At 66.1% G+C, this 112,286-nt stretch carries 107 protein-coding genes and 3 tRNA genes (2 of these 110 only partly in view); 73 read left to right on the top strand and 37 right to left on the bottom strand.

Translation table 11 applies throughout. The features are described 5' to 3' along the window. From HWX08_RS21305 to HWX08_RS21285, 5 genes are all read left to right on the top strand, one after another. Positions 1-1,550: the 3' portion of a 2-oxoglutarate dehydrogenase E1 component gene (locus tag HWX08_RS21305; RefSeq protein WP_069256482.1), read on the top strand. Its footprint begins 1,315 nt before the window's first position; 1,550 of the gene's 2,865 nt are visible here — the last part of the coding sequence; the start codon falls outside the window, past its left edge; its stop codon occupies positions 1,548-1,550. A gap of 135 nt (positions 1,551-1,685) precedes the next feature. Continuing rightward, positions 1,686-2,963: a 2-oxoglutarate dehydrogenase complex dihydrolipoyllysine-residue succinyltransferase gene (odhB, locus tag HWX08_RS21300; RefSeq protein WP_069256483.1), complete on the top strand. Its 1,278-nt coding sequence runs from the start codon at positions 1,686-1,688 to the stop codon at positions 2,961-2,963. Positions 2,964-3,044: 81 nt separating this feature from the next. Then, positions 3,045-4,475, top strand: a complete 1,431-nt coding sequence (gene lpdA, locus HWX08_RS21295) for a dihydrolipoyl dehydrogenase (protein WP_069256484.1) — start codon at positions 3,045-3,047, stop codon at positions 4,473-4,475. A 98-nt stretch (positions 4,476-4,573) separates the two neighbouring features. Further along, a complete protein-coding gene (gene zapE / locus HWX08_RS21290) occupies positions 4,574-5,671 on the top strand; it encodes a cell division protein ZapE (RefSeq protein WP_069256485.1) in 1,098 nt (365 codons plus the stop codon). Positions 5,672-5,815: 144 nt separating this feature from the next. Further along, positions 5,816-6,226 carry a transposase gene (locus HWX08_RS21285; RefSeq protein WP_174921117.1) on the top strand — a complete coding sequence of 137 codons (411 nt, stop codon included), beginning with the start codon at positions 5,816-5,818 and terminating at the stop codon, positions 6,224-6,226. Between the two features lie 104 nt (positions 6,227-6,330). On the opposite strand, the gene HWX08_RS21280 is transcribed toward HWX08_RS21285, so the two are convergent. The 4 genes from HWX08_RS21280 to HWX08_RS21265 all read right to left on the bottom strand — a co-directional run bounded on the left by HWX08_RS21280 (position 6,331) and on the right by HWX08_RS21265 (position 11,849). Then, positions 6,331-6,792, bottom strand: a complete 462-nt coding sequence (locus HWX08_RS21280; protein WP_069256487.1) for a DUF2147 domain-containing protein — start codon at positions 6,790-6,792, stop codon at positions 6,331-6,333. Positions 6,793-6,958: 166 nt separating this feature from the next. Then, the gene (locus tag HWX08_RS21275; protein WP_069256488.1) at positions 6,959-8,644 is read right to left on the bottom strand and encodes a ShlB/FhaC/HecB family hemolysin secretion/activation protein; all 1,686 of its coding nucleotides are present in this window, start codon (positions 8,642-8,644) and stop codon (positions 6,959-6,961) included. A 144-nt stretch (positions 8,645-8,788) separates the two neighbouring features. After that, a complete protein-coding gene (locus tag HWX08_RS21270) occupies positions 8,789-10,210 on the bottom strand; it encodes a collagen-like triple helix repeat-containing protein (RefSeq protein WP_174921118.1) in 1,422 nt (473 codons plus the stop codon). Between the two features lie 40 nt (positions 10,211-10,250). Then, positions 10,251-11,849, bottom strand: a complete 1,599-nt coding sequence (locus HWX08_RS21265) for a collagen-like triple helix repeat-containing protein (RefSeq protein ID WP_175807062.1) — start codon at positions 11,847-11,849, stop codon at positions 10,251-10,253. Between the two features lie 675 nt (positions 11,850-12,524). Between HWX08_RS21265 and HWX08_RS21260 the strand changes: the two genes are divergently transcribed. From HWX08_RS21260 to HWX08_RS21195, 14 genes are all read left to right on the top strand, one after another. Further along, complete coding sequence (locus tag HWX08_RS21260) at positions 12,525-12,749, top strand: Flp family type IVb pilin (protein ID WP_174921120.1); 225 nt, start codon at positions 12,525-12,527, stop codon at positions 12,747-12,749. A 93-nt stretch (positions 12,750-12,842) separates the two neighbouring features. Then, positions 12,843-13,343 carry an A24 family peptidase gene (locus tag HWX08_RS21255; RefSeq protein ID WP_174921121.1) on the top strand — a complete coding sequence of 167 codons (501 nt, stop codon included), beginning with the start codon at positions 12,843-12,845 and terminating at the stop codon, positions 13,341-13,343. Beyond that, positions 13,340-13,786 (top strand): TadE/TadG family type IV pilus assembly protein, encoded by a 447-nt coding sequence (locus tag HWX08_RS21250; protein ID WP_174921122.1) that lies wholly within the window; start codon positions 13,340-13,342, stop codon positions 13,784-13,786. The genes HWX08_RS21255 and HWX08_RS21250 overlap by 4 nt, the downstream gene beginning before the upstream one ends. A gap of 91 nt (positions 13,787-13,877) precedes the next feature. Continuing rightward, entirely contained in the window at positions 13,878-14,801 is a 924-nt protein-coding gene (cpaB, locus tag HWX08_RS21245) for a Flp pilus assembly protein CpaB (RefSeq protein ID WP_174921123.1), read from the top strand. Between the two features lie 62 nt (positions 14,802-14,863). Beyond that, positions 14,864-16,195, top strand: coding sequence for a type II and III secretion system protein family protein (locus HWX08_RS21240; protein WP_174921124.1), 1,332 nt, complete (start codon positions 14,864-14,866; stop codon positions 16,193-16,195). Between the two features lie 60 nt (positions 16,196-16,255). Continuing rightward, a complete protein-coding gene (locus HWX08_RS21235) occupies positions 16,256-17,530 on the top strand; it encodes a fimbrial protein (protein ID WP_174921125.1) in 1,275 nt (424 codons plus the stop codon). A gap of 3 nt (positions 17,531-17,533) precedes the next feature. Beyond that, positions 17,534-18,901: a TadA family conjugal transfer-associated ATPase gene (locus HWX08_RS21230; RefSeq protein WP_174921126.1), complete on the top strand. Its 1,368-nt coding sequence runs from the start codon at positions 17,534-17,536 to the stop codon at positions 18,899-18,901. Next, positions 18,894-19,892 carry a type II secretion system F family protein gene (locus HWX08_RS21225; protein WP_174921127.1) on the top strand — a complete coding sequence of 333 codons (999 nt, stop codon included), beginning with the start codon at positions 18,894-18,896 and terminating at the stop codon, positions 19,890-19,892. The genes HWX08_RS21230 and HWX08_RS21225 overlap by 8 nt, the downstream gene beginning before the upstream one ends. A 4-nt stretch (positions 19,893-19,896) precedes the next feature. Next, positions 19,897-20,889 carry a type II secretion system F family protein gene (locus HWX08_RS21220; RefSeq protein WP_174921165.1) on the top strand — a complete coding sequence of 331 codons (993 nt, stop codon included), beginning with the start codon at positions 19,897-19,899 and terminating at the stop codon, positions 20,887-20,889. A 14-nt stretch (positions 20,890-20,903) separates the two neighbouring features. Continuing rightward, positions 20,904-21,746, top strand: coding sequence for a tetratricopeptide repeat protein (locus tag HWX08_RS21215; RefSeq protein ID WP_174921128.1), 843 nt, complete (start codon positions 20,904-20,906; stop codon positions 21,744-21,746). 20 nt (positions 21,747-21,766) lie between these two features. Further along, complete coding sequence (locus HWX08_RS21210) at positions 21,767-22,096, top strand: DUF3613 domain-containing protein (protein ID WP_174921129.1); 330 nt, start codon at positions 21,767-21,769, stop codon at positions 22,094-22,096. A 5-nt stretch (positions 22,097-22,101) separates the two neighbouring features. Continuing rightward, on the top strand, positions 22,102-24,159 hold the full coding sequence (locus tag HWX08_RS21205) for a pilus assembly protein TadG-related protein (protein WP_425128462.1): 2,058 nt from the start codon (positions 22,102-22,104) through the stop codon (positions 24,157-24,159). A 105-nt stretch (positions 24,160-24,264) separates the two neighbouring features. After that, positions 24,265-25,656, top strand: coding sequence for a sigma 54-interacting transcriptional regulator (locus tag HWX08_RS21200; protein WP_174921131.1), 1,392 nt, complete (start codon positions 24,265-24,267; stop codon positions 25,654-25,656). A gap of 54 nt (positions 25,657-25,710) precedes the next feature. Next, positions 25,711-26,418 (top strand): DUF2968 domain-containing protein, encoded by a 708-nt coding sequence (locus tag HWX08_RS21195; protein WP_069256503.1) that lies wholly within the window; start codon positions 25,711-25,713, stop codon positions 26,416-26,418. 77 nt (positions 26,419-26,495) lie between these two features. Here the strand turns inward: HWX08_RS21195 and hfq are convergent, their stop codons facing one another. The 5 genes from hfq to HWX08_RS21170 form a co-directional block, all read right to left on the bottom strand. Beyond that, a complete protein-coding gene (gene hfq, locus HWX08_RS21190; protein WP_069256504.1) occupies positions 26,496-27,074 on the bottom strand; it encodes an RNA chaperone Hfq in 579 nt (192 codons plus the stop codon). A gap of 506 nt (positions 27,075-27,580) precedes the next feature. Next, positions 27,581-28,498 carry a DUF1571 domain-containing protein gene (locus tag HWX08_RS21185; RefSeq protein ID WP_174921132.1) on the bottom strand — a complete coding sequence of 306 codons (918 nt, stop codon included), beginning with the start codon at positions 28,496-28,498 and terminating at the stop codon, positions 27,581-27,583. A gap of 29 nt (positions 28,499-28,527) precedes the next feature. Beyond that, positions 28,528-30,282: an AMP-binding protein gene (locus tag HWX08_RS21180; RefSeq protein ID WP_174921133.1), complete on the bottom strand. Its 1,755-nt coding sequence runs from the start codon at positions 30,280-30,282 to the stop codon at positions 28,528-28,530. 156 nt (positions 30,283-30,438) lie between these two features. Next, a complete protein-coding gene (locus HWX08_RS21175) occupies positions 30,439-31,260 on the bottom strand; it encodes a TetR/AcrR family transcriptional regulator (RefSeq protein ID WP_069256507.1) in 822 nt (273 codons plus the stop codon). A 215-nt stretch (positions 31,261-31,475) separates the two neighbouring features. Continuing rightward, positions 31,476-32,696, bottom strand: a complete 1,221-nt coding sequence (locus tag HWX08_RS21170) for an MFS transporter (protein ID WP_107311290.1) — start codon at positions 32,694-32,696, stop codon at positions 31,476-31,478. A 281-nt stretch (positions 32,697-32,977) separates the two neighbouring features. On the opposite strand from HWX08_RS21170, the gene HWX08_RS21165 reads away from it, so the two are divergent. From HWX08_RS21165 to HWX08_RS21155, 3 genes are all read left to right on the top strand, one after another. Further along, positions 32,978-33,520, top strand: a complete 543-nt coding sequence (locus tag HWX08_RS21165) for a GNAT family N-acetyltransferase (protein ID WP_174921134.1) — start codon at positions 32,978-32,980, stop codon at positions 33,518-33,520. Positions 33,521-33,656: 136 nt separating this feature from the next. Next, positions 33,657-34,283, top strand: coding sequence for a ParB-like protein (locus HWX08_RS21160; RefSeq protein WP_174921135.1), 627 nt, complete (start codon positions 33,657-33,659; stop codon positions 34,281-34,283). A 6-nt stretch (positions 34,284-34,289) separates the two neighbouring features. Continuing rightward, complete coding sequence (locus tag HWX08_RS21155) at positions 34,290-36,020, top strand: SulP family inorganic anion transporter (RefSeq protein WP_174921136.1); 1,731 nt, start codon at positions 34,290-34,292, stop codon at positions 36,018-36,020. Positions 36,021-36,042: 22 nt separating this feature from the next. Here HWX08_RS21155 and HWX08_RS21150 read toward each other — a convergent pair whose 3' ends face one another. The 6 genes from HWX08_RS21150 to HWX08_RS21125 form a co-directional block, all read right to left on the bottom strand. Continuing rightward, on the bottom strand, positions 36,043-36,978 hold the full coding sequence (locus HWX08_RS21150; protein ID WP_174921137.1) for a carbohydrate kinase family protein: 936 nt from the start codon (positions 36,976-36,978) through the stop codon (positions 36,043-36,045). 131 nt (positions 36,979-37,109) lie between these two features. After that, positions 37,110-38,054, bottom strand: a complete 945-nt coding sequence (locus HWX08_RS21145; protein ID WP_174921138.1) for an ABC transporter substrate-binding protein — start codon at positions 38,052-38,054, stop codon at positions 37,110-37,112. An 86-nt stretch (positions 38,055-38,140) separates the two neighbouring features. Beyond that, on the bottom strand, positions 38,141-39,178 hold the full coding sequence (locus HWX08_RS21140; protein WP_069256513.1) for an ABC transporter permease subunit: 1,038 nt from the start codon (positions 39,176-39,178) through the stop codon (positions 38,141-38,143). Between the two features lie 37 nt (positions 39,179-39,215). Next, positions 39,216-40,769 (bottom strand): sugar ABC transporter ATP-binding protein, encoded by a 1,554-nt coding sequence (locus HWX08_RS21135; protein WP_069256514.1) that lies wholly within the window; start codon positions 40,767-40,769, stop codon positions 39,216-39,218. Continuing rightward, entirely contained in the window at positions 40,756-42,003 is a 1,248-nt protein-coding gene (locus tag HWX08_RS21130) for an ROK family protein (protein ID WP_069257989.1), read from the bottom strand. Before HWX08_RS21130 ends, HWX08_RS21135 begins: the two co-directional genes overlap by 14 nt. A 496-nt stretch (positions 42,004-42,499) precedes the next feature. Continuing rightward, a tRNA-Leu gene (locus tag HWX08_RS21125) sits at positions 42,500-42,586 on the bottom strand. 249 nt (positions 42,587-42,835) lie between these two features. Between HWX08_RS21125 and rnr the strand changes: the two genes are divergently transcribed. From rnr to HWX08_RS21095, 6 genes are all read left to right on the top strand, one after another. Beyond that, the gene (gene rnr, locus HWX08_RS21120; RefSeq protein ID WP_174921140.1) at positions 42,836-45,322 is read left to right on the top strand and encodes a ribonuclease R; all 2,487 of its coding nucleotides are present in this window, start codon (positions 42,836-42,838) and stop codon (positions 45,320-45,322) included. A gap of 150 nt (positions 45,323-45,472) precedes the next feature. Then, positions 45,473-46,216 carry a 23S rRNA (guanosine(2251)-2'-O)-methyltransferase RlmB gene (gene rlmB, locus HWX08_RS21115; protein WP_174921141.1) on the top strand — a complete coding sequence of 248 codons (744 nt, stop codon included), beginning with the start codon at positions 45,473-45,475 and terminating at the stop codon, positions 46,214-46,216. A gap of 97 nt (positions 46,217-46,313) precedes the next feature. Continuing rightward, complete coding sequence (locus tag HWX08_RS21110; RefSeq protein ID WP_174921142.1) at positions 46,314-47,186, top strand: N-acetylmuramoyl-L-alanine amidase; 873 nt, start codon at positions 46,314-46,316, stop codon at positions 47,184-47,186. A gap of 91 nt (positions 47,187-47,277) precedes the next feature. Next, complete coding sequence (rpiA, locus tag HWX08_RS21105) at positions 47,278-47,973, top strand: ribose-5-phosphate isomerase RpiA (RefSeq protein WP_069256519.1); 696 nt, start codon at positions 47,278-47,280, stop codon at positions 47,971-47,973. Positions 47,974-48,252: 279 nt separating this feature from the next. Next, on the top strand, positions 48,253-48,969 hold the full coding sequence (locus tag HWX08_RS21100) for a FadR/GntR family transcriptional regulator (protein WP_069256520.1): 717 nt from the start codon (positions 48,253-48,255) through the stop codon (positions 48,967-48,969). A gap of 101 nt (positions 48,970-49,070) precedes the next feature. Then, positions 49,071-50,057, top strand: a complete 987-nt coding sequence (locus tag HWX08_RS21095; RefSeq protein WP_174921143.1) for a Gfo/Idh/MocA family protein — start codon at positions 49,071-49,073, stop codon at positions 50,055-50,057. 62 nt (positions 50,058-50,119) lie between these two features. On the opposite strand, the gene HWX08_RS21090 is transcribed toward HWX08_RS21095, so the two are convergent. The 7 genes from HWX08_RS21090 to HWX08_RS21060 form a co-directional block, all read right to left on the bottom strand. Beyond that, the gene (locus tag HWX08_RS21090) at positions 50,120-50,812 is read right to left on the bottom strand and encodes an amino acid ABC transporter permease (RefSeq protein ID WP_006484207.1); all 693 of its coding nucleotides are present in this window, start codon (positions 50,810-50,812) and stop codon (positions 50,120-50,122) included. 122 nt (positions 50,813-50,934) lie between these two features. After that, positions 50,935-51,729, bottom strand: a complete 795-nt coding sequence (locus tag HWX08_RS21085) for a cystine ABC transporter substrate-binding protein (RefSeq protein ID WP_069256522.1) — start codon at positions 51,727-51,729, stop codon at positions 50,935-50,937. 105 nt (positions 51,730-51,834) lie between these two features. Beyond that, a complete protein-coding gene (locus tag HWX08_RS21080) occupies positions 51,835-52,872 on the bottom strand; it encodes a quinone-dependent dihydroorotate dehydrogenase (RefSeq protein WP_069256523.1) in 1,038 nt (345 codons plus the stop codon). 191 nt (positions 52,873-53,063) lie between these two features. Further along, on the bottom strand, positions 53,064-53,894 hold the full coding sequence (locus HWX08_RS21075) for an arginyltransferase (protein WP_069256524.1): 831 nt from the start codon (positions 53,892-53,894) through the stop codon (positions 53,064-53,066). 33 nt (positions 53,895-53,927) lie between these two features. Beyond that, positions 53,928-54,692, bottom strand: coding sequence for a leucyl/phenylalanyl-tRNA--protein transferase (gene aat, locus HWX08_RS21070; RefSeq protein ID WP_069256525.1), 765 nt, complete (start codon positions 54,690-54,692; stop codon positions 53,928-53,930). 11 nt (positions 54,693-54,703) lie between these two features. Next, complete coding sequence (locus HWX08_RS21065; protein ID WP_069256526.1) at positions 54,704-55,249, bottom strand: NUDIX hydrolase; 546 nt, start codon at positions 55,247-55,249, stop codon at positions 54,704-54,706. Between the two features lie 182 nt (positions 55,250-55,431). Then, a tRNA-Met gene (locus HWX08_RS21060) sits at positions 55,432-55,508 on the bottom strand. A gap of 197 nt (positions 55,509-55,705) precedes the next feature. On the opposite strand from HWX08_RS21060, the gene HWX08_RS21055 reads away from it, so the two are divergent. Genes HWX08_RS21055 through HWX08_RS21045 form a run of 3 tightly spaced genes read left to right on the top strand, consistent with a single transcriptional unit; the run spans position 55,706 to position 57,731 of the window. Further along, positions 55,706-56,203, top strand: a complete 498-nt coding sequence (locus HWX08_RS21055; protein ID WP_174921144.1) for a heme-degrading domain-containing protein — start codon at positions 55,706-55,708, stop codon at positions 56,201-56,203. Between the two features lie 3 nt (positions 56,204-56,206). Next, positions 56,207-56,545, top strand: a complete 339-nt coding sequence (locus HWX08_RS21050; protein WP_069256528.1) for a DMT family transporter — start codon at positions 56,207-56,209, stop codon at positions 56,543-56,545. A 31-nt stretch (positions 56,546-56,576) separates the two neighbouring features. Then, positions 56,577-57,731: an enoyl-CoA hydratase/isomerase family protein gene (locus tag HWX08_RS21045; RefSeq protein WP_174921145.1), complete on the top strand. Its 1,155-nt coding sequence runs from the start codon at positions 56,577-56,579 to the stop codon at positions 57,729-57,731. 126 nt (positions 57,732-57,857) lie between these two features. Here the strand turns inward: HWX08_RS21045 and HWX08_RS21040 are convergent, their stop codons facing one another. Beyond that, entirely contained in the window at positions 57,858-58,286 is a 429-nt protein-coding gene (locus HWX08_RS21040; RefSeq protein WP_069256530.1) for a hypothetical protein, read from the bottom strand. A 341-nt stretch (positions 58,287-58,627) separates the two neighbouring features. Between HWX08_RS21040 and ssuD the strand changes: the two genes are divergently transcribed. From ssuD to HWX08_RS21000, 8 genes are all read left to right on the top strand, one after another. After that, positions 58,628-59,785 (top strand): FMNH2-dependent alkanesulfonate monooxygenase, encoded by a 1,158-nt coding sequence (gene ssuD / locus HWX08_RS21035; protein WP_107311308.1) that lies wholly within the window; start codon positions 58,628-58,630, stop codon positions 59,783-59,785. 17 nt (positions 59,786-59,802) lie between these two features. Continuing rightward, the gene (gene ssuC / locus HWX08_RS21030; RefSeq protein ID WP_174921146.1) at positions 59,803-60,615 is read left to right on the top strand and encodes an aliphatic sulfonate ABC transporter permease SsuC; all 813 of its coding nucleotides are present in this window, start codon (positions 59,803-59,805) and stop codon (positions 60,613-60,615) included. Beyond that, positions 60,612-61,571: an ATP-binding cassette domain-containing protein gene (locus tag HWX08_RS21025; RefSeq protein ID WP_069256532.1), complete on the top strand. Its 960-nt coding sequence runs from the start codon at positions 60,612-60,614 to the stop codon at positions 61,569-61,571. Before ssuC ends, HWX08_RS21025 begins: the two co-directional genes overlap by 4 nt. Positions 61,572-61,628: 57 nt before the next feature. Continuing rightward, a complete protein-coding gene (locus HWX08_RS21020) occupies positions 61,629-61,844 on the top strand; it encodes a TOBE domain-containing protein (protein WP_006476104.1) in 216 nt (71 codons plus the stop codon). Between the two features lie 141 nt (positions 61,845-61,985). Then, positions 61,986-62,183, top strand: coding sequence for a hypothetical protein (locus HWX08_RS21015; protein WP_021161569.1), 198 nt, complete (start codon positions 61,986-61,988; stop codon positions 62,181-62,183). Positions 62,184-62,238: 55 nt separating this feature from the next. Further along, complete coding sequence (locus HWX08_RS21010; RefSeq protein ID WP_069256533.1) at positions 62,239-62,484, top strand: hypothetical protein; 246 nt, start codon at positions 62,239-62,241, stop codon at positions 62,482-62,484. A gap of 130 nt (positions 62,485-62,614) precedes the next feature. Further along, positions 62,615-63,601 (top strand): tRNA dihydrouridine(20/20a) synthase DusA, encoded by a 987-nt coding sequence (gene dusA / locus HWX08_RS21005; RefSeq protein WP_244122748.1) that lies wholly within the window; start codon positions 62,615-62,617, stop codon positions 63,599-63,601. A gap of 57 nt (positions 63,602-63,658) precedes the next feature. After that, a tRNA-His gene (locus tag HWX08_RS21000) sits at positions 63,659-63,734 on the top strand. 275 nt (positions 63,735-64,009) lie between these two features. Here the strand turns inward: HWX08_RS21000 and HWX08_RS20995 are convergent. Next, the gene (locus tag HWX08_RS20995) at positions 64,010-64,528 is read right to left on the bottom strand and encodes a VUT family protein (protein ID WP_236858194.1); all 519 of its coding nucleotides are present in this window, start codon (positions 64,526-64,528) and stop codon (positions 64,010-64,012) included. 754 nt (positions 64,529-65,282) lie between these two features. On the opposite strand from HWX08_RS20995, the gene HWX08_RS20990 reads away from it, so the two are divergent. Next, positions 65,283-65,798 carry a GNAT family N-acetyltransferase gene (locus tag HWX08_RS20990; protein WP_174921148.1) on the top strand — a complete coding sequence of 172 codons (516 nt, stop codon included), beginning with the start codon at positions 65,283-65,285 and terminating at the stop codon, positions 65,796-65,798. A gap of 75 nt (positions 65,799-65,873) precedes the next feature. Here HWX08_RS20990 and HWX08_RS20985 read toward each other — a convergent pair whose 3' ends face one another. Beyond that, on the bottom strand, positions 65,874-66,338 hold the full coding sequence (locus tag HWX08_RS20985; protein WP_069256580.1) for a plasmid fertility inhibition factor family protein: 465 nt from the start codon (positions 66,336-66,338) through the stop codon (positions 65,874-65,876). Positions 66,339-66,661: 323 nt separating this feature from the next. On the opposite strand from HWX08_RS20985, the gene HWX08_RS20980 reads away from it, so the two are divergent. Continuing rightward, a complete protein-coding gene (locus tag HWX08_RS20980; RefSeq protein ID WP_174921149.1) occupies positions 66,662-67,093 on the top strand; it encodes a hypothetical protein in 432 nt (143 codons plus the stop codon). A 986-nt stretch (positions 67,094-68,079) separates the two neighbouring features. On the opposite strand, the gene HWX08_RS20975 is transcribed toward HWX08_RS20980, so the two are convergent. Then, the gene (locus HWX08_RS20975) at positions 68,080-68,823 is read right to left on the bottom strand and encodes a DUF695 domain-containing protein (protein WP_174921150.1); all 744 of its coding nucleotides are present in this window, start codon (positions 68,821-68,823) and stop codon (positions 68,080-68,082) included. Between the two features lie 26 nt (positions 68,824-68,849). Here HWX08_RS20975 and HWX08_RS20970 point away from each other — a divergent pair, with 26 nt between their 5' ends. The 5 genes from HWX08_RS20970 to HWX08_RS20950 all read left to right on the top strand — a co-directional run bounded on the left by HWX08_RS20970 (position 68,850) and on the right by HWX08_RS20950 (position 71,461). Then, on the top strand, positions 68,850-69,293 hold the full coding sequence (locus tag HWX08_RS20970) for a VOC family protein (RefSeq protein ID WP_174921151.1): 444 nt from the start codon (positions 68,850-68,852) through the stop codon (positions 69,291-69,293). 47 nt (positions 69,294-69,340) lie between these two features. After that, positions 69,341-69,649, top strand: a complete 309-nt coding sequence (locus tag HWX08_RS20965; RefSeq protein WP_069257997.1) for a phosphatidylserine/phosphatidylglycerophosphate/cardiolipin synthase — start codon at positions 69,341-69,343, stop codon at positions 69,647-69,649. 205 nt (positions 69,650-69,854) lie between these two features. Then, positions 69,855-70,097 (top strand): hypothetical protein, encoded by a 243-nt coding sequence (locus HWX08_RS20960; RefSeq protein ID WP_174921152.1) that lies wholly within the window; start codon positions 69,855-69,857, stop codon positions 70,095-70,097. Between the two features lie 189 nt (positions 70,098-70,286). Further along, positions 70,287-70,829: an aspartyl-tRNA synthetase gene (locus tag HWX08_RS20955; RefSeq protein WP_069257999.1), complete on the top strand. Its 543-nt coding sequence runs from the start codon at positions 70,287-70,289 to the stop codon at positions 70,827-70,829. A 158-nt stretch (positions 70,830-70,987) separates the two neighbouring features. Further along, positions 70,988-71,461, top strand: coding sequence for a VOC family protein (locus HWX08_RS20950; RefSeq protein WP_174921153.1), 474 nt, complete (start codon positions 70,988-70,990; stop codon positions 71,459-71,461). Positions 71,462-71,522: 61 nt separating this feature from the next. On the opposite strand, the gene HWX08_RS20945 is transcribed toward HWX08_RS20950, so the two are convergent. Beyond that, complete coding sequence (locus tag HWX08_RS20945) at positions 71,523-72,494, bottom strand: sensor domain-containing diguanylate cyclase (protein ID WP_069256585.1); 972 nt, start codon at positions 72,492-72,494, stop codon at positions 71,523-71,525. 264 nt (positions 72,495-72,758) lie between these two features. On the opposite strand from HWX08_RS20945, the gene HWX08_RS20940 reads away from it, so the two are divergent. Further along, positions 72,759-72,986: a hypothetical protein gene (locus HWX08_RS20940; RefSeq protein WP_069256586.1), complete on the top strand. Its 228-nt coding sequence runs from the start codon at positions 72,759-72,761 to the stop codon at positions 72,984-72,986. 112 nt (positions 72,987-73,098) lie between these two features. Here HWX08_RS20940 and HWX08_RS20935 read toward each other — a convergent pair whose 3' ends face one another. After that, positions 73,099-73,722 (bottom strand): phospholipase D family nuclease, encoded by a 624-nt coding sequence (locus HWX08_RS20935; RefSeq protein WP_069258000.1) that lies wholly within the window; start codon positions 73,720-73,722, stop codon positions 73,099-73,101. A 340-nt stretch (positions 73,723-74,062) separates the two neighbouring features. After that, the gene (locus HWX08_RS20930) at positions 74,063-74,551 is read right to left on the bottom strand and encodes a winged helix-turn-helix transcriptional regulator (protein WP_174921154.1); all 489 of its coding nucleotides are present in this window, start codon (positions 74,549-74,551) and stop codon (positions 74,063-74,065) included. A 169-nt stretch (positions 74,552-74,720) separates the two neighbouring features. Here HWX08_RS20930 and HWX08_RS20925 point away from each other — a divergent pair, with 169 nt between their 5' ends. Continuing rightward, entirely contained in the window at positions 74,721-75,158 is a 438-nt protein-coding gene (locus HWX08_RS20925; protein ID WP_034186970.1) for a PaaI family thioesterase, read from the top strand. 147 nt (positions 75,159-75,305) lie between these two features. After that, positions 75,306-76,358 carry an NADP(H)-dependent aldo-keto reductase gene (locus HWX08_RS20920; RefSeq protein ID WP_069256588.1) on the top strand — a complete coding sequence of 351 codons (1,053 nt, stop codon included), beginning with the start codon at positions 75,306-75,308 and terminating at the stop codon, positions 76,356-76,358. An 88-nt stretch (positions 76,359-76,446) separates the two neighbouring features. Here HWX08_RS20920 and HWX08_RS20915 read toward each other — a convergent pair whose 3' ends face one another. Both HWX08_RS20915 and HWX08_RS20910 read right to left on the bottom strand, forming a co-directional pair. Next, on the bottom strand, positions 76,447-77,733 hold the full coding sequence (locus HWX08_RS20915; RefSeq protein WP_174921155.1) for an MFS transporter: 1,287 nt from the start codon (positions 77,731-77,733) through the stop codon (positions 76,447-76,449). Positions 77,734-77,767: 34 nt separating this feature from the next. Beyond that, on the bottom strand, positions 77,768-79,186 hold the full coding sequence (locus HWX08_RS20910) for a M20 family metallopeptidase (protein WP_174921156.1): 1,419 nt from the start codon (positions 79,184-79,186) through the stop codon (positions 77,768-77,770). A gap of 166 nt (positions 79,187-79,352) precedes the next feature. Here HWX08_RS20910 and HWX08_RS20905 point away from each other — a divergent pair, with 166 nt between their 5' ends. The 4 genes from HWX08_RS20905 to HWX08_RS20890 all read left to right on the top strand — a co-directional run bounded on the left by HWX08_RS20905 (position 79,353) and on the right by HWX08_RS20890 (position 83,085). After that, positions 79,353-80,300 carry a LysR family transcriptional regulator gene (locus tag HWX08_RS20905; RefSeq protein ID WP_174921157.1) on the top strand — a complete coding sequence of 316 codons (948 nt, stop codon included), beginning with the start codon at positions 79,353-79,355 and terminating at the stop codon, positions 80,298-80,300. A gap of 69 nt (positions 80,301-80,369) precedes the next feature. Beyond that, entirely contained in the window at positions 80,370-81,497 is a 1,128-nt protein-coding gene (gene mnmH / locus HWX08_RS20900; RefSeq protein ID WP_174921158.1) for a tRNA 2-selenouridine(34) synthase MnmH, read from the top strand. Next, on the top strand, positions 81,494-82,552 hold the full coding sequence (locus HWX08_RS20895) for a permease (RefSeq protein ID WP_174921159.1): 1,059 nt from the start codon (positions 81,494-81,496) through the stop codon (positions 82,550-82,552). The genes mnmH and HWX08_RS20895 overlap by 4 nt, the downstream gene beginning before the upstream one ends. 110 nt (positions 82,553-82,662) lie before the next feature. Beyond that, positions 82,663-83,085, top strand: coding sequence for a hypothetical protein (locus HWX08_RS20890; protein ID WP_069256594.1), 423 nt, complete (start codon positions 82,663-82,665; stop codon positions 83,083-83,085). Between the two features lie 45 nt (positions 83,086-83,130). Here HWX08_RS20890 and HWX08_RS20885 read toward each other — a convergent pair whose 3' ends face one another. Together HWX08_RS20885 and nodI are read right to left on the bottom strand one after the other, a co-directional pair. Next, positions 83,131-83,964 (bottom strand): ABC transporter permease, encoded by an 834-nt coding sequence (locus HWX08_RS20885; RefSeq protein ID WP_107311377.1) that lies wholly within the window; start codon positions 83,962-83,964, stop codon positions 83,131-83,133. A 6-nt stretch (positions 83,965-83,970) separates the two neighbouring features. Next, the gene (gene nodI, locus HWX08_RS20880) at positions 83,971-84,885 is read right to left on the bottom strand and encodes a nodulation factor ABC transporter ATP-binding protein NodI (protein ID WP_069256596.1); all 915 of its coding nucleotides are present in this window, start codon (positions 84,883-84,885) and stop codon (positions 83,971-83,973) included. Between the two features lie 335 nt (positions 84,886-85,220). On the opposite strand from nodI, the gene HWX08_RS20875 reads away from it, so the two are divergent. Continuing rightward, positions 85,221-85,718 (top strand): universal stress protein, encoded by a 498-nt coding sequence (locus HWX08_RS20875; RefSeq protein ID WP_069256597.1) that lies wholly within the window; start codon positions 85,221-85,223, stop codon positions 85,716-85,718. An 87-nt stretch (positions 85,719-85,805) separates the two neighbouring features. Here the strand turns inward: HWX08_RS20875 and HWX08_RS20870 are convergent, their stop codons facing one another. Genes HWX08_RS20870 through lexA form a run of 3 tightly spaced genes read right to left on the bottom strand, consistent with a single transcriptional unit; the run spans position 85,806 to position 87,558 of the window. Next, positions 85,806-86,519 (bottom strand): DUF2939 domain-containing protein, encoded by a 714-nt coding sequence (locus HWX08_RS20870; RefSeq protein ID WP_174921160.1) that lies wholly within the window; start codon positions 86,517-86,519, stop codon positions 85,806-85,808. 29 nt (positions 86,520-86,548) lie between these two features. Then, complete coding sequence (locus tag HWX08_RS20865; protein ID WP_043182727.1) at positions 86,549-86,884, bottom strand: hypothetical protein; 336 nt, start codon at positions 86,882-86,884, stop codon at positions 86,549-86,551. A gap of 26 nt (positions 86,885-86,910) precedes the next feature. Continuing rightward, entirely contained in the window at positions 86,911-87,558 is a 648-nt protein-coding gene (lexA, locus tag HWX08_RS20860; RefSeq protein WP_009689103.1) for a transcriptional repressor LexA, read from the bottom strand. A 264-nt stretch (positions 87,559-87,822) separates the two neighbouring features. Here lexA and HWX08_RS20855 point away from each other — a divergent pair, with 264 nt between their 5' ends. From HWX08_RS20855 to HWX08_RS20765, 19 genes are all read left to right on the top strand, one after another. After that, on the top strand, positions 87,823-88,860 hold the full coding sequence (locus tag HWX08_RS20855; RefSeq protein WP_069256599.1) for a sulfate ABC transporter substrate-binding protein: 1,038 nt from the start codon (positions 87,823-87,825) through the stop codon (positions 88,858-88,860). A gap of 122 nt (positions 88,861-88,982) precedes the next feature. Further along, positions 88,983-89,876 (top strand): sulfate ABC transporter permease subunit CysT, encoded by an 894-nt coding sequence (cysT, locus tag HWX08_RS20850; RefSeq protein WP_069256600.1) that lies wholly within the window; start codon positions 88,983-88,985, stop codon positions 89,874-89,876. Further along, positions 89,873-90,817, top strand: a complete 945-nt coding sequence (gene cysW / locus HWX08_RS20845) for a sulfate ABC transporter permease subunit CysW (protein ID WP_174921161.1) — start codon at positions 89,873-89,875, stop codon at positions 90,815-90,817. Before cysT ends, cysW begins: the two co-directional genes overlap by 4 nt. Positions 90,818-90,830: 13 nt before the next feature. Next, complete coding sequence (locus HWX08_RS20840; RefSeq protein WP_069256602.1) at positions 90,831-91,889, top strand: sulfate/molybdate ABC transporter ATP-binding protein; 1,059 nt, start codon at positions 90,831-90,833, stop codon at positions 91,887-91,889. A 75-nt stretch (positions 91,890-91,964) separates the two neighbouring features. After that, the gene (locus HWX08_RS20835) at positions 91,965-92,891 is read left to right on the top strand and encodes a CysB family HTH-type transcriptional regulator (protein ID WP_107314421.1); all 927 of its coding nucleotides are present in this window, start codon (positions 91,965-91,967) and stop codon (positions 92,889-92,891) included. 526 nt (positions 92,892-93,417) lie between these two features. Next, entirely contained in the window at positions 93,418-93,804 is a 387-nt protein-coding gene (locus HWX08_RS20830; protein WP_069256604.1) for a DUF805 domain-containing protein, read from the top strand. Between the two features lie 278 nt (positions 93,805-94,082). Continuing rightward, entirely contained in the window at positions 94,083-95,033 is a 951-nt protein-coding gene (locus HWX08_RS20825) for a sugar ABC transporter substrate-binding protein (protein WP_069256605.1), read from the top strand. Between the two features lie 145 nt (positions 95,034-95,178). Further along, a complete protein-coding gene (locus HWX08_RS20820) occupies positions 95,179-96,792 on the top strand; it encodes a sugar ABC transporter ATP-binding protein (protein WP_174921162.1) in 1,614 nt (537 codons plus the stop codon). Continuing rightward, a complete protein-coding gene (locus HWX08_RS20815) occupies positions 96,789-97,808 on the top strand; it encodes an ABC transporter permease (protein WP_069256607.1) in 1,020 nt (339 codons plus the stop codon). The genes HWX08_RS20820 and HWX08_RS20815 overlap by 4 nt, the downstream gene beginning before the upstream one ends. 35 nt (positions 97,809-97,843) lie before the next feature. Continuing rightward, positions 97,844-98,875: a LacI family DNA-binding transcriptional regulator gene (locus HWX08_RS20810; RefSeq protein ID WP_069256608.1), complete on the top strand. Its 1,032-nt coding sequence runs from the start codon at positions 97,844-97,846 to the stop codon at positions 98,873-98,875. Next, positions 98,872-99,810 (top strand): ribokinase, encoded by a 939-nt coding sequence (gene rbsK, locus HWX08_RS20805; RefSeq protein WP_069256609.1) that lies wholly within the window; start codon positions 98,872-98,874, stop codon positions 99,808-99,810. Before HWX08_RS20810 ends, rbsK begins: the two co-directional genes overlap by 4 nt. Before the next feature lie 285 nt (positions 99,811-100,095). Beyond that, complete coding sequence (locus HWX08_RS20800; RefSeq protein WP_175807060.1) at positions 100,096-101,853, top strand: methyl-accepting chemotaxis protein; 1,758 nt, start codon at positions 100,096-100,098, stop codon at positions 101,851-101,853. Between the two features lie 552 nt (positions 101,854-102,405). Next, positions 102,406-104,328: a PrkA family serine protein kinase gene (locus tag HWX08_RS20795; RefSeq protein WP_011351905.1), complete on the top strand. Its 1,923-nt coding sequence runs from the start codon at positions 102,406-102,408 to the stop codon at positions 104,326-104,328. Between the two features lie 125 nt (positions 104,329-104,453). Continuing rightward, a complete protein-coding gene (locus HWX08_RS20790) occupies positions 104,454-105,722 on the top strand; it encodes a YeaH/YhbH family protein (protein WP_069256611.1) in 1,269 nt (422 codons plus the stop codon). Further along, positions 105,719-107,395 (top strand): SpoVR family protein, encoded by a 1,677-nt coding sequence (locus tag HWX08_RS20785; RefSeq protein WP_069256612.1) that lies wholly within the window; start codon positions 105,719-105,721, stop codon positions 107,393-107,395. The genes HWX08_RS20790 and HWX08_RS20785 overlap by 4 nt, the downstream gene beginning before the upstream one ends. 231 nt (positions 107,396-107,626) lie before the next feature. Further along, the gene (locus HWX08_RS20780) at positions 107,627-108,931 is read left to right on the top strand and encodes an MFS family transporter (protein ID WP_069256613.1); all 1,305 of its coding nucleotides are present in this window, start codon (positions 107,627-107,629) and stop codon (positions 108,929-108,931) included. A 462-nt stretch (positions 108,932-109,393) separates the two neighbouring features. Then, complete coding sequence (locus tag HWX08_RS20775) at positions 109,394-110,209, top strand: ABC transporter substrate-binding protein (protein ID WP_174922676.1); 816 nt, start codon at positions 109,394-109,396, stop codon at positions 110,207-110,209. Positions 110,210-110,303: 94 nt separating this feature from the next. After that, positions 110,304-111,026, top strand: a complete 723-nt coding sequence (locus tag HWX08_RS20770; protein WP_174922677.1) for an amino acid ABC transporter permease — start codon at positions 110,304-110,306, stop codon at positions 111,024-111,026. A 2-nt stretch (positions 111,027-111,028) separates the two neighbouring features. Next, positions 111,029-111,754 (top strand): amino acid ABC transporter permease, encoded by a 726-nt coding sequence (locus tag HWX08_RS20765; protein WP_174922688.1) that lies wholly within the window; start codon positions 111,029-111,031, stop codon positions 111,752-111,754. A 98-nt stretch (positions 111,755-111,852) separates the two neighbouring features. On the opposite strand, the gene HWX08_RS20760 is transcribed toward HWX08_RS20765, so the two are convergent. Then, positions 111,853-112,286 carry the 3' portion of a M23 family metallopeptidase gene (locus HWX08_RS20760; protein WP_174922678.1) on the bottom strand. It continues 829 nt past the right edge of the window, so the window shows 434 of its 1,263 coding nt (coding positions 830-1,263); the start codon falls outside the window, past its right edge — the gene reads right to left on this strand; it ends in the stop codon at positions 111,853-111,855.

The following is a 112,286-nucleotide window of genomic DNA, read 5'->3' as shown; positions in this document are numbered from 1 at the left end:
TCGCGACCCAGATCGCGATCGACTACCGGATGCAGTTCCACAAGGATGTCGTGATCGACATCGTCTGCTTCCGCAAGCTGGGTCACAACGAGCAGGACACGCCGGCGGTTACGCAGCCGCTGATGTACAAGAAGATCGCGCAGCATCCGGGCACCCGTGCGCTGTACGCCGAGAAGCTCGTGCAGCAGGGCGTGATCACCGCGGAAGACGCCGACAACTACGTGAAGGCGTACCGCAAGGCGATGGACGACGGTCACCACACGGTCGACCCGGTCCTGTCGAACTACAAGAGCAAGTACGCGGTCGACTGGGTTCCGTTCCTGAACCGCAAGTGGACCGACGCCGCCGATACCGCCGTGCCGCTCGCCGAACTGAAGCGCCTCGGCGAACGCATCACGACGGTGCCGGAAAACTTCAAGGTCCACCCGCTCGTCGAGCGCGTGATCAACGACCGCCGCAACATGGCGCGCGGCGACCAGCCGCTCGACTGGGGCATGGGCGAGCACCTCGCGTTCGCGTCGCTCGTCGCATCGGGCTACTCGGTGCGCCTGACGGGCCAGGACTCGGGCCGCGGTACGTTCACGCACCGTCACGCGGTGCTGCACGACCAGAATCGCGAGCGCTGGAACGACGGCACGTACGTGCCGCTGCAGAACATCGCCGACGGTCAGGCGAAGTTCACGGTGATCGACTCGGTGCTGTCGGAAGAGGCAGTGCTGGGCTTCGAATACGGCTACTCGACCGCCGAGCCGAATACGCTCGTGCTGTGGGAAGCCCAGTTCGGCGACTTCGTCAACGGTGCGCAGGTCGTGATCGACCAGTTCATCTCGTCGGGCGAAGTGAAGTGGGGCCGCGTATCGGGTCTCACGATGCTGCTGCCTCACGGCTACGAAGGCCAGGGTCCGGAACACTCGTCCACGCGTATCGAGCGTTTCCTGCAGCTGTGCGCGGATCACAACATGCAGGTCGTCCAGCCGACGACGCCGGCGCAGATCTTCCACCTGCTGCGTCGCCAGATGATCCGCCTGTTCCGCAAGCCGCTGATCGTCGCGACGCCGAAGTCGCTGCTGCGTCACAAGGAAGCGGTGTCGGACCTGTCGGAACTCGCGAAGGGTTCGTTCCAGCCGGTGCTGGGCGAAACCGACGGCGGCATCGACGCGAAGAAGGTCAAGCGCGTGCTGGTTTGCTCGGGCCGTGTGTATTACGACCTCGTCGCGCATCGCCGCGAAGCGAAGGCGAACGATGTCGCGATCATCCGTATCGAGCAGCTGTACCCGTTCGCGCACAAGCAGTTCGAAGCCGAAATGAAGAAGTACGAGAACGCGACGGAAGTGGTCTGGGTGCAGGACGAGCCGCAGAACCAGGGCCCCTGGTTCTACGTCGAGCACCATCTGAAGGAAGGCATGAAGGAAGGGCAGAAGCTGGCATACAGCGGCCGTCCGGCTTCGGCCTCGCCGGCGGTTGGCTACTACGCGAAGCACTACGAGCAGCAGAAGGCCCTCATCGAAGGTGCATTCGGCCGCCTGAAGAGCGCATCGATCGCGAAATAACCGACGGAAGCGAAACGGGAAGGCGCGATGCGCTTTCCCGTCTCTTTTGGCCCGCCGGGCGCGTCGCGCGCCGTACCGGCCGAAGGAATCGCACGAACCTCGTCATTACCCAGATTAAGCATCCAGGAAAATCACATGGCTATCGTAGAAGTCAAAGTCCCCCAGCTTTCGGAGTCGGTTTCGGAAGCGACCATGCTGCAGTGGAAGAAGAAGCCGGGCGAAGCAGTTGCTCAAGACGAAATCCTGATCGAACTCGAGACCGACAAGGTCGTGCTCGAAGTGCCGGCACCCGCCGCGGGCGTGCTCGCGCAAGTGCTGCAGAACGACGGTGACACCGTGGTCGCCGACCAGATCATCGCGACGATCGACACCGAAGCGAAGGCAGGGGCCGCCGAAGCAGCGGCAGGCGCCGCCGAAGTGAAGCCGGCGGCAGCACCTGCTGCAGCCGCACCGGCAGCACAGCCGGCCGCCGCAACCGCATCGAGCTCGGCCGCCGCATCGCCGGCAGCATCGAAGCTGCTCGCCGAGAAGGGCCTGTCGGCAGGCGACGTCGCAGGTTCGGGCCGCGACGGCCGCGTCACGAAGGGCGACGCGCTGGCAGCAGGCAGCGCACCGAAGGCCGCTCCGGCTGCCGCACCGGCCAAGGCGGCCGCTGCGAAGCCGTCGCTGCCGGAAGTGAAGGTGCCGGCATCGGCTGCGACCTGGCTGAACGACCGTCCGGAACAACGCGTGCCGATGTCGCGCCTGCGTGCGCGTATTGCCGAGCGTCTGCTCGAGTCGCAGCAGACCAACGCGATCCTGACCACGTTCAACGAAGTGAACATGGCCCCGGTCATGGAGCTGCGTAACAAGTACAAGGACAAGTTCGAGAAGGAACACGGCGTGAAGCTCGGCTTCATGTCGTTCTTCGTGAAGGCGGCCGTGCACGCGCTGAAGAAGTTCCCGCTCGTGAACGCGTCGATCGACGGTAACGACATCGTCTACCACGGTTACTTCGACATCGGTATCGCCGTCGGCTCGCCGCGCGGCCTCGTCGTGCCGATCCTGCGCAACGCGGATCAACTGAGCCTCGCGGAGATCGAAAAGAAGATCGCCGAGTTCGGCCAGAAGGCGAAGGACGGCAAGCTGTCGATCGAGGAAATGACGGGCGGTACGTTCTCGATCTCGAACGGCGGTGTGTTCGGCTCGATGCTGTCGACCCCGATCATCAACCCGCCGCAGTCGGCCATCCTCGGCGTGCACGCGACGAAGGAGCGTCCGGTCGTCGAAAACGGCCAGATCGTGATCCGTCCGATCAACTACCTCGCGCTGTCGTACGACCACCGGATCATCGACGGTCGCGAAGCCGTGCTGTCGCTCGTCGCGATGAAGGATGCGCTGGAAGATCCGGCACGCCTGCTGCTCGACCTGTAAGCCGAGTCTCACCGCATTGACCCGCTCCGCACGTTCGCGCTCGCGCGCGGACGTGCGGGCGCACAAGTAGAAAGGATTGCCATGTCCAAGGAATTTGACGTCGTCGTGATCGGCGCCGGCCCCGGCGGCTACATCGCCGCGATTCGCGCCGCGCAGCTGGGCAAGACCGTTGCCTGTATCGAGAAGTGGAAGAACCCGGCCGGCGCGCTGAAGCTCGGCGGTACCTGCCTGAACGTCGGCTGCATCCCGTCGAAGGCGCTGCTCGCGTCGTCGGAAGAGTTCGAGAACACGTCGCATCACCTGGCCGACCACGGCATCACGGTCGACGGCGTGAAGATCGACGTCGCGAAGATGCTCGGCCGCAAGGACGCGATCGTCGAGAAGATGACGAGCGGGATCGAGTTCCTCTTCAAGAAGAACAAGATCACCTGGCTGAAGGGCCACGGCAAGTTCACCGGCAAGACCGACGCCGGCGTGCAGATTGAAGTGAGCGGCGAAGGCGAAACCGAAGTCGTCACCGCGAAGAACGTGATCATCGCGACGGGTTCGAAGGCGCGTCACCTGCCGGGCATTCCGGTCGACAACAAGATCGTGTCGGACAACGAAGGTGCGCTGACGTTCGACGCAGTGCCGAAGAAGCTCGCCGTGATCGGCGCAGGCGTGATTGGCCTCGAGCTCGGCTCGGTGTGGCGCCGCCTGGGTGCCGAAGTGACGGTGCTCGAAGCGCTGCCGGCGTTCCTCGGCGCGGCCGACGAAGCGCTTGCGAAGGAAGCGGCCAAGCTGTTCAAGAAGCAGGGCCTCGACATCCATCTCGGCGTGAAGATCGGCGACGTGAAGACGACCGCGAACGGCGTGTCGATCGCCTACACGGACAAGGACGGCAACGCGCAGACGCTCGACGCCGACCGCCTGATCGTGTCGGTCGGCCGCGTGCCGAACACCGACAACCTCGGCCTCGAGGCGATCGGCCTGAAGGCGAACGAACGCGGCTTCATCGACGTGGACGACCACTGCCGCACGGCCGTGCCGAACGTGTACGCGATCGGCGACGTGGTGCGCGGCCCGATGCTCGCGCACAAGGCGGAAGATGAAGGCGTGCTGGTCGCGGAAGTGATCGACGGCCAGAAGCCGCACATCGACTACAACTGCATTCCGTGGGTGATCTACACGTACCCGGAAATTGCATGGGTCGGCAAGACGGAGCAGCAACTGAAGGCGGAAGGCCGCGAGATCAAGTCGGGCAAGTTCCCGTTCTCGATCAACGGCCGTGCGCTCGGCATGAACGCGCCGGACGGCTTCGTGAAGATGATCGCGGATGCGAAGACCGACGAACTGCTCGGCGTGCACGTGATCGCGGCGAATGCGTCGGACCTGATTGCGGAAGCCGTGGTGGCGATGGAATTCAAGGCGGCGTCGGAAGACATCGCTCGCATCTGCCATCCGCACCCGTCGATGTCGGAAGTGATGCGCGAAGCGGCGCTCGCCGTCGACAAGCGCTCGCTGAACAGCTGAGCGCGACATAGCGCCGGCCTGCTCTCGGCCGGCGCAGCCGTCTCATGACGAAGGCGGGCGGGGTTTCCCGTCCGCCTTCGTTTTTTCCGGTTTGCCCGATGAACGTCACCGAATACTACACGCGCGAACTGACCACGCGCGGCTATCAGTCCGATCCGGCGCAGCGCGCGGCCGTCGACCGTCTGCAGCAATGTTTCGACGAGTGGGTCGAGTACAAGGCGCGCCGCTCGAACGCATTCAAGAAGCTCATCAATCATCCCGACCTCCCGCGCGGCGTCTACATGTGGGGCGGCGTCGGTCGCGGCAAGAGCTTCCTGATGGACAGCTTCTACGCGGTCGTGCCCGTGCAGCGCAAGACACGCCTGCATTTCCACGAGTTCATGCGCGAAGTGCATCGCGAACTCGAGGAACTGAAAGGGCAGGCCGATCCGCTCGACGAACTCGCCCGGCGCATCGCGAAGCGCTACCGGCTGATCTGCTTCGACGAGTTTCACGTGTCGGACATTGCCGATGCGATGATCCTGTATCGTCTGCTCGACCGCCTGTTCAACAACGGCGTGCAGTTCGTGATGACGTCCAACTACGATCCCGACGACCTGTATCCGGACGGCCTGCATCGCGACCGCATGCTGCCGGCGATCGCGCTGATCAAGGAGAAGCTCGACGTGCTGAACGTCGACGCGGGCGTCGACTATCGGCAGCGCACGCTTGCGCAGGTGAAGATGTATCACACGCCGCTCGGCGCGGATGCCGATCGCGAATTGCGCCATGCTTTCGGCAAGCTCGCGGCGGTGCCCGACGAGAGCCCGCTCCTGCACATCGAGAAGCGCGAGCTGAAGGCGCTGCGCAAGGCGGACGGCGTCGTCTGGTTCGACTTCGCGACGCTGTGCGGCGGCCCGCGCTCGCAGAACGACTATCTCGAACTGGCGAGCCGCTTCCATGCGATCGTGCTGTCCGAGGTGCCGCAGATGTCTCCGCGGATGGCGTCCGAAGCGCGCCGCTTCACGTGGCTCATCGACGTGCTGTACGACCACAAGGTCAAGCTGCTGATGTCCGCGGCGGTGCCGGCGGAACAGTTGTACGTCGAAGGCCCGATGGCCAACGAGTTTGCGCGGACGGTCTCGCGAATCGTCGAGATGCAGTCGAAGGAATATATCGAAACGCCGCGCCGCATCGTCGATACGTCGCTGACCTGAGTCCGACTGCCGGCAATTGACGGGAATCAAACGTCAATTCCGGTTAAATCGGGTTGATCTCGGGGTAATTTCGGATTTGTCTTATATTCACCATGGAGGTGAGCCGATATCGTTGTGTCATGGTTACTAAGGCTGGAGATGTCCATGACACCGTATCGCGATCTGACTGACCACGAATGGCACTGCGTCGCGCCGCTGCTGCCCGAAATGCAGCCGCGCACCGAGTTGCGCGGCCGGCCGTTGGCCAATACGCGTGCCGTCCTGAACGGCGTGCTTTGGGTGATCTACAGTGGCGCAACGTGGTCGGCCATGCCGCGCCGTTACCCTTCATACCAAACCTGCCACCGGCGCTTCAAGGTCTGGCACGAAACCGGCACGTTGCTGAGCGTCATGCGTGAACTCTATGGCGACGCAGGCGTGAACTTGTGCAACGGATTGTCCGCGCGGATGCGCAAGCACACGCAATCGAAGGCAGCCGAAGCGCGCAGCAATGCGGCGCCCGCGTATCGCGCGCCGGATGGCTATACGTCGGACTCGCTGAAGCACGCAGCGTGACCTCCGCCGGTTTCAACTGGGCACGCACCCAAACAAAATCGGCCTGACGACTTTCGTCGCAGGCCGATTTTTTCATTGAGCCGCGCGTTCGAGCGCGCGCTGCATTATTGCTGGCGAACCCAGGTCTGCGAACGACCGAGCAGCGACACGCCGATGTAACCGCGCACCACGAGTTTCTGGCCGCCGTCTTCAAGCGTCATCTTGCACTTGTAGACCTTGCCGTTCTCCGGGTCGAGAATGTTGCCGCCGTCCCAGTGGTCGCCGTCCTTCTTCATTGCCTTGATGATCGTCATGCCCTTGATGAGCTGATCCTTGCGCTCGTCGGTGCAGGCGGTGCAGCGGCGATCGGGCGTATCGTTCGCGCCGAGACCCTTGACGACCTTGCCCGTCAGCGAACCGTCACCGTCCTCGGCGATCTGCACGAGTGCCTTCGGCTGATGCGTGTTGTCGTCGATCGTCTGCCACATGCCGATCGGGCTGTCGGCTTGTGCGAACGTGGGTGCTGCGCAGGCGAGCAGTGCGCCGGCGATGGCCATTGCACGCAACGGGCGGGTCAGTTGAATCATTGTCATCCTCCTTGTTTTGCATGTCGTGTTCGATTCGCCCGCACGACCGCCTGCATGGGGCGGCCATGTTGCGAGCTTCGTCAGAATACGTGAAACCGTGCGCCAAGTTTGATAGAGGGGACTCTAATCGAAACAGCCCGCGTAGCGCGGGCTGTTTGCCGACCGATCAGTTGAGCTGATATGAGAATGCGGCGTTGATGCGCGGGCTGCGCGACGCGCTTTCGACGGGTGCGTCGCCAACTGGTTTCGCAACGTTCAGGTCGAGACTGTAGTAGCGGCTGTCCGTGAACCGCACGCCGATGCCGACCGACGACAGGCGGCTCGGCGACGGCGTGCCCGCGTGCAGGTACACGCGCGCCATGTCGTATGCGAGGTACGGTGTGACGGATTTCAGATACGTCCAGCCCGGAGTGAAGCCGCGGTTGACCTCCAGCGACATTCCCCATCCCGAGTCGCCCGACGTTTCGCCGGGCTGGTAGCCGAGCGCGTAGCGGGTCGAGCCGAACGAGATCTGCTCGGACGTCGGCAGCGAATCGGGGCTGTATTGCCCGGTCAGCGAGACCGACGTGCCGATCCGGAACGGCCATTCGTTGGTTTGCGTGAAAGTCGCGCCGGTGCGGACGAAGGTCAGCGAAATAGGGCTGTCTGCCGACGTCGTGTTTCCGCTGACCGTGGTGTCCTGCGATTTCGACGCGCCGAGAATGTTGAAGCCTTTCGCGACGTTGACACTCAGCTTTTGCACCTGCTTTGCCGAAACGCCCGTGTAGTCGAGCTGCATTTGCAGCACGCGCACCTGCGAGCGGATATCGACGCTGTTGCCGTTGATCTTGCTCTGGTAGCGGTCTTCATTGTGCGACGCATAACCGGACACGGTGCCGAGCAGACTGCGCTGGTTGTTCAGCAGCAACGGATAGGATGCCGAAAGACCGAGCTTCTCGTTCTTGACGGTACGCTCGACGGACGACGGCAGCCCCGGATTGTCGGTCGGCTTGCCGCGATAGGTGCTTGCATCGAGGCGCGTGATCAGGCCGCTGCTGCCCACCGGTACCGCGCCGCTGAAGGCGAAATAGGTCTGCTTGTCGCGCCCCGGCGGCGCCAGCGCGGAAATGCTCAGTTGCTCGCCGAACGACGTGAGGCCGTTTTCGGTCGCGGTGATGAGGCCCTGGACGCCCGGGTGGTTGAAGTCGATGCCGGTGCTGACGTTGAACGGCTTGCGGTCGACCGCGAGTTCGAGCGTCGTGGCGCCGTCGGTGGTTTGCGGCGGCGGTACGTTCGCCTTTACCGTGAGGCCGGGCAACAGGCCGAACGTGTTCACGTAACGCTCGAACGTCGCGCGGCGCAGCGGCCGATCGGCGGTGATATGCGCGGCGATCGCACGAATCTTCGGTTCCATCGCACCGGGCTTGCCGGTGACCTTGACGTCCGACACGTAGCCTTCGACGACCGTGATGCGCACGACGCCGTTCTCGAACGTCTGCGCGGGAACGAACGCGAACGACAGCGCGTAGCCGCGATCCTGGTACAGCTTCGTCACGCCGTTGGCGGTTTCGATCAGGTCGCCGATCGTGATGTCCTTGCCGACGAGGGGCGTGAAGCGACGCGAGATCTCTTCGAACGGCACCGACTTCACGCCTTCGACCTGGAACGTCGTCGGTGTCAGGTGGCGCGACAGCAACTCCTGCAATTGCGGCGCTTGCGGTGCGACCTGGACGGTCACGCTCGGGCCGGTCTTCGGCGCGTTGATCTGCGGCAGGGAGTCGAGCGGGTTACCCCCGACGCGCGTTTGTGCCTGTGCCGTGCCTGCCGCCGCGATGGCGAGCAGCATCATCCATCTGTCGAGTCTGGATTTCATTGTTCTTCCTCGTAGGCCTTGCTTTTCGTCTTCTTTGTAATGCCGGCGCGCGACACCAGGGTGCCGCGCGCCGCGTGCCGCAATGCCGGTTGTGTATGTACGGTCGCGCCATTCGCTCCGGCTGCGAAGATGCGACCGTCCTCCTTACTTGCCAACGCTGCCCAGCGTACCCAGCAGCCCCGTGACCGGTGCCAGCAGGCCCGTCGAGCCGCCGCCCGATGCGGCCGTCCCCGTGACGCTGCCGACCAGCGACGTGACCGGCGCGAGCGGGCTCGCTCCCCCGGATCCTGCTGCGCCGCCGACCGCTCCGGTGACAGTATTCAGCAAACCGGTGACCGGCGCGAGAGGGTTTGCACTGCCGGCGCCACCTGCAGCACCGCCGAGCGTACCCGTCACCGTCGACACGAGATTCGTGACGGGGGCGAGCGGGCCGCCGCTGCCGCCAGCCGCGCCGCTCAGCGTGCCGGTGACGGTGGAGACGAGGCCCGTGACGGGCGCGAGCGGGCTGCTGCCCGACCCGCCGGTCGCGCCGCCGAGTGCGCCCGTGAGCGAGCCGAGCGGCGTCGAGCCGAGACCCGACAGCAGGCCACCGAGCGGGTTCGTCGAGCCGGAGCCCGACGACGTGCCGCTCTGTACGGTCGCCGTCGAGCCGCCGACGAGGCTCGTGATCAGGCCGGGGATCGGTGCCGCGCCGTTCGGGCCGTTCGGGTTGACGAGGCCCCCCGCGTTGGTCACGGTGTTGCCGACCGCGGTCACGAGCTGGCCGACGTCGCCGACGAGCGGCTGGCTCGACGTGCCGCCGACCTGCTTGCCAGCCGAGCTGATCGCGCCGCCGATCTGGCCGAGCAGGCCCGAGACGGGTTGGCCGAGGCCGGTCGTCGTGCCGACTTGTTGCGTGATCTGGCCGGCGGTGATCACGAGCGGCGTGATCGCCGAACTGAGCGGCTGCGTCACCTGCTGCACGGCACCCGACGACAGCGTCGAACCGATCGTCGTGCCTGCGGCCGTCAAGCCGTTGGCCACCGTGTCGAGCACGGTGCCGACCGGGGTCGTGACGGGCGCGAGCGGTGCGAGCGGGCCCGTGCCGAGCGCCTTGACCGTCGAGCTCAGGCCGGACACGGTGTTGCTCGTCGCGCCGACCACGTTGCCGAGGCCGGCGACGGTTGTACCGACCGGATCCTTGGCCGTGCCGATCTGACCGAGCCCGTTGCTCACGGCATCCGCGGCTGCGCCGACGATCGTGCCGGTGCTGGAGAGCGTGCTGCCGACGCCCTTCGTCACGCCGTCGCCGAGGCCCGGCAAGCTGATGTTGCCGACCGTGCTGCCGAGGTCGGTCGCCGTCTGGCCAACCGTGCTGACGACACCCTTGGTGCCGGTGGACGTGCCGCTGGTGCCGCTCGTGCTCGGCGTACCGCTCGTGCTGCTCGGGTTGTTGTTGCTGCTGGTCGGCGGCGAGCTGACGCCGCCGCCGCCGCAGGCGGCCAGCAGGCAGGCCGCGGCGAAAGCGGTGAGGGGCACGCGCCACTGGCGCACGGCGGCCGTCGTGAGGGAACGTTGCTGCGACATGATGGACTCCTCGCTGTCTTGTCGATTGATGGATGTTGGTTTACTTGCCGTGCGTGCCGCCGAGCAGGCCGCCGATCAGCGACGTGACGGGGGCGAGCGGATTCGACGACGAGCCCGAGTTCGTGACGGCACCCGTGCCGCCGCTCAGTGCCGGTACGCCGACCGTGCTCGTTACCGTGGACACGACGTTCGTCACCGGGGCGAGCGGGCTGCTGCCGCCGCCTGCGCCACCCGCCACGCCGCCGAGTGCGCCCGTTACCGCACCGAGGAGACCGGTGACCGGTGCGAGCGGGCCGCCGCTGCCGCCTGCTGCGCCGCCGAGCGCGCCGGTGACCGTGGAGACGAGGCCGGTGACCGGTGCGAGCGGGCCGCCGCTGCCGCCTGCTGCGCCGCCGAGTGCGCCGGTGACCGTGGAGACGAGGCCGGTGACCGGTGCGAGCGGGCCGCCGCTGCCGCCTGCTGCGCCGCCGAGTGCGCCGGTGACCGTGGAAACGAGACCGGTGACTGGTGCGAGCGGACCGCTGCCGCCACCCGTTGCGCCGCCGAGTGCGCCGGTAACCGTCGAGACGAGGCCCGTGAGCGGTGCGAGCGGGTTGGTCACGCCGCCGGTGCCGCCCGTGAGCAGGCCGCCGACGGCCTTCACGGTGTTGCCCGTCGACGAGACGGTGTTGCCGAGACCCGTGGTGACCGGGTTGCCGCCTGTCGATGCGAGGAGCGCGCCGGCCTGGTTCAGCCCGTTGCCGACCGTGCCGAGCAGCGTGTTGACCGGTGCGCCGAGGCCGGTTGCCGTACCGATCGTCTGGGTCGTCTGGCCGACCATCGTCGTGATCGGCGTGATGGCCGAGCTGACCGTTTGCGTGACCTGCTGGATCGGGCCCGTCGACAGCGCGTTGGTGAGCGTGGTGCCCCCGTTCGATACGGCGCCGCCGAGCGTCGACACGAGGCCGCCGACGGCGCCCGTGACCGGCGCGAGCGGCGACAGCGGACCGCTGCCGAGGCTCGTGACCAGGTTGCCCGTTTGCGTGACTGCGCCGCCGAGCTGATTGACCACGCCGCCGGTGCTGGCGACCGTGATGCCGACTGGATCTTTCGTTGCGCCGAGCTGGCCGAGACCGTTGCCGAGGCCGTTGCCCAGTGCGGTGACTGCGCCGCCGACGCTTTGCACGATGCCGCCCGCGGCTTGCGTCGTGGCCGGATTGACGCCCGGCAGCGTCTGGCTGCCGATGACGGAGCCGAGGCCGGAGACGGTGCCCCCGGTATTCGTGATGATATTGCCGGTGCCTGCGAGGACATTTCCCACTGGATTTGCCGACACACCCGAGGTGCCGGACGTACCGCTCGTTCCCGACGTACCGCTGGTGCCGCTCGTACCCGAAGTGCCGCTGGTGCCGGACGTACCGCTCGTGCCGGAGCTTCCGCTGGTGCCCGAGGAGCCACTCGTCCCCGACGTACCACTCGAGCCCGACGTGCCACCGCCCGACGTGGAGATCGAATCGCCGCCACCCGAGCTCGAGCCGCCGCCGAGCCCTTGGCTGATGGAACCGGAACCGCCGCACGCGGAGAGGGAAAGCATGGCTGCAACGGTGGCCGCGATCAGAGTCGTCCGGAACACGCCATGAGGGATAACCTTGATGTCCATTTTGTCCTCGCGTTAAGAATGTGTTGTGAACTGCGTTGTGTTGAGTGGTGCGAGGACTACTCTGCAACTGTCGTGCCATTTCGATGCCGGACGGTTCGACGGCAGGTTTTAAACGGGGCAATTCCTTGTCGGAAAAGGAATTTAGGCTGATTGAAAGATTGTTGAATCTGTTTAACTGCAGACGAATGAGAACGGTTTCGCGCGTTTCGTAACGTAACGTCACAACATTGGCGTTACGCGTGCGGCGTAACGTGGGACCCACAGGCTTGGTGGACGAGGCAATTGTTTTACTGGTGGATTAGGTGTGCACATCTAACCTATCGTAAATCCTATGTGTAAGTCGTACCGAAACGCCGTACAAATGCAATGTGCCCAGGTCATTTTTTTCGATCCGGGCCGTTAAAAGAGGTTGGAAGTTAAATTGGATCGGATATAGAATCCGGAACAGATGTAAGGAAATGTACGGTTCGGTACACTACGTTCGAGGAGGGTCACTATCGCGAATGTTAACTTGCATCAGATCGTGAGCAATGCCCTTCGGGGCGACCTATAAAGAAAGCGCACCCGGCTGACGCTACGGCAGATGTGGCGAACGGTTGGGGCAAAACGGCCAGATATGCGGGGACGTATACGTATAAAAGGCCAGAAAACGTAAATACAGGCACGAGGAATAAAATGAAAGCAATCATCAAGCGTTTCCTTAAGGAAAACGACGGGGTTACCGCGATCGAGTATGGGCTGATTGCGGGTCTGATCGCTGTCGCGATCGTCGCCGGGGTGACGAACATCGGCAGTAGTCTCGGTAACATGTTCACCAATCTCGGCACCTGCGTGTCCACTCCTTCTGCAACGAACTGTTCCGCCGCTGCAATTCGGGCGGCAGCCGCGAACGGAGGTTAAGTCGACTTCTTTCATGGAAGTCTTCTTGGCGCAGTAGCGGGCGGACTGCTTCGGTAATCCGCCCGCCCTTGCATTTGCTGCGGGCGTGGTGCGATGGAACATCTTATTTTCAGCGGGGTATTCCTGGCCTGGGCGGGTTTCGTCGCGGTCAGCGATATTCGCTTCCGCCGTATTTCGAACGCGCTTGTTCTGGCCGGATTAGTGGGCGGATTGGGCAGTGCATGCGTGGTCGCGAATCCATTTGGCATTTCGCTGCATCAGGCAGTCGCCGGCATGCTGGTTGGCCTGATCGGGCTTATGCCGTTCTTCCTCCTGCGCGTCATGGGCGCGGCAGACGTAAAGATATTCGCCGTACTCGGTGTGTGGTGCGGTGCGCATGCGCTGCTTTGGCTCTGGGTAGCCGCCAGCGTGGCTGCCGGCGGACATGCGCTCGTGCTGATGCTGCTGTCGCGTACGTCGCTCGGGGGCCTGTGGCGACGGCGCCAGCCGGCGTTGACACTCGGGAGATACCGGGCGACGCCCTATGCCGCATGCCTTGCCGTGCCCGCTGCTGCATGGCTGATCTTTCTTGCCGCAACGGGGGGCGTGCGATGAATCGACGGAGTGCGTGGCGCGGATACCGGCGGCAACGCGGAGCGACGGCGGTCGAGTTTGCGATCGTGTTTCCGCTGTTCTTCCTGATTTTCTACGCGATTCTGAGCTTCGGAATGATTTTCCTCATTCAGCAGAGCCTGACGCTGGCGGCCAGCGAGGGCGCGCGTGCCGGATTGAACTACGCACCAGACCTCCAGACGCGCGTCGCGAATGCAAAGACGGCTACGCAGAACGTTCTCGGCTGGTTGAACAGCGGTCCGCCCAACGTGGCGGCGCAGCAATGCAACTACAACGGAACGCCTACGCCGCTCTTGTACTGCCTGACCGTCACGGTGAGCTATACGCCGGATAGCTGGATGACGATCATGCCGTTCCTGGGGGCGATCATGACGCGACCGTTGACGGGCACGGCCGTGGTACAGATCCCGCAGTCCATGTTGTGAGGCGAACATCATGACGCGATGAGCACGTCACATACGAAGCGCACGACAAGAAGAACCGATTGGATTTTTATTCCGGCATCCATACGACAACATGGCCAACAACTTAACGAAGATCATCGCGGGGCTGCTGATCGCAATCGCCGTTCTGCTCGGAATTTATGCATGGGTGCTCGGACGTAGCGCTTCACGTCCCGCACCCCTACAGCCCGTGGCGACGGCAACCGCAATGCCCGTCGTGATTGCGACGCGCACGTTGCCTGGCGGCCAACCGATCCCGGCCGACGCGCTGAAGGTCCAATCGGCCGCGCCGATGCCGACTGGCGCGTTCAACGATCCCGCTGCGCTCGTCGGCCGCGTGCCGGTCCGGGACATTCCGGCCTCGGCGCCGGTTGTGGCGGACGCGCTGGTGTCGGGGCTGGCTGAGGACGTGCAGCCGGGCGAGCGCGCGGTGGCGGTTCGCGTCGACGAAACCAATGCGGTCGGCAACCGGTTGCGGCCCGGCAATTTCGTCGACGTGTTCGTGAACCTGAAGCGCGAAGGCGGCGGCACGATGCTTGACGGCGAGGTTTCGCAGACGCAGGCGCGACTGCTGCTGTCGAAAGTGCGCGTGCTGACGTTCGGTGACGCGACGCCCGATCACGACAGCGGCAGCAGCAACGGCAGCAACGGCCAGCCTGCGGGCGTACGCATCGCGGTGCTTGCGGTGCCGACCGCGCAGGTCGATGCGCTGACGCTCGGCGAGGCGAGCGGACGCTTGACGTTCGCGTTGCGCAACCCGCGCGACGACGAGCTTGCGCTCCAGACGGTCGCGGTACGGACGGACAACAAACTGTCGCCGTCGGCGCTTGCTGCCGCGGGGGTCTCGCTGCAACAGCTGTCCGGTACGCCGAGAACGCCGGTCGCCAATGTGAGCGTGCCGCCGTTGCCGCCGCGCCTGATGCAGACGGCGCGGCCAAGCGGGGGCGGCAGCATCGAGGTGATCCGCGGCGGCCGGGCGGAAACGGTTGCCTATTGAACATCGATGGCCATCGATATCAGCGACGACAAGCAAAGGGCCGCGTGACGGTCTACCAAACAATGAAAAACACACTGATTGCATTCGCGATTGCCATCTGTACCCTGACTTTCACATCGCTTGCGAGCGCGAGCGGCACGATCGAGCTCGCGGTCGGCGCGCAACGGCAGATTTCGGCGGGCCGCACGCTGCAGCGCGTCGCGGTCGGGGATCCGGCGATTGCCGACGTGCTGATCATGAAGGGCAGCCGCTCCGGCACCGTGCTGCTGACAGCAAAGGCGCCCGGTGCGACGAACGTGATGTTGTGGGAGCGCGGCCACGACGAGCCGGCAGTCTGGAACGTCGAGGTCGTCGACGCGGCAGCGCAGGCGGTGCTCGACGGGTCCACGCCGCGCGTGAACGCTTACGGCGGCACGGCGGTATTGCAGGGCTCGTCGGCGTCGCTCGACGCGCATGCGCGCGCGTCCGCGGTCGGCAAGAACATGAGCGGGAAGGGCGTGGTGATCGACCGCTCGACGGTCCCCGGCAAGAGCGTCGTGCAGGTCGACGTGCGGGTAGTCGAATTCAGCCGTTCGGTGCTCAAGCAGGTCGGCTTCAATTTCTTCAAGCAAAGCAACGGCTTTTCGTTCGGGTCGTTTTCGCCGGGCGGGGTGCAGTCATATAGCGGCGGGGGCGGCCCCGGTACTGCGGGCTACGTTCCGACGCTCGGGTCGCCCGTCGCGTCCGCGTTCAACCTGGTCGTGAATGCGGCCGGGCGCGGTATTTTTGCCGACCTGTCGCTACTCGAGGCCAACAATCTCGCGCGCGTGCTGGCAGAGCCGACGCTCGTCGCGCTGTCGGGGCAGAGCGCGAGCTTCCTTGCCGGCGGCGAGATTCCGGTGCCGTCGCCGCAAGGGCTTGGTTCGACTGCGATCCAGTGGAAGCAGTACGGCGTGGGGCTCTCGCTGACGCCGACGGTCCTGAGCCCCAGCCGGATTGCACTGAAGGTCGCACCGGAGTCGAGCCAGCTCGACTTCGTCAACAGCGTGACGATCAGCGGCGTCGCGGTGCCGGGCATCACGACACGACGTGCGGACACGACGGTCGAACTCGGAGACGGCGAGAGTTTCGTGATCGGTGGCCTGATCGATCGCCAGACGATGTCGAACGTGAGCAAGGTGCCGCTGCTGGGCGACCTGCCGATCATCGGCACGTTCTTCAAGAATCTGAGCTATCAGCAAAACGACAAGGAACTGCTGATCATCGTGACGCCGCATCTCGTTGCGCCGATCGCGAAGGGGGCGGTGTTGCCCGCGACGCCCGGCGAGTTGTCGGAACAGCGCGACGGGCCGGTGTGGAAATCGTATCTGGGTGGAGCCGCGTCGCCGGACGCTGCTCCGGGGTTTTCGAAATGAGTGCGATGTCTCGCCGGTTGCGGTGCATCGCCACGTCTTGTGTAGTCGGGGGTGTTCGACATGAATGCGCGAATCCAATCACTGTGTGAACCCGCCGTGACCGACTATTTCGTTTGCGCGTCGCAACGCGAGGCCCATGTCCGCTGGCTGGCCGATACGCTTATATCCGCCGGCGCGGTCGAGACTGCCTCGCTCGAGCCGGGCGTGCTTGCACAGCGCATCACGGGGCTCAACCCGGCCATCGTCTTCATCGATTTTTCCGAAAGCGGCACGGCGGCGAGCGTGGCAGCGGCAGCAGTGCGTGCGTCGCATCCGGGGTTGCCCATCGTCGCGCTCGGTTCGCTCGCGCAGCCGGAGAGCACGCTTGCCGCGCTGCGCGCCGGCGTGCGCGACTTCATCGACGTGTCGGCCCCCGCCGAGGACGCGTTGCGCACGACGCGCGGGTTGCTTGCGAACGTCGATGAGCCCGCGAGCCGCCACGGCAAGCTCGTCGCGTTGCTCGGCGCGCGCGCCGGCATGGGCGTGAGTACGCTCGCCGCGAATCTTGCCGTCTGGCTGCAGAAGCATGCGACGAGCGCGGGGGCGGCGGGCGTGTCGAATGGCGGTACGCCGGCGGGGCGCCAGACTGCGCTCGTCGATCTGGGTCTGCCGGCAGGCGATGGCGCACTCTTCCTGAATACCCGTTGCGAATTCGATTTCATCGACGCGGTTCACAATCTGCGCCGCATCGACCGGACCTTCGTGAACACCGCGCTGACCCGGCACGAAAGCGGAGTGGCATTGACGACGCTGCGGACCGATCTCGGCGCGCTGCGCGATGTCTCGTATGCCTCGTGCGCCGGCTTGCTGAACCGGTTTCGGGCATTTTTCGATCAGCAGATCGTCGATCTTGGCGGCTTTTCGAACCGCGAGTTCGTTGCTCAGATCGCGAACTTGGCCGATGAAGCATGGCTTGTCTGCGACCAGGGCGTTGCGTCGATCGTGTCGGCGGCCGACCTGCTGACCGGCCTGCGCGACGCGGGAGTCGATACCGATCGCGTCCGCCTCGTCGTCAACCAGCACGACCCCGCGCTCGACCTGACGCCCGCACAGATTGCCGAACGTCTCGGCCTGTCGCTGGTTGGCGCCTTGCCGTCGCGTCGCGTCGCGATCGGCCATGCGGCAAACCAGGGTCGGCTCATCGTCGATATGGCGGAGCGCGATCCGTACGTGCGCGCGCTCGAGTCGCTTGCCGCGCGCCTGCCAGGCGTGTCGGTCAGGGCGGCAGCGCCGCGTCCGGCAACCGGCCTGGCAGCGCTGAAGCGCTTCATTCAACCCTCGTCCAAGCGGTCGTAAGCGATGGCACACGACATTCAATTCGCAGACGGCGCTGCGCCGTTCTCCCAGACGCAGCAATTCCACGACATCAAGAATGCCGCGCACGAGCACTTGCTGACGCGCATCGAAGAACTGGGCGCCGAGTTCGGGCGATGGTCGCGCCAGGCGATCAACCAGTTCGTCGATCTCGAGATCGACAGCTTCGTGCGCCTGCGCCGCATTCCGCTCAACGAGAACGAGGTACGGACGATCGCGGAGGCGCTGACAAAAGAGCTTGCGGGCTTCGGGCCGATCGAGGACCTGCTCGCAGACCCTGCCGTCGAGGACATCCTGATCAACGGGTACAACGACGTATACGTGTCGCGTCACGGGATCCTCGCGAAGCTGCCCGTACGCTTCACCGACAACGCGCATCTGCTGCGGATCGTGCGGCGCATTCTCGCGCCGATCGGCCGTCGTCTCGATGAGTCGAACCCGATGGTCGACGCGCGACTTCCCGACGGCGGCCGCGTGAATGTCGTGATCGAGCCGCTGTCGATCGACGGCCCGGTCGTGTCGATCCGGAAATTCCGCAAGGATCCGCTGAAGCCGTCCGACCTGCTCGGCAACGGGACGTTCAACGAGGAGATCAACACGCTGCTGCAGGCGGCGGTCGAGGCGCGCTGCAACATTCTTGTGTCGGGCGGCACGAGTTCCGGCAAGACTTCGCTCCTCAACGCACTCGCGTTCCATATTCCGGAAATCGAGCGTGTCGTGACGATCGAGGACACGGCGGAGCTGTCGCTGAACCACCCGCACGTCGTGCGTCTCGAGAGCCGTCCGGGCGGGTTCGACGGCACCGGCGTCGTGTCGATTCGCGACCTGCTGCGCAATACGTTGCGGATGCGCCCGGACCGGATCATCGTCGGCGAAGTGCGCGGCGGTGAAGTGCTGGAAATGCTGCAGGCGATGAACACGGGCCACGATGGATCGATGGGTACCGTGCACGCAAGTTCTCCGCGCGAGTGCCTGTACCGTCTCGAGATGCTCGCGGGTTTCGCGGGTTTCCAGGGCACCGAGTCGAGCCTGCGCCGGCAGATCGCGAACGCGATCGACTTCATCGTGCAGATCGGTCGATTGTCGAACGGGCGGCGGCGGATCCTGTCGATCACCGAAGTGACCGGGCTGTCGGACAACATCATCGCGACGCAGGAGCTGTACCGCTACGAGGCGCGCGTGACGCCGGAAGGCGAGGAAGTCGATCACTGGGAGACGCTGGGCATTCATCCGCATTCGCCGAAACTCGCGCGCTTCCGTCAGTCGCTGACGAGCGGCGGATTCGGCGACGGCGGGTTCGGTGGTGGCTTCGGCGGCGGGTTCGGCCGTGGCGGCGGGGGCTTCAATGTATAGCGCGATGGTATGGGTGCTGGCGTTCGCGATGCTGTGCGTCGCGGCGGCGATGATGCTGTGGCGTCACGCCGAGACCCATCGCGGGCGTACCGACGCGAAGCGCTTCATCGACAGCCGGCTCGAACCCGGCGCACGTGCGGGCGTCACCGCGCAGGCGGGGCGTGTGACGGCGTCCGGAACCTCGCGTGCCGTGCCGCAACCCGGCGCGGCGGGAAAGGCATCGCGCGAGACACTCTGGGCGCACTGGTATGCGACAGCAGCCGAGTATCTGTCGAACCTCGCGAGTCGTGCGGGAATCGACGACGCGCGCGGCAAGGCGCTCGTCGCGCTTGGCGCGCTCGCCCTGGTCGCGATCGTCGCTGGCAGCCGCGGTGGCATGCTGGCCTGCTTTGCTGCGATCACCTGCGGAAGCGCGATGCTCGGCGTGTGGCTCGCATCGCGGATCCAGCGCCGACGACTGAAGATCGTCCGGCAGATCCCGTCGTTCCTCGACGGGATCGTACGTCTCGTGACACTCGGCAACAGCGTGCCGGCTGCTTTCCAGGCGGCGTTGTTGACGACGGAAGAGCCGTTGCGCGGTTGCCTCGACGTCGTGTCGCGGATGCTGCGCGGCGGGATCGAGATCGATCGCGCAATGATGCATATCGCGAAGATCTACCGGACCGAAGAGTTCGAGCTCGTGGGCTCGGTGCTGCGCCTGTCCGTCAAATACGGCGGCCGCGCGGACGTGATGCTCGAGCGAATGGCCGTGTTCATGCGCGATCTCGAACAGGCGGAGCGCGAATTGACCGCGATGTCGTCGGAGACGCGGCTGTCGGCGTTTGTCCTCGTCATGCTGCCGATCGCTATCGGCAGCTTTGTCGTGATGACCAATCCGAAGTATCTGTACGGAATGTGGAACGATCCGAGCGGCCAGTCGCTCCTCACGATTGCGTTTCTGGGGCAGCTCGTGGGCAGCGTATGGCTGTATCGAATGGCCCGGCTCAGGTGATGCTATGACGGCAACTCAAATCGGATCAATTGCGTTGGCCCTGGGTGCGCTCGGGGTGCTGCTGCTCGGCATGGTCGTCATGTTGCGGGCGAGTGCCGCGACGCGTGCCGAGCGGGCGCTGGTCGATGCGCTGGAGCAGCGTATGGCCGCACTCGAGGCAGCGAAAGCGCGGCCCGCGCCGGACGGCGACGCACGGGCGAAATCCGACGCGCGCGGCGGCCATCGCGTCGAGCGTTTTCTGGACCGCTTGTCGGCGGCAGGCATGCGCTGGCTGGATACCGGCTTCGGCCGATACGTGGTGGCGGAAGAAGATCGGCGCCTGCTTGAGCAATGCGGCTATGTCGATGCGCGCACGCGTGGGTTATTTCTGAGCGCGCGGGTCGCATGCGGGATCGGGCTGCCGCTGCTGTTCGCGATTTTCGCGAGCGGACGGATGAAGGGCAGCATCTGGATCATCGGCATGTTCGCCGCGTTCGGGATCGGCTTCATGTTGCCGAAGCTCTATGTAAGACGTCGCGCGGCGTCGCGGCGGCAAAGCGTCGTCGACGAGCTGCCGCTGCTCGTCGACATGCTGCGTCTGTTGCAGGGCGTCGGGTTGTCGCTCGACCAGAGCCTTCAGGTGGTGACGAACGATTTTCGCGGGATGTTACCGGTCTTGTCGTCGGAGGTCGGGATTGCCCAGCGCCAGTTCGCTGCCGGCCGCACGCGCGAGCAGTCGCTGCAGCGGCTGTCGAGCGGGTTCGACAACGAGGATTTGCGCGCGATCGTGCGATTGATGATTCAGGTCGACAAGCATGGCGGTGCGGTGCAGGAACCGCTCAAGCAGTTCGGCGACCGGTTGCGCGAGACGCGTCGCGCGATGCTGCGCGAACGGATCGGCCGATTGACCGTGAAGATGACCGGCGTCATGGTATTGACGCTGTTGCCCGCGCTGCTGATCGTGACGGCCGGCCCGGGCATGCTGGCGGTGATGCGCGCGTTGTCTTCGCATCATTGAAGGAAGGACAGGCGATGAAGCGAATCAGCGAAACGATGACACGGATGGGCATGCTGGCAGCGGTACTGCTGCTCGGTGCATGCGCCACCAAGGAAAGCGGATATGGCGTCGGCGTGCAGACCGAGCGCGCCGCGCTGATGCAGGCGGCCGATCAGAAGCAGTCGGTGCCCGATACGCCGGGGATGTATCTGGGTCTGATTCAGCGCATGCAGACGCAGGGGCTCTATTTCGCTTCGCTCGCGCACATCGACTCGTACGACAAGACATACGGCGTCATGCCGGAATCGATCCTGTTGCGTGCGGATGCGCTGCGAATGACCGATCAGCCGGTCGCAAGCGCGGCGGCGTACACGCAACTGTTGAAGACGCCGCTCGCCGCGCGCGGCTATCGGGGGCTCGGTTTGCTTGCGGGGGCGGCGGGCGATTTCGGCCGGGCCGTGCAGGCGTTGACACAGGCGTCGGAGCTCGCACCGACCGATCCGTCGTTGCTGTCCGACCTCGCTTACGCGAAGCTGCGCAGCGGTGACGTCGTCGGCGCACGAGTCCCGCTGATGAAGGCGGCCGAACTCGATCAGCGCAATCCGAAGATCGTCAGCAATCTCGCGCTGTATCTGATGGCAGCAGGACGAGCGCAGGACGCGCAACGGTTGATGAACCAGCAGCATCTGTCTACCGATATTCGCAAGGACATCAGCGGCGATGCAGCGAAGGTTGCCGCGGCAGTGCGTGCGCAGCAGGGCGCCATCGCGACGCCGCCGGTGGTATCGCGGCGCGCTGCGCCGACGCCGATCATGCCGATGGCGAACAACTTCGGCTACGACCAGACGGTGCCGCTGCTGCAACGATTTGCACAATGAACGGATAGCCGGGGAACGACATGGACGACAACAAACACAATCGCAGTGCACGTGCGGGACGGATCGCGACGCTGGGCGCGCTCGTCTGTATCGCGGTGGGCTCCACCGCTGCATACGGTCAACAGACCGCGACACAGGGCGCGTCCGACGTCGGACGTTCAACCAGGGACTGGCTCTCGATACAGCGTGACAATCGTGCCGCGGCGCCGGCGCAGCCGGTGTTCGGCGATGTCGCGTCGCTTGCGTACCAGCGCTATCTTGATTCGTTCAAGAACAAGATTCCCGATACGCTGAGTTCGCAGCTAGGCGGAGCCGGCGGCATGTCGGGCGGCGGGCAGGGCGCGCAATAAGCGATATGGCTATGCACGCAGATCAGTCACGTGCCGCGCGGCAGCGTCGCGCCGGCAGCCGGGGAAGCAGTCGCCAGCGGGGCAGCGTTGCAATCATGGCGACGATCTGGGTGCTGGTGGCGGTGACCGTGCTGGGTGCGGTTGACGTAGGTCATTTCTACGCGGAAAGACGCCGGATGCAGGCGGCCGCCGATCTGGCCGCCTTGTCGGCCGTGTCGCAAGTGACGACCGACTTGACCTGCCAGGCGGCGAGGACCGCCGCCGGCCAGATCGCAAATCCTTCGAACAACACGTTGCCGATAGGGGCGACCGTGTCCGTGACGTGCGGCATCTGGAGCGCGCCCCAGGGCAGTGGCAGCGCACAGTTCACGTGGGTCTCGGGTGATCCGGTCGGCGGCAAGCAATGCGCCGGGTTGTCTGCCGGTACGGTCACCGGCCAATCGAGCAATGCCGTGTGCGTGACGGTTGCCGAGCCGGTGGACGGGATTTTTCGTAGCGGCGTCACGGTCAGCGGGTCCGCCGTCGCCAAGAGCGCTCCCAGCGACACGTTCACGCTGAGCACATCTGTCGCAGCGCTGAACGGAGGACTGGCTAATCAGTTGCTCCAGGTGCTGACCGGTTCGCCGAATACGTTGAACCTGCAACTGGTCGATTATCAAGGGCTCGCGCAGGTCAACCTGCAACTGGCCGGCATTCTGGCCAATTTGCCGGTCGGCACGAGCTCGGGTGTATTGAACGGTACCGTGACGCTCGGCCAGTTGGCCAACGCGGCCGTGCAGGCGGCGACGCAGCAGAATCTGGTCGGGGCGAACCTTAACGTCCTGAACGCGATCGTCGCCTCGCTTTGCTCCGGGACGGTTTGCGGCGGTCCGCAGATCGCGCTCGGCCAGTTGGTTTCTGCCGCAACCGCTACGGGATCGTCTGCCGTCAACGCCAGCGTCAATGCACTCGGATTGTTGTCGACGGCACTACAGATCGCGAACGGCACGAATTCGGTCAATATTCCCAGCGTCACGGTTCGTACCCCTACCGTGCTTTCACCGCTGCTGAACGTCACCGTGTCGGGCTCGGTCAAGCTGGGTGCAAATCCGCCGTCCACAGCGAGCGGTCCGCCCGGTCCGTCGAACTGCGGGACGTCCAATTGTTTGACCAATACGTCGACCGCGCAGGGGAACGTCTTCCTCAATACGTCGATTTCGCTGCTCTCGACCTGTCCTACCGGTGGGCTTGTCTATCCGGGGGGCACGTGTCCCTCGGGCAGTCCCACGCCGCTTGCCGCGGTGCAACTGCCGATCACGGCCTACGTGGCACCGGCGACAGCGGGCCTGGCGTCGGTCACCTGCTCCGCGAACGGCACGAAAAGCGCGACGGTGAACGTACAGACCGGGGTGCTCGCCGTGTACGTCGGCGGCACGGCGAATACGCCGATCAACCTCAACGCGCCGTCGGGGTATTCGCCGGACGGCGGCGCCGCTCCGATCTCGCTTGTGTCCGTCAACCTGTCGAGCCTGCTCGGCCTGTTGAACCTGGGAGGCTTGTCGTCGACACTGGCAACGTTGCTCAACGTCCTGACGTTGGGTATCGTCAATTTGAACGCCATTTCGGTCAACATCAGCCTATTGCCCGGGCAGATGACGGTTCCCGTCGCCAATCAGAATCCGACGCCGCTGGTGTTCACGTACCCCGGACCGGGATCGTCTGCTTCGCCGAGCCCGGCATCGCCGTACACACTGGGGACGGGCACGGATCAGTTCCTTTCCCCGGCGGTGACGGGCATCGCGAACAGCGGCTTGAAAGTGTCGCTGTCGCTCGGCGATAGCGGGTTGCTCGGGTTGCTGAAGGCAGTGGGGATCGATTTGAGCGGCGTATTGAGCCAGCTATTGACTACCTTGACCGGGCCGCTTCTTACCGCGCTGGCGAACACGCTCGTTCCGCTGCTCCTCCAACCGATCGATTCTCTCCTGACCTCCGTCACGGGCCTGCTCGGCCTGAGCCTGGGAAATGCCTATGTCACGAACACGCCGGATTCGATCAAATGCGGCAACCCGATGCTTGTTCAATAAATACCTGAGCGCTCCGTTATCGATAAGGGTGGCGTCTTCACCCGCGACCGATCGTTGACCAGCAATGCCGAGCAATTTGTCAATCACTGAAGCCGCACCCGAAACATGAGAACCACGCCCGCAATCGAAGAGCTCGACCTGTACGTCTGGGAAGGCAAGGCGGACATCGTCGACCGCGTCGCCCGGTGCATGGCGAGCTTCGACGTCGAAGTGATCCGCGCCGACAACGCGGCGATCTCGCCCGAACGCGCCGCGCTGCGGCGGTCGCTGGCGATCATCAGCGTGACGATGATCGAAGGCGGCGCGGCCTTCCTGCGCGACTGGCAGGCCAACATCGGCATGCCGGTCGTCTGGGTCGGCGCGGCGCGCGACCACGACGCGTCGCAGTATCCGCCCGAGTATTCGCACATCCTGCCGCTCGACTTCACGTGCGCCGAACTGCGCGGCATGATCGGCAAGCTCGTCACGCAACTGCGTGCGCACGCAGCCGAAACGTTGCAACCGTCGGAACTCGTCGCGCACTCCGAATCGATGCAGGCGCTGCTGCACGAAGTCGATACGTTCGCCGACTGCGACACCAACGTGCTGCTGCACGGCGAAACCGGCGTCGGCAAGGAGCGCATCGCGCAACTGCTGCACGAAAAGCATTCGCGCTACCGGCACGGCGAATTCGTGCCGGTGAACTGCGGCGCGATTCCGGACGGCCTGTTCGAATCTTTGTTCTTCGGCCATGCGAAGGGATCGTTCACGGGTGCGGTTGTTGCGCATAAAGGCTATTTCGAGCAGGCGGCAGGCGGCACGCTGTTCCTCGACGAAGTCGGCGATCTGCCGCTGTATCAGCAGGTCAAGCTGCTGCGCGTGCTCGAGGACGGCGCGGTGCTGCGGGTCGGCGCGACGGCGCCGGTCAAGGTCGATTTCCGTCTGGTCGCGGCGAGCAACAAGAAGCTGCCGCAACTCGTGAAGGATGGGCTGTTCCGCGCCGATCTCTACTACCGGCTCGCGGTGATCGAGCTGAACATTCCGTCGCTGGAAGAACGCGGTGCGGTGGACAAGATCGCGCTGTTCAAGTCGTTCGTCGCCGAAGTGGTCGGCGAGGATCGGCTCGCCGAGTTGTCCGACCTGCCGTACTGGCTGACGGATTCGGTCGCGGACAGCTATTTCCCCGGCAACGTGCGCGAACTGCGCAACCTGGCCGAGCGTGTCGGCGTGACGGTGCGGCAGACGGGCGGCTGGGATGCAGCACGGTTGCAGCGGCTGATCGCGCATGCGCGCAGTTCGGCGCAGCCGGTGCCGGCGGAGAGCGCGGCCGAGGTGTTCGTCGATCGCAGCAAGTGGGACATGAACGAGCGCAACCGCGTGATTGCGGCGCTCGACGCCAACGGCTGGCGGCGTCAGGATACGGCGCAGCAGCTCGGCATCAGCCGCAAGGTATTGTGGGAAAAAATGCGCAAATATCAGATCTTCGACGAGGAGCCCGAGACCCGCGAAAGTGAGTAATTAATGAGATAAAATCGCGCTGAATTACAACGACTCGGGCGGGAATAGAACTTCATGAGCCATATGACGGGGTTGGGAAGGGCGTGCGTGTTGCTCGCCATGGTGGGAGGCATGCAGGGCGCATACGCGCAAAGTCTGGCGGACAGCGGTTCGCCTGCCGTACAGCAAGCGTCGGCGCCGGTGGCCGCGATTCCGGTGATCGATTCGCAGGCACAGACGTCGCTGCAGCCGCAGGCGGGCGAAACGACGGGGCCGAGCACGGTCGACGACCTGCAGCGCCAGATCCAGGCGCACACGCTGACGGAAATGCGCACGAGCTACAACGGCAGCTACGGCGCGAGCCTGCTGTTCAACGTAAAGGACGGAGCGTACTTCGTCGCGCTGTTCCAGCAGAAGGCGTTCTGGCGCGTGATCAAGACTTACGACGAAACGCGTGCGGAAGCGATCTACCGCGATTTCTCGCACCAGGCGGAGCGGCTGGCCGTGAACGAACTGAGGGCGGCGAAGCTGGAGTCGCAGAAGGCGCAGATGGACAAGCAGATCGAAGTCACGCAGGATCGTGCGCGACGTCTGCAGGCCGATATCTCGATCGCCCGCCAGCAGCAGGCGGCAGTCGCGGATCGCCAGAAGAGCGTCCGCAGCGAGACGGCCGCCTTGCAGGCGCAGCAGGCTCAGCTTCAGGCGCAACTGCGGGCGTTGCAGCAGCAGGTGCGTTCGTTGCAGCGCGAGGCCGACGCGGGCCTGCCGACGACGGCGCGCTGAACCTGGCGACGGTGCGGCGACATGCCGCGCCGGCCGCACCAGTAAAAAGGGCAAGCCGGTTGGCTTGCCCTTTTGTTTTACTGGCCGTCCGGAACGATTCGCCGGCGCCGGGTCACGATCACCGGCCCGTTGCCGCCGCGGGAATCCGACGACGAAGCGTTGCCGTTGCCGGATGCATCGCCGGTGTCGCGCGGGGCGCCGTAGCTTTCGCGCGGTTCACGGGGTTCGCGCGGGGCGCCGTAGCTTTCGCGCGGCTCACGGGGTTCGCGCGGGGCACCGTAGCCTTCGCGCGGCTCACGCGAGCCGTAACCCTCCCGCGGTTCGCGCGGTTCGCGCGAGCCATAGCCGCCGTGCGAGCCATACGGGCTGTGACCGCCGCCTTCACGGCCGCCGGGGCGCCCGCCGGTGCGGGGCCCGCGGGGGCCGCCGCCGCCCGGGCGCGAGCCGCCCGTGTCGAGCTGGATCGTGGAAATCGCGCGCTTGTAGATGCCTTGCAGACCCACGGGGGTGCGCAGCATCACCAGGTACTGGTCGAACGACTCGATACACCCCGTCAGACGAATGCCGTTGACGAGATAGATTTCAACGCGCTTACGTTCCTTGCGCGCCGAATTGATGAAGTCGTTTTGCGGATGGGATTCTGCGGGATTGGCCATTGAGGTGCGGCAGGAGCCTGCGTCAGAGAATATGTTGTGCGTGTGTGTGTGGCGAGTTCGTCCACAAGACGTTTGGCGGAATTCTACCTTGTTCAATAGGGAAGCGCGCAGTCGTGATTGTGTCGAACCGTAACCCACTATAGACGGTCCGGGCCATTTTCGCGATTCGGCCGAACGGCTAGAACCGTTTCGTTACGTCGCGTTACGGCGCTCGCAACGACGTACCGCCTGGGTTCGCGCGTGTTTCTTACATGGGCTGCGCATACCGCTCGGCTCGCCATATCAGGGATTCGGAACATGAGCAAGGGGCGTTGGGTAAAGCGGCGCGGCGTTGCTTGCGTCCGACCACGCGATGCCGGGGCATGTCGACCTTATCGGCCGACATTGGCTTAACCGGTCGCGCCGGCGCCAGTCCGTATGGCGCCGTGGTCGGCCGTGGTCGCCTGTCCGGGCTAACCAGACGGCTAGCACGGCGATGGCGATTGAACGGGGCATGTCGACGCGCATCAGAACGCGTAGTCGGGGTTTTTCGGGTCGAATGCGGTGTCGTCGAACGTCGCCGGCGCGATTTTCTCGATGACGATCCGCTCGAAGATCTTGCCGTCGTTGTCATAGGACTCGACGGTCCGGAAATAGGGCGCGTGCAGGTCGAGCCCGAGGATTTCCTTCTTCGCATAGAACTGCGGCCGGCCGGTCGGGGTTTCGTAGGTGAGCGCGACGACGCGCACGCCGCCGATCGTTTTGGCCTCCACGTCGGTGGGCCGCTGCACGCCGGCTTCCAGATACTTCTTCCCTTCGGTCAGGTACAGGTTCGTGATGAACTCGGTGCCGAGATCCTTCACCTGATGATTCGACTGGGCGCGCGCGAGTGCGCCGTCGAGTGCCGTCCACAGCGGAATCTTGCCGAGCAGGCCGCCGAGGTGGCCGTACATCTCGTCCTTGCGCTGCGTCGTGTCGTAGATCGTTTCTTGCCCCGCATGCGCGCCGCCCGGCAGCCATTTCGCGTAGACGCGCAGCGGCTCGCGGGTGGTCTTCACGAGCATGCGGTCGGGCGTGTCGGACCATTTTCCGCTGATGCGCTCCTGGCGCACCATCGTGAACTGGTATGCCGGATAGCCGTTGGGACCGTTGCGGATATAGAGCGGCACGGCGAGCGGATCGAGCGCCTTGAAGAGCGCGGTGAGCGTCGCGTCGTCGAGTTGCGCGAGCGTGCCGCGCTGTGCGGCCGTGCGCAGCCAGCGCGCCTGCTGCGCGACCGGCTCGCGCGTGACTTTCGCGAGGTCCGCCGGCAGCGTGACGGCTGCTGCCGCGCTCGCGGCGTCGGTCGTTTCCTGGGCATGCAGGCTCGCCTGCGCGAGCGACAACAGGCATGCGACTGCCACGGCGGCGGCATGCCGCGCGTGGCGTTTCTTTCCTTCGTTCATCGACGGCGTCTCCGGGGGCGATGGATCGTTCAGCCTTGCTTCGCGGCCTTGAGTTTGGCGAGTTCCTCGTCGCGCAGTGCGCGGCGCAGGATCTTGCCGACGTTCGTCTGCGGCAGTGCGTCGCGGAACTCGACGAATTTCGGCATCTTGTAGCCGGTCAGGTTCTTGCGGCAGTGCGCGAGCACGTCGTCGACCGTCAGCGACGGATCGCGGCGCACGACGAACACCTTGATCCGCTCGCCCTGCACGTCGTCGGGAATGCCGATCGCCGCGGCTTCGCTGATGCCCGGATGCATCACCAGCACTTCCTCGATCTCGTTCGGATACACGTTGAAGCCCGACACGAGGATCATGTCCTTCTTGCGGTCGATCAGCCGGATGAAGCCGTGTTCGTCCATCACGCCGATGTCGCCGGTGGCGAGCCAGCCGTCGGCGTCGATCACCTTGGCCGTCTCGTCGGGGCGCTGCCAGTAGCCGCGCATCACCTGCGGACCGTGCACGCACAGCTCGCCCGGTTCGCCGACCGGCGCCCAGGTGCCGTCCTCGCGGCGAAAGCGTACGACGGTGGACGGCGCGGGCAGGCCGATCGACCCGCTGAACGCGGCCATGTCGTTCAGGTCCACCGGGTTCATCGTGACGATCGGCGAGCATTCGGTCAGGCCGTAGCCTTCGACGACCGGCCGCCCCGTCACCTGCTGGAAGCGTTCCGCGACCGCGCGCTGCATCGCCATCCCGCCCGCCATCGCGAGCTTCAGCTTCGAGAAATCGCGCTTGCGGAATTCCTCGTTGTCGAGGAACGCGTTGTACAGCGTGTTGATGCCGGTGATCCCGGTGAACGTCTCGTTGCGGATGATCTTCATCACCATCTTCATGTCGCGCGGGTTCGCGATCAGGATGTTGCGCCCGCCGAGCCCCATGAAGATGAATGCATTCACCGTCAGCGAATAGATATGGTACAGCGGCAGCGGCGTGAGCACGGTCTCGACGTCGCCCGATACCTGGTCGGCGATCCACGCCTTCGCTTGCAGCAGGTTCGCGATCAGGTTGCCGTGCGTGAGCATCGCGCCTTTCGCGACGCCGGTCGTGCCGCCCGTGTACTGCAGGAACGCGAGGTCGTCGCGCGTCGTCTGCACGGGCTGCGGCTTGACGCGCGCGCCGAGCGCGAGCGCGGAGCGAAGCCGGACGGCCTGCGGCAGATGGTAGGCCGGCACGAGCTTCTTCACGTGCTTGAGCACGAAATTGATCAGGCGTCCTTTCGCGTTGAAGCCGTCGGCGAGCAGGTCGCCGAGCGCGGTGACGACGATGTTCTTCACCTGCGTTTCCGGCAGCGCGTCCTGCAGCGTGCGTGCGAAATTCTCGAACACGACGATCGTCTGCGCGCTGCTGTCCTTCAACTGGTGCGCGAGTTCGCGCACGGTGTAGAGCGGGTTCACGTTGACGACGATCGCGCCGGCCTTCAGCGAGCCGAACAGCGCGACCGGATACTGGAACGTGTTCGGCAGCATGATCGCGACGCGGTCGCCGGGCTTCACGCCGACGCTTTGCAGATACGACGCGAACGCGTCGACTTTCTGCGCGAGCGCGCGGTAGGTCATCGACGCACCGGCGCTCACGTAGGCGACGCGGTCGGCGAAGCGGGTCGTGCATTCGTCGAAGAACTGCACGAGCGACGCATATTGCGCGACGTCGATCTCGTGCGGAACACCGGGCGGGTATGACGCGTACCAGATGCCGTCGGTGTTCGGCGGAACCTGCGCCGCGGTGCTTGCTGCGGAAGATGACATGACGAGTCTCCGGTGTTTGCTTTTGACGAGGGCGGGCGCTTCTGCGCCGGCCCGTGCCTCGTGCCGCATGGTCGATCGACGGGGCGCCTCGACGCCCTGCACGACCGCGCGTATCGATCAAATCGTGAACAGGAAGCCGCGCGTGGCCTCGCGCGCTCAGTTCGTGGAATGCAGCGTCGCCGTATCGGCAGTGGCCGGGCCCGACTGCGGCAGCCCGAATGCTTCGCTGGCGCCTGCGTCGTCGAGCACGGCTGCGAAGATCGACAGTTGCGCGCTGTCGGGCATCGGCGCTTTCAGCGCGGCGACGATCAGCGACGACAGCCGCGCGATCATCTGCACGTCGTTCATCGTGCGGCCTTGCGAGAACTCGTCGATCAGGCTTTCCGTTTCGGCGCCCGCGAGCGCGCCGGACAGCGCGCCGATCGCGAAGTGCAGGCGCCAGCCGAGCTCGGTGCGCGGCAGATGCGGCAACGCGCGCTGGAATGCATCGAAGAAGCGGCCCGCGACGCTGGCATAGTGCGCGGTCAGGAAGTTGCGCACGAACGGCGACGGATCGGTGTACGCACGGCCGATCAGCCGCAGGAACCCGGGCCCGCCGCGTCCGGGATCGCGCGACGCCTTCAGCGCGGGAATGAACATCGCGCCGAGCACGTGCTCGCAGGTGATGTGCGTGCCGAGTTGCGCATCGAAGCGGTCGAGGATGCCGAGGCGTTCCTGGTTGAGCTGGTCGAGCCGGCGCGACAGCATCGCGTGGATCAGCGCTTCCTTGCTGCCGAAGTGGTAGTTGACCGCGGCGAGGTTGACCGCCGCGCGCGAGGTGATCTGGCGCATTGACATCGCCTCGAAGCCATGCTCGATGAACAGATCCTCGGCCGCATCGAGGATGCGTGCCTTCGTTCCGCCGGTCTGCCGCGTGCCGGATGACCGTGCCCCGGACGGCCGTCCCGCGGCTGGCCGCCCCTCCTGACTTACTGCCATGTCCCGCCTCCCATGCCGGTCCCCCGGCCGCGAACTGGTGATTTGTTTGTCTGATTCAAACAGCCGTTTTTATTAAGATAAAAAATCGCGGACGGAGCGGGCAAGCGGGGAATCTGGACAAATTCCTCTAGTTCGATGTGCGAATGCGGAATGGATCGCGCGCGCCCTCGGCAGGGCGGGGCACGCGCGATGATGCAATGCGGCAATGCGCGCGTTCAGCCGACCGTGCTACGCGTATTGACCGATTGCGTCATGTCGATGCCGCGCCGCTCGCGGCTGAACAGGATCAGCACGGCGATCGCGACGGCGACGATGCCGGCCACGAGTGCGAGCGCGAAGCTGTAATCGTTGCCGTTCGAAACGGCGAGCGACGCCTGCATCGTCGCGTTGCCCGACGCGAGCAGGTTGCCGAGCTGGTAGACGACGCCGGGGAAGGTCGCGCGGATCTCGTCCGGCGAGATCTCGTTCAGGTGAACCGGGATCACGCCCCACGCGCCCTGCACCGAGATCTGCATCAGGAACGCCCCCGCGGCGAGCGCGACCGGGCCGCTCGAGAACGCCCACAGCGGCAGCACGGGCAGCGCGATCAACGCGGCGATGAAGATGGCCCGGCGCCGGCCGATCCGCTCCGAGATCGAGCCGAACGACAGGCCGCCGACGATCGCGCCGATGTTCAGCACGATCGTGATCCACGACACGGTATGCGGATCGAAGTGATGCTGTTCGCGCAGGAAGGTCGGATAGAGATCCTGCGTACCGTGCGAGAAGAAGTTGAACGCGGTCATCAGCACGATCGCGTAGATCGTGAGCTTCCAGTTCTGCTTCAGCGTGGCGCCGAGGCTCGGGCGCGGGCGCTTCTCCATCTGCTTCCACGCCGGCGATTCGGGCACGTGCGCGCGCACGTACAGCACGAGCAGCGCGGGCAGCACGCCGACCATGAACATCCCGCGCCAGCCGATGTACTGGTAGAACAGGCCGAACACGACGGACGCGAGCAGGTAGCCGCTCGGGTAGCCGGCCTGCAGCAGCCCCGACACGAAGCCGCGCGCATGGGTGGGCACGGTTTCCATCGTCAGCGCGGAGCCGACACCCCATTCGCCGCCCATCGCGACGCCGAACAGCGCGCGCAAGACGAGCAGCGCGGTCAGGCTCGGCGCGAAACCCGATGCGAGTTCGAGCAGCGAGTAGCACGCGATGTTGACCATCAATGTCGGGCGGCGGCCGAAGCGATCGGCGAGCCGGCCGAAGATCAGTGCGCCGAGCGGGCGCATCGCGAGCGTCAGCGTGAGCGCGAACGCGACGGCGGGAATCGTCGACCCGAATTCGGCGGCGATGTCCTTCAGCACGAAAACCATCAGGAAAAAATCGAACGCGTCGAGCGTCCAGCCCAGGTAGGCGGCGATCGTGACGTTGCGTTGTTCGCGGGTCCAGCTCATGTCCGAGGTCTCCTCGTTGGCTTGCGCGCTCACGATGTGCATGCGGATGCCGGCCCGGCCTGCGCGCGGTGCGGGGGCATGGATCGAGTGTAGGCTGCGGCGCCGCGCGATGTGGGGCGCGATAACGCCGAATCGGGAATAATCCCTACGAAATGAACTGTTTCGAAAACGGCAACGGCGCCGCATGAAACCGGCGACAGCCATCTGTATCATTCCGGAAGGGCGTTTGTATCTGTTTTGTAATACGCCCGATGCGCATTGCCACCGAATCAGGAGTCCCGATGAACGAACGTTCCGCCGCTACGCTGCCCGTGCTCGAAACCGCGCGGCTGTGGCTGCGTCCGCGCGTGCTGGCCGATCTCGATGCGTGTATCGCGATGGATCGCGATCCCGAGGTCACGCGGCACATCGCGGGCCCGTGGCACGATCCCGTCGAGCATCGGCGCTTCGTCGCGCACCGGATCACGCGCGACTATCCGCCGGGTCTCGGTTACTGGTCGATCTTCGAGAAAGCCGCACCCGATGCGTTCGTCGGCTGGATCCTGCTGATTCCCGACTACGCGGACGGCGCGCGCGACGTCGAGATCGGCTGGCGGCTGGTGCGCGAGACCTGGGGGCGCGGCATCGCGAGCGAAGCCGCGCAAGCGGTCGTGCGGCATGCGTTCGACACCGTGCGCCTGCCGCGCGTGATCGCCGATATCGCGGAGGCCAACAGCGGCTCTCTGAATGTCGCGCGCAAGCTCGGGATGCGGCGCGTGAGCGTCGTGCACGACGGCATTCCTTACATTCGCCATCGTCTCGAACGCAACGATCTGCGCGCGTAGCGCGGCGTCGTTCGTGCGGGAGCAGTCGGGCGGTTGTCAGAGATCGTCAAGCGGCCGCGTATCGAGGTCATGACGTATTAACGTCTCCTGCGATCAGGAGTATCGTTGCCGGAATTTCGCAACATGGGATACCACCATGGCACTGGGCAACGATGTTCACCTGATTCCCGTCAAGCTCGAAGAACTGCGTCCCACGCAGATGACGGTCGGCTATCGCGAAGTCAAGGCGAAGCGCAAGCACTGGAAAACGCTCGGCAAGCGCGCGCGCAAGGCCGCGATCGAATCGCACTGGTTCCCGGCGGTACTCGGCCCGGACGGGCTGCACTACATCACCGATCACCACCATCTCGGCCTCGCGCTGATCGAGGAAGGTGAGTTGCGCGTGAACGCGATGCTGCTGAAGGACCTGTCGTGGCTCGACGACACGATCTTCTGGCGGATGATGGAACACAACCAGTGGGTGCATCCGTTCGGCGCGGACGGCACGCGCCGCGACTACGCGAATCTGCCGAAGGCGCTCACGGGCCTCGTCGACGATCCGTACCGCAGCCTCGCCGGCGAGCTGCGCACGGCGGGCGGCTATGCGAAGGACGCGACGCCGTTCAGCGAATTCCTGTGGGCCGACTACCTGCGCCAGCACGTGTCGCTGGACCAGATCCGCAAGAACTTCGCGAAGGCGCTCGATATCGCGCTGCATCGCGCGCACGACCAGGATGCACGCTATCTGCCCGGCTGGTCGGGCGTCATCGCCGCCAAGCCCTGATTCCGCATGACGACCGCCCCGGTCCGCCCCGATGCCGGCCCCCAGCATGCCGACCATTTCGCCGTGCACGACGCGGCCCCGCCGCCGCCCACGCGGCGCATCGGTCTCGATGCGCTGGCCGGCCTGTCGATCGCGGGCCTGCTGATCCCCGAGGCGGTCGCCTATGCGGGGCTGGCCAACTTGCCGCCGCAGGCCGGTCTCATCGCGTTGCTGTCGGGGCTCGTCGTCTATGCGCTCACCGGCAGCAGCCGTTTCGCGATCGTGTCGTCGACGTCGTCGTCGGCCGCCGTGCTCGCGGCGACCGTGCTCGCGGAGTCGGGGATGGCGCTCGCCGCGCAACTCGCGCTTGCGGCGGCGCTCGTCGCGATGACGGGCGTGCTGTTCATCCTGGCAGGCGCCGCGCGGCTCGGCGGCATGTCGGATTTCGTCGCGCGGCCGGTGCTGCGCGGCTTCACGTTCGGCCTCGCACTGACGATCGTCATCAAGCAGTTGCCGAAGATTCTCGCGATTTCCGTGCATCACAGCGATGCGCCGCACGTCGCGCTCGACCTGATCGCCGGCGCGCCGCATGCGGATCTCGCGAGCGTCGTGCTCGGTGCGATCGCACTGGCGCTGCTGTTCGCGCTCGGGCGAAGCGCGCGCGTGCCCGCGACGCTCGTCGTGATCGTGCTGTCGATCGCGGCCGGCTATGCGATCGACTGGCAGCGATACGGGATCGCGATCGTCGGCCATATCGATTTCTCGCATATCGCGTTCGGCCTGCCGAGCCTCGACCGCAACGCGTGGATGCAGACTGTCGAACTGGCGTTCGCGCTGATGCTGATCCTGTACGCAGAGTCGTACGGATCGATCCGCAACTTCGCGCTCAAGCATGGCGACAGCGTGTCGCCGAACCGCGACCTCGTCGCGCTCGGCTGCGCGAACCTCGTATCGGGCCTGCTGCACGGGATGCCGGTCGGCGCCGGCTACTCGGCGACCTCGGCGAACGAAGCGGCCGGTGCGCAGTCGCGTTTTGCCGGCCTGTGGGCGGCGGGCGTGGTCGCGCTGATCGTCTGGCTGCTGCTGCCGCAGCTTGCGCGCATACCGGAGCCGGTGCTCGCGGCGATCGTGATCTTCGCGGTCAGTCATTCGCTGCATCCGTCGGTATTCCGGCCGTACTGGGCCTGGCGTCGCGACCGGCTCGTCGTGATCGCCGCGCTGCTCGCGGTGCTCGTGCTCGGCGTGCTGCACGGATTGCTCGCGGCGATCGGCGTGAGCCTGCTGCTGACGCTGCGCAAGCTGTCCGAGCCGAACGTCAGCGTGCTCGGCCGGCTGCGCGACAGTCACGACTTCGTCGACGTGGCGAGCCACGCCGATGCGAAGCCGGTGCCGGGCGTGCTGATCGTGCGGCCGGAGGCGCAGCTGTTCTTCGCGAATGCCGACCGGATGCTGAACCGCGTGCGGGCGCTGATGAAGGCCGCGCCGGGCACGCATACCGTGATGCTGAGCCTCGAGGAAACGCCGGACGTCGACAGCACGACGATCGAATCGTTGCGCACGTTCGCGGCCGAATGCACGGCGCGCGGGTTGCGGCTCGCGATCGTGCGGCTCAAGGTGCACGCGCTGCATGCGTTGCGTCGCGCGGCGGACGATACGCTGCCCGACGATGCGATGTCCGAACTGAGCGTCGACGAGAGCCTGCAACTGCTGCAGGCCGGGATGCCGCCGGACGGCAGCGCCGCCGCGACCGCCGCATGACGCGGCGGCGCGCCGGCGCGCGCTACTGCGCGACCGCGGTGTCGGTCGAGCGCGCGATCATGCCGGCCACTTCGGCCGCCGTCGGCGCATACGCGCCCGCATGCGCGCAGGCGACCGCCGCGCACGCGGCTGCGTAGCGCAGATGTTCGTCGGCCGACGCGCCGGGACGCGCAAGCTGGCTCGCGAGCCAGCCGCCGATGCTCGCATCGCCGCAGCCGACGGTGTCGGCCACGTCCGTCGGGAACGCGGGCTGGAATAGCACGGTGTCGCGGTGCAGGAGCTGCATGCCGGCTGCGCCGCGCGTGACGAGCATCGTCGCGTCGGGCGCCCACGTGCGCAGTTGCGCGAGCGCGGCGGCTTCGTCGAGTTCGGGAAACAGCCCGCGCAGATCTTCGTCGGATACCTTGATCCAGTCGGCGAGCCCGGCCAGCCGGCGCAGCGTGTCGCGATACGACGGCGCGGCCATCGGCGCGCGGAAGTTCGGGTCGAACGAGATCCGCTTGCCGGCTGCCCGCGCGGCTTGCGCCACTTCGATCAGGCGGCCCGCGAGCGGCTCGCGCACGACGCCGAGCGAGCCGACGTGCACGATCTCGGCCGCGTCGAGCGCGCCGTCGGGCAGGTCCGCCGGATCGAACGCGAGATCGGCGCTGTTTTCGCCGATGAAGAAATAGTGCGGCGGCTGTTTCGACACGACCATCGCGAGCAGCGGCGCGCGATCGACCTGCCGGATGAAGCGCAGGTCGAGCCCCGCGTCGGCGCTCTTGCGCATCAGCTCGTCGCCGAAGGTGTCGCGGCTGACCGTGCCGGCGAAGGCCGTCGGCACGCCGAGTCGCGCACCGACGCGCGCAACGTTCCAGCATGAGCCGCCGGCGACGCTGTGCCAGTGATGCGCGTCGTCGCGGATGAAATCAGTCAGTGCTTCGCCGAATACGATCAGGCGGGGGAACGTCGTCGTCATGTCTGAACCCTGTGCCGCGGGGTTGTGCGCGGCCTTGCTGCGGTTGATCCGGAAAAGGCGGGCGGCGCGGGCCGTCGCATGCGGCGACGCGGCCCGGCACTGCCCGGTGTGCGCCGGGACGGGCGGCGCGCTCAGCGCGGCGTGCTCCAGCCCTTGTAGGTCTTCACGTTGTCACGCGTGATGAGTGCCGGTTCGATCAGAATCATCGGGTTGGCCGGCTTCTGGCCGTTCATGATCCCGTAGCCGACGTTGACAGCCTGCTGCGCCATCGCCCACGGGTCCTGGCTCGATGACGCCTGCACGAGCGTGTTGGACTTGAGCGCGACCTCGATGTCGGGCGCACCGTCGACCGACGTGATCACGATGCCCGGACGGTTCAGCTGTTTCGCGGCGAGATCGCTGCCGATCGCCTGCGGGTCGTTGATCGTGAACACCGCATCGAGCTTCGGAAAGCGCGTCAGGTAGCCCTGCATCGCATTCATCCCGCCTTCGCGCGAGCCTTTGCCGTCCTGGTCGCTCGACAGCAGCTTGATGCCCGCGTTCTTCGCGAGCACGGACTTGCAGCCGTTGACGCGATCGATCACGGCCGACACCTGCGGACCGTTCTCGATGATCACATTACCCTTGCCGTTGAGTTTCTTCACGATGTAGTCGCATGCCAACTCGCCGGCCTTCACGTTGTTGGTCTGCACGGTCGCGTTCGCACCGGCCGCCGCGACGTCGACCGCGACGACCGTGATGCCGGCCGCCTGCGCCTTCTTCACCGCCGGCTCGATCGCCTTCGGGTCGGTGGCGTTGAGCAGGATCATGTCGACGTGCGCGGAGATGAAGTTGTCGATCTGCGTGAACTGCTTGTTCAGGTCGTAGTCGGCCGACACGGCCGTGACCTTCGCGTTCGGGTTGAGCTGTTTCGCGCGCGCTTCGGCGCCTTTCACGATCGTGACGAAATACGGATTGCCGAGCGACCCGACCGTGACGCCGATCGATTTCAGCGGCTTGTCGGCTGCGTGGGCGGCGGCTGCGCCGAAGGCGAGTGCGCAGGCGACGGCGGTCAGGGCGGCGGTGTGCTTGAACATGTCGTTGTGTCTCCGTGAGGTCTGTTGGCGAACGGGCGCAGGAGGACCTGCCTGCGCCCCGATGGTTGAACGGTGAGGGACGGGTATCAGGTACGGGCCGAGTCGCGCTGGCGATAGCGGTCGAGCGCGACCGCGCCGATGATCACGAGCCCCTTGATGATGTACTGCCAGATGTCGGACACGCCGAGCAGCACGAGGCCGTTGGTCAGCACCGCGATGATCAGCGCGCCGATCAGCGTGCCGACGATCGAACCGACGCCGCCGACGAAGCTCGTGCCGCCGAGGATCACCGCGGCGATCGCATCGAGCTCGTACGACTGGCCGAGCTGCAGGCCGTTGGCCGCATAGAGCCGCGCGGCCGACATCACCGCGCCGAGGCCCGCGAGCAGGCCCGACGCCGCATACACGAACATCTGGATCGCCCGCACGTTGATGCCCGACAGGCGCGCGGCTTCCGGATTGCCGCCGACCGAATAGATACGCATCCCGAGCACCGTGCGGCGCAGGATGAACCACGAGATCGCGATCACCGCACACGCGATCACGACGAGCCATGGCACGCCGAGGATCGAGCCGTTGCCGATGAACGCGAACGGCAGCTGCGGGTTGAACACGGTCGTGTCGTTGCCGATCAGGCGGGCGACGCCGCGCACGGCCGTCATCGCGCCGAGCGTAACGATGAACGGCGGCAGGCGCAGGAACGAGATCAGGCCGCCGTTGATCGCGCCGAACACGAGGCCGACGGCGAGCGCGAACGGCACGCCGAGCCAGCCCCAGCCGGGGATCGTCGACGCGAGCAGCGCCGCGACGGCCGCGGCGGCGAGCACCGAGCCGACCGACAGGTCGATGCCGCCCGTCAGGATCACGAAGGTCATGCCGGCGGCGAGCACGATGTTGATCGACGCCTGCTGCGTGACGATCGACAGGTTCTGCAGCGTGAAGAAGCCGTCGGTCAGGAAGCCGAAGCCGATGCACAGCACCAGCAGCACCGGCAGCATGCCGGCGGTGCGGATCAGCGACTGCATGCGGGCGCGATGATCGGCGCCGCGCATCAGGGGCGTACGGTTGGCGACCGGATGGGCCGTCGCGGAAGCGAGGTTCCGCTGCTTGGTCGGGTTGATCATTTCGGTAACCTGAAAGTAAAAAAGAAATGAAAAGGGCTCAGTGCGCGTCGGCGAGTTCGGCCTGCGAGCCGGTCGCGAGCGCAATGATGGCTTCCTGCGTGATGGGCGTCTGCGTGTAGCCGCCGAGTTCTCCGGCGATTTCGCCTTCGCGCATCACGAGCACGCGATCGGCCACGCCGATGATCTCCGGCAGTTCGCTCGAGATCACGATCACACCGACGCCGGCACGGGCCAGCTCGTTGATGATCCGGTAGATTTCGGATTTCGCGCCGATGTCGACGCCGCGCGTCGGCTCGTCGAGGATCAGCACGCGCGGTTTCGTCTCGAGCAGCCGCGACAGCAGCACTTTCTGCTGGTTGCCGCCGGACAGCGCGCCGACGTTGACGTTCGCGTGCGGAACGCGGATCGACAGCGACGTGATCGCGTCGCGCGCGCGTTCGGCGCCGCGCGCGAGGTCGAGCGCGCCGAGCCGTGCATCGCGGCTGCAGACCGAGATGTTGATGTTGTCGCGCACGCTCATGTCGAGGAACAGGCCCTGGCGCTTGCGGTCTTCGGTCAGGTAGACGAGGCCGGCGTCGATCGCGTCTCGCGGCGAGTGCGCGCCGAACGTGCGGTCGCCCACCTTCACGTCGCCGCGCACGCGCGGCTCCGCGCCGAAGATCAGCCGTGCGAGTTCGGTGCGGCCTGCGCCGACGAGCCCTGCGATGCCGAGCACTTCGCCCGCGTGCAGGTCGAGGCTGCAGCCGCGCACGCGCGCGCCGTCGGCGACGTCACGCACCGACAGCAGCAGGTGGCCGGGATCGTACGGTGCGTGTTCCTTCTTGTAGAAGCCGGAGATGTCGCGGCCGACCATCATCGCGACGAGCCGCTCGGCCGACAGCGACGCGCGTTCGAGCGTGCCGACGTACGCGCCGTCGCGCAGCACCGACACGCGATCGGACAGTTCGTAGATTTCCGCCATCCGGTGGCTGATATAGATGATCGCGAGACCTTCCTCGCGCAACTGGCGGATCAGGCGGAACAGGTGCTCGGTTTCGCGCGACGACAGCGGCGTGGTCGGCTCGTCCATCACGAGGATGCGTGCGCGGGTGTGTACGGCGCGCGCGATCTCGACGAGCTGTTGTTCCGCGATCGACAGCGTGCCGACGAGCGTGTCGGGCCCGAACGACGCGCCCAGCCGCGCGAGCACGTCCTCGCAGCCGCGCGCCATCGCCGCGCGGTCGATCGTGCCCCAGCGCCGGTTGCCGCGCCGCAGTTCGCGGCCGATGTAGATGTTTTCCGCGACGCTCAGGTTCGGCGACAGGCACAGCTCCTGGTAGATCACCGCGACGCCGGCATCGCGCGCGGCGAGCGGGCCGTCGACGTCGATGCGCTGGCCGTCGATCAGGATCTCGCCGCCGGCGTCGGCGCGGTATGCGCCCGACAGGATCTTCATCAGCGTCGACTTGCCCGCGCCGTTCTCGCCCATCAGGGAGTGGATCTCGCCCGGATAAACGGTCAGGCTGACGTTGTCGAGCGCGCGCACGGCCGGGAACGTCTTGCTGATCCCGCGCATCTCGAGCAGCGGGCGGGGCGACTCAGAACGCGACATGGTGGACCTCCTGCAAATCGGTGCGGGCGCCCTTGAGGATGCCGGCCCGCGGGGAGAAGTTGAAATACATCGGCAGCGTGGCGGCGCCGATCGCGCCGGCGTCGGCGCCGAACGTGCCGCGCACGAGCACCGGCGTGCCGCGCGCCTCGGGCGCGGTGGCTGCGAGCGCCGCGCGCAGGCGGGTCGTGACCGCGTCGAGCAGGCCCGCGTCGGTGTCGGCGTCGAGCACGACTACCGGCGTATCGACCACGCACAGCACCGCACGCAATGCCGGCGCCAGCGCGTCGACGCAATCGTCGATCCATTCGTCGACGGCCGGCAGGCCGCGCGCGATGCAGGCTTCGAGATCGGCACGGTTCTCGACCGTCTCGCCGTGATGGCGCAGGTGGCGCACGAGCGCATGCAGCGAGGCGCGTGCGAGCAGGATGTCCCACGGGCCGCGCGGTGGCGGCGCGGACGCCAGCCGGCTCGGCGGCACCGGAATCACCGCGATGTCGCCGGCATTGCCGGTCACGCCGCGCAGGCAGTCGCCGTCGATCGCGATGCCGCCGCCGATCGCCGGGCCGATGAACAGGTAGACGAAGTCGTCGCACTGCCGGCCGTACCCGTAGAACAGTTCGGCGATCGCGGCCGCGTTGCCGTCGTTTTCGCCGAAGACGGGCAGCGACAGCGTGCGACCGAGGTCGCTCGCGAAGTCGACGTCTTCCCACGCGCGGAACGTGTCGGGGGCAAGGCCGAGTTCGCGCATCCACGCGCCGAGGTTGTAAGGCTGAGCGACGCCGATGCCGGTCAGGCGGGCGCGGTCGTGGTCGGGGAGGAGTGCCTGCATCGCGTCGATGTCGCGACGGACGATCTCGAGCACGTCGGCAGGCGCAGGCAGCAACGTGTCGTGCGAGCGACGGCCGAGCACGTCGCCCGCGAAATTGACGAGCGCCGTCTCGATGCGCATCCGGTCGAGATGGACGCCGATGCCGAACGCGCCGCGCGGGTCGAGGCGAATCAACGAAGCCGGCTGGCCGCGCTGGCCTTCGGTGCGGCCCGCGAATTCGATCAGCTTCGCGTCGGCGAGCGACGCGATGATGCTGCCGACCGCCGTGCCCGTCATGTTCGCGAGGCGGGCGAGGTCGGCCTTCGACGCGCTGCCTGCACGGCGCAGCGTCTTCAGCAGCAGGCGCTCGTTGTAACGGCGCACGTTGGCCGAATTGCTGCCCTGGCCGAAGTGCGGGCTTCTCATGGCGTCTCCTTCCATGTCGCATCGCTGGGCGACGCATTAAATAAATCACGTTGATTTATTTAACCGCGTGAGCGCGGATATGTCAGCCTAGGGAAATCCCGGTTTTGGAGGCGATGGGAGTGCGGGGATGGTGAATCGGGGATGGATCGCGGAGACCGGAACGGAGCGTCAGGGCGAGGTTATGCAAGTGTGGTGCGAACCTGCGGCAATGGGGCGTCGCAGGATTCGGGGCATGCTGTGCCGGCTTGCGCCGAGGTGATTGATTCGCTTGCGAAGAGGAGGTATTTCCGGAGCCGGAAATGAAAAAAGGCCGGCTAGAAGCCGACCTTTTTATAAATCAAGTGGTGCCCAGGAGAGGACTCGGTCACACGTGCGCGACCCCGGCAGCGCTTGCAAGCGCTGCCTTTCGAGTCCTCGCGCAAAGCGCGCAGGCGCTTTGCTTCCTGGGCCGGAAATGAAAAAAGGCCGGCTAGAAGCCGACCTTTTTAAAAACAGATGGTGCCCAGGAGAGGACTCGAACCTCCACGATGTTGCCACCGCTAGGACCTGAACCTAGTGCGTCTACCAATTCCGCCACCTGGGCACGTTTTGCAGTAGCTGCCTGCTGCAAAGAAGCGAAATTATAGCGCCCCAATTATTCGTGTCAACACTTTTTTGCGATGCACCTCAAACCGGGCTCCGCCGCCCCTGCCGGGGCCATTCACGTTATTTGGCGACACACGCGGGTGATAGAATGACCCGCCGCCGTCAATATAGAACTGTCTGAAGGACACCTCTATGTTGATGCCGTGCACCATCAGTCAACGCAACGAGAACAATCATCGACAAACCCTTGAGCAAATATCCGTACCCCATTCCGAGCCGTGAAGAAATTCTCGGCGTGCTGCGTACGAGCGACGCGCCGCTGGCCGCCAACGACATCGCCGAAGCACTGTCGATCAAGCGCCAAGAGCGCGAGGGGTTCTTCCGGCGTGTCGCCGCGATGGAGCGCGACGGCCAGATCCGCCTCGACAAGCGCGGCCATTACCAGTTGACCCATCCGTCGAACTTCGTCGCCGGGCGCGTGCAAGGGCATCGCGACGGCTACGGGTTCGTGATCCGCGACGACGGCCAGGACGACCTGTTCCTGCCGAACGGCGAAATGCAGAAGGTGATGCACAACGACCGCGTGCTCGCGCGGATCGTCGGCTACGATCGCCGCGGCCGTCCGGAAGGGCACGTCGTCGAAGTCACCGAGCGCGCGAACAAGCGCGTGATCGGCCGCCTGCTCAACGAGAACGGCGCGCTGATCGTCGCACCGGAAGACAAGCGCATCGGCCACGACATCCTGATCACGCAGAACGTGAAGAAGGCGAAGGTCGGTCAGGTCGTCGTCGTCGAACTGACCGATTTCCCCAGCCGTCATTCGCAGCCGCTCGGCCGTGTCGTCGAGGTGCTCGGCGACATCGACGACCCGGGCATGGAAATCGAGATCGCGGTGCGCAAGTACGGCGTGCCGCACGAATTCAGCCAGCCGGCCCTCGACGAAGCCGCCGCGCTGCCCGACAAGGTGCGGCCGGGCGACCTGCGTTTCCGCGTCGACCTGCGCGACGTGCCGCTCGTGACGATCGACGGCGAGGACGCCCGCGACTTCGACGACGCCGTCTACTGCGAGCCGGTCAAGGTCGGCCGCGGCGACGGCTACCGGCTGATCGTCGCGATCGCCGATGTATCGCACTACGTACAGCCGGGCAGCGGGCTCGATGCCGACGCGCTCGAACGCAGCACGTCGGTCTACTTCCCGCGGCGCGTGATTCCGATGCTGCCGGAGAAACTGTCGAACGGCCTGTGCTCGCTGAATCCGCACGTTGACCGTTGCGTGCTCGCGTGCGACATGGTGATCACCGCGCGCGGAGAGATCAAGGCGTACCAGTTCTATCCGGCCGTCATCCATTCGGCCGCACGCCTGACGTACACCGAAGTCGCGGCCGTGCTGTCGAACACGAAGGGGCCGGAGGCCGCGCGTCGTGCCGATCTGCTGCCGCACCTGCAGGATCTGTACGGCGTCTACAAGTCGCTGTTCACCGCCCGCCAGAAGCGCGGCGCGATCGACTTCGACACGACCGAGACCTACATCGTCTGCAATTCGCAGGGCAAGATCGAACAGATCGTCCCGCGCCAGCGCAACGATGCGCACAAGCTGATCGAGGAATGCATGCTGGCCGCGAACGTCTGCGCGGCCGACTTCCTGAAGCGCAACAAGCATCCGGGCCTGTACCGCGTGCACGCGGGGCCGACGCCGGAGAAGCTCGAGAACCTGCGCGCGTTCCTGCGCGGCATGGGCCTGTCGCTCGGCGGCGGCGACAAGCCGCACGCGAGCGACTATGCGGCGCTGATGGCGCAGATCCGCGACCGGCCCGATGCGCAGATGCTGCAGCCGATGCTGCTGCGCTCGATGCAGCAGGCCGTCTACAGCCCGGACAACATCGGTCACTTCGGTCTCGCCTACGAGGCGTACGCGCACTTCACGAGCCCGATCCGCCGCTATCCTGACCTGCTCACGCACCGCGCGATCTACGCGATCCTGTCGGGCAAGAAGTACACGCCGAAGGCGCCGGAAGGCTTCGAGCTGAACACCGCGCTGTCGCCGCGCGCCCGTGCGATGCAGCAGGCCGACGACGAATCGCGCGGCCGTTCGCGCTCGAACACGGCGATCTGGGAAGAACTCGGCCTGCACTGCTCGGCGAACGAGCGCCGCGCGGACGAAGCGTCGCGCGACGTCGAAGCCTGGCTCAAGTGCTACTTCATGCGCGACAAGCTCGGCGAGGAGTACGGCGGGATGGTGAACGGCGTCACGTCGTTCGGCATCTTCGTGCAGCTCGACACGCTCTTCATCGAAGGGCTCGTGCACGTCACGGAACTTGGCTCGGACTACTTCCAGTACGACGAGATCAAGAACGAGCTGCGCGGCGAGCGCACGGGCATCCGCTATCGCCTGTCGGATCGCGTGCGCGTGCAGGTGAGCCGCGTCGATCTCGACGCACGCAAGATCGACTTCCGCCTCGTGCGCGATACGCCGGTGAAGGCGCCGCGTCCGTCGCCCGCACCGGCTTCCGCCGGCGGCGGTATCGACCGCAACGGCCCGCGCGTGCGTGCGCTGCCGCAGGCGGAGGAACCGGCGCCGCGCCGCAAGAAGGCTGCGAGCGCGCCGAGCGTCGCGGTGAAGGAAGCGCGCGCCGCGCGTGCCGCCGCGAAGAAGAAGGGCGGCAGTGGCGGTAGTGGCGGCGGTGCGGCGGCCAAGCCGACCGCGAAGAAGACGCACGTTCGCAAGAAGTATTGAGCGTTCGGGGCGGGCGCCGCGCGCCTGCCCTGCAGTATCGAGAGACGCCGCGTCACCGGCCATCGGCCGGCTACGCGGCGCTTTCCTTTTCCATGGATCGCGGCTGCGCGTATCGCGCGACCGCACGTTTGATCGAAGGTTGTTCCAGTCATGTCACGTCTGAAGGTTCTTTACGGTTTTCATGCGGTGACCGCACGTTTGCGGCACGATGCATCGACGGTTGCGGAGGTGCTGTACGACCAGACGCGCCGCGACCGCCGCATGCAGGACTTCCTGCACACCGCGAAGGAAGCGGGCGTGCGGCTGATCGCGGCCGACGAAACGCGCCTGTGGGGCCTCGCCCATACCGAGCGTCACCAGGGCGTCGTCGCGCGTGTCGAGGACGTCCCGCTCGCGCAGAACCTGTCCGAGCTGCTCGACGGCATCCAGGGGCCCGCGCTGCTGCTGGTGCTCGACGGCGTCACCGATCCGCACAACCTCGGCGCGTGCCTGCGTGTCGCCGATTCGGCCGGCGCGCATGCGGTGATCGCGCCGCGCGACCGCGCGGTCGGCCTGAACGCGACCGCGGCCAAGGTGGCGAGCGGCGCGGCCGATACGGTGCCGTACATCACGGTGACGAACCTCGCCCGCGCGCTGCGCGAGCTGAAGGACGCCGGCGTGTGGATCATCGGCACGTCGGACGAGGCGTCGGCCACGCTCTACGAAACGAGGCTCGACGGCCCCGTCGCGCTCGTGATGGGTGCGGAAGGGGAAGGCATGCGCCGGCTCACGCGCGACACCTGCGACGAAGTGATGAGCATCCCGATGGCCGGCAGCGTGGAAAGCCTGAACGTGTCGGTCGCAAGCGGTGTGTGCCTGTACGAAGCCGTGCGCCAGCGGCGCGTGAAGGGCTGACGCTGCGTGGTCCGCGCGGCCTGCGCGGGCCTCGCATGATCCGAACGACGCGTGCCGCGACCCGATGCGGCACGCCGCTCTGCGGAGTTCGCGACCAATGACCCTGTTTCGCGTTGGCGCATGCTGCGCCGTGCTTTGCCTGCTCGCTGCCTGTACGTCGTCGTCGCTCGTCGAACGCGGTACCTACTACGCCGACACGAGCCTGCACGCGCGCGGCGCCGATGCGCGCATCCGCTTTCTCGTGATGCATTACACCGAAAGCGACGAGCAGAAATCGCTGCGCACGCTGACGGGCGCGTCGGTCAGCGTGCATTACGTCATTCCCCCGCAGCCGCGCGTCGAGCACGGAATGCCCGTCGTCTATCAGCTCGTTCCGGAATCCGAGCGCGCGTGGCATGCGGGCGTCAGCGAGTGGCAGGGCACGACCGAGCTGAACGCGGTGTCGATCGGCATCGAGAACGTGAACCGCGGCCCGCTCGATCCGCAGAACCGCACCTGGCAGCCATATCCGCCCGAACAGGTCGCGGCACTCATCCGGCTGTCGAAGGACATCGTCGCGCGCTACGGCATTCCGCCGACGCGCGTGGTCGGACACAGCGACATCGCGCCGCAACGCAAGATCGATCCGGGGCCGCTGTTTCCGTGGCATGCGCTGGCCAGGGCCGGCGTCGGCGCGTGGCCGGACGACGCGACCGTGGCCGCGCGGCTCGGCGGCCGGGATCCGCATGCGCCGGTCGACGTGCGCGAACTGCAGCTCAGGCTTGCGCGCTACGGTTACGACGTCGCGACCGACGGCGTGCTCGACGCACGCACGCGACGTGTGTTCGCGGCGTTCCAGATGCATTTCAGGCCGACCGACTACGCAGGTAATCCGGACGCCGAAACAGAGGCGATCGCGCAGGCGTTGCTCGACAAATACTTCCCCGGCGCGCAACCGGCGGACGACGCGTCCGCGACGGCCGCGCCCTGAACCCGCGTCGCGTCGCACGCCGAAAAACCCGGGCCGTCATCCGAGTCCGGTAAACTGGCGGTTTTTCGCAATCCCGCAGCACGACCACTCCATGACTCAAGACGAACTCAAACGCCTCGTCGGCCAGGCCGCCGCCGACTACGTGATCCAGAACGTGCCGGAAGGCGCGGTGATCGGCGTCGGCACCGGCTCGACCGCCAACTGCTTCATCGACGCGCTCGCCGTCGTCAAGGCGCGGTATCGCGGCGCCGTGTCGAGCTCGGTGGCCACGACCGAACGCCTGAAGTCGCACGGCATCAAGGTGTTCGACCTGAACGAGATCGACGCGCTGCAGGTGTACGTCGACGGCGCCGACGAGATCGACGCGAGCGGCGCGATGATCAAGGGCGGCGGCGGTGCGCTCACGCGCGAGAAGATCGTCGCTTCGGTGGCCGACACGTTCGTCTGCATCGCGGACGCCAGCAAGCGCGTGCCGGTGCTCGGCGCGTTCCCGCTGCCGATCGAAGTCGTGCCGATGGCGCGCACGGCGATCGGCCGGCGCGTGACCGCGCTCGGCGGCGTGCCCGTGCTGCGCGTGACGAAGGACGGGGCGCCTTACATCACCGACAACGGCAACGAGATCATCGACGTGAAGGGGCTGCAGATCGCCGATCCGCGGGGTTTCGAAGCGCAGGTGAACGCATGGCCGGGCGTCGTGACGGTCGGCCTGTTCGCGCAACGCGGCGCGAATCTGTGCCTGCTCGGCACGGAAAGCGGCGTGGAAACGATCGCTTATTCGGCTAATTGAAAGACATGACAAGCAGTCCGTAATGGCATGTCGGATGTCGTAATGGACTAAATGTTTAAATCTTGTGGAAATCGGGGCCCGGCAGGCGCAATGCGCTTCCCGGGCCTTATTTTTAGCCGTATAAATCACCCCGTCCAAAAGAGGGATAACCCTGTCAGGTGTTTACCAGATAGCGAAATGTCCTCGAACTCATCAACTTATAGATCATAAGAACAGTCGTAACCAGGGCCGGCGGAACTGCGGAGCAGGTGTTCGCAAATCGACGCACGGGGAGGTGTCATGGAGCAGGGCAAAGACCGGTCATTGGTCGCCAAAGTGATGGATGGGCTTGTCTCGGGTATCGTCGAGGACAAGTACGGCGGCATCTTGCCGCCACAGGACGTGCTGTCGAAAGAGTTCGATGTGAGTCGCACCGTGATGCGCGAAGCGTTGTCGATGTTGCTTGCGCGCGACATGCTCGACGTGCGTCCGAAAGTCGGTACGCGTGTGCGGCCCATGCGTGACTGGCGCATGATCGACGAAGACGTGGTGAGCTGGCGATTCCGGGCGAAACCCGATCCGCAGTTCATGCGCGACGTCATCGAATTCCGGATGCTGATCGAACCGCGTGCGACCGCGCAGGCGGCCGTGCGAGCGACGGCCGCCGACATCGCGGGCATCCGCGAAGCGTTCGATGCGTTCAAGGTGCTGCAGCCGGGCGACACCGGCTACGACACGGCGGACGAGCTGCTGCACACGCGGATCGTGCAGGCGAGCGGCAACCAGTTCTTCCAGCAGATGGCGGCGATCGTGCGCGGTGCGGTGCGCCTCGTGAATCCGCGTGTCGTGCAGAAGGAAGGGGCGCACGACGTCGTGGTGAAGGCGCATGCGCGGGTGGTCGACGCGATCGAGCGGCGCGACCCGCGCGAGGCCGAAGCCGCTTCGCTCGCGCTGATCGATTTCAGCGCCGACGAAATCTCGCGCGATTTCTCCGTCGACGTGCCCATGCGCGCCTGACGCGGCACGCATCGCTCATCCGTGTGACGCCGGGCCGTTTATCATGACGACCGGCCGGCAGCGTGCCGGCCACCGTCATACGACCGACACGGAAGATCAGGATGAACGACAACGACCCTCGCCCGGTGCGCTTCGGCATCGTCGGCGCCGGCAGCATTGCGCGCCGCTTCGCGCAAAGCCTCGCCCACGTGCCGGGCGCCACGCTCGCAGGTGCCTGGGCGCGCCGCGCGGACGCCGCGGCAGCCTTTTGCGAAACATGCGGCGGCACGCCTGCCGCGAGTCTCGACGCGCTCCTCGCGAGCGACATCGACGCGGTCTACATCGCGACGCTTCACGACAGTCACGCGCAGTACACGCTGGCCGCGCTGGCCTCCGGCAAGGCCGTGCTGTGCGAAAAGCCCGCCACGCTGAACGCGGCGCAGCTCGACACCGTGCTGCGGGCGGCCCGCGACACCGGGCGGCTTTTCATGGAGGCGATGAAGCCGCCGTTCTTTCCGCTGTACCGTCGGTTGCGCGCGCATCTGCTCGACGATCCGATTGGCGAGATCCGGCTCGTGCGGGCCGGGTGTGCCTCGTCGACGGTACCGGACGACCATTCCGTCTATCGTCTCGATCGCGCGGGCGGCGCGCTGCTCGACATCGGCATCTACGAAGCATTCCTTGCGGTCGACTGGCTCGGCGCGGCGCGCGACGTGCAGACGCTCGGCCGCGTCGGCGCGACGGGTGTCGACCTGTTCGCGAGCCTGAACAGCGTGCACGCGAACGGCGGAATCGCACAGCTCTTTTGCGGGCTCGACGTGATGGGGCGCGGCGACGCGCTGATCGCCGCGGCCGGCGGCCACGTGACGATTCACGAGAAGTGGTGGAACCCCGTGCGTGCGACGATCCGCTACGCGGACGGGCGCACCGTCGAACTCGATGCGCCGGCCGACGGCGGCGGGCTGAACTACGAGACCGCGCATTTCTGCGACCTGCTGCGCGCGGGCAAGACCGAAAGCCCGATCATCACGCACGACCATTCGCGGCAGATGATCGCGATGACGGATGCCGCGCGAGCGGCGCTCGGCGTGCGCTATTCGGGCGAATGAGGGGGAATAAGAGGGAAGCAGGTGCCGGGCGCGCGCATGCGGCCCGGCGTCGTCGCGTACGCTCAGTGCCGCGACGGCAGCGACAGGCGTTTCTCGTACCAGCGCTGCACCCATTCGAGGATCTGGCACAGGATCCAGTACACGGCCGCGGCGGCGAGATAGAGCGGCAGCGGCTGGTAGGTTGCCGCGATCACTTCCTGCGCGCTGCGCAGCAGTTCGGTCACGGTGATCACGGAGACGAGCGACGTGTCCTTGATCAGGCTGATCAGGCTGTTCGACAGGCTCGGCACCGCGATGCGCAGCGCCTGCGGACCGATCACGTAGCGCAGCGTCTGCCCCCACGACAGCCCGAGGCTGTACGCGGCGAGCCATTGGCCGCGCGCGATCCCGTTGATCGCGCCGCGCATGCTTTCCGACATATAAGCGGCGACGTTCGCGGACAGCGCGATGACGCCGGCGGGCGTCGGGTCGAGCGAGATGCCGAGGCTCGGCAGCCCGTAATAGATGACGAAGATCTGCACGAGCAGCGGCGTGCCGCGCATCAGGCTCACGTACGCGCGCGCGAGCCATGCGAGCGCATTGACCCAGATACGTTCGAAGCCGTCGAGCGCTTCGCTTTGCCGGATGCCCATCATCGCGAGCACGACGGCGCCAAGCAGCCCGAACACCATCGACAGCACGGCGAACTTGACGGTCAGGACGGCGCCCTGGGCGAGCACCGGCAGCGATTGGACGAGCAGGGACGTTGTCGACATGGAATGCGAATCGAATGCGTGCGCGAAAGCGCAATCATAAACCGGACCAGTAAAACAAAGGGCGGCATCGTTGCGGATGCCGCCCTTTCCGGCCCGCCGTCAGGCGGGAAACAGAGGCGTGCTTACTTGATCGGTTTCGTCACGTCGATGCCGAACCACTTGTCCGAGATCTTCGTGAACGTGCCGTCGGCTTCGAGTTGCGTCATCGCGTCGTCGATCGCCTTCTGGAACTTCGGGTTGCCCTTCTTGAACGGGATGCCCGACGGGTTTGCGGAGCCGACGTTCGCGCCCGGGCGCAGCGGCAGTTGCGAATTCTTCGTCAGGTACGCGAGCATCAGGCGGTCGTTGAGCGCTGCGTCGAGACGGCCGGCGGCGAGGTCGCGCAGGTACTCGGGCGCGCCCGGATACGTCTTCACGTCGATGCCGGGCACCGACTTCGCCATGTCCATGTAATTCGTGCCGAGCGCGACGCCGAGCTTCTTGCCCTTCAGGTCTTCGAGCGACTTGAATTCACGGGTGTCGTCCTTGCGCTGGATCAGTTGCGCGGACGAGTACGTGTACGCCGGCGAGAAGTCGAGCGTTTCCTTGCGCTTGTCGGTGATGCCGACCTGGTTGGCGATCACGTCGAACTTGCCGGCCTGCAGGCCCGCAATGATGCCGCTCCATTCGGTCGTCACGAATTCCGCCTTCACGCCGAGCTTCGCGGCCACGGCCTTCGCGATGTCGACGTCGAAGCCGACCAGCTCGCCTTGCGGGTTCTTCGAGTTGAACGGCGGGAACGTGCCTTCGAGGCCGACCCGCAGCGTGCCGCGTTGTTTCACCTGGTCGAGGAGGTCGGCCGCGTGCGCGGTGGCGGCGGCAAACGTGGTGCCGATCAGGCCGGCAACCAGCAGCTTCTTCAGCAGCGCAATCTTCATCGTGTGTTTCCTTGCCCTGTCCGGGTCGTTGAATTCATTCGTGTAACGAGGTCGACGATAGCAAAAACGCAATCGAAGTTTAAATATCGTTTGTTTATGTCTATATTACGCGGCGCGATCGCGGCCGATGGCCTTCACGCATTCCGCGACGAGCGCCGGGCCGCGGTAGATGAAGCCCGTATAGAGCTGCACCAGCGCCGCACCGGCCGCGAGCTTCGCGCGGGCGTCCTCGCCCGAGAAAATACCGCCGACGCCGATGATCGGCACGTCGCTGCCGACTTCGGCGTGCAGCTTGCGGATCACTTCGTTCGATGCGTCGAACACCGGGCGGCCCGACAGGCCGCCGGCTTCGTCCGCATGCGGCAGGCCCTGGACGGCCGCGCGCGACAACGTCGTGTTGGTGGCGATGACCGCCTCGATCTTGTGGCGCAGCAGCGTGTCGCCGATTTCCTTGACCTGTTCGTCGTCGAGATCGGGGGCGATCTTCAGTGCGAGCGGCACGAGCTTGCCGTGCAGGTCGGCGAGGCGCTGCTGCTTGTCCTTCAGCGCCGCGAGCAGCGCGTCGAGCTCGCCCGCGCCCTGCAACTGGCGCAGGTTCTTCGTGTTCGGCGACGAGATGTTGATCGTCACGTAGCTCGCGAACGGGTACACGCGCTCGAGGCAGTACAGGTAATCCTCGGCGGCGCGCTCGATCGGCGTATCGGCGTTCTTGCCGATGTTCAGGCCGAGGATGCCGCGGTAGCGGGCGGCCTGGACGTTCTTCACGAACTGGTCGACGCCGTGGTTGTTGAAGCCCATCCGGTTGATCAGCGCTTCGGCCTGCGGCAGCCGGAACATCCGCGGACGCGGGTTGCCGGGCTGCGGGCGCGGCGTGACCGTGCCGACTTCGATGAAGCCGAAACCGAGCGCCGCGAGGCCGTCGATGGCCGCGCCGTCCTTGTCGAGACCGGCCGCGAGGCCGACCGGATTGCGGAACGTGAGCCCCATCACGGTGCGCGGCGCGTCGGGCACGCGGGCGGACAGCGCGCAGGCGAGGCCGGTGCGGCCGGCCGCGCCGAGCGCGCGCAGCGTGAGGTGGTGAGCGTCTTCCGCATCCATCTTGAACAGGGATGCGCGGGCCAGCGGATAAAGGGAACTGAACACGAGAATAGGGCGGACAGCCGGAATGAATGACAACCCGCTATTTTACCGGGAGTTGCGCGCCAAGGGCGGGGTTCGGTTCGTCGGTGCCGGTGGCGCGCGGTTCGTGCGCGGCGGTGGCGTCGGCATGGAGCTGAAACGACACCCGTTACGACACCCGTTGCCGGAGCGTGGCCGCGACGGCGCGCGGCTCGTCAACCGGACCCGGAATGCCCGCCCGGCAGCGGTGCGCGCGCCAGCGCCGCATCGACGGGCGGCACGTCGATCCGTTCCGGATCGAGGATCTTCCAGCGGCCGTCGATCAGCCCTTCCAGCGGGTGGAAGTTCGCCTTGTAGGCCATCTTCGGGCTCTCGCGGATCCAGTAGCCGAGGTACACGTAGGGCAGGCCGAGGCTCTTCGCCTGCTCGATCTGCCACAGGATGTTGTAGGTGCCGTAGCTCGTGTGCTGGTCGTCGGGCTCGAAGAACGTGTAGACCGACGACAGCCCGTCGCCGAGGATGTCGATCATGCTGACCATGCGCAGCTTGCCGGGCTCGCCGCCCGGCGCGTCGAGGTCGCGGAATTCGACGAGGCGCGAGTTGATCCGGCTCTGCAGCAGGAATTGCTCGTACTGGTCGCGGCTGTCGCGATCCATGCCGCCGCCCGCGTGGCGCGCGGACTGGTAGCGCATGTAGAGCGCGTAGTGCTCTTCGTCGTAGTGCAGCGGCGAAACCGTCGCGACGAGCGTGCGGTGCCGCTTCCACATCCGGCGCTGCGTGCGCGACGGCGCGAACGCGTCGACGGGCACGCGCACCGGCACGCAGGCCCGGCAGCCGTCGCAGTACGGACGATACGTGAACACGCCCGAGCGTCGGAAGCCGGCCTTGACGAGTTCGGTGTAGATGTCGGAATTGATCAGGTGGCTCGGCGTCGCGACTTGCGAGCGCGCGACGCGGCCGTCCAGATAGCTGCACGGATAAGGCGCCGTTGCATAGAATTGCAACGCCGAAAGCGGTGAAAGCGGCAGCTCAGTCGGGTGAGTCATGGGCAGCTCTCGATGCAGGGAAGGAGTGCCGCGCTAGCGCTCGATGCCGGAGGGGGCCGCCGGTTCGGTGCGGGCCGTCAGCGCGGCGAGCACGCGCTTGTCGAATTCCCACGGAATCGGCGGTTCGGCTACCGCGCGGCGCACGTGAGCGACAAAGGCCTTGCGTGCGATCTCGCGGCCGCCGAGCGACGCTAGATGCGACGTATTCTGCTGGCAGTCTATCATCTCCAGCCCCTGCTCGCGAAGGTGCGCGACGAGCGTGGCCAGCGCGATTTTCGACGCGTCGGTCGCGTCCGCATACATCGATTCGCCGAAGAACATCCGCCCGAACGACACGCCGTACAGGCCGCCCACGCGCCGCCCGTCGTGCCACGTCTCGATGCTGTGCGCGTTGCCGGAGCGGTAGAGCGACGTGTACGCGTCGATGATCTCGGCCGTGATCCACGTACCGCGCTGACCGCGGCGCGGCGCCTGCGCGCACGCGCGCATCACGCCGGCGAAGTCGTGATCGATGCGCACTTCCCACGCGGGGTCGCGCAGCACGCGCTTGAGCGTCTTGCGCAGCGACGGCGACACCTTGAATTCGGCCGGCACGAGGACCATGCGCGGGTCCGGGCTCCACCACAGGACGGGCTGGCCGTCCGAATACCACGGGAAGATACCGCGCAGGTACGCGTCGATGAGGCGCGACGGCAGCAGGTCGGCGCTCGCGGCGAGCAGCCCGGGCGCGCCGGTCGCCGGGCCGAGCGCGCGTTCGATGGGCGGAAACGGATCGTCCGGGCCGAGCCAGGGGACCATGGGGCGGGGGCTCAGCCGTTGCGCAGCGAGCGGAAGATATCGCCGGTGTGCACGCCGTAGTCGCCCGCGGCGCGATCGGCGAAGAAGAATCGCAGGGTCTGGCTGACGGTCGGGAACGCGATCTCGTCCCACGGGATGTCGGCTTCGTCGAACAGTTTCACTTCGAGGCTTTCCTCGCCGGCCTCGAACGCCGGATCGGTGAGCCGCGCGAGGTAGAACAGGTGGACCTGGTGCACGTGCGGCACGTTGAGCAGCGTGAACAGGTTCTGCACCTCGACGCGTGCGCCGGCTTCCTCGAGCGTTTCACGCGCGGCGGCTTCGGCCGTCGTCTCGCCCATTTCCATGAAGCCCGCGGGGAGCGTCCAGAACCCGTAGCGCGGTTCGATCGCGCGGCGGCACAGCAGGATCTGATCGCCCCAGAGCGGGACCGTGCCGACGACGTTGCGCGGATTCTGGTAGTGGATCGTGCCGCAGTGATCGCAGACGAAGCGCTCGCGGTTGTCGCCCGGAGGAATGCGCGCGATGACTTCGTGACCGCAGACGGAGCAGAATTTCATGTCGAGTGGAAGGGACGAGGTGATGCGAGTGTATCACCGGGGCGCGGCATTCTTGAACGCCTGCGCGTGCAGGTCGCGTGCCGCCCGAGGCGCAGCGCGGGTGCGCGAAGAGAAGCGGGGAGCGCGGCGGAAAAACAAAAAGCCCGGCACTGGGCCGGGCTTTTTGCATGAATCTGGGCGATTGGTTGCGGGGGTAGGATTTGAACCTACGACCTTCGGGTTATGAGCCCGACGAGCTGCCAGACTGCTCCACCCCGCGTCCGTCGAAGAAATGAATTATATGGGTTATCCCGTACGCGTGCAAGCGCTTTCTGACAATTTCTTGTCGCTGCTTGTGGGGCCGGTACCGCGGGTGCGTGCGCTAGAATCGAACGGTTTGTTTCGTTTCTTCGGCGGCGGGGCCGTGCGCGATCGCGTCGGCGCCGTTGCGACTCTCATTTCTGTATCGACGGATTCATGGACATCGCTCACGATCTGCAATCGATCGGCGCGCAGGAACAGGCGCTCGTGTTTCCCCATTTCGACGCGGCCCGCGCATGGGCGCTCGGTAGCCGAATGCATGCAATGGCCACGTCGCGCGGCCATGCGGTCGCGATCGACATCGTCACGTTCGGCCAGCCGCTGTTCTATGCGGCGCTCGCCGGCGCCACGCCCGACAACGCCGACTGGGTGCGCCGCAAGCGCAACGTCGTCGCGCATTTCCGCCGCAGTTCGTATGCGATCGGCCTGCGCATGCAGCAGGCCGGCGCGACGCTCGCCGACAAGCACGGATTGCCGATCGCCGAATATGCGCCGCACGGCGGCGCGTTTCCGCTGACCGTCGCCGGCGCCGGCGTGATCGGTTCGATCACCGCATCGGGGCTGCCGCAGCGCGCGGACCACGAATTCGTCGTCGAGGCGCTGTGTGCGGAGCTGGGTCACGACTACGCCGCTCTGGCGCTCGCAAGGACCTGAGCGATGCAGATTCCCGGTTACGCATGGCTCGCGATCGCGATCGTCGCGGAAGTGATCGGCACGTCCGCGCTGCGCGCGGCGGACGGCTTCACGCGCTTCTGGCCGTCGGCGCTCGTCGTCGCCGGTTACGGCATCGCGTTCTACTGCCTGTCGATCACGTTGCGCACGATGCCCGTCGGCATCATCTATGCAGTCTGGTCGGGCGCCGGCATCGTGCTGATCACGCTCGTCGCGATGCTGCTCTATCGCCAGGTGCCGGACCTGCCGGCCGTGATCGGCCTCGGCCTGATCATCGCCGGCGTCGTGGTGTTGAACCTGTTTTCCAAGATGCAGGCGCACTGAGCGTGCGACCGCCATTTGCCGGACAACCTACATGACCGATTCCACTTCCGCCGCCGTATCCGCCGAATCCACGCAGCCCGACGTACGCGCGTCTGTCGCGAACCGCATCGGCTTTCTCGAACTGAACCGGCCGAAGGCGCTGAACGCGCTGTCGGTCGGCATGATCCGGCTGATGCAGCAGGCGCTCGACGCATGGCGCGACGATCCGGAGGTCGTCGCGGTCGTCGTGCACAGCCCGCATCCGCGCGCGTTCTGCGCGGGCGGCGACGTGCGCTTCTTCCACGATGCGTGGCAACGGGGCGACCGCGATGCGGTCGACACGTTCTTCATCGAGGAATACACGCTGAACCACGCGATCTTCACCTATCCGAAGCCTTACATCGCGCTGATGCACGGCGTCGTGATGGGCGGCGGCATGGGGATTTCGCAGGCGGCGCGGCACACGGGCGGCCTGCGCGTCGTGACCGACTCGACGAAGATGGCGATGCCGGAAACGCGTATCGGCCTGTTCCCGGACGTCGGGATGAGCTGGTTCCTCGCGCGCACGCCCGGCGCGATCGGCCGCTACCTCGCCGTGACCGGCGCGACGCTCGATGCGGCCGGCGCGCTATACGCGCAGCTCGCCGACGCCTATCTACCCGATGCCGCGCTGCCGGCGCTGCTCGATACGCTTCGCGGCGCGCGCCTCGACAGCGGCGAGCAGGCCGTCGCGTGCGTGGCCGATGCGTGCGCTGCGCACAAGGTCGTGCCGACACCCGACACGTCGGCACTGGCCGACGCGCGCGCCGGGATCGACCGGCATTTCGCGCGGCCGGACATCCGCGCGATCCTCGCGTCGCTCGACGCCGAGCAGGATTGCGCGGCCGTCGACGGATGGGTCGAGAAGGCGACCCATGCGATGCGCGAACAGTTGTCGCCGCTGTCGATGGCCGTGTCGCTGGAAGTGGTCGAGCGTGCGCGCGGCGCGACGATGGCCGATTGCCTGCGGCGCGATCTCGATCTCACGCGTTCGACGTTCGCGCGCGGCGACGTGATCGAAGGTGTGCGCGCGCTGATCGTCGACAAGGATCATCAACCGGTCTGGCGTTTCAGGTCGGTCGCCGACCTCGATCGCGCAGACGTGCTCGCGATGTTCGACAGTCCGTGGACGCCCGACACGCATCCGCTGCGGAATCTGAAGGACTGACGTCGAGCGGGTGAACTGAACCCCGAGCCGGACATGAAAAGGCCGCCTGCATAGGACATGCAGGCGGCCTTTTTTCGTGATGTCGACCGGACCGTGATCGACGGGCGCCGAGCGCGTGCGCCCGTGTTACGCGTCGCCTGTGTCGTCCGACATGAACGCACGCATGAACACGAGTGCGCCGAAGCCCCATACCGCGTTCGCCGCGAAGCCGGCGGCGAGCACCGGCATCATGTTGCCCGACGGCCAGATGCCGCGCAGCGGATCGATCGCGAACACGCGGGCGGCCGTGAGCACGATGCCGCCGAACACCAGCGCGCCGATCCACGACGCCTCGCGTTCCGGCGACACGCGCAGCAGCCACGCCATCGGGATCGCACAGCATGCACTGATCAGCGCATTCGCGACAAATTCAGGAATGCCGAGCGGCGCGAACGGTTGCGTGGAGAAGCCGGTGGCTGCGATCAGGTCGGCGGTATGAAGGAGTGCGAGTGTGGCTTCGCGGAAGAACAGGGCGGCCAGGAAGCCGGACAGGAATGGCAGGATGACTTTCTGCATCGATGAGTGCACCGCAGGCGCGCACGGCCGGGGCCGTCCGCGCGGAGTTATTCGGATAGGATCGTCATTATAGGGCCCCGCCCGTCTCGATATTCGCTCCAGCGTCGTGCTAATCACGAAAGCGGAAAACCTAAGCTCAAAAAAATCGTTCCAAAGCCCTGCGCCGATCCCTAGACTGATTTCCCAGAAACAGCCGTGCCATCGCGTCCTCGCCCGCGGCACGGCCTGACCGGCGAGCCATCCCGATTCGAACGCACAGCATGCATGCGCCGCGCATCCGCGACGCGAGCAGGGCGATGTTTTTTCAAATTCCGGCACGAACAGTCAAGCAGGAGCAGCAGATGAATGTGTTCTGGTTTATCCCCACGCACGGCGACAGCCGCTATCTCGGAACAGCGGAAGGCGCGCGCGCCGCGACTTACGATTACTTCAAGCAGATCGCGGTGGCGGCCGATACGCTCGGCTACGAGGGCGTGCTGCTGCCTACCGGCCGTTCGTGCGAGGACGCGTGGGTCGTTGCGTCGAGCCTCATCCCGGCGACGCAGCGCCTGAAGTTCCTGGTCGCGATCCGTCCCGGCATCGCCTCGCCGGGGCTGTCGGCGCGGATGGCCGCGACGTTCGACCGCCTGTCGGGCGGCCGCCTGCTGATCAACGTCGTGACGGGCGGCGATTCCGCCGAGCTCGAAGGCGACGGCCTGTTCGCGGATCACGATACGCGCTACGAAATCACCGACGACTTCCTGAACATCTGGCGCGGGCTGCTGTCCGCATCGCACGACAACGGCGGTTTCGACTACATCGGCAAGCATCTGCAATCGAAGGGCGGCAAGACGCTGTATCCGCCCGTGCAGCGTCCGCACCCGCCGCTGTGGTTCGGCGGTTCGTCGCCGGCCGCGCATGCGATCGCGGCCGATCACATCGACACCTACCTGACCTGGGGCGAGCCGCCCGAAGCCGTCGCGAAGAAGATCGCCGATATTCGCGCCCGTGCGGAGGCGCGCGGCCGCAAGATCAAGTTCGGCATTCGTCTGCACGTGATCGTGCGCGAGACCGAGGACGAAGCCTGGCGCGACGCCGAGCGCCTGATCAGCCGCCTCGACGACGAAACCATCGCGCGCGCGCAGCAGGCGTTCGCGAACATGGATTCGGAAGGCCAGCGCCGCATGGCTGCGCTGCACGGCGGCAAGCGCGGCGGCCGCGAGGCGCTCGAGGTGTATCCGAACCTGTGGGCCGGCGTCGGCCTCGTGCGCGGCGGCGCAGGCACCGCGCTCGTCGGCAATCCGGAGCAGGTCGCGGCACGCATGCGCGAATACGCGGATCTCGGTATCGAGACCTTCATCCTGTCCGGCTATCCGCATCTGGAAGAGTCGTACCGTTTCGCGGAGCTCGTGTTCCCGCTGATCAAGGGCGACGGTGCGGCGAAGGCGACCGGCCCGCTGTCGGGCCCGTTCGGCGAGATCGTCGGCAACAGCTATCTGCCGAAAGCGGCCCAGAGCTGAGCGACGGGAGGCTTGCGATGACAACGAAAACGTCGACGACGGGCGCGGCCGTGGCCGCCCGCGCATGGCGCGGCGTCGCGCCGTGGCTCGTGCCGCTCGCGCTGCTGGCGGCATGGGAAGTCGGCGCGCGTGTCGGCTGGCTGTCGACCCGCGTGCTGCCAGAGCCCGTTGCGGTCGTGCGGGCGGCGTGGTCGCTCGTGACGTCGGGCGAGATGTGGGCGAACGTGAAAGTCAGTACCTGGCGCGCGCTGTTCGGTTTCGCGATCGGCGGCGGCGTGGGTCTCGCGCTCGGGCTCGCCACCGGCTTGTCGAAGGCGGCCGAGGTCGCGCTCGATTCGACGATCCAGATGATCCGCAACATCCCGGCGCTCGCGATGATTCCGCTCGTGATCCTGTGGTTCGGCATCGACGAGAAGGCGAAGCTGTTCCTCGTTGCGCTCGGGGTGTTCTTTCCGGTCTACATCAACACGTACCACGGGATCCGCTCGGTCGACGCGAACCTGATCGAGATGGCGAAGAGCTACGGCGTGCGCGGTTTTGCGCTGTACCGCGACGTGATCCTGCCCGGGGCGTTGCCGTCGATTCTCGTCGGCGTGCGTTTCGCGCTCGGGCTGATGTGGGTGATGCTGATCGTCGCGGAAACGATCTCCGCGCAGTCGGGCATCGGCTACATGACGATGAACGCGCGTGAATTCCTGCAAACCGACGTGGTGGTGGTCGGGATCCTGCTGTACGCAGTGCTCGGCAAGCTGGCCGACGTGCTGGCGAAATGGATCGAGCGCGTGACGCTGCGCTGGCACCCCGCTTACCAATCAGGAGCAAAGGCATGAATGCGACGACTTCGGCGGCCGCCTACGGCACGCTCGCCGGCGCAGATCTCGAGGCCGAACTGGCGCAGGCGCGCGTCGCGGACGGCGACGCACGGGACGCGGCGATCCTCGAACGTGACGGCGGCGCATCGGTCGTGCCGCTCGCGCGGCGGCGCGCGGGAAACCCGGCAGCCGACGACGCGGTGACGCTGTCGGGCGTCAGCAAGCGCTTCGGCGCGCGCACGGTGCTCGACAACGTCGAACTCGGCATCGCGCGCGGCAGCTTCGTCGCGATCGTCGGCCGCAGCGGCTGCGGGAAATCGACGCTGCTGCGTCTCGTCGCCGGGCTCGAGCAACCGAGCAGCGGCGTGCTTCAGACGCACGGCGACGGCGGCGGCGTACTCGATACGCGGATCATGTACCAGGATGCGCGCCTGCTGCCGTGGAAGACGGTGCTGCAGAACGTGATGCTGGGCCTCGGGCGCGGCGCGCGCGACCAGGCGCGCGCGGTGCTCGATGAAGTCGGCCTGCTGGAACGCGCGAACGACTGGCCCGCGCAGCTGTCGGGCGGCCAGCGGCAGCGTGTCGCGCTGGCGCGTGCGCTCGTGCACCGGCCGCAACTGCTGTTGCTCGACGAGCCGCTCGGTGCGCTCGACGCGCTGACCCGCATCGAGATGCATGCGCTGATCGAGCGGCTGTGGCGCGAACATCGGTTCACCGCGCTGCTCGTCACCCACGACGTACAGGAAGCCGTGGCGCTCGGCGACCGCATCCTGCTCATCGAGCAGGGGCGTGTGGCGCTGGATCAGCCGGTGCCGCTCGAGCGGCCGCGCGCCCGCGCATCGGCCGCGTTCGCGGCGCTGGAGGATCGCGTGCTGCAACGCGTGCTCGCCGGCGGCCCCGGCGCGGCCGATCCGCGCGCGGTGCACGCGGCAGACGACGTTCGACCGGTCGGGCAGATTCGCTGGGCCGTTTAAATCCGGGCGGCAGCGGCCGCCCGTTCTGAGATCTTTTTCTTCGGAGCGATCAACCTGATGAGCATCACTGCAATCAACGTACGTAACCAGTTCAAGGGCAAGGTGAAGGAGATCATTCGCGGCTCCGTGGTCTCCGAGGTCGACGTCGAGACGCCGTTCGGCATCGTCACGTCGGTGATCACGACCCGTTCGGTCGACGAGCTCGAACTGAAGGTGGGCGCGGAAGTCGTCGCGCTCGTGAAATCGACCGAAGTATCGATCGCGCGCCTCTGAGCCCGCGTGGCCGCGCCGGTGCGGCGCCGCGGGCGATCTGCCCGCTGGTGCAGCCCGGCACGGGCGCAGCGCGTTTGCCTCGGTATTCGACGTCCGGACGAAGTGCTAGGATGGAGCGACACCGACGCCGGAGGCCAACGCATGACCCCCATCCTTTCCCCCGAAGCCATCGAGGCGCTGAAGTGGATCGACCAGTTCGGTGAAAGCCGGCCGGTTCCCGCCGCGTTCGACGACGTCGTCTACGCGTTGCTGAACGAGGGGCTGATTTATCAGGCGGCGGCCGGCCGGGTCGACCTGACGGCCGATGGCAAATCCTTTTTGTCCGACGAATACGATTGAGCGCGCGGCGCCGGCCGCGCGGGCGGCCTGGCGCTGCGTCGCCACGGAGCGTGCGATGGAACCGAGAGGCAGCGACCTCGGCGATTTCAGCGAGCCGTACCGCGGCTTCGAGATCGAGGTGAAGACCGAGCAGGTCTGGGACGGCGAGCATGCGCACTACCGTGTGCTGCAGGGCGATGCCGTGCGGATCGACTGGCGGCTCGTCAAGGTCGACGGGCTACTGCTGACCGAACGGCGCGTGATCGAGCGCGTGCTCGATGCGGCACGGCAGGCGGTCGATGCGGAGCTGGGCGACGGGTAGCCTGCGTGCGGGGCAGGCATGTCCGATGATGCGTTAAAATGTCAGGTTGTTTCCGCGCCGTCTGGCTTGTTGCCCGAAATCCATGTCCGTACCGTCCTCGCTTCCTCCTCGCCGCGTCTCCGTCGCGCCCATGCTCGACTGGACCGATCGCCATTGCCGGTCGTTCCACCGGACGCTGACGCGCGACACCTGGCTGTATACGGAGATGATCACGACGGGCGCGCTGCTGTTCGGCGATGCCCAGCGACATCTCGCGTTCACGCCGAACGAGTCGCCGGTCGCGCTGCAGCTGGGCGGTAGCGAGCGCGACGATCTCGCCCGCGCCGCGAAGCTCGGCGAGCAGTGGGGCTACGACGAAATCAACCTGAATTGCGGATGCCCGTCCGAGCGCGTGCAGCGCGGCGCGTTCGGCGCGTGCCTGATGAACGAGCCGCAGCTCGTCGCCGACTGCGTGAAGGCGATGCGCGATGCGGTGTCGGTGCCGGTCACGGTCAAGCATCGGATCGGTGTCGACGCGGTCGAGGACTACGCGTTCGTACGCGACTTCGTCGGCACGGTGGCCGACGCGGGCTGCGAAACGTTCGTCGTCCACGCGCGCAATGCGATCCTGAAGGGGCTGTCGCCGAAGGAGAATCGCGAGATTCCGCCGCTCAAGTACGACTATGCGTACCAGTTGAAGCGCGATTTCCCGTCACTCGAGATCGTCATCAACGGCGGCATCACGACGCTCGACGAGGTTGCGCAGCATCTCGAACATGTCGACGGCGTGATGCTCGGCCGCGAGGCGTATCACAACCCGTACGTGCTGGCGGAAGTCGATGCGCGCTTCTACGGATCGACCGCAGCGGTGCCGACGCGTGAAGAGGCGGAGGCGAAGCTGATCGAATATTGTGCGGCCGAACTGAAGCGCGGAACCTACCTCGGCGCGATCGTGCGGCACGCGCTCGGACTGTATCGCGGCATGCCCGGCGCTCGCGGCTGGCGTCGTGTGCTGTCCGACAACAAGAAGCTTGCGCGCGGCGATCTGGCCGTGTTCGACGAGGCACGCGCGCATCTGAACGAGGCAGAAGAAGTTTTTGAAAAAAAAGCTTTGCAAGATTCAAAAGTGTTCGTATAATCTTGTTCTTCGCTGCTGAGACGCAAAAGCAGCGAAGAACAAAAAGCAGTAACAGTGGTGGCTGTAGCTCAGTTGGTAGAGTCCAGGATTGTGATTCCTGTCGTCGTGGGTTCGAGTCCCATCAGCCACCCCAAAGAATTCTGAGCAGTATCAAGTCGTTGAAAACGGCACTGTCCCAAAAGGCAGTGCCGTTTTTGTTTTGGCATTCCCAAATCGGGAATGCCACGCCTCTTCACATGACGAGCGCTACCCGATCCTTGTGCTTTCCACTCAGCCGGTCAACGCCACGACGCTCCAGTTTCTGTTCCATGAAGAAGGAGCAGGGCGAATCGAGAATATCCCGAGCGTACTAAAACGAAACGCCGATTTCCCGGCAACGAATAACGCCCCCAAACGCTCAACCCATCCTCACTGATCGACCGCGTTGCTCGCCATCGTCGCTTGAGTCGTTCGCGCATTTCTAAAAACCACCCACGACCACAAAGCGCCGCCCGCCACTTTGGCGACGAATTGCAATGCGGCGATCGTCGGAAACACAGTGCCGAACGCAATGAGCGGAAAGATGACGGAGTCGACAGCCGCACCCGCGACGTTCGCACCGTTTGCGCGCGCCAGTATCGGAAAGCGACGTGCGAGTTGAAATACGACTGCACTCGCCATTGCTGCCGAACCGAACGCCACCAGAGATGCGACGGCGATTTCCTTCGCGGCGGGATTGAGCGCGTAACTGACGACGCCGGCGGCCGCGATCAATGCAAACATCCGCGACCAGAGCGCGCGTCCGCGCCAGTCGAGATGGAGCCGGTCGCGAATCGCGAGATCGAGTCCGATCAGCAGGAACGCGATGATCGGTGTAGCAGCCGGGCCAAAATGAGCAACCATCAGGTTCGCGACGGCGACCGCTGCGATGTAGATCAAGACGTACATGATTCCCCTGCAATAGAAAGTGCGCACTGCGTCGATTCGGAGCCGAAGTTTGCCATACATGTCCGATCGGACGGCCTGGTAAGCCATTACTCGCCGGCCGGAATAAATCCGGAACGATTGACTGAAGACCAGGGTCGGTCGCGACGAGAGATCGTCACCGTGCAGCCGGTTTCAGTCGAAGCATGTGCGACGCGACAGGGTATGGCCGCATCCGGTCGACGTGACGTGGCGAAGTTTCCTTTCCCGGCTAAGGTTCGGGTTCCCCGTGCCGTTATCTTTCATGGACAGCCCTCGTGCCTCGAATGCTGATCCGTGTTCTTGCCTGCTCGCGTTCCGCGCGAGCAGGCTTTTTTCGTTTGCGGCCGCCGTTTATCGGCTGAATGGCGGAATGGAACAGGGACTTGGCGCGAACCGACAGTGCGTCACGGTCTTTCACAGTCTTTCATTGACGTAAGGTATGCACTTCCTCGTGCCCTTATGCTTTGCAGGGCCGTTCGATCCCGACGACCGATGACGGTGTCGGGATTTTTTTTTGCCTGTATCCCGTTGCACTGGCAACGAGTTGCGCAGGCCGATCGTTCCTGAAAGACGTCGCATCGTTTGATTTCCCCAGGTCCGTTTCTCATCGCTCCCGGGCGGGCCGGCAGCGTCTCGTTCGAGTGTGACGGCGTTGCGCGATGCATGCCGCAACGCGGCGGTATAGTTTGCGTCGAGACGTCCCCGATCAAGCGACCAGCGCAAGGAATGACCACCGATGCCGGAAACACGAGCCACGCTGCGTGCCGCGACAGCGCACGATGCATACCATATCGCGCGCCTGCACACGCTGAGCTGGCAAACAGCATACAGCCACATCCTGCCGGCGGCCTACCTGTCCGACGAGGTGCCGACGGAACACGCGACCCGATGGCGGCAATATCTCGATCGCAATGAAAAGGAGTGGGGCCTCGTGCTGATCGCCGAGTTGAACGGTGAGCCCGTGGGCTTCGTCAGTGCCGAGCGCCCCGTCGATCCGGCGCTCGGCGTGCTGCTCGACTGCCTGCACGTCGATCCGTCGCATCACGGCAGCGGCACGGGCAAGCGCATGATCGAAGCCGTCCGTGCGTGGGCGCGAACGCTCGGCGTGGACACGGTCCATCTGAAGGTGCTGGAGGACAATGCGCGCGCGATCGGCTTCTATGAGCACAACGGCTGGCAACTGGCGCATATCGAGACGAGCCGCATTGGCCGGACGGAGGTCACCGACCGGATCTATACGATCCACGCATAGCGGCCACGCGGCCTTCGCGCGAACGGCCGCATCAGGTGCGGCCATCGCCGGGCGAACGCCGCACGTATACCCGCGTTACGCGCCGCAGTACCGCACGAGCAGATCTGCTTCCGTCTCGTGCACCTCGACGGGCAGCGTCGTGGCGCCTGCATGGGCAAGGTAGCGCGCGCGGTGCTGGCCGTTGCGGAACGACGCGACACCGACTTTCGACAGGCCGGGGATGCCGAGCAGCGTTCGCGTTCTCGTCTCGCGAAACGTGATGTACGGCATGTCCGGAATCCTGCCCTGTTCAGGATCGAGGAATTCGCGAATACCCGCGGCTTTTCCGGGTGCCCAGTACGGAACGGACGGCAGCACGTAGTCCGTCGTGTCGCGGTCGGCACATGCCAGCAGCTTTTTCAGATCGATCGTCACGACGCGGTGCCGAGTATCGTCGACGGAGAATACCCGCTTGAGGTGCGTATAGGCATAGGGGGTGTGCCCGGGAAGCTGGACGATCCAGACTTCTACGCCATTTTGTCGTGCGCGGGCGAGTGCCATTGTGTCCTCTGGTGTTGCGTGCGGTCGTCCTGGCTGGAGTTTAGCAGTGCGTTTGCGGCGGCGAAGCGGGGCAATACGTGGAATAACAAAGCCGAGCGACTCGCAGCGGAACCTGAACCGCGACCGAAAGCGCAGGGAGAACGGGGGGTAAATCGAATGCGGCCATGTGTCGGTGATCGATATCGACAGGTGACGAGAATATCGAGATACTACCCGCGGCAAGGAAGCGCCACGCGCGTTTCATCGAAGATTCACACTGTGTCGCGACATCCGCCACGCGCGGATCGTCATAAAAAGAGAGGGCAGGTTGACCGGAGCAAACCATGTCGTCAAAACTTGAGATCGAGTACGGCGATTACTGTTTCACCGCGACGCTCGAAATCCGGGAATCCGGTCGGACAGCCGTTGTCGATTGGCATCTCGAATCCGCTTCGCGAAGCAAAACGCTTGCATGGGTCGTATTCGACCGCTTTCTCGAGCGGCACGATTTCGTCGACGAAGAAGAGGCACGTGCCCATATCGTCGACTGGCTCGAGCGGCTGGCCGATCCGAGATCGGGTGCTTCCGTCGAAATGGCGAACGCGAAGGGGGTCGCTGCCGGTGCGGTGGCGGCAGGCGCATCGGCCGCGTCAGCCGCGTCAGCCGAGTCGACAGGGTCGACCTCATCGGCCACCGAAATCGTCGGCGAAACCATCATGGACATCGCCGACGATCTCGACTGGATCGACGTGATTGCGGAGTGGTTTTTCAACTAAACGTCACGATAACGAAACCCGGTTGCCATGACGCCAGTTCTTGTGTCTGCGAAACGCGGTTTCGAAAAAATAGACGCAGAAAAGTGAATCGAGAAGTGTGCCGCCCGGAAAAATAGAATGATCCTGCTTTGACATCCGTCTCGACTTACCGGAAACTCGGCCCGGGCCTGAAAATATTTACTTGAATCAAAACAAAATCAAATTCCGGACATGAAAAAGTGTCGCTGACGAACTGACACGTCATAGTGCAGTGCTGTACGAACAAATACTCGACCGATTTTTCGCTAACTAGGATAGCGAGACATATCACGACATCGTCGATATGCGCCGGACATCTCGGCGCTGTGCTGGCATTGCCGTACCGCAATTCGATCAACACGTTGGCTGACGGGTTCATCGCGCAAAACACGAAGATCTCGGGAAAGGCCGTGCGCGTGTTCGCGATGCTCGTTACGTTTGGCTGCCGACGATGGGATGTCGATCGGGGCGATGCTGGTCGCTTGTCTTCGTGATGAAGCTCGCAGGCCGCGGATTTCTCGCTCGACCGCGCCGTGATCCGCGCGGCATGCGGGCAGGCTGGTTGCCTCGGTATTGTCACCAAAGGGTGAGTTGCCGCACAGACCGATGCGCGGCGCACGCTCACAATTTGACCGGTTGACCGTTCTTCCCCGGCCCGGTCAACCGTTTCCCCGCTCGCTCGCGCAGGAGCGGGGCTTTTTGCCCGATCGACGCGGGAAGGCTGCGTCGACGGAACCGGACAGGCGTTCGGCGGGCAGCGCAATCGCACCGGTTGCGCGCCCCGGCATGCGCTCGCCTGATCCGCACGAATCGCCGATCGCTTTCCTCGTGCCTGAGCGAACCCTCAGGCCCATCGCCGGCTTCGGCCGGCGATGCCTTGTTCCCGGCGGCGCGCCGCAATGCCGCCGGGATATTTTTTGCGCGGAATACATTGCTTCACGTCGTACCCGACGGGCACGTCGACCCGCTCAGCGCGCCTGTTCGACGCTGGTTTCCCATCCGTCGTAGGTCCCTCCGAACGAACGTGCCTCGCGATTGATCGCGACCGTATGGCGCGTGATGTCGGCCAGCGCCATGGTGCCTTCGTGCGAAAACCGTACGGCCGACTTGCCGTCCTCGGTCGGTGCAACCGATTCGACCAGATAGCCTTTCGCTTCGGCCCAGTCCGCGAACTGATGCGCGTCGCTCGGATCGGGGAAGTACGCCCAATGCATCACGCGCCGGCTGACGTCGCCGGCGTCGCCTTTCTTTCGCAATTCATCGAGTACGCGCATGTCGCGCATGATCTGCCAGTCGTCGTCGGTCGGGTAGAGCGTTTGCCAGTACGCTTCCTTGTCCGGATCGTCCTGATGCGCGTACTGCAATGCGTAGGTCGTCTGATCGGCCAGTGCGTCGACGATCTCCGCCGCCGCTTCTTCGTCGAACGGCACGTAGAAAAGAAAGTCCCGATGGCCGTCGACGGTGAGGCAGCCAACCTGCACACCTCCTTTCGCGGCGATCGTGGCGTCGAGCAGATCCTCGATCGTCGCGAGGTCGGTGAATTCGTCGCCGGTCGGCAGGCCTTCCGCCGTCGGATGCGCGAAGGGGACGCGCACGCTGAGCAGCGACGTGCGCGGATCGCCTTCCGCGATGTCCGCAAAGGCATGATTGAAGCTGATGAAAGCCTGATGGTCGCCCATTCTGGCAGGGAAGGTTCCCCAGGCGTCGGTCATGTGTTTCTCCCGTTCACGATTGTCTGTTGACGGTTGTAAAGCGTCCCAATGTATCATCGAAAATCGCGTTGACCGGAGAAGCGCACATGATCGCCAGCCTGGGCATCCTGGTGCCGGTCGAGGCCGATCGCTTTCGGGCCGTGGTGGATTTCTACCGTTCGGCGCTTGCGCTGCCGGTGCATGCCGAAGGCGTGTCGGCGGCGGGAAATCCGTGGCATCGCTTTGTCGTGAGCGGCGTGACGCTGACCGTTCATACTGGCAGCGGCGGCGCGTTTCCGTACCCGGAGTTTCGTCCGACCGGCCACGGTATCGCGCTGGCGATCGAAGTGGCGCATGTGTCGGAAGCCGTCGCGCGGCTCGAATCGTGCCGCATCGCCATCCTGAACGAGTGGGACTACGGCGACGGCACGGTCGCGATTTCCGTGGCGGACCCGGCGGGAAACGTCTGCGAGATCTGGGGCCGCCCGTGACCGTGCATCGGTGCGGCCGGCCGCAAAATCATTCCAAGGAGATGCCGATGTCGATGTTTGCGGTGAATGGCGTACGAATCGATCTGCTCAGCGCGCGCGTGACGCACGTGCGGTGGGCGGCCGTGAATCCGGCCGACCGGTCGTGGGCGGCGACGCCGAGCGAGGCGCCGGTGGCGGACGTGGCGCGCGCGCTCGCGTCCGGCAGCGATGTCCGCGCGGTCTTCTCGGCATCGGAGACCACCGCGATCGGGCCCAAGTTGAAGCGCGTGCTGTATCGCGATGCGTCGGAAGGCATCGAACTCGACATCGATGCAACGAACGAGTCGCGCACGCTGCGCGACCTGCCGCAAATCTGACCGGTGCGGCATGCGAGGGCGAGCGCGAGCGGCCGCCGCAGGGATGGCGGCATCCGGCCGAATGGCCGATCGCACGACGTCGATCGCGAGGAGTAGTATGGGGCGATCATCCTGCTGCATTGCCGGTTGCCTCGAACGGTCCGACGGGTCACGCGGTTTCGGCGAACCGTTACCGGAAGCGAATATCGCAAACGCGTACGAGATCATGTCCAGACCGCTCATCGCCCCGTTGGCATCCGTTCTTTGTCTGGCACTGTCGGCGTGCCAGACCGCGTCCGGGCCCCCTTCGTTGCCGTCGCCCGACACCGCGTCCACAGCCGCGGCCGTGCCGGCATCGTCGCCGGCCGCGCCGATCCGCGGCGTCGGCCTGGCGCCGCATCTGGCCGGGCAGAGCCACTGGACCATCGGTCAATGCACGACCAACGGTGCCGTCAAGGTGTGCAACTGAAATGATCGATGCCGATGTCGATCGCACGCTGCGCGTTACGCGATGGCGCACGCGTATCGCCGTTGCCGTGCGGCGATGCGTACCTTCGTCGATCGTGCCCGATTCCCGTCGGCAAGCGTTCCGTCCCGGCGCGCACATAGGGTGTCCGGCTTCGACGGCCCGGCCGCCGTCGCAATGAACGATCGGACGATGGACGACGAACGCGAAACCACCGAATCCGGCTGGCACATCGATCCCGTCGCGGGGACGGTCGCCGGCCGGTTGCCGGTGACGCTGGCGGTCGACAGCCGGAGCCTGAAACGCAGGGCGATCGCGTGCGCGGTGCTGGCTGCGGCGATGCTGTGCATTTACGCCGCTGCTCCGGCGCTATGGCCGGTGGCGGCACTCGCGGCGTTGCTGGCGCTGGCGGGGGTGGCCTTCTTCGTGTCGTCGCGGCGCAGGATGGCGCTGCACGTCGACGAGACGGGCTTCAAGCTGACCGGGGCCGTACGCGAACAACCCGTCACGCGATGGCGCGACGTCACCGAATTCCGGATCGTCAGCGTGGCCGGAAATCGTTACATCGGCTACCAGTTCTCGATGCATTCATCGCGCACCCGCGTGCCGGGCGGCGTGATGCTGCCGATCGCCCGGTTCGAGGGGCTGCCGCTCGACGCGGTGGCCGGCTTGCTGGAGGCATGCCGGCGGCAATTCGGCACGCCGGACAGCGAAGTCGACCGAACGGGCCGATGACGCGCGACGCGGGAGCCGCGCCCCCGATACACGAGAAACAAACAAATGTCGGGCGTCGTGTCGATTTCGGCCGGGGTCGTCCGTCGTAGCATCGGAGGCGTGCGCATCGCGCGTCCGTCCCGATTCCGATACGACCACCGACCGAAGGAGCGACACCCATGTCCACATCCGTCAAACCGATCCCGGAAGGGATGCGCACGCTGACGCCGCACCTGATCTGCGCCGACGCAACGGCAGCCATCGATTTCTACAAGCGTGCGTTCAATGCAAGCGAACAGTTTCGCCTGGCGATGCCCGACGGCCGGCTCGCGCACGCATGCCTCGTGATTGGCGATTCGACACTGATGCTGGTGGATGAAATGCCCGAGCACGGCGCGCTCGGGCCGAAGTCACTGAAAGGCACGCCGGTCTGCCTGCACCTGTACGTGCCGGATACCGACGCGGCGATCGCGAAAGCGGTCGCGGCCGGCGCGACGGTCACGCTGCCGGCCGCCGACATGTTCTGGGGCGATCGCTACGGGCAGGTCGAGGATCCGTTCGGCCATCGCTGGTCGCTCGCGACGCATCAGCGCGACCTGACGCCCGAGCAGATTGCCGAGGCGATGGCCAGCGCGCCACCGTGCGGAAGCTGACGCAGCCGCGCAACCGTGGCTGTACCGGCAGGGCGGCTGCAGGCGCGCGCGTGGCCAGTGCTTACGCGCCGGCCGCCTTGCCGCGCTGCTTGTGCTCGTACATCCGCTGATCGGCCGTTGCGAGCAGGTCGGTCACGTCGCGAGGGTGCGCGGGATCGTAGTCGACGTACCCGACGCTGAACCGGATGTCGTAGCCGCGTGCGTCGGCCGCATTGCGCCGCGCGAGCGCCTGCGTCACGCGCTCGACCGGCTCGGCGACGCTGGTCGGATCGGTGTTGCTCAGCAGCACGACGAACTCGTCGCCGCCCAGCCGGGCGATCACGTCGCTATCGCGCAGCGCGCCCGTCAGCGTTTCGGCGAATGCCTTGAGCGCGTGGTCGCCTTCGGCATGGCCGAAGCGGTCGTTGATCGACTTGAATTCGTTCAGGTCGAAGAACAGCAGTACCGCGTGACGGTCGACGCGATCGCACAGGCTCAGCACGTGGCGGGCGAGAATTTCGAAGCCGCGCCGGTTCGTCAGCTGGGTGAGTTCGTCGGTGGTCGCGAAATGCAGGGCGGCGATCTCGCGCTCGGTCATGTGGGCGAGATCGCCGAGCAGCGCGAGTTCGTCGGGTTCGAGCGAGCGCGGCCGCGTGTCGATCAGGCACAGCGTGCCGATGGGCGCGCCGTTCGGTGCCGTGATCGGCCGGCCCGCGTAGAACCGGATGCCGGGCGCGCCGGTGACGAGCGGGTTGTCGTGGAAGCGGTTGTCGTTCAGCGCATCCTGGATCACCATCGTATTGCCCGCGAGCAATGCATGCGCGCAAAACGATACGTCGCGCGACGTTTGCGCGACGTCGAGCCCCGCATGGCTCTTGAACCACTGTCGATCGTCGTCGACGAGACTGACGAGTGCGATCGGTACGTCGAACAGCCTGCGTGCAAGACGCGTCAGGCGGTCGAAGCGCTCCTCGGGCGGCGTGTCGAGGATCGAGAGCGAATGAAGCGTATCGAGCCGGGCCGCCTCGTTGGCCGGTTTCGGTGCGATTTGCATGGGCCTTGTCGTTGTCCCGGCTGCGAAGCCGGTCATGGGATCGGATGCCGGACAGTATCGCGCATTGTCCGGCGGATCGCTACGTCGCGAATCCGGGCACGTGCCGTTTCGGCGCGACGTGGATCGATGCAGAAGCGGTGAGAAGCGGGTGCCATGGGCGCGCGTTTCGTCGCGATGCGCAATCGGATGCGCGATGCCTCAAGCTGCCCCGGCGCAATGCCGTAAACAGGACGAGTCCAATCGTTCATCGTCCTTCATCACACCATGGTTCGAATCCTGTACGCGGGCTACCTCGCGTTTGCGCTGTATCTCCTTTATCCGATGGTTCAGACCACGCTGGCATTCGGCGTCGTGTGTGTGGGCAACGTGCTGCCGGGCGGCGCCCGCGACTTGTCGACCGCTTCGGCGAGCGGCGTGGACGGCCATGCGAATCGATGCGCGCCGACGACGCAGGCCGGTGTCGCGACCGGACGGGCGCCCGAAATCCGTTGAGCGCAGGAGCGCGCCGCACTGGCCATTCGGCCGAATTGAACGTCGCGCCGCGCTCGCCGATCATCCGTATCACGGCGGATCGAACCCGGGCGCGGGTGCCGCGCGGCGTACGTCAGTAGCTGGAGCGGTACGGCGCGCCCTGGTCGAAGCGGCTTTGCCAGTGCGTGAGGTAGCGCGACGCGAGTTGCGGGTTGTTCCACACCACGACGACGTTCTCGGAGTTGCGGCTGGCCGCCGACGCACTGTAGTTGAACGAACCCGTTTCGACGTGTTCGGCGTCGATCACGAGGTACTTGTCGTGATGGATCGCATAGGTGTCGATGGTGCGCGTGGGGATCCCGGCATTGACGAGCAGGTTCAGCGCCTGCTTGCTGCTCTTCGCGCGGTTGCCCTTGTCGTCGACGACCACCGCGACATTCACGCCGCGCCGCTTGGCGGCGAGCAGTGCGCGCGTGACGGGCGGCGACGTGAACGAATAGGCGGCGACACGGATCGAGCTGCGTGCGGTGCCGATCGCTTTGAGCACGAGCGCTTCGGCGCCGCCGTCCGGCGAAAACGCCGATTCCACGACCTGTGTCGCGGGGGCTTCGTGAGTGGGGGCCGGCAGCCATTGCGCGACGAAGTCGATCGCCTGCTGGAGCAGCGATTCGCTTTGCGTCTTGCCGAAGGCGGCGAACGGTGTGGCGAGCAGGGAAGCGGCGAGACAGGCAGCGGCGAGGCGATTGCGCGACAACATCTTGGACAGCGAACAATTTCGAGACAGCGGGCCGTGAGTGTAACGCACACGCGGCGGCGCGGTCACGTGCGGATGAGACGGGAGACGCATCGCGATGACCGGCGAAGGCGGGAGCGGTGACGCAAAGTTGCGTTGCGCGAGGTCGGCGTACGCGATCGGCTTCGTCAGCAGGTGGAGGCGATGGCAGCGCACGATCGTGCGTGTGGTGGGGGTGCAATAGCAGCGCGCAAGCGATGCGCGAGTTCAGCCGGACGGACTCGATGCGGCCCGCGACGGCAGCGCGAGCGCGACTAACGATCCGCGTGCGTCACGCGCTCATTCGTGGATGCACGACGCTGCGTCAATCCTCGTTCGCAGGCGTTCCTGCCGCGTCCGCCGCGATCCATCCCGGGCCACGCTCCGGCAGCACGTCGCGTGCGTCGAGCGGTTCGCCGCATGCCGAGCACACGGTGACCGCATGCATCAGATGGCCGCAGGTACGGTGGCGCAACTGCACCGGTGGCCCCTGGCCGTCATCTTTCCAGCGGTCGCCCCACGCCGTCAGCGCAAGCAGGGTCGGATAGAGGTCGAGGCCCTTCTCAGTCAGCCGGTATTCGAAACGCGGCGGACGTTCCTGGTACGCGTGCTTGGCCAGCACGCCTTCATCGACGAGCCGCGCGAGCCGTTCGGCCAGCACATGGCGCGTCAGGCCGAGCTGGGCCTGGAAAGCGTCGAAGCGGCGGCAGCCGAGGAATGCATTGCGGAGGATCAACATGGTCCAGCGGTCGCCGAGCACGGCAAGCGTGCGTGCGATCGAACAGTTCAGCGTGCCAATGTCATCCCATTTCATCGTCGAGTCTCTTGCAGTGGTTCGGCAGCGTAGTGGGTTCGATTATAGAACCCGCCTTCGGTTGCAATGGCGCCTGCTGCATTGACAACGGCCGTCATCGTTGTCAATAATCAGTTCCAATTTGGAACTTACAAGCGCAGCAACGCGCTTTCACCCCGGAGACAACCCGATGAACCCGCTTTCCCTGTCTGGTCTCGATCTGCTGCGCGCAGCGGTATCGGGCGATGCACCGCTCGCGTCGATTTCCGAGACGATTCCGATGCGTCCGCTCGACGTCGAGCTCGGTTACGTGAAGTTTTCGGCGCGGGCGGACGGCCGGCACCTGAATCCGCTCGGCGGCGTACACGGCGGATTCGCCGCGACGGTGCTCGATTCGGTCACCGGGTGCGCGGTGCATTCGATGCTCGACGCGGGCGTCGGCTACGGCACGGTCGACCTGCATGTGAAGATGCTGCGGCCCGTACCGCGTGACGTCGACCTGGTGGCGGAAGGGCGCGTGATTCATCTGTCGCGTTCGCTGGGCGTGGCCGAGGGCACGCTGAAGACGCCGGACGACAAGATCGTCGCGCATGCGTCGGCAACCTGTTTCATCCAGCGGCCGCAGTAACGGCGGGCGGCGACGCGATCATCCGGGCTCGCGCGCGCACCGCGTTCCCGGCGCCGAAGGCCGCCTGTAAGCGTACGCGGCGCCCGTCTGAAGCAGTCGCTTCAATGTGATAGCGTTCCTGCTTTCCACCGACGCGACAGGAACAGCATGGAATACCGCACACTCGGCGATTCGGGCATCGAGGTCAGCCTGATCGGCCTCGGCACGATGACGTGGGGCGAGCAGAATTCGGAGCGCGACGCGCACGAGCAGATCGACTACGCGATCGCGCAGGGCGTGACGCTGATCGACGCCGCGGAGATGTATCCGGTGCCGCCGAAGCCCGACACGCAGGGCCGCACCGAGCAGTACATCGGCACGTGGCTCGCGCAGCATCGCGCGCAGCGCGAGCGCATCGTGCTCGCGACGAAAATCGCGGGGCCGGCGCGGCAGCCGCACAATCCGCGTCACATTCGCGGCGAAGGCAACCAGTTCGACCGCAAGAACCTGACCGAAGCGCTCGACGGCAGCCTCAAGCGCCTGCAGACCGACTACGTCGATCTCTACCAGCTGCACTGGCCCGACCGCAGCACGACGACGTTCGGCCGTCCTGCGTATCCGTGGGTCGACGACGCCTATACGGTGCCGATCGAGGAAACCCTCGGCGTGCTCGCGGAATTCGTGAAGGCCGGCAAGGTGCGCGCGATCGGCGTGTCGAACGAAACGCCGTGGGGCGTCGCGCAGTTCCTGCGCGCGGCCGAGACGCTCGGGCTGCCGCGCATCGCGAGCATCCAGAACCCGTACAGCCTGCTGAACCGCACGTTCGAAAACGGCCTGTCGGAATTCACGCATCGCGACGGCGTCGGCCTGCTCGCCTATTCGCCGCTCGCGTTCGGCTGGCTGTCCGGCAAGTACGAGAACGGCGCGCGCCCGGCCGGCGCTCGCATCACGCTGTTCGAGCGCTTCCAGCGCTACAGCAAGCCGCAGGCGGTCGAGGCGACGTCGCGCTATGTGGCGCTCGCGCGGCGTCACGGGATGTCGCCCGCGCAGCTTGCGCTGGCGTTCGTCAACAGCCGGCCCTTCACGCGCAGCAACCTGGTCGGCGCGACGTCGCTCGAGCAGTTGAAGGAGAACATCGGCAGCGTCGACGTGAAGCTGTCCGACGAGATCCTCGCCGAGATCGACGCGCTGCACGAACTGCAGCCGAACCCGGCGCCCTGACCGGAACCGGGCAGGACCCGGTCCGGCGCGGCCGCGATGCCGCGCCGGACCGCACCGGCGGCGCATCGCTGCGCCGTCGTTTCTTCCGTTATCGCATCTTGAGCCGGGTGCGAGCGACGAACAGCGCGGCGAGACTCAGCAGCGCGCAGCCCATCAGGTAGAGCGCCGGCGACAGCCGGTTGCCGGTCGCGCTGATCAGCCAGGTGATGACGAACGGCGCGAAGCCGCCGAACAGCGTGACCCCCGTGTTGTAGCTGACCGCGAGGCCCGTCGCGCGCGTCTGCGACGGGAACAGCTCGGCCATCAGCGCCGGCAGCGCGCCGCAGTACATCGCCTTCAGCGCACCGATCCAGACCAGGGCGGCCATCATCGTGGCGAACGACGCATGGCGCGTGAGCCACGTGAACGTCGGGTACACGGTGACGAGCATCAGGACCGCCGCGACCGCCATCATGCGAATCCGCCCGGTGCGATCGGACAGGTGGCCGACGACCGGCGTGACGAGCGTGAGCACGAAACCGGTCGCGAGCGTCGCCGCGAAGCCCGTCGACGCGGGCAGCCCGAGCTGCTTGATCGCATAGGTCGGCATGTACAGCACCATGTAGTTGATCGCGGTCGAAATCACGAGCGCGCCGATCGACAGCAGCAGCCGCAGCTTCTGATCGGCGAACAGTTCGCGCACGGGGGCTTCCGAGCGCGCCTGCGTCTTGAATTCGACGCCTTCGTCGACGTAGCGGCGGATGTAAAGCCCGATCGGGCCGATCGCGAGCCCGAACAGGAACGGTACGCGCCAGCCCCAGCTTTCGAGTTGCGCGGTCGTCAGCGTGGCGGTAAGCAGCGCGCCGAAGCCCGATGCGAGCAGCGTCGCGAGGCCCTGGCTCGCGAACTGCCAGCTCGACATGAAACCGCGCCGCTGCGGCGCATGCTCGACGAGGAACGCGGTGGAGCTCGCGAATTCGCCGCCCGCGGAAAAGCCCTGCATCAGCCGCGACAGCATGATCCCGAGCGGCGCGAGTAGGCCGATCGATGCGTAGGTCGGCATCAGCGCGATCAGCAGCGTGCCGACCATCATCATCGCGATCGACAGCAGCAGCGACGCCTTGCGGCCCGCGCGGTCCGCGTAGGCGCCGAGCACGAAGCCGCCGATCGGCCGGATCAGGTACGACAGCCCGAACGTGCCGAGCGTGAGCATCAGCGACGTCGCTTCGCTCGTCGCGGGAAAGAACAGCTTGGCGATCGTCACCGCGAAGAAGCCGTAGACGATCAGGTCGAACCATTCGAGCGCGTTGCCGATCGACGCCGCGAAGATGATGCGCCGGATTTTCGCGGCGCTGGGGCGCGCGGCGTCCTGCGAGGTCAGGGTGGTCGTATTCATCGTGTATGCAGGTCCCGTGAGAGGGCGAAGCGCGTTACAGGGCGCTGGCCGCGGCGTGAGTCGCGCGGCGAACGGTCGGTGCGTCGTCGCCGAGATCCCAGAAGAGGCCGGCCATCATCTGCAGCCCCTCGCTGACGACGCTCGCGAGCAGATGCTCGTCCGGCGCATGCTGCGAGCACGCGGGGTACGAGTGCGGCACCCACAGCGTCGGCAGCCCGAGCGTGTCGGCGAACACTTCGTTCGGCAGCGTGCCGCCGAGATTCGGCAGGATTGCCGGCTTCTTGCCGGTGGTTCGCGCGAGCGACGCGACGGCCCAGCGCACCCACGGATCGTCCGGTGGCACGCGCGTGGCCGGCGCGCCGCGCTCGACGTCGATCTCGACGTCGGCGAAGCCGTGCGCATCGAGGTGCGTGCGCAGGTGCGCGTGCAAGGCTTCCCAGTCGGTGCCGACGACGAAGCGCAGCTGGCAGTGCGCATACGCGACGGGCGGAATCGCGTTGACGGGATGCTCGGGGTTGCCGGCCTTGAACGCGAGGATCTCGAGCGTGTTCCAGCCGAACACGCGCTCGGGCGCGGTCAGGCCGGGCTCGCCCCAGTCGGCGTCGAGCGCCGGGTCGCCGGCGCCGCCGCCCACACTGAGATCGGCGAGTGCGTCGCGCACGGCGGCCGGGATCGGCGGCGGGCGCAGCCCCGCGACGCGAATCGCGCCGCGCGCGTCGACGAGGCTCGCGAGCGCATGCGCGAGCACGATCGCCGGATTGCGCAGCAGCCCGCCCCAGTTGCCGGAGTGATGCGCGCCGTCGCGGGCGCGCAGGCTCAGCTTGAAGTTGACCGCGCCGCGCGAGCCGAGGAATACGGTCGGGCGTTCGGCGGAGATGCGCGGGCCGTCGGACGCGATCAGCACGTCGGCCGCGAGCGCGTCGCGCGCCTGGCGGCACAGGGCGTCGAGGCCCGGCGAGCCCGTTTCCTCGCCCATCTCGATCAGCAGCTTCGCGTTGAAACCGAGCCGGCCGCCGCGCGCGGCGAGCACGCTGGCCAGCGCGGCCAGGTTGATCGTGTGCTGGCCCTTGTTGTCGGCGCTGCCGCGGCCGTACCAGCGGTCGCCGTCGGCCGTCAGCGTCCACGGCGACAGCGGCGCGCGCCACTGCGCGTCGTAGCCGCGCACGACGTCGCCGTGGCCGTAGATCAGCACGGTCGGCAGCGCGTCGTCTTCGTGTCGCGACGCGAGCAGGAACGGGCCGCCGCCGTCGACGGGATTGTCGACGATCCGCGACGTGAAACCGAGGCGGGCGGCGTCGGGCGCGATCTCGTCGGTCAGGTAGGCGCGCAGCGCGGCATCGTTGCCGCTGTCCTGGCTCTCGGTGCGCAGCCCGACGCGGCGGCTCAGGGTCGTGAAGAACGCACCGGATTCGAACTGGTTCAGCGCGTGCTGGATGGCGGCGGTACGGCTCAAGTCGTGTCTCCTTCGTCGGGTTCGCTGCATGCGCCGGAGCGGGCGTGCGGCTTGAAGTGCGATCGATTCTAGAAAGCCGTTTTTTTTGTCACAATGATCGAATTTCGAACCTTTCTTTGCCGAAAAGGCAAAGCAGCGCGGCCGGACGCGGCCCGGAGACAGAACGATGGCGGCTTTCCTGCATGGCCTGGCGTTGCGCTATTTCGTCGAAGTGGCGCGCACCGGCTCGATCAGCGATGCATCAGCGCGGCTGCACGTGGCGGTGTCGGCGATCAGCCGCCAGATCGCGAAGCTGGAAAGCGAGCTGGGCGCACCGCTGTTCGAGCGCCGGCCGCGCGGGATGGCGCTGTCGGAGGCCGGCGAGCGGCTGCTGGCGTTCGCGCAGCGCAGCCTGCTGGAAGCCGAGCACGTGATGAAGGACATCGGCGGGCTCGACGCGCTGCACGGGAGTCTGTTGAAGATCGCGTGCTCGGAAGGGTTCGCGATCGATTTCCTGCCCGGTACGCTGGCCAGCTTCAAGGCGCGCCATCCGGGCGTCGATTTCTCCGTGTGGGTCGTGTCGCCGGCGGATGCGACGCGGCGCGTGCGCGATGGCGACGTGGATGTCGCGTTGAGCTTCAGTCTCGCGCCGGAGAAGGGCGTGCGCGTCGAGCATACGGAGCGCGCGCCGATCTTCGCGCTGGTGCGGCACGACCATCCGCTCGCGACGCGCGATGCGGTGTCGCTCGCCGATGTCGCGCGCCACCCGCACGTGCTGCCCGAGGCCGGCACGACGGTGCGCCAGTTGATCGACATCGCGTGCGCGCTCGACGGGCTGCTGCTCGAACCCGAGCTGACGAGCAACAACACGGCGGCGATGTACGGCTACGCGCGGCGCACGGGCGCGGTGATGTTCACGGGGCTGTTGTCGGTGCGCGACCGCTGCGCCGCGGACGGCTTCGTCGTCGTGCCCCTGACGAACCCGCAATTGCGCGAGCGCAGCATCCAGGTGCAGACGATGGCGGGGCGCGATCTGCCCGCGTCGGTTCGCGCGTTCCGCGACCATCTGATCGACACGATGCAGGCCGCATCGCGGCCGCCGGCCGCCGCGCGCGGCCCGAGACGCCGGCCGTGAGATAATCGTCAATCCGCCTTCCGCGCCCATGCGGCTCATCGAGTCGCATCGCCCCTGTTCGACGCCAAATTGAAGAACCTGATTGTCACCCTCGATCGCGCCGGCGAGTTCGACGAGATCATCGACGTGCGCACGCCGCTCGAGTTCGCCGAGGACCATATCCCCGGCGCACTGAACGCGCCCGTGCTCAGCAACGAGGAGCGCGTGCTCGTCGGGACGATGTATCGCCAGGTGTCGCCGTACGAGGCGACGCGGGTCGGCGCGGCGATGGTCGCGCGCAACATCGCGCGCCATCTCGACACGACGTTCGCCGATCGTCCGCGCAACTGGCGGCCGCTGATCTACTGCTGGCGCGGCGGCAAGCGCTCGGGCTCGATGACGACCTGGTTCAACCTGATCGGCTGGAAGGCGCGCCAGCTCGATGGCGGCTACAAGTCGTACCGCCAGTCGGTGTGCGCGACGCTCGACTCGCTGCCGACGCGCTTTCGCTACATCGCGCTCGTCGGCCATACGGGCTGCGGCAAGACGCGCCTGCTGAACGCGCTGCGCGATGCGGGTGCGCAAACGCTCGATCTCGAGGCGCTCGCGTGCCATCGCGGTTCGCTGCTCGGCGCGCTGCCGGGCAAGCCGCAGCCGTCGCAGAAGGGGTTCGATTCGGGGCTCGTCGAGACGCTGGGTCGTTTCGACCCCGAATGGCCGGTGTTCGTCGAGTCGGAAAGCCGCCGGATCGGGCTCGTGCAGTTGCCGATCGCGCTGATCGAAGCGTTTCACGCGGGGCCGTGGGTGCATGTCGACGCGGCGCACGACGAGCGCATCGCATTCCTCCTCGACGATTACGCGCACCTGTTCGACCAACCGGACGCCTTCAAGGCGCAGCTCCATCGGCTGATCGGCCTGCACAGCCGCGAACAGGTGACGCACTGGAAGACGCTGATCGATGCGAACGCGCGGGCCGAACTGTTCACCGAGCTGATCGACCGGCATTACGATCCCGCCTATGCGCGCACCTACCGCGCGACGTACGACAAGCCTAACCGGGCACTGACGTTCACGTTCCGGCCCAACGCGGCCGACGTGCGCGATCAGGCGCATGCGCTGCTGGCCGAACTCGCGCGAGCCGGGTTGCCCGCATCGGCCGCGCTGGCCGCGGGCGCGACATCCGCAACCGACCAAGACCAATCGACGACCACACGATGACGACTACACGCACCCAACCCAGTCCGGCCCTTGGCTGGATGACCTTCCTGCTGATCGCAGTCGCGGGCCTGTTCTATGTGAAATGGTTCCCGTACTACAACAAGGCGTTCGTTGCCGCCGAACATCATTCGATCGGACAGTCGATCCTGATGGGCACGTCGGCGGCCGCACCGGAGCCGTCGCTGAAGGCCGCGCTCGACTACGCGTGGGCGTACGGCAAGGCGATCTGGCAGGCGATGGTGCTGGGCCTGCTGCTCGGCTCGGCCGTGCAGGCGCTGCTGCCCGCGCACTGGGTCGCGCGCGTGCTCGGCCGCACCGGCTTCGGCAGCGTCGCCGCCGGCGGCCTGCTGTCGCTGCCCGGCATGATGTGCACGTGCTGCGCGGCGCCGGTCGTCGCGGGGCTGCGTGCGCGCCACGCGTCGCCGGGCGGCGCGGTCGCGTTCTGGCTCGGCAATACGGTGCTGAACCCGGCGGCGCTGGTCTTCATGGGCTTCGTGCTCGGCTGGCACTGGAGCGCGCTGCGCCTCGTGCTCGGCATCGCGATGGTGTTCGGGATCGGCTATTTGCTGAACCGTATCGCACGCCCTGAAGACCGCAGCATCGACGACGCGCAGCTCGCCGCGCTGGCGGCCGAGCAGGCCGCGGCCGGCAATCCGTTCGTCCGCTGGATAAAGTTGCTCGCGCGCATGGCCGTGCGGCTCGTGCCCGAATACATCGTGCTCGTGCTGCTGCTCGGCGCCGCGCGCGCGTGGCTGTTCCCGCATATCGGTCCGGACATCGGCAATCATCTCGGCTGGATCGTCGCATTCGCGGTGGCGGGCATGCTGTTCGTGATCCCGACGGCCGGCGAGGTGCCGATCATCCAGGCGATGCTGTCGCTCGGCATGGGCGTCGGCCCGGCCGCCGCGCTGCTGATGACGCTGCCGCCGATCAGCGTGCCGTCGCTCGCGATGCTCGCGCGTTCGTTCAAGCCTTACATGCTGGCCATCGTCGCGATCCTCGTCGTCGTGTTCGGGATCGCGAGCGGCGTGCTCGCGGTCGCGCTCGGGTTCTGACACGCGCAGGCGGCGCGCCAGTCGGGCGCAATCGTCGTAATCGTCGTATTCACCCGGCGCTGCTGTTTCACGTATGCGGCGTCATTTACAAGAAGCAAACAGGAAAACGCATGACCCAACCGAAGATTCATCCTCGACTCGAAAAGGCGCTGACGCGCGGCGATCTCGCGATCCGCCAGGCCAATTCCGCGCGGGCGACGGCCGTGCTGAACGCACTCGGCACGATGATCATCGAGGCTTCCGCAACCATCGGCGTCGAGGCCAGCATCGACATTCCGCAGGGCGACCGCATTTACGATCCGGTCAACGGCCTGTGGCCGCAGAAGATGCTGGTGTCGTTCGACGGCCCGGTGGACGAAGCCGACAAGGAAGAGCTGCGCACGGTCTATCTGATTGCCGACGATCCGGGTACGCAGTTCCGTGTCGAATGGCATCGCGCGGACGGCAAGCTCGGCCGCCAGGAAGGGGGGCCGCTTGCGACCGTCGCGTTCCTGACCGACGTGGAGATCCCGTGGAGCGACGACGACGAATAACGTCGTCGCGTGAAGGCATGAAGCCGGCGCCCGGTGCGCCGGCCGTCAGCGCATCATCCGCCGCCGGAACAGCCACGCGGACAGCAGGAAGCCGCCCACCGCGTAGCCGGCGAGCACCGCGACGTGCAACGCGACGTCGGTCGCCGGCCGGCCGAGCATCGCGGGTCGGATCAGCTCGACCGCGTTCGCGAGCGGCAGCGCCTGCGCCGCGTGCTGCGCGAGCGGCGGCAACTGCGCGGTCGGGAAGAATACACCCGACAGCAGCAGCATCGGCGTCAGCACGAGCGTCTGGTAGAACATGAAGAAGTCGTAGGACGGCGCGAGCGCCGTGACGATCATCGCGAGGCTGGCAAACGCGAGACCCGCGAGCGCGATCACGGGCAGCGCCGCGAGCATCGACGGAAACTGCGCGTAACCCAGCGCGCCCGCGACGAGCATGATCGCGGCCCCCGACAGCATTGCCTTGCTGGCCCCCCAGACGATCTCCCCGAGCACGATGTCGCCGAGCGCGAGCGGCGTATGCATGATCGCCTCCCACGTGCGCTGCACGTGCATCCGCGAGAAACCGGAATACATCGACTCGAAGCTCGCGGACATCATCACGCTCGACCCGACCGTGCCGGCCGCGAGGAACGCGATATACGACACGCCGTCGACATGGCCGAGCATCAGCCCGAGCCCGAAGCCCAACCCGAACAGATAGATCATCGGATCGGCAAGATTGCCGAACATCGATGCGAGCGCGAGCTTGCGCCAGACGAGATAGTTGCGCCGCCAGACGGCGATCCAGTTGGTCGCGTTCGCGGGCATCGCGATCGCGAAGCGCGACACGCGCGGCGGTGCCGACGGTGCGGCGGCGGAATAATTGCGCACGTCCATGATCGATCAGTCCTGCATGTCGCGACCCGTGAGCCGCAGGAACACATCTTCCAGATTGGCCGGACGATGCAGATAGCGCAACCCCGTACGACCCTTGAGCCGCGCGCTGAGCGGTTCCGGATCGCTCACGTAGCAGAACAGCGTCTCGCCGCTGATCTCGGTGCGCTTCGCGAACGCCGACAACTCGTCGCGCAGCGTGGCCGGATCGGGCCCGTAGATCTCGATCACGTCGCAGCCGATCTCCGATTCGATCAGCGCGTGCGGCGCGCCTTCGGCGATCTTGCGGCCTTCCTCGATCACGCACAGGCGATCGCACAGGCGTTCGGCTTCTTCCATGAAGTGCGTGGTGATCAGGATCGTCTTGCCGCGCGCGAGCAGCGAGCGCAGCCGTTCCCACATCAGGTGACGCGCCTGCGGGTCGAGGCCCGTCGTCGGCTCGTCGAGCACCAGCACGTCGGGATCGTTGACGAGCGCGCGGGCCAGCGTCAGGCGGCGCTTCATGCCGCCCGACAACTCGCCGACCTTCGCATCGGCCTTGTTCTCGAGCTTCGCGAATTCGAGCAGCGGCTTCACGAGCGCGCGCGCAGCCTGCGCCGACATCCCGAAATAGCGGCTGAAGACGACCAGGTTCTCGCGCACGGTGAAGTCGGGGTCGAGATTGTCGAACTGCGGGACGACGCCGACGCGCCGGCGCGCAAACCGCGCACGCGCTGGAACCGGTTCGCCGCAGAGCGAAATGGTGCCGGCATCGGGATGCGCGAGGCCGAGCAGCATTTTCAGCGTGGTGGTCTTGCCGGCGCCGTTCGGCCCGAGCAGGCCGTAGCATTCGCCGGCTTGGACGGTGAACGACAGATCGTTGACGACGAGCTTGTCGCCATAGTGCTTTTCGACGTTCCGGAAATCGATCGGTGCAACTGACATGGGCAGGTCGTCGTTGTAAGCGGGCGCGGACGCATTCCGCTGCCGGATGCGTGGCCGGCGGGCGAACCGATCGGACGATTGCGAGTCACATGGGCATGACCGAAGCGCACGACGCCGGCGCCCGATGGCCCGCTGGAGTACGAACGGGCCATTCTAGTGCATCGGCTGCGTCTCTTCAGCGCATCCCTGCACAGTGCGATGCATGCGCGCACCGATCGTGCACCGCATCATCGCGCACGCGCCGAGCGGGGCGAATCAGCGTTTTCCATCCCTTGCGTCCTGAATTGCGGCGCACCATGATGAATGCGTAGGCTCGTTGGCGACAGGGAGGTTTCATGGCTAGCTACAACAAGATTCTGCTGTGTTACGACGGCACGCTCGAAGGGCGCAAGGCCCTGCGTTGCGGCGCCAATCTCGCGATGGACCTGAAGGCCGAGACGCATTTGCTGTCGGTCGTCGACATGCGCTCGAGCATCGCGCAGAGCGCCGGTTTGCTGACCGACGTCGCGTGCGGCCGGTTCGAGGAAACCGCGCGTGAAATCCTGCAGGAAGGGGTGAACTGGCTGCGCGAACGCGGCGTGCAGGCCGAAGGCCATTTCGCGTTCGGCTATCCGATCGACGAAATCGCGAATCTCGCGACGGAGCTGAAGGTCGACCTCGTCGTGGTCGGCCATCGATGCCGCAGCGGGCTATCGAGATGGTGGATGGGCTCGGGCAACACGCAACTGCTCGATCGCGTGAACTGCAGCATCCTGGTTGCGTGTTCGTCGGCGGAAGAGCAGAAGGCCGAAATCGCGCGCGAGCGTGAAGCCGCGACGGCGAACGGCAAATGATCTGAAGACTCGATGGCTATCTGGCCGGTGATGCGTGCCGGCCAGGTGCCGCACCGCTTCGGCGGCGCGAGCGTCGAGCGCGGCCAGCTAGGCGTGCAGGTCGATCGAAGACAACTTCCACGAAAACAGCCCGAAGCGGTGAAAGATCGCCGCATAGCGTGTGCCGTCGGCACTGCGCTGGTAGGTCACGACAAATTCGTCGATATTCCGGTAGCCGGCGTTGGTTTGCTGCGGATGCGGTGATGGTGCGGCATCGACCGCGCTGGCCGGTACGGCGGCGGGCCCAGGCGGCGATGATGCGGCGGTAGCGGCGGTAGCAGCCGCGTTGCTGCCCGGCGTGACCGTGCTCGCCGGAGCCGGATTGGCGGATGGCGCGGCCGGCGGGCTGTTCGGCGGCGGATTCGACCATTCAGGTGGGCGCTCACCCGGATTGCCGCGCGGCGGCAATCCGCTCATCAACGCGGCCACGCCTTCCGGCGTCGCGTAGGCATCGACGAGCGGGCCGATCAGCGCGGACCCGATCAGCGCACCGATCACCGCGAACGGATTGTCCTTCTTCACTGCGTCGATTCGGCGCATCAACTCTTCCGTGACTTGCTGCTTCAGGCTGATGCGCAGCGACGGAAAATCGACATATTCGCTGATGGCCTGCGCATCGCGCGCATCGATCGCCGATTTCAGGCGACCGAGCGCGATGTACGGCGACGCGTACGCATAGCCGATCGCCGCGACGATGGCGACGGCCAGCACGACGATCAACAGGGGCTTGAGCCGCCATGCGCGGCGCGGCGATCCGGTCACGTTGCCTCCGGTGCGGACAGGTTCCGCAATCAGAGACCGCCCGGCGTAGCCGATCGTTCCTCGGCGATGCAGCGATCGATCATCCGGCACACGGCATCGATCGTGCCGACCATGATCAGGCGCGAACGGCCGTGATACACACGCACCGGCGCGCGGCGCGCGGGTTCCGCGTGATTCAGGCCGGCGTTCAGCGAGACCCGCGCGAAAGCGGGCAGCGCCGACGGCAGCAGGGACGCCTGCCGTTCGACTGCGACTTCTTCTTGCACGGGCGCCGCCGCGGACAGCGGTGCGCAGGGCGTCCGGCCGCGCAAGTGACGGAGGCGGCCGAATTGACGGAAAGGCAGCAGACGGGAAAGGCGTTCCATGATGTTCTCCTCAGCGAGACGGAATGTCAGAGTTCGCCTGATCGGATCAGTCCGACGGCGATGCCTTCCAGCGCGAATTCCGCGCTGCCGGCCTTGACGAAGATGTTTTCGTAATCCGGGTTCTCCGCGATCAGCTCGAGGCCGCCGGGCCGGCGCATCAGGCGCTTGACGGTGACGTCGTCGCCGAGACGCGCGACGATGATCTGGCCGTCCTTCGCTTCGGTGCGCTTCTGCACCGCGAGGAGGTCGCCGTCGAGGATGCCGGCGTCGCGCATCGACAGGCCGCGCACTTTCAGCAGGTAGTCGGGCTTGCTGGAGAACAGCGCGGGATCGCACGCGTAATGCTGCGAGATGTGCTCCTGCGCGAGGATCGGGCTACCGGCTGCCACGCGGCCGACGAGCGGCAGCGACAGCTGCATCAGGCCGGCATGCGGCAGCGTGAACTGGTGCGGGGCATCGTCGATGCCGAGCAGGCGGATGCCGCGTGACGCGCCGGCTGCCAGCTCGATCACGCCTTTGCGCGCCAGCGCGCGCAGGTGCTCCTCGGCCGCATTCGGCGAGCTGAAGCCCAGTTCGGCCGCGATCTCGGCGCGGGTGGGCGGGAATCCGGAGCGCTCGATCGCGCGACGGATCAAGTCGAACACTTGCTGCTGACGGGCGGTGAGTTTGGTCATGGCTCAACTGTATGGATAGACAGTGAGCTGTATTTTTATACAGTAGTTCGGGAATTTCAAGTGTTACTTGAGGTTCGACGCGATCGCGCCGGTTCCGACGCGATTTCGCGACGCCCGGACGCCGGTTCATCTGCCGCAACCGTCCATCCCGTCTGCGTTAGCACTTTTGAGTATTAAAAAATGAGGAACGATTATTTTTAATCATGTAACCCGTTCGCTAGACTGGCCCGACATCGCAATACCGACAACACTGGAGAACCAAGGATGGGCAAGCGCAATACGGGGCTGGTGGGCGGAGTGGGCCGCCTGATCGCAACACTCGCGCTGGGCGCGGCGGCGGCGCTGGGCGTCGCGACGCACGCGCAGGCCGATACGACTTTCCTGAACGTGTCGTACGACCCGACGCGCGAGCTGTATCAGGACTTCAACCAGGCGTTCGGCAAGGAGTGGAAGGCGAAGACGGGCGAGACCGTCAACTTCAAGCAGTCGCACGGCGGCTCGGGCGCGCAGGCGCGCTCGGTGCTCGACGGCCTGCAGGCCGACGTCGTCACGCTGGCGCTTGCGTACGACATCGACGCGCTCGCGAACAAGGGGCTCGTCAGCAAGGACTGGCAGAAGCGCCTGCCCGACAACGCATCGCCGTACACGTCGACGATCGTGTTCCTGGTGCGCAAGGGCAACCCGAAGGGGATCAAGGACTGGGACGACCTGACCAAGCCGGGCATCTCGATCGTCACGCCGAACCCGAAGACGTCGGGCGGCGCACGCTGGAACTACCTGGCCGCATGGGCGTACGCGGTGCACAAGCCGGGCGGCAACGAGCAGACGGCGAAGGAATTCGTCACGAAGCTCTACAAGAACGCGGGCGTGCTCGATTCGGGCGCGCGCGGCGCGACCACGAGCTTCGTGCAGCGCGGGATCGGCGACGTGCTGATCGCGTGGGAAAACGAGGCGTTCCTGTCGGTGAAGGAATTCGGCACCGACAAGTTCGAGATCGTCGTGCCGTCGGTGAGCATCCTGGCCGAGCCGCCCGTCGCGGTGGTCGACAAGGTGGTCGACAAGAAGGGCACGCGCAAGCTGGCCGACGCGTACCTGAACTTCCTGTACAGCCCGCAGGGCCAGGAGATCGCCGCGCGCAACTACTACCGGCCGCGCTCGAAGAACGTGCCGGCGGAGCTCACGAAGCAGTTCCCGAAGCTGAAGCTGTACACGGTCGACGATACGTTCGGCGGCTGGACGAATGCGCAGAAGACGCATTTCGCGGACGGCGGCGTGTTCGATTCGATCTACAAGCCGCAGTAACGCCATAACGACAGCGGCGCGCCACGACAGCGCGCCGCATCCCCGACGGGCCGCCGGCGCGATTCACTGCGCCGGCGTTTGCGTCGGACCCATGAGCAGCATCGACCCAGCAAGAGCATCCGATGACGACGTACACCTTTCGCAAGCCGAGCGCGCTGCCCGGTTTCGGCGTGACGCTCGGCATCACGGTGGCCTATTTGAGCCTCGTGGTGCTGATCCCGCTCGCCGCCACGTTCCTGAAGACCGCGACGCTGTCGTGGGACCAGTTCGTCACCGCCGTCACGTCGCCGCGCGTGCTCGCGTCGTACCGGCTGACGTTCGCGTCCGCGCTCGGCGGCGCGCTGATCAACGCCGTGTTCGGCTTTCTCGTCGCGTGGGTGCTCGTGCGCTACACGTTCCCGTTCAAGCGCCTCGTCGACGCGATCGTCGATCTGCCGTTCGCGCTGCCGACGTCGGTCGCCGGCATCTCGCTCGCGGCCGTCTATGCGACCAACGGCTGGGTCGGCCAGTATCTCGCGCCGCTCGGCATCAAGATCGCGTTCACGCCGGCCGGCGTGCTGGTCGCGCTGACCTTCATCGGGCTGCCGTTCGTCGTGCGCACCGTGCAGCCGGTGCTCGAGGATTTCGAGCGCGAGCAGGAAGAGGCCGCCGCGTGCCTCGGCGCATCGCGCTGGCTGACGTTTCGCCGCGTCGTGCTGCCGGCCGTGCTGCCGGCGCTCCTCACCGGGTTCGCGCTGGCGTTCGCGCGCGCGCTCGGTGAATACGGGTCGGTGATCTTCATCGCCGGCAATGTGCCGATGAAGTCCGAGATCACGTCGCTGCTGATCATCACGAAGCTCGAACAGTACGACTACGCGGGCGCGACCGCGCTCGCGGTCGTGATGCTCGTGGTGTCGTTCCTGATGCTGCTGCTGATCAACACGCTGCAGTGGTATCTGCAGCGCAGGACGAGCAAGGGCGCGAGCGGCCCCGCGCCCGTCACCGTCAACGCCGTCGCGGCAGGAGGCCAGCAATGAGCCAGGAGGCCACCGTCGTGCTGAAAACCCCGTCGCCGGCCGCGCGCGCCGCGAAGCGGCTCGACCCCGTCAGCGAGTCGCGCGTCGTGCGCTGGCTGCTCACGGGCATCGCGCTCGCGTTTCTCGCGTTCTTCCTTGTCGTGCCGCTTGCCGCGGTGTTCGTCGAGGCGCTGAGAAAGGGCGTCGGCTTCTATCTCGAATCGCTCGCCGATCCCGACGCGTGGTCGGCGATCAAGCTGACGCTGACCGTCGCCGCGATCGCGGTGCCGCTCAACCTCGTGTTCGGCGTGTGCGCGTCGTGGGCGATCGCGAAATTCGAATTCCGCGGCAAGGCGCTGCTGACGACGCTGATCGATTTGCCGTTCTCGGTGTCGCCGGTGATCTCCGGCCTCGTGTACGTGCTGCTGTTCGGCGCGCAGGGCTGGCTCGGGCCGTGGCTGCAGGCGCACGACGTGCAGATCATCTTCGCGGTGCCGGGCATCGTGCTCGCGACGATCTTCGTCACGTTCCCGTTCGTCGCGCGCGAGCTGATTCCGCTGATGCAGGCGCAAGGCACCGACGAGGAGGAAGCCGCGCGCGTGCTCGGCGCGTCGGGCTGGCAGATCTTCCGTCGCGTGACGCTGCCGAACGTGAAGTGGGGCCTGCTGTACGGCGTGATCCTGTGCAATGCGCGCGCGATGGGCGAATTCGGCGCGGTGTCGGTCGTGTCCGGCCACATCCGCGGCGTGACCGACACGATGCCGCTGCACGTCGAGATCCTGTACAACGAATACAACTTCGCGGCGGCGTTCGCGGTGGCGTCGGTGCTGGCGCTGCTCGCGCTCGTCACGCTCGCGCTGAAGCTGCTCGCCGAGCGCCACCTCGCCGCCGAACTGGCCGGCGCGCGCGACACCGTTCCCGCACATGCCGGCCCCGTCGCCGCCGTTTCGTCGAAATCGTAAAGAGGCAACCAGAATGGGTATCACCGTCCGTAACCTTCAGAAGCGCTTCGGCGATTTCACGGCGCTCGACAACGTCTCGCTCGACTTCCCGCCCGGCGAGCTGGTCGCGCTGCTCGGGCCGTCCGGCTGCGGCAAGACCACGCTGCTGCGCGTGATCGCGGGCCTCGAGCACGCGGATGCCGGCCAGGTCGTGCTGCAGGGGCTCGACGTCGCGTCGGTCGGCGCGCGCGATCGCCAGGTCGGCTTCGTGTTCCAGCACTACGCACTGTTTCGCCACATGACGGTGTTCGAGAACGTCGCGTTCGGGCTGCGCGTGAAGCCGCGCCGCGAGCGGCCGTCGGAAAGCGCGATCCGCGACAAGGTGCACGAACTGCTGAAGCTCGTGCAGCTCGACTGGCTCGCGCAGCGCTATCCGTCCGAGCTGTCGGGCGGCCAGCGTCAGCGCATCGCGCTCGCCCGCGCGCTCGCGGTCGAGCCGAAAGTGCTGCTGCTCGACGAACCGTTCGGCGCGCTCGACGCGAAGGTCCGCAAGGAGCTGCGCGGCTGGCTGCGCCGCCTGCACGACGATCTGCACATCTCGACGATCTTCGTCACGCACGACCAGGAGGAGGCGCTGGAAGTCGCGGACCGCATCGTCGTGCTGAACCGCGGGCACGTGGAGCAGGTCGGCAGCCCGCAGGACGTCTACGATCATCCGCAGAGCGCCTTCGTGTACGAGTTCCTCGGCGCGGCCAACCGGCTGCCGGGCACGGTTGCCGGGCGCGGCTTCGTGGCCGAGGGCGCGGCCGCGCCGATCGAGGTCGACGCCGATTTCGCGGGCCCGGCGAACGCGTACGTGCGGCCGCACGACCTGCAGTTGTGGCCGACCGCCGAAGGGCACCGCGACGGCATCGCGGTGGACGTGCGCCGCGTGATTCCGCTCGGCGGCTCGGTGCGCGTGGAGCTCGAGGCGCGCACCGGCGGCGCGCTGGAGGCGGAACTCGACCGCGATGCGTGGCGCGCGTTGTCGCTGCAGGTCGGCGACGGCGCGACGGCCGTGCCGCGGGCCGTGCGGGTGTTTCCCGCGAGTTGACGCAGGCAGACAGGGCAGGGGGCGCAACATGCTCCGATTCGACAATCAAACAACGACAGCCTAAGAGGCATACCCATGAATTTTCAGCAATTGCGGTTCGTGCGCGAAGCGGTGCGCCAGAACATGAACCTGACGGAAGTCGCGAACGTGCTGTACACGTCGCAGTCGGGCGTGTCGAAGCAGATCAAGGATCTCGAGGACGAACTGGGGGTCGACATCTTCATCCGGCGCGGCAAGCGGCTGACGGGGCTCACGGAACCCGGCAAGGCCGTGCACCAGCTGATCGAGCGGATGCTGCTCGACGCGGAGAACCTGCGCCGCGTCGCGCGCCAGTTCGCCGACCAGGACAGCGGCCACCTCGTCGTCGCGACGACGCACACGCAGGCGCGCTACGCGCTGCCGAAGGTGATCCGGCAGTTCACCGACGTGTTCCCGAAGGTGCATCTCGCGCTGCGCCAGGGCAGCCCGCAGCAGATCGCGCAGATGATCCTGAACGGCGAGGCCGATCTCGGCATCTCGACCGAGGCGCTCGACCGCTATCCGGACATCGTCACGTTCCCGTGCTATTCGTGGCATCACACGGTCGTCGTGCCGAAGGGCCACCCGCTCGTCGGCCGCGAGAACCTGACGCTCGACGAAATCGCCGAATACCCGATCATCACGTACGACCAGGACTTCACGGGCCGCTCGCACATCGACCAGGCGTTCACGCAGGCAGGCGCGGTGCCCGACGTCGTGCTGACCGCGATCGATGCGGACGTGATCAAGACCTACGTCGAACTCGGGATGGGGATCGGCGTCGTCGCGGCGATGGCCTACGATCCGCAGCGCGACACGGGGCTCGTCGCGCTCGATACGCAGCATCTGTTCGAAGCGAGCACGACGCGCGTCGGGCTGCGCAAGGGGGCGTTCCTGCGCGCGTATGCGTACCGGCTGATCGAGATGTTCGCGCCGCATCTGAACGAAGCGGAAATCGCAGGGCTGTTGCGCGAAGCCGTCTGACGACCGCGCGTCGTGCGCCATCCGCGCGATCGTCGCGGATGGCCCGACGCACGTTGCACCGGATGCCCTGCATCGCGAGGCGGCGGCCGATCTGCTGCCGTCATGGTCATCCGGCTGATCGAAACATCGATCGCAATCGCGTTTTCCCGATCCGCTGCTTCGCCATCCGCGGCGAACGACATGGTTCGATTGCCCGCACAACGACAAGAACACGCCGGCATGCCCGAACGCGTCGCTTCGGGTTCAGCCATTCGGCCGGCATGCCGGACGATACGTAGCCCGACAAATGTGATTCAATGCGCGTGAATGCCGAGTGACGCGCGTTCGCGCCGCGCGTCGGCCATCCTGCTTACTGGCCGGTTCGCAACTGCGGCGCAATCCGCCACGCCGGGCCGCGGTGCGCAACGCGAAGCCCGCAAGCCGTGCGCATTCGCAAAAACAATGCACACGGCTTATCCGTTCCGGCACATTCGGCAACCTATCGCGCAGCGCGCAGCACGCAACACGCGTGACGAAGAGGTAAACAATGGATCTGAAATGGTTGCTCTTTTCGTTCGAAGGCCGGATCGGGCGTCTGCCGTGGTGGATCTACGTGCTGGTTTCCACGGTGCTCAGCGCGGTGATCGATGCGGGTTCGCGCGGCTCGACGCAGGACGATCCGTCGCTGCCGGCGATGCTGGCGCTGATCGTCGTCGCGGTCGTGGCCGCGTGGTCGTCGATCGCGGTCGGCGTGAAGCGGCTGCACGACATCGACAAGTCGGGATGGTGGATGCTGTTGATGTTCGTCCCGATCGTCGGCGCGCTCGCGTTGTTCGTGATGAACGGCTTCATCGCCGGCACGCCGCATGCGAACCGGTTCGGGGAGCCGCCTTCGGCCGATGAAGACGAGCCCGCGCCGCGGGACCCGGCGTGATGCCGCGCTCCGAATAAACCCTTAAATATTGATCAGACAGGTTGCGCGCCGAAGCGAATCGGTACAGCATACCTTCACTCCGCCGGCTTCCCGCCGGCGGTGGCGCGTCAACGACAGCGCGCGTCAGGCAGTCGGCCGTCTGCCTCGCTTCCATTCCGTGGGTACCGACAGCAGCATCGATGGCCATTGCCCGGGTAGTGTGGCGCAAACGTTTGCTCACATTAAAACAACAGTCGAACAATAGTCCGGCCCGTTGGGCCAGCCGCCAGGAGATGTGTATGAATGTCCTCTTTCGCCGTCGCTTCCTGACCGCCGCGCTCGCCGCCGTCGCGGTCGCCGCCGCACCGGTCGCCCATGCGCAAGCCACGGCCAAGCCGAAGGTCGCGCTCGTGATGAAGTCGCTCGCCAACGAGTTCTTCCTGACGATGGAAACGGGCGCGAAGGATTACCAGAAGCACAACGCGAACCAGTTCGACCTGATCACCAACGGCATCAAGGACGAGACCGATACCGCGAACCAGATCCGCATCGTCGAGCAGATGATCGTGTCGAAGGTCGACGCGATCGTGCTCGCGCCGGCCGATTCGAAGGCGCTCGTGCCGGTCGTGAAGAAGGCCGTCGACGCGGGCATCATCGTCGTGAACATCGACAACCGGCTCGATCCCGACGTACTGAAGTCGAAGAACCTGAACGTGCCGTTCGTCGGCCCGGACAACCGCAAGGGCGCGCGCAAGATCGGCGATTACCTCGCGAAGAAGCTGAAGGCGGGCGACCAGGTCGGCATCCTCGAAGGCGTGTCGACGACGACGAACGCGCAGCAGCGCACGGCCGGCTTCCAGGACGCGATGAAGGCAGGCGGGATGAAGGTCGTGTCGGTGCAGTCCGGCGAATGGGAGATCGACAAGGGCAATGCGGTTGCCGCCGCGATGCTCAACGAATACCCGAACCTGAAGGCGCTGCTGTGCGGCAACGACAACATGGCGATCGGCGCGGTGTCGGCCGTGCGCGCAGCCGGCAAGCAGGGCAAGGTGCTCGTGGTCGGCTACGACAACATCAACGCGATCAAGCCGATGCTGAAGGACGGCCGCGTGCTCGCGACCGCCGATCAGTACGCGGCGAAGCAGGCCGTGTTCGGCATCGACACGGCGCTCAAGGCGATCGCCGAGCATCGCAAGCAGGCCGACATGTCGGGCGTGGTCGAGACGCCGGTCGATCTCGTCACGAAGTGACGCAGCCCCGATGCGGCCGCCGCCCTCAAGAATCGGGCGCGGCGGCCGTTATCCGGAGTGAGCGCGATCACGGCCACTGCATGCACATGCACTTGTGAGCGTCACACCCGCGCGCCGCGTGCGCGCGGCCGCAACCAGGATCGCGATGGACCCGACTTTCCAACCCTCCCGCGCAGCCGCTCCCGTGCTGTCCGTATCCGGCATCGGCAAGACCTATGCCGAACCCGTGCTCGCCGACGTCACGCTGACGCTCGAGCCGGGCCACGCGCTTGCGTTGACGGGCGAGAACGGCGCCGGCAAGAGCACGCTGTCGAAGATCATCGGCGGGCTCGTCGAGCCGACCGCCGGCACGATGCTGCTCGGCGGCGAGCCGTATGCACCGGCGAGCCGCACGCAGGCCGAGGCGCTCGGCGTGCGCATGGTGATGCAGGAGCTGAACCTGCTGCCGACCCTGACGGTCGCCGAAAACCTGTTCCTGAACCGCCTGCCGCGGCGCTTCGGAGTCATCGATCGCGCGCGGCTGCGCGACGATGCGCGGGCCGCGATGGCGCAGGTCGGGCTCGACACGGTCGATCCCGATACGCCGGTGGGCGCGCTCGGCATCGGCCATCAGCAGATGGTCGAGATCGCGCGCAACCTGATCGGCGACTGCCGCGTGCTGATTCTCGACGAACCGACCGCGATGCTGACCGCGCGCGAAGTCGAGCTGCTGTTCGAGCAGATCGACCGGCTGAAGGCGCGCGGGGTCGCGATCGTCTACATCTCGCACCGGCTCGAGGAACTCGCGCGGGTCGCCGAGCGTGTCGCGGTGCTGCGCGACGGCCGGCTCGTGCACGCGGGCGACATGGCGGCGACGACGTCCGACGGGCTCGTCACGCTGATGGTCGGGCGCGAGATCGGCGAGCACATCGATCTCGGCGAGCGCAATATCGGCGCGCCGCGGCTCGTCGTGTCGGGCCTGACTCGCGGCACGGCCGTGCGCGACGTGTCGCTCGAAGTGCGCGCAGGCGAGATCTTCGGCATCTCGGGGCTGATCGGCGCGGGACGTACCGAGCTGCTGCGGCTGATCTACGGCGCGGATGCGCCGGATGCGGGGACGATCGCGATCGGCCAGCCGCCGAAGCCGGTGCGGATCGGTTCGCCCGTCGAGGCGGTGAAGCAGGGTATCGCGCTGATCACCGAGGATCGCAAGGGCGAAGGGCTGCTGCTGACACAGTCGATCACCGCGAACGTGTCGCTTGGCCAGCTCGACCGGCTCGCGCGCGGCGGGATCGTCGACCGGGCGCGCGAAACGGCGCTCGCCGAGCAGCAGATCGACGCGCTGCGCATCCGCACGCACGGCGCGGCGCAGGCGGTCGGCGAGCTGTCGGGCGGCAACCAGCAGAAGGTCGTGATCGGCCGCTGGCTCGCGCGCGACATGGGCGTGCTGCTGTTCGACGAGCCGACCCGCGGGATCGACGTCGGCGCGAAGTTCGAGATCTACACTTTGATGGGCGCGCTCGCCCGCGAAGGCCGCGCGCTCGTCGTCGTATCGAGCGACCTGCGCGAGCTGATGCTGATCTGCGACCGAATCGGCGTGATGTCGGCCGGCCGCATGACCGCGGTGTTCGAGCGCGGCAACTGGACCCAGGATGCGCTGCTGGCCGCCGCGTTCGCCGGCTTCGGCCGCGAAACGCCGGCGGGCGGCGCGCAGCATCCGGACGCGGGGCAGGCGCCGGGCGCCGCTCCGGGCAATTCGACGACAGGACCACAGCCATGACCCAGCCTCCCGTAACCCCGACCGATGCAGGCGCGCAGCAGGACGTGACGGGGCGCCGCGCGCGCACGTTGTCCGGCACGCGGCTCGGCCTGTCGAACTACCTCGGGCTCGCCGGCGCGCTCGCCGCGATGATCGTGCTGTTTTCGACGCTGAGCTCGCATTTCCTGACCTACGATACGTTCAGCACGATCGCGAACCAGATTCCCGATCTCGTCGTGATGTCGGTCGGGATGACCTTTGTGCTGATCATCGCCGGGATCGACCTGTCGGTCGGCTCGGTCCTCGCGCTGGCCGCGTCGATGGTCAGCGTCGCCGCGCTGAAATGGCAGTGGGGGCCGCTGCCGGCCGCGCTGATCGGCATCGCGGTCGCGATGATCACGGGCGCGCTGACGGGCGCGGTCACGGTCGGCTGGCGGATTCCGTCGTTCATCGTGTCGCTCGGCGTGCTGGAGGCCGCGCGCGGCCTCGCGTACCAGCTGACGAATTCGCGCACGGCCTACATCGGCGACGCGTTCGATTTCCTGTCGAACCCGATCGCGCTCGGCATCTCGCCGGCGTTCCTGATCGCGGTCGCGGTGATGATCGCGGCCCAGTTCGTGCTGACGCGCACCGTGTTCGGACGCTATCTCGTCGGGATCGGCACGAACGAAGAAGCGGTGCGACTTGCGGGGGTTAACCCGCGGCCGTATAAAATTCTCGTATTCGCATTGATGGGCGCGCTCGCGGGGCTCGCGTCGCTGTTCCAGATTTCGCGGCTCGAGGCGGCCGATCCGAACGCGGGCGTCGGCCTCGAACTGCAGGTGATCGCCGCGGTCGTGATCGGCGGCACGAGCCTGATGGGCGGGCGCGGCTCGGTGATCAGCACGTTCTTCGGCGTGTTGATCATCTCCGTGCTGGCTGCGGGGCTCGCGCAGATCGGCGCGAACGAGCCGACCAAACGAATCATCACCGGCGCGGTGATCGTGGTGGCGGTCGTGCTCGATACGTATCGCAGCCGGCGCACGCGCGTGCGGTAGAAAGACAGACAGAACAGACCAGAGAGAAACGGGAAATGGCGACGATCAAGGATGTGGCGGCCATGGCGGGCGTGTCGTTTACGACCGTCTCGCACGTGGTGAACAATTCGCGGCCGGTGTCCGCGGATGTGCGTGCGAAGGTCGAGGGCGCAATCCGCGAGCTGAATTACGTGCCGTCGGCCGTGGCGCGCTCGCTGAAGGCACGCGCGACGGCGACCATCGGGCTCGTCGTGCCGAACAGCACGAACCCGTATTTCGCGGAGCTTGCGCGCGGCATCGAGGATCAGTGCGCGGCCAACGGCTATTGCGTGTTCTTCTGCAATTCGGACGACGATCCGGTCAAGCAGCGCAACTACCTGCGCGTGCTGCAGGAAAAGCGCATCGACGGGCTGATCGTCGCATCGGCCGGCGAGGACGCGGTGCTCGCGCAGACGCTCGCGGATACGCACGCGCCGCTCGTCGTCGTCGATCGCAACATCGAGGGGCTCGCGGCCGATCTCGTGCAGATCGACCACGAGCGCGGCGCGTACCTGGCGACGCGCCACCTGCTCGAGCTCGGGCACGCGAAGATCGGCTGCATCACTGGGCCGACCGACACGGCGGTCAGCGCGATGCGCGTGCACGGCTTCATCCGCGCGATGGCCGAGCGTGGGGTCGACATCGTGCCGGGCGCGATCGCGGAAAGCGATTTCTCGTGCCTCGGCGGTTATCACGCGGCGTCGCGGCTGTTCGAATCGGTGCGGCCGAGCGCGATCTTCGCGGGCAACGACCTGATGGGCGTCGGCGCGCTGCGCGCGGCGGCCGAGCGCGGCATGCGCGTGCCCGACGACTGTTCGATCATCGGTTTCGACGACATCGAATTTTCCCGCTACACGTATCCGGCCCTGTCGACGGTCGGCCAGTCGGTGCGTGCGCTCGGCGAAATGGCCGCGCAGACGCTGATCGAGCGGATCGGGGGCGGCTCGACGGCCGTGCCGAGCCGCCGCCGCGTCGTGTCGCCGCGCCTCGTGCTGCGCGAATCGACGGCGGTCTACCGCGAGCCGCCGGCCTCCGGCGGTCGCGCATGACGGCGCGCACGCGGGGCGCCGGCCGGGTGACGGTGGTCGGCAGCCTCAACATGGATCTCGTCGTGCGCGCGCCGCGTCTGCCGCTGCCGGGCGAAACGCTCGCCGGTCACGCGTTCGCGCAGGCGGCGGGCGGCAAGGGCGGCAACCAGGCCGTGGCCGCCGCGCGGCTCGGCGCGCAGGTCGCGATGATCGGCTGCGTCGGCGCCGATGCGCACGGCGCTGCGCTGCGCGCGGGCCTCGAAGCCGAGGGGATCGACTGCGGCGGGCTCGCGACGAGCGCGCAGGTGTCGACCGGCGTCGCGCTGATCGTCGTCGACGACGCGAGCCAGAACGCGATCGTGATCGTCGCGGGCGGCAACGGCGAGGTCACGACCGGGACGGTCGCCCGGCACGAGGCCGCGCTCGCGTCGGCCGACGTGCTGATCTGCCAGCTCGAGACGCCGCCGGACGCGGTGTTCGCGGCGCTGTCGGCCGGGCATCGGCTCGGCCGCACGGTGGTGCTCAATCCGGCCCCGGCCGTCGCACCGCTGCCGGACGGCTGGCTGCCGCTCGTCGATTACCTGATCCCGAACGAGGTCGAGGCGGCTGCGCTGACCGCGCTGCCCGTGCGCGACCCGGCGGAAGCGGAGGCCGCCGCGCGCGTGCTGCAGGCGGGCGGCGCGCGCAACGTGCTGATCACGCTGGGCGCGCGCGGCGTGCTCGCGCTGACGGCCGATGGTGCGGCGCGGCATTATCCGGCGCCGGCCGTGCAGGCCGTCGACACGACGGCGGCCGGCGATACCTTCATCGGCGGTTTTTCCGCGCGGCTCGCGGCCGGCGCGGACGTCGACGCAGCGATCCGCTTCGCGCAACGCGCGGCGGCGCTGTCGGTCACGCGGGCAGGCGCGCAGCCTTCGATTCCGACGCTCGCCGAACTGGCCGAAGAGTCGGAATAAGCCGAATAGATCCCTTTCAAGCGTCGTGGCCGACCGTCGCACGCGACGGCCGGCCGTGTCTGCGCGGCGTCCGCCGTCGCGGCGAACCTTCCGTCACGCCGCTGCGGGCGCGCGCCGAAGTGTGCATTTTTCGTTCAGCTATTTGTAATAAACAGACGAATAATTCGAAAAAATAGCGGAAACACCATCAAGTTGTGCGGGGCATGGTCGTAAATGCATCGGAAGCAGCCATGCTTCTAAGCGGCGGGCCGGTCCCGTCCATCACGACGCAACACAGGAAGGATGATGGTGTTCAAGAACCTGACGATTCGTGCGCGCATCGGTTTCACGATGGCGTTTCTGGCGGTGCTCCTGGCGGTGATCGGCGGGCTCGGCGTGTACGGCATGACGCGTGCGAACGAGACGACGCGCGAACTTTTCACGAACCAGATGCCGAGCGCGGTCGACGTGTCGGTGGCCGAGATCTACGCCGCACGCGAGCGCCTCGCGCTCGACCGTGCGGCGCTGCTGGCCGGCACGCCCGATGCGGCTGCCGCCGTCGAGCGAAGCCGCATGATGCGCGCGCAGTCCGACGCGTGGTGGCAGAAATACCTCGCGCTGCCGCGCGGCGCGGAGGAAGACCGGATCGCCCAGGACGTCGCCGCGAAGCGGCAGGCGTTGCAGGCCCAGTGCGACGCGTTCGGCAACGTGATCGGGACGAATCAGGCCGACCGGATCGGCGACGGCGCGAAGCAGCTCCAGGTGCGCTACAACGACCTCGCGACGGCGAGCGAGGCGCTGCGCAACTTCCAGTTCAGCGATGCGCAAACGAGCTTCGATCACGCGGAATCGGTGTACGAGACGCTGCGCGTGCTGGCGATCGTCGCGCTGCTGGCCGGCTTCGGCGCGGCGGTAGCGTCGTGGCTGACGTTGAGCCGTGCGATCGGCCGCCCGATTGCCGACGCGCTCGCGCATTTCGACGCGATTGCCGCCGGAGACCTGCGCCGGCCGATCGTCGTGGACCGGCACGACGAGATGGGCCGGCTTCTCGCGGGCCTCGGCAAGATGCAGCGCGGGCTCGTCGACACGGTGCGCACCGTGCGCGGCGGCAGCGAGTCGATCGCGACGGCCGCGCGCCAGATCGCGGCCGGCAACATCGACCTGTCGTCGCGCACCGAGGAGCAGGCCGCGGCGCTGCAGGAAACCGCGTCGAGCATGGAACAGCTGACGGGCACCGTGAAACAGAACGCGGACAATGCACGCCAGGCGAGTGCGCTGGCCGCGAATGCGTCGGAGATTGCAAACAAGGGCAATACGGTGGTCGGCCAGGTGGTCGGCACGATGGGCGAGATCAACGACAGTTCGGCGAAGATCGCGGACATCATCGCGATCATCGAGGGAATCGCGTTCCAGACCAACATTCTTGCGCTGAATGCGGCGGTCGAAGCCGCGCGGGCCGGCGAGGAAGGCCGCGGTTTCGCGGTCGTCGCGGGCGAGGTGCGCAGCCTGGCCCAGCGTTCGTCGGCCGCGGCCAAGGAGATCAAGGTGCTGATCGACGCGTCGGTGGCGCGCATCCGGTCGGGTTCCACGCTGGTCGACGAAGCAGGCCGCACGATGAGCGACGTGATCGGTGCGGTGCAGCGCGTGACGGACATCATGGGCGAGATCGCGGCGGCGTCCGAGGAGCAGAGCGGCGGGATCGACCAGGTGGCGCGCGCGGTCGCGCAGATGGACGAGGTCACGCAGCAGAACGCGGCGCTCGTCGAGGAAGCCGCGGCGGCCGCGCAGTCGCTCGACGAGCAGGCCGGGCGCCTGCGCGAAACGGCAGCGGTGTTCCAGCTCGACGACGACACGTCGCGCCCGGGCGGCGCCGCGCAGGTGGCGGTGCGTCACGCGCCGCGTGCTCCGTCCGCGGCGGTTGCCGTGCCCGCGCAGCCCGCCGCGCGCGACGAGCGCGATGCCCCGCCGAAACGCGCGGTCGCGGCGGCGCCGGTGCGCAAGCCCGTCGCCGCGCCTGCGCAGGCTGCCGCTACCGCCGGCGCGGACGACTGGGAGACGTTCTAAGTCGCGCGTGCCGCGCATCTATCCCCATTTGGTGACGAACGACGCCCGCGACATGCGGGCGTCGTCGTTTGGGCGGCGGGGAAATGTGACAAGCGATGCGCATGAATGGTGCTGCGTGAAACGTCGCGTGCATCGCGTGCCCGGCATCCGCGGACGGCGCGCACGGCGGCGCGTGAATTTCCCGCATTCGTGGTACGGGTATCTCCGTAAGGGCGCTGCGAAAAAAATTTGTAACGGTGCTCGCAACGTGTCGTCGCATTCGACCGCTCGAACGTATAGGGATGAGGGGGGAAGTGACGACGTCGAATGTGTCCAACGCACAAGACGTTCCGTTGTTCGACGAGACGCGGCGGATGCAGTTTCTGCGGCTCGGGGCAATGATTGTAAAACGACGAAATGCGTTGTCCAAGCGGTGTTGTCGAGAATGACGAACTTCATACGAAGAGTTCGTGAAAAAAAATAAGAAAGGGTTTAGGATGAATTCGAACGCGCTTGCTTCTGCGCAGTCGTACGAAGGCAGGCACGTCTTCAGACTCAGGCGAGGGAGGTAGCATGGATATTTACAGCAGCTTCGCGAACCGCTTCGAAAAAACCCGAGAGGAAGAGCTCTCGCTGGAGGAGTATCTCGCGCTCTGCAAGAACGATCCATCCGCGTATGCGACCGCGGGTGAACGCATGCTGGAAGCAATCGGGGAACCTGAACACATCGACACCCGCAACGATCCGCGCCTGTCGCGGATCTTTGCGAACAAGGTCATCAAGGTCTATCCCGCCTTCCGTGAGTTCTACGGAATGGAGGAAGTGATCGAGCAGGTGGTCGCGTATTTCCGCCACGCTGCGCAAGGGCTCGAAGAGAAGAAGCAGATCCTCTATCTGCTCGGCCCGGTGGGCGGCGGCAAGTCGTCGATCGCCGAGCGTCTGAAGCAGCTGATGGAGCGCGTGCCGTTCTATTCGCTGAAGGGCTCGCCCGTCAACGAATCGCCGCTCGGGCTGTTCGACTACGACGAGGACGGCCCGATCCTCGAGGAACAGTACGGCATTCCGCGCCGCTACCTGAAGAACATCCTGAGTCCGTGGGCCGTCAAGCGCCTGCACGAATACAACGGCGACATCCGCCAGTTCCGCGTGGTGCGTCGTTATCCGTCGATTCTGCGGCAGGTCGGCATCGCAAAGACGGAGCCGGGCGACGAGAACAACCAGGACATCTCGTCGCTGGTCGGCAAGGTCGATATCCGCAAGCTCGAACAGTATGCGCAGGACGACGCCGACGCGTACAGCTACTCGGGCGGCCTGTGCCTCGCGAACCAGGGCCTGCTCGAATTCGTCGAAATGTTCAAGGCGCCGATCAAGGTGCTGCATCCGCTGCTCACCGCGACGCAGGAAGGCAACTTCAAGGGCACCGAGGGCTTCGGCGCGATTCCGTTCGACGGGATCATCCTCGCGCACTCGAACGAGTCGGAGTGGAAGGCGTTCCGCAACAACCGCAACAACGAGGCACTGCTCGACCGGATCTTCGTCGTGAAGGTGCCGTACTGCCTGCGCGTATCGGAAGAGACCAAGATCTACGAGAAGCTGATCCGCAACTCGTCGCTGGCCGAAGCCGTCTGCGCGCCGGGCACGCTGAAGATGATGTCGCAGTTCTCGGTGCTGTCGCGCCTGCACGAGCCGGAGAATTCGAGCCTGTTCTCGAAGATGCAGGTATACGACGGCGAGAATCTCAAGGACACCGATCCGAAGGCGAAGTCGTACCAGGAATACCGCGACTACGCGGGCGTGGACGAAGGGATGACGGGCGTGTCGACACGCTTCGCGTTCAAGATCCTGTCGCGCGTGTTCAACTTCGATTCGAGCGAGGTCGCGGCCAACCCCGTGCACCTGATGTACGTGCTCGAACAGCAGATCGAACGCGAGCAGTTCCCGCCGGAAACCGAGCAGAAGTACCTGTCGTTCGTGAAGGACGTGCTCGCGTCGCGCTACGCGGAATTCATCGGCAAGGAGATCCAGACGGCCTACCTCGAATCGTATTCGGAGTACGGGCAGAACATCTTCGACCGCTACGTCACGTATGCGGACTTCTGGATCCAGGACCAGGAATTCCGCGATCACGACACGGGCGAGAGCTTCGACCGCGCCGCGCTGAACGCGGAGCTGGAGAAGATCGAGAAGCCGGCCGGCATCAGTAATCCGAAGGATTACCGCAACGAGATCGTGAACTTCGTGTTGCGTGCGCGGGCGGCGAATGCCGGCAAGAACCCCGTGTGGACGAGCTACGAGAAGTTGCGCGTCGTGATCGAGAAGAAGATGTTCTCGAACACCGAGGAACTGTTGCCGGTGATTTCATTCAACGCCAAGGGTTCGGCGGAGGAGCAGCGCAAGCATGAGGACTTTGTGAACCGGATGGTCGCGAAGGGCTATACGCCGAAGCAGGTGAGGCTGCTTTGCGACTGGTACCTGCGCGTGCGCAAGTCGTCATGACGCGCGCGGTACCGCGCCCGTACGGCCTCGCCGTGCGGGCGCTTTCAGAGACGCCGCCCGCATGACGGCAGACGGCATGTGCGGCGAGCGTCCCGGCATATCGACTTTCGAGCGGGAGACCGGGAGTGCTTCATCAAATCATCGACCGCAGGCTGGCCGGCAAGAACAAGAGCATCGCCAACCGCGAACGCTTTCTGCGTCGCGTCAAGAACTACATTCGTCGTGCCGTGTCGGACGCGGTGCGCGACCGTAGCATCAAGGATATCCAGAGCACGCAAAGCATCACGATTCCGCGCAAGGACATCGCGGAGCCGAACTTCCGGCACGGGCCGGGCGGACGTCGTGAATATGTGCACCCCGGCAACGAGGACTACGTGCGCGGCGACAAGATTCCGCGTCCGCAGGGCGGCTCGGGCGGCGGAGGAAGTCAGGCGAGCAACGAGGGCGAAGGGCAGGACGACTTCGTGTTCGAGCTGTCGCGCGACGAGTTCATGCAGTACTTCTTCGACGATCTCGAACTGCCGCGCCTCGTGAAGACACACCTGCTGACGGTGCCGAGCTGGAAGAACGTGCGCGCGGGCTGGTCGGCGGAAGGCACGCCGAACAACATCGACGTCGTGCGTTCGCTGCGCAGCGCGCTCGGGCGACGCATCGCGCTCGGTTCGCCGCTCGTCAACGAGCTGCGCGAACTCGAAGCGCAGCTCGAGGCGATGAAGGGCGATCCGGAAGACCGGCGCGCGGAAATCGCGGTGCTCGAGGCCGAAATCCACCACCTGAAGGGGCGCATCTGGCGGATTCCATTCATCGATCCGTTCGACCTGCGCTACATCAACCGCGTGAAGCAGCCGCAACCGTCGAGCCAGGCGGTGATGTTCTGCCTGATGGACGTGTCGGGCTCGATGGACGAGCAGCGCAAGGATCTGTCGAAGCGCTTCTTCATCCTGCTGTACCTGTTCCTCAAGCGCAACTACGAGCGCATCGAGGTCGTGTTCATCCGTCACCACACGCGCGCCGAGGAAGTGGACGAAGACACCTTCTTCCATTCGACCGAAAGCGGCGGCACGGTGGTGTCGAGTGCGCTCGAACTGATGCGCAAGGTGATGAACGAGCGCTACTCGCCGACCGAGTGGAACATCTACGGCGCGCAGGCGTCCGACGGCGACAACTGGACTGACGATTCGCCCAAGTGTCGCAAAATCCTGGAAGAGGATATCCTCACGAAGACGCGTTACTTCGCGTATATCCAGGTCGCGCCGGAAGAGCAGAACCTGTGGCTGGAATACGCGCAACTGGCGTTGTCGCAGCCGCATCTCGCGATGAAAAAAGTGGAATCGGCTGCCGACATCTACCCGGTGTTTCGCGAATTGTTCGAAAAGCAGGTGGAAATGTCATGACGACCCGCCATCTGCACAACGAGTCGCGCGGCTATGCGCCGCGCCCTTCCGGCGACGACAAGGCCGGTCCTGCCGCATCGCAGCAACGCGGGCAGGCCGAACCGCCGCCGGCCGCCGACTTGCCCGCTGCCGGGCAAAAGGAAGCGCGTATGAACGTTGCCGAACGCAAGCCGCTGCCGTGCCCGTCCGACTGGACGTTCGAACTGCTCGAGGAATACGACACGCACATCTCGCAGGTCGCCGAACAATACGAGCTCGACATCTACCCGATCCAGCTCGAACTGATCAGCGCCGAGCAGATGATGGACGCGTACGCGTCGGTCGGGATGCCCGTCAACTACCGTCACTGGTCGTTCGGCAAGCACTTCCTGTCGACCGAGAAGAGCTACCGTCGCGGCCAGATGGGGCTCGCCTACGAAATCGTCATCAACTCGAACCCGTGCATCGCGTACCTGATGGAAGAGAACACGATGACGATGCAGGCGCTCGTCATCGCGCACGCGGCGTACGGACACAACTCGTTCTTCAAGGGCAACTACCTGTTCCGGTTGTGGACCGACGCGCACGCGATCATCGACTATCTCGTGTACGCGAAGAACTACGTCGCGGAATGCGAGGAGCGCTACGGCCTCGATCGGGTCGAGGAACTGCTCGATTCGTGCCATGCGCTGATGAACTACGGCGTCGACCGCTACAAGCGGCCGCAGAAGCCGTCGCTGTCGAAGGAAGCGGCACTGCGGCGCGAGCGCGAGGCATACCTGCAGTCGCAGGTGAACGAACTGTGGCGCACGCTGCCGGGCAAGAAGCCTGAACTGACGGAAGAGCTGGACGACCGCTATCCGCCCGAGCCGCAGGAGAACCTGCTGTATTTCGCGGAGAAGAATGCGCCGCTGCTCGAACCGTGGGAGCGGGAAGTGATCCGCATCGTGCGCAAGATCGGCCAGTATTTCTACCCGCAGCGGCAGACGCAGGTAATGAACGAAGGCTGGGCGACCTTCTGGCACTACACGCTGCTGAACACGCTGTACAACCAGGGGAAGCTGGAAGACGGCTTCATGATGGAATTCCTGCATTCGCACAGCAACGTGGTCTATCAGCCGCCCGTCACGAAGCCGTACTACAGCGGGATCAACCCGTATGCGCTCGGCTTCTCGATGATGAGCGACATCCGGCGGATCTGCGAAGCGCCGACAGAAGAGGACTACAAGTGGTTTCCGGAGATCGCGGGCACGCCGTGGCTGCCGGCGATGCACTACGCGATGCGCAACTTCAAGGACGAGAGCTTCATCGCGCAGTACCTGTCGCCGAGCCTGATCCGCGACATGCGGCTTTTCTCGGTGCTCGACGACGACATGCGCGATTCGCTCGAGGTGTCGGCGATCCACGACGATTCAGGCTACCAGTACGTGCGGCAGGCGCTGTCGCGGCAGTACGACATCCATCACCGCGAGCCGAACATCCAGGTGTGGGCGGTGAACACGCGCGGCGACCGCAGCCTCACGCTGCGCCACTTCATGACCGACAACCGTCACCTGTCGAACGACAGCGACGAGGTGCTCAAGCACATGGCGCGGCTCTGGCAGTTCGACGTGTTCCTGGAAAGCGTCGACGAGGCCGGCACCGTGCGCAAGCGCTACGAGTGCCGCTACGTGCCGCCGGAGGTACGAATCTGAACGTCGACCGCGCAAAGTTTGCATCGGACGCCAGCCTCGGGCTGGCGTTTTCATATGACGAACGCGTGATAGGAGAAAAATTTTCTACATCAGGACGAACCCGGAGAGCCCGTTACTTTACATTTCGCTAAAATCCCGTAGCGCCGTGCACCGGAACCGGTGCCACGTGCGACCGCACGCGGCGGCCCCGGCCGTCTCGCCCAGAAAGCACTAAAAGGAACTGACCAATCCATGGACGTCCAGACCGACCAAGCTGCGCTGTCCGCGCACGACACCCGGCGGCGCGTGTTCGCCATCGTCGGCGCCTCGTCGGGCAACCTCGTCGAGTGGTTCGACTTCTACATCTACTCGTTCTGCGCGCTGTACTTCGCGCCGGCGTTTTTCCCGAGCGGCAACACGACGACCCAACTGCTGAACACGGCGGGCGTGTTCGCGGCCGGCTTCCTGATGCGTCCGATCGGCGGCTGGCTGTTCGGCCGCATCGCCGATCGCCACGGCCGCCGCAACGCGATGATGATCTCGGTGCTGATGATGTGCGGCGGCTCGCTCGTGATCGCGGTGCTGCCGACCTATGCGCAGATCGGCGCGCTCGCACCGGCGCTGCTGCTGGTCGCGCGGCTGTTCCAGGGGCTGTCGGTGGGCGGCGAGTACGGCACCAGCGCGACCTACATGAGCGAGGTGGCGCTGAAGGGCCGCCGCGGCTTCTTCGCGTCGTTCCAGTACGTGACGCTGATCGGCGGCCAGCTGTGCGCGCTGCTCGTGCTCGTGATCCTGCAGCAGACGCTGTCGGCCGACGACCTGAAGGCGTGGGGCTGGCGCATTCCGTTCGTGGTCGGCGCGGCGGCCGCGCTGATCTCGCTGTACCTGCGCAAGTCGCTCGACGAGACGTCGACGACCGCGTCGCGCGACAAGAAAGACGCGGGCACGATCCGCGGCGTGTGGCAGCACAAGGGCGCATTCTTCACGGTGGTCGGCTTCACGGCCGGCGGCTCGCTGATCTTCTACACGTTCACGACGTACATGCAGAAGTACCTGGTGAACACGGCCGGCATGCATGCGAAGACGGCCAGCAACGTGATGACCGTCGCGCTGCTCGTCTACATGCTGATGCAGCCGGTGTTCGGCGCGCTGTCCGACCGGATCGGCCGCCGCACGTCGATGATCCTGTTCGGCTCGTTCGCGGTGATCGGCACGGTGCCGCTGATGCATGCGCTGAAGGACGTGACGAGCCCGGTGGCCGCGTTCGTGCTGATCACGGTCGCGCTTGCGATCGTCAGCTTCTACACGTCGATCAGCGGGCTGATCAAGGCCGAGATGTTTCCGCCGGAAGTGCGCGCGATGGGCGTCGGTTTGTCGTACGCGGTCGCGAACGCGATCTTCGGCGGCTCGGCCGAGTACGTCGCGCTGTGGTTCAAGTCGATCGGCAGCGAGGAAACCTTCTACTGGTACGTGACCGTGCTGTGCGCGATCTCGCTGATCGTGTCGTGGCGGATGCGCGATCCGAGCAAGGAAGGGTATCTGCGTCACGAGCCGTGATCGTGCGCGACGTGTAGCCCGGCCCCGGGGCCGAGGCTGCCCGCCGCGACCGGCAACGAGCGGCGCTCCACCCGTACGGTGGAGCGCCGTTTTGTTTGAGGGGGAGCGTCTGCTCGGAAGCACATCCGCGCGCCGACGATATCGATATCGCAATCGCTTCGTTGTTCGCCGCGGGCGATCCTTTTATTCTGAACCCGTAGTTCGTGTGACACCTCCTTGACTGGGATTCGCGCCCGCTGCGTGCAGCGGGCGTCTTTTTTTGTGCGCGGCGATGCGTGCCCGTCGCCCGCGAGCCTCAGCCTCATCACGAAACCCGCTGAGCAAAGCACCATTTGTTGGTTCGGATTCGCCGCACGCGCTGATACGTTAGCGGCTTCGCGACGACACACTCCGTCGCGATGTTCTTCGAACCGGGCCGCCGCGCGATCCGCGGCGGCCTTCATAACAAATCAGGTCGTGCTCATGAAAATCCACACTCTCGCTATGTGGCTCGTCGGGGCTGCACTCATCACCGCCGGCACCGTCGCGCACGCGGACCGTCTCGACGACATCAAGAAGGCCGGCGTGCTGCGCGTTGCGACGTTCGACAGCAATCCGCCGTTCGGTTATGTCGACGGCAAAAGCAATCACATCGTCGGTCTCGACGTCGACTATGCGAAGGCGCTTGCCGACAAGCTCGGCGTGAAGCTGCAACTGCAGCCGACCAATCCGGCGAACCGCATTCCGTTCCTGACGTCCGGCAAGGTCGACCTCGTGCTCGCGAACTTCACGATCACCGACGAGCGCGCGAAGCAGGTCGACTTCAGCATTCCGTACTTCTCGTCGGGCCAGCAGTTTCTCGCGAAGAAGGGCGTGCTGAAATCGGCCGAGCAACTGAACGGGCTGCGTGTCGGCGCCGACAAGGGCACGACCAACGAAATCACGCTGCGCGAGAAATTCCCGAAGGCGACGATCGTCGCGTACGACGACACGCCGTTCGCGTTCGCCGCACTGCGCGCAGGCAACGTGCAGGCGATCACGCAGGACGGCCCGAAGCTGATCGGGCTGCTCGCGAACGTGCCCGACAAGCAGAACTACGAGATCCCGCCGTTCACGATCTCGAACGACTACATGGGTGTAGGCGTGCCGAAGGGCGAGACGCGCCTGCTCGGTTTCGTCAACGACACGCTGAAGGGGCTCGAGGCGAACGGCCGCGCCGTGCAGATCTACGACGCATGGTTCGGCCCGACGACGAAGACGCCGCTCACGCGCATCTTCCGGATCGGCGACAAGACCTGATTCCCATCACACGCGCGCCGCGCTCGGCCGGCCCCCCGGCCGCGCGGCGCGGTTCGTATTTCTCCGATCGCGCGCTTCGCGCCCGCAACACGACATGCTCGGGCTGGCTCCCAAATATCTGTCCTGGCTCTGGCAGGGCTTCCTGCTGACGCTCGGCCTCGCGGCTGCGTCGGCCGTCGCCGCGACCGCGGGCGGGCTGCTGCTCGCGGTCATGCGGCATGCGCGCGGCGCCGCGCCGCGTGCGGTGGCGGCCGCGTACGTCGTCGCGTTTCGCAATACGCCGCTGCTGGTGCAGTTGTTGTTCTGGTATTTCGGCGTCGCGTCGTTGCTGCCCGATACGTGGATCGCATGGCTGAACGCGCGCCATACGGTGAGCGTGGGCCCGTTCGCGCTTGCGTGGCCGTCGTTCGAATTCGTCGCGGGCTGGGTCGGGTTGAGCGCGTATACGGCCGCGTTCGTCGCTGAGGAATGCGAAGCGGGCCTGCGCGGCGTGCGGCGCGCGCAACACGACGCGGCGGCCGCGCTCGGCCTTACGCCGATGCAGTCGTTGCGCTACGTCGTGCTGCCGCAGGCCGTGCGAATCGCATTGCCGCCGCTGTTCGGCCAATACATGAATCTCGTAAAGAACTCGTCGCTCGCGATGGCGATCGGCGTGGCCGAGCTGTCGTATGCATCGCGACAGGTCGAGACGGAGACGTTCAAGACGTTCGCCGCGTTCGGCGTGGCGACCGTGCTGTACGTCGCGGCGGTGGCCGCGATCGAGGCCGGTGCGTATGCGGCCACGCAATGGCGCGATCGGCTCGGAGCGGGGCGTTGACGATGGATCTTTCGCTGCTTCTCTCCAATCTGCCGTACCTGCTCGTCGGCGCATTTCCGGACGGCCCGCTAGGCGGCGCCGCGCTGTCGCTGGTGTTGGCGATCGCATCGGCGGCCGCATCGGCCGTGCTCGGCGTGGCGCTTGGCGTTGCCATGGCGCTCGCACGCGGTCCCGCACGCGTGCTGCTGCTCGCGTTCATCGGCTTCTTCCGCGCGATTCCGGTGCTGATGCTGATCTTCTGGACGTATTTTCTGATGCCCGTGCTGCTGCACATGGACGTGCCGGGGCTCGCGACGGTCGTGTGCGCGCTCGCGCTGATCGGCGGCGCGTATCTCGCGCACGCGGTGCATGCGGGCATCGTCGCGGCCGGCGACGGGCAATGGCAGGCGGGGCTGTCGCTCGGGCTCACGCGCTGGCAGACGGTGCGCTACGTGCTGCTGCCGCAGGCGATTCGGATCATGACGCCGTCGTTCGTCAACCAGTGGGTCGCGCTCGTGAAGGATACGTCGCTCGCGTATATCGTCGGCGTGCCGGAACTGTCGTTCGTCGCGACGCAGGTGAACAACCGGCTGATGGTGTATCCGGCGCCGATCTTCCTGTTCGTCGCGCTGATCTATCTGGTGCTGTGTACGTCGCTTGACGGTGCCGCGCGCTGGTTGCTGTCGCGGCGGCCGAGGGCGGAGCGCGTCGAGCAGGCAGCGGCCGAACGGACCGAGCCGGCGCGGTGAGGGCGCGCGCAGGCGACGCGTGCTGCGCGAGATCGACGGCGCGGGGTGACCCGCAGCGGGCCGTAGCGCCGCTGCCCGGGCGCGTCGACCCGTCAGCGTCAGGACGCGCTGTAGTGCGTATTGAACACCGCGCGCAGCGTCGACGTGTCGATCGCGAAATCGCCCCACAGCGGCCCGTCGTTCTGCGCGAACGCGAACGGTGCCGTATTGACCGATGCGAGGCGGAAGCGCCATTGCGCCGCTTCCTGGCGGAACGCGGTGAGCTGCATGTCGGACAGCGCCGTCTGCGCGCTCGCGAGCGTGACGAGCGGGTCGACCGGATCGTTCGCGACGCGCACCTCGAAGTGCAGGTGCGGGCCCGTGGCGGCGCCGGTCATCCCGACCGAGCCGATGCGCTGGCCCTGCTTCACGGTTTCGCCCGTCTTCAGGCCGCGCGCGAACGCGGACAGGTGCGCGTAGTAGGTCGAGTAACCATCGGCGTGATCCACGATCACATAGCGGCCGTAACCGCCCGGATCTGTGCCGACGAACG

Origin of the sequence: Burkholderia metallica (assembly GCF_902832845.1) — a bacterium.
Taxonomy (GTDB): domain Bacteria; phylum Pseudomonadota; class Gammaproteobacteria; order Burkholderiales; family Burkholderiaceae; genus Burkholderia; species Burkholderia metallica.
Note: the sequence above shows the minus strand (reverse complement) of the source record. Positions and strands in the feature narration are given on the sequence as shown.

Excerpts from the sequence above, each read along its gene's own strand:
- odhB (WP_069256483.1), top strand. The coding sequence starts at position 1,686 with ATGGCTATCGTAGAAGTCAAAGTCCCCCAGCTTTCGGAGTCGGTTTCG.
- lpdA (WP_069256484.1), top strand. The coding sequence starts at position 3,045 with ATGTCCAAGGAATTTGACGTCGTCGTGATCGGCGCCGGCCCCGGCGGC.
- zapE (WP_069256485.1), top strand. The coding sequence starts at position 4,574 with ATGAACGTCACCGAATACTACACGCGCGAACTGACCACGCGCGGCTAT.
- HWX08_RS21285 (WP_174921117.1), top strand. The coding sequence starts at position 5,816 with ATGACACCGTATCGCGATCTGACTGACCACGAATGGCACTGCGTCGCG.
- HWX08_RS21280 (WP_069256487.1), bottom strand. The coding sequence starts at position 6,792 with ATGATTCAACTGACCCGCCCGTTGCGTGCAATGGCCATCGCCGGCGCA.
- HWX08_RS21275 (WP_069256488.1), bottom strand. The coding sequence starts at position 8,644 with ATGAAATCCAGACTCGACAGATGGATGATGCTGCTCGCCATCGCGGCG.
- HWX08_RS21270 (WP_174921118.1), bottom strand. The coding sequence starts at position 10,210 with ATGTCGCAGCAACGTTCCCTCACGACGGCCGCCGTGCGCCAGTGGCGC.
- HWX08_RS21265 (WP_175807062.1), bottom strand. The coding sequence starts at position 11,849 with ATGGACATCAAGGTTATCCCTCATGGCGTGTTCCGGACGACTCTGATC.
- HWX08_RS21260 (WP_174921120.1), top strand. The coding sequence starts at position 12,525 with ATGAAAGCAATCATCAAGCGTTTCCTTAAGGAAAACGACGGGGTTACC.
- HWX08_RS21255 (WP_174921121.1), top strand. The coding sequence starts at position 12,843 with ATGGAACATCTTATTTTCAGCGGGGTATTCCTGGCCTGGGCGGGTTTC.
- HWX08_RS21250 (WP_174921122.1), top strand. The coding sequence starts at position 13,340 with ATGAATCGACGGAGTGCGTGGCGCGGATACCGGCGGCAACGCGGAGCG.
- cpaB (WP_174921123.1), top strand. The coding sequence starts at position 13,878 with ATGGCCAACAACTTAACGAAGATCATCGCGGGGCTGCTGATCGCAATC.
- HWX08_RS21240 (WP_174921124.1), top strand. The coding sequence starts at position 14,864 with ATGAAAAACACACTGATTGCATTCGCGATTGCCATCTGTACCCTGACT.
- HWX08_RS21235 (WP_174921125.1), top strand. The coding sequence starts at position 16,256 with ATGAATGCGCGAATCCAATCACTGTGTGAACCCGCCGTGACCGACTAT.
- HWX08_RS21230 (WP_174921126.1), top strand. The coding sequence starts at position 17,534 with ATGGCACACGACATTCAATTCGCAGACGGCGCTGCGCCGTTCTCCCAG.
- HWX08_RS21225 (WP_174921127.1), top strand. The coding sequence starts at position 18,894 with ATGTATAGCGCGATGGTATGGGTGCTGGCGTTCGCGATGCTGTGCGTC.
- HWX08_RS21220 (WP_174921165.1), top strand. The coding sequence starts at position 19,897 with ATGACGGCAACTCAAATCGGATCAATTGCGTTGGCCCTGGGTGCGCTC.
- HWX08_RS21215 (WP_174921128.1), top strand. The coding sequence starts at position 20,904 with ATGAAGCGAATCAGCGAAACGATGACACGGATGGGCATGCTGGCAGCG.
- HWX08_RS21210 (WP_174921129.1), top strand. The coding sequence starts at position 21,767 with ATGGACGACAACAAACACAATCGCAGTGCACGTGCGGGACGGATCGCG.
- HWX08_RS21205 (WP_425128462.1), top strand. The coding sequence starts at position 22,102 with ATGGCTATGCACGCAGATCAGTCACGTGCCGCGCGGCAGCGTCGCGCC.
- HWX08_RS21200 (WP_174921131.1), top strand. The coding sequence starts at position 24,265 with ATGAGAACCACGCCCGCAATCGAAGAGCTCGACCTGTACGTCTGGGAA.
- HWX08_RS21195 (WP_069256503.1), top strand. The coding sequence starts at position 25,711 with ATGAGCCATATGACGGGGTTGGGAAGGGCGTGCGTGTTGCTCGCCATG.
- hfq (WP_069256504.1), bottom strand. The coding sequence starts at position 27,074 with ATGGCCAATCCCGCAGAATCCCATCCGCAAAACGACTTCATCAATTCG.
- HWX08_RS21185 (WP_174921132.1), bottom strand. The coding sequence starts at position 28,498 with ATGAACGAAGGAAAGAAACGCCACGCGCGGCATGCCGCCGCCGTGGCA.
- HWX08_RS21180 (WP_174921133.1), bottom strand. The coding sequence starts at position 30,282 with ATGTCATCTTCCGCAGCAAGCACCGCGGCGCAGGTTCCGCCGAACACC.
- HWX08_RS21175 (WP_069256507.1), bottom strand. The coding sequence starts at position 31,260 with ATGGCAGTAAGTCAGGAGGGGCGGCCAGCCGCGGGACGGCCGTCCGGG.
- HWX08_RS21170 (WP_107311290.1), bottom strand. The coding sequence starts at position 32,696 with ATGAGCTGGACCCGCGAACAACGCAACGTCACGATCGCCGCCTACCTG.
- HWX08_RS21165 (WP_174921134.1), top strand. The coding sequence starts at position 32,978 with ATGAACGAACGTTCCGCCGCTACGCTGCCCGTGCTCGAAACCGCGCGG.
- HWX08_RS21160 (WP_174921135.1), top strand. The coding sequence starts at position 33,657 with ATGGCACTGGGCAACGATGTTCACCTGATTCCCGTCAAGCTCGAAGAA.
- HWX08_RS21155 (WP_174921136.1), top strand. The coding sequence starts at position 34,290 with ATGACGACCGCCCCGGTCCGCCCCGATGCCGGCCCCCAGCATGCCGAC.
- HWX08_RS21150 (WP_174921137.1), bottom strand. The coding sequence starts at position 36,978 with ATGACGACGACGTTCCCCCGCCTGATCGTATTCGGCGAAGCACTGACT.
- HWX08_RS21145 (WP_174921138.1), bottom strand. The coding sequence starts at position 38,054 with ATGTTCAAGCACACCGCCGCCCTGACCGCCGTCGCCTGCGCACTCGCC.
- HWX08_RS21140 (WP_069256513.1), bottom strand. The coding sequence starts at position 39,178 with ATGATCAACCCGACCAAGCAGCGGAACCTCGCTTCCGCGACGGCCCAT.
- HWX08_RS21135 (WP_069256514.1), bottom strand. The coding sequence starts at position 40,769 with ATGTCGCGTTCTGAGTCGCCCCGCCCGCTGCTCGAGATGCGCGGGATC.
- HWX08_RS21130 (WP_069257989.1), bottom strand. The coding sequence starts at position 42,003 with ATGAGAAGCCCGCACTTCGGCCAGGGCAGCAATTCGGCCAACGTGCGC.
- rlmB (WP_174921141.1), top strand. The coding sequence starts at position 45,473 with ATGTCACGTCTGAAGGTTCTTTACGGTTTTCATGCGGTGACCGCACGT.
- HWX08_RS21110 (WP_174921142.1), top strand. The coding sequence starts at position 46,314 with ATGACCCTGTTTCGCGTTGGCGCATGCTGCGCCGTGCTTTGCCTGCTC.
- rpiA (WP_069256519.1), top strand. The coding sequence starts at position 47,278 with ATGACTCAAGACGAACTCAAACGCCTCGTCGGCCAGGCCGCCGCCGAC.
- HWX08_RS21100 (WP_069256520.1), top strand. The coding sequence starts at position 48,253 with ATGGAGCAGGGCAAAGACCGGTCATTGGTCGCCAAAGTGATGGATGGG.
- HWX08_RS21095 (WP_174921143.1), top strand. The coding sequence starts at position 49,071 with ATGAACGACAACGACCCTCGCCCGGTGCGCTTCGGCATCGTCGGCGCC.
- HWX08_RS21090 (WP_006484207.1), bottom strand. The coding sequence starts at position 50,812 with ATGTCGACAACGTCCCTGCTCGTCCAATCGCTGCCGGTGCTCGCCCAG.
- HWX08_RS21085 (WP_069256522.1), bottom strand. The coding sequence starts at position 51,729 with ATGAAGATTGCGCTGCTGAAGAAGCTGCTGGTTGCCGGCCTGATCGGC.
- HWX08_RS21075 (WP_069256524.1), bottom strand. The coding sequence starts at position 53,894 with ATGACTCACCCGACTGAGCTGCCGCTTTCACCGCTTTCGGCGTTGCAA.
- aat (WP_069256525.1), bottom strand. The coding sequence starts at position 54,692 with ATGGTCCCCTGGCTCGGCCCGGACGATCCGTTTCCGCCCATCGAACGC.
- HWX08_RS21065 (WP_069256526.1), bottom strand. The coding sequence starts at position 55,249 with ATGAAATTCTGCTCCGTCTGCGGTCACGAAGTCATCGCGCGCATTCCT.
- HWX08_RS21055 (WP_174921144.1), top strand. The coding sequence starts at position 55,706 with ATGGACATCGCTCACGATCTGCAATCGATCGGCGCGCAGGAACAGGCG.
- HWX08_RS21050 (WP_069256528.1), top strand. The coding sequence starts at position 56,207 with ATGCAGATTCCCGGTTACGCATGGCTCGCGATCGCGATCGTCGCGGAA.
- HWX08_RS21045 (WP_174921145.1), top strand. The coding sequence starts at position 56,577 with ATGACCGATTCCACTTCCGCCGCCGTATCCGCCGAATCCACGCAGCCC.
- HWX08_RS21040 (WP_069256530.1), bottom strand. The coding sequence starts at position 58,286 with ATGCAGAAAGTCATCCTGCCATTCCTGTCCGGCTTCCTGGCCGCCCTG.
- ssuD (WP_107311308.1), top strand. The coding sequence starts at position 58,628 with ATGAATGTGTTCTGGTTTATCCCCACGCACGGCGACAGCCGCTATCTC.
- ssuC (WP_174921146.1), top strand. The coding sequence starts at position 59,803 with ATGACAACGAAAACGTCGACGACGGGCGCGGCCGTGGCCGCCCGCGCA.
- HWX08_RS21025 (WP_069256532.1), top strand. The coding sequence starts at position 60,612 with ATGAATGCGACGACTTCGGCGGCCGCCTACGGCACGCTCGCCGGCGCA.
- HWX08_RS21020 (WP_006476104.1), top strand. The coding sequence starts at position 61,629 with ATGAGCATCACTGCAATCAACGTACGTAACCAGTTCAAGGGCAAGGTG.
- HWX08_RS21015 (WP_021161569.1), top strand. The coding sequence starts at position 61,986 with ATGACCCCCATCCTTTCCCCCGAAGCCATCGAGGCGCTGAAGTGGATC.
- HWX08_RS21010 (WP_069256533.1), top strand. The coding sequence starts at position 62,239 with ATGGAACCGAGAGGCAGCGACCTCGGCGATTTCAGCGAGCCGTACCGC.
- dusA (WP_244122748.1), top strand. The coding sequence starts at position 62,615 with ATGCTCGACTGGACCGATCGCCATTGCCGGTCGTTCCACCGGACGCTG.
- HWX08_RS20995 (WP_236858194.1), bottom strand. The coding sequence starts at position 64,528 with ATGTACGTCTTGATCTACATCGCAGCGGTCGCCGTCGCGAACCTGATG.
- HWX08_RS20990 (WP_174921148.1), top strand. The coding sequence starts at position 65,283 with ATGCCGGAAACACGAGCCACGCTGCGTGCCGCGACAGCGCACGATGCA.
- HWX08_RS20985 (WP_069256580.1), bottom strand. The coding sequence starts at position 66,338 with ATGGCACTCGCCCGCGCACGACAAAATGGCGTAGAAGTCTGGATCGTC.
- HWX08_RS20980 (WP_174921149.1), top strand. The coding sequence starts at position 66,662 with ATGTCGTCAAAACTTGAGATCGAGTACGGCGATTACTGTTTCACCGCG.
- HWX08_RS20975 (WP_174921150.1), bottom strand. The coding sequence starts at position 68,823 with ATGACCGACGCCTGGGGAACCTTCCCTGCCAGAATGGGCGACCATCAG.
- HWX08_RS20965 (WP_069257997.1), top strand. The coding sequence starts at position 69,341 with ATGTCGATGTTTGCGGTGAATGGCGTACGAATCGATCTGCTCAGCGCG.
- HWX08_RS20960 (WP_174921152.1), top strand. The coding sequence starts at position 69,855 with ATGTCCAGACCGCTCATCGCCCCGTTGGCATCCGTTCTTTGTCTGGCA.
- HWX08_RS20955 (WP_069257999.1), top strand. The coding sequence starts at position 70,287 with ATGGACGACGAACGCGAAACCACCGAATCCGGCTGGCACATCGATCCC.
- HWX08_RS20950 (WP_174921153.1), top strand. The coding sequence starts at position 70,988 with ATGTCCACATCCGTCAAACCGATCCCGGAAGGGATGCGCACGCTGACG.
- HWX08_RS20945 (WP_069256585.1), bottom strand. The coding sequence starts at position 72,494 with ATGCAAATCGCACCGAAACCGGCCAACGAGGCGGCCCGGCTCGATACG.
- HWX08_RS20940 (WP_069256586.1), top strand. The coding sequence starts at position 72,759 with ATGGTTCGAATCCTGTACGCGGGCTACCTCGCGTTTGCGCTGTATCTC.
- HWX08_RS20935 (WP_069258000.1), bottom strand. The coding sequence starts at position 73,722 with ATGTTGTCGCGCAATCGCCTCGCCGCTGCCTGTCTCGCCGCTTCCCTG.
- HWX08_RS20930 (WP_174921154.1), bottom strand. The coding sequence starts at position 74,551 with ATGAAATGGGATGACATTGGCACGCTGAACTGTTCGATCGCACGCACG.
- HWX08_RS20925 (WP_034186970.1), top strand. The coding sequence starts at position 74,721 with ATGAACCCGCTTTCCCTGTCTGGTCTCGATCTGCTGCGCGCAGCGGTA.
- HWX08_RS20920 (WP_069256588.1), top strand. The coding sequence starts at position 75,306 with ATGGAATACCGCACACTCGGCGATTCGGGCATCGAGGTCAGCCTGATC.
- HWX08_RS20915 (WP_174921155.1), bottom strand. The coding sequence starts at position 77,733 with ATGAATACGACCACCCTGACCTCGCAGGACGCCGCGCGCCCCAGCGCC.
- HWX08_RS20905 (WP_174921157.1), top strand. The coding sequence starts at position 79,353 with ATGGCGGCTTTCCTGCATGGCCTGGCGTTGCGCTATTTCGTCGAAGTG.
- HWX08_RS20895 (WP_174921159.1), top strand. The coding sequence starts at position 81,494 with ATGACGACTACACGCACCCAACCCAGTCCGGCCCTTGGCTGGATGACC.
- HWX08_RS20890 (WP_069256594.1), top strand. The coding sequence starts at position 82,663 with ATGACCCAACCGAAGATTCATCCTCGACTCGAAAAGGCGCTGACGCGC.
- HWX08_RS20885 (WP_107311377.1), bottom strand. The coding sequence starts at position 83,964 with ATGGACGTGCGCAATTATTCCGCCGCCGCACCGTCGGCACCGCCGCGC.
- nodI (WP_069256596.1), bottom strand. The coding sequence starts at position 84,885 with ATGTCAGTTGCACCGATCGATTTCCGGAACGTCGAAAAGCACTATGGC.
- HWX08_RS20875 (WP_069256597.1), top strand. The coding sequence starts at position 85,221 with ATGGCTAGCTACAACAAGATTCTGCTGTGTTACGACGGCACGCTCGAA.
- HWX08_RS20865 (WP_043182727.1), bottom strand. The coding sequence starts at position 86,884 with ATGGAACGCCTTTCCCGTCTGCTGCCTTTCCGTCAATTCGGCCGCCTC.
- lexA (WP_009689103.1), bottom strand. The coding sequence starts at position 87,558 with ATGACCAAACTCACCGCCCGTCAGCAGCAAGTGTTCGACTTGATCCGT.
- HWX08_RS20855 (WP_069256599.1), top strand. The coding sequence starts at position 87,823 with ATGGGCAAGCGCAATACGGGGCTGGTGGGCGGAGTGGGCCGCCTGATC.
- cysT (WP_069256600.1), top strand. The coding sequence starts at position 88,983 with ATGACGACGTACACCTTTCGCAAGCCGAGCGCGCTGCCCGGTTTCGGC.
- cysW (WP_174921161.1), top strand. The coding sequence starts at position 89,873 with ATGAGCCAGGAGGCCACCGTCGTGCTGAAAACCCCGTCGCCGGCCGCG.
- HWX08_RS20840 (WP_069256602.1), top strand. The coding sequence starts at position 90,831 with ATGGGTATCACCGTCCGTAACCTTCAGAAGCGCTTCGGCGATTTCACG.
- HWX08_RS20835 (WP_107314421.1), top strand. The coding sequence starts at position 91,965 with ATGAATTTTCAGCAATTGCGGTTCGTGCGCGAAGCGGTGCGCCAGAAC.
- HWX08_RS20830 (WP_069256604.1), top strand. The coding sequence starts at position 93,418 with ATGGATCTGAAATGGTTGCTCTTTTCGTTCGAAGGCCGGATCGGGCGT.
- HWX08_RS20825 (WP_069256605.1), top strand. The coding sequence starts at position 94,083 with ATGAATGTCCTCTTTCGCCGTCGCTTCCTGACCGCCGCGCTCGCCGCC.
- HWX08_RS20820 (WP_174921162.1), top strand. The coding sequence starts at position 95,179 with ATGGACCCGACTTTCCAACCCTCCCGCGCAGCCGCTCCCGTGCTGTCC.
- HWX08_RS20815 (WP_069256607.1), top strand. The coding sequence starts at position 96,789 with ATGACCCAGCCTCCCGTAACCCCGACCGATGCAGGCGCGCAGCAGGAC.
- HWX08_RS20810 (WP_069256608.1), top strand. The coding sequence starts at position 97,844 with ATGGCGACGATCAAGGATGTGGCGGCCATGGCGGGCGTGTCGTTTACG.
- rbsK (WP_069256609.1), top strand. The coding sequence starts at position 98,872 with ATGACGGCGCGCACGCGGGGCGCCGGCCGGGTGACGGTGGTCGGCAGC.
- HWX08_RS20800 (WP_175807060.1), top strand. The coding sequence starts at position 100,096 with ATGGTGTTCAAGAACCTGACGATTCGTGCGCGCATCGGTTTCACGATG.
- HWX08_RS20795 (WP_011351905.1), top strand. The coding sequence starts at position 102,406 with ATGGATATTTACAGCAGCTTCGCGAACCGCTTCGAAAAAACCCGAGAG.
- HWX08_RS20785 (WP_069256612.1), top strand. The coding sequence starts at position 105,719 with ATGACGACCCGCCATCTGCACAACGAGTCGCGCGGCTATGCGCCGCGC.
- HWX08_RS20780 (WP_069256613.1), top strand. The coding sequence starts at position 107,627 with ATGGACGTCCAGACCGACCAAGCTGCGCTGTCCGCGCACGACACCCGG.
- HWX08_RS20775 (WP_174922676.1), top strand. The coding sequence starts at position 109,394 with ATGAAAATCCACACTCTCGCTATGTGGCTCGTCGGGGCTGCACTCATC.
- HWX08_RS20770 (WP_174922677.1), top strand. The coding sequence starts at position 110,304 with ATGCTCGGGCTGGCTCCCAAATATCTGTCCTGGCTCTGGCAGGGCTTC.
- HWX08_RS20765 (WP_174922688.1), top strand. The coding sequence starts at position 111,029 with ATGGATCTTTCGCTGCTTCTCTCCAATCTGCCGTACCTGCTCGTCGGC.